Annotated in this window: 109 protein-coding genes, 2 tRNA genes and 1 pseudogene (1 of these 112 running past the window's edge); 60 read left to right on the forward strand and 52 right to left on the reverse strand. The window is 68.3% G+C overall.

Annotated elements, in window-relative coordinates:
- Positions 1-2,082: catalase (locus tag MAE01_RS05410; protein ID WP_147038547.1), on the reverse strand; the 2,082-nt coding region annotated here is incomplete at its 3' end.
- A gap of 265 nt (positions 2,083-2,347) precedes the next feature.
- Between MAE01_RS05410 and MAE01_RS05415 the strand changes: the two genes are divergently transcribed.
- The 7 genes from MAE01_RS05415 (at position 2,348) to MAE01_RS05445 (ending at position 9,918) form a co-directional block, all read left to right on the forward strand.
- Positions 2,348-3,364: a TerC/Alx family metal homeostasis membrane protein gene (locus tag MAE01_RS05415; protein WP_147038548.1), complete on the forward strand. Its 1,017-nt coding sequence runs from the start codon at positions 2,348-2,350 to the stop codon at positions 3,362-3,364.
- 148 nt (positions 3,365-3,512) lie between these two features.
- Positions 3,513-4,985, forward strand: coding sequence for a 3-isopropylmalate dehydratase large subunit (leuC, locus tag MAE01_RS05420; protein ID WP_147038549.1), 1,473 nt, complete (start codon positions 3,513-3,515; stop codon positions 4,983-4,985).
- A gap of 2 nt (positions 4,986-4,987) precedes the next feature.
- Entirely contained in the window at positions 4,988-5,584 is a 597-nt protein-coding gene (gene leuD, locus MAE01_RS05425) for a 3-isopropylmalate dehydratase small subunit (protein WP_147038550.1), read from the forward strand.
- 94 nt (positions 5,585-5,678) lie between these two features.
- The gene (gene murA, locus MAE01_RS05430) at positions 5,679-7,046 is read left to right on the forward strand and encodes a UDP-N-acetylglucosamine 1-carboxyvinyltransferase (RefSeq protein WP_147038551.1); all 1,368 of its coding nucleotides are present in this window, start codon (positions 5,679-5,681) and stop codon (positions 7,044-7,046) included.
- 5 nt (positions 7,047-7,051) lie between these two features.
- Positions 7,052-7,807: a lysophospholipid acyltransferase family protein gene (locus MAE01_RS05435; RefSeq protein ID WP_186806135.1), complete on the forward strand. Its 756-nt coding sequence runs from the start codon at positions 7,052-7,054 to the stop codon at positions 7,805-7,807.
- Positions 7,797-8,930 carry an NAD(P)H-dependent glycerol-3-phosphate dehydrogenase gene (locus MAE01_RS05440; RefSeq protein ID WP_229718197.1) on the forward strand — a complete coding sequence of 378 codons (1,134 nt, stop codon included), beginning with the start codon at positions 7,797-7,799 and terminating at the stop codon, positions 8,928-8,930. Before MAE01_RS05435 ends, MAE01_RS05440 begins: the two co-directional genes overlap by 11 nt.
- Positions 8,836-9,918: a D-alanine--D-alanine ligase family protein gene (locus MAE01_RS05445; RefSeq protein ID WP_147038554.1), complete on the forward strand. Its 1,083-nt coding sequence runs from the start codon at positions 8,836-8,838 to the stop codon at positions 9,916-9,918. Before MAE01_RS05440 ends, MAE01_RS05445 begins: the two co-directional genes overlap by 95 nt.
- Positions 9,919-9,924: 6 nt before the next feature.
- Here MAE01_RS05445 and MAE01_RS05450 read toward each other — a convergent pair whose 3' ends face one another.
- On the reverse strand, positions 9,925-10,437 hold the full coding sequence (locus MAE01_RS05450; protein WP_147038555.1) for a DUF3515 family protein: 513 nt from the start codon (positions 10,435-10,437) through the stop codon (positions 9,925-9,927).
- Positions 10,438-10,460: 23 nt separating this feature from the next.
- Between MAE01_RS05450 and thiL the strand changes: the two genes are divergently transcribed.
- On the forward strand, positions 10,461-11,456 hold the full coding sequence (thiL, locus tag MAE01_RS05455) for a thiamine-phosphate kinase (RefSeq protein WP_147038556.1): 996 nt from the start codon (positions 10,461-10,463) through the stop codon (positions 11,454-11,456).
- On the opposite strand, the gene rsmD is transcribed toward thiL, so the two are convergent.
- The gene (gene rsmD / locus MAE01_RS05460; protein ID WP_147038557.1) at positions 11,426-12,004 is read right to left on the reverse strand and encodes a 16S rRNA (guanine(966)-N(2))-methyltransferase RsmD; all 579 of its coding nucleotides are present in this window, start codon (positions 12,002-12,004) and stop codon (positions 11,426-11,428) included. The two genes, thiL and rsmD, sit on opposite strands and share 31 nt — an antisense overlap.
- Positions 12,005-12,065: 61 nt before the next feature.
- On the opposite strand from rsmD, the gene MAE01_RS05465 reads away from it, so the two are divergent.
- From MAE01_RS05465 to MAE01_RS05495, 7 genes are all read left to right on the forward strand, one after another.
- The gene (locus MAE01_RS05465; RefSeq protein ID WP_147038558.1) at positions 12,066-14,246 is read left to right on the forward strand and encodes an ATP-dependent DNA helicase RecG; all 2,181 of its coding nucleotides are present in this window, start codon (positions 12,066-12,068) and stop codon (positions 14,244-14,246) included.
- Between the two features lie 28 nt (positions 14,247-14,274).
- Entirely contained in the window at positions 14,275-14,772 is a 498-nt protein-coding gene (coaD, locus tag MAE01_RS05470) for a pantetheine-phosphate adenylyltransferase (RefSeq protein WP_147038559.1), read from the forward strand.
- 84 nt (positions 14,773-14,856) lie between these two features.
- A complete protein-coding gene (locus tag MAE01_RS05475) occupies positions 14,857-15,354 on the forward strand; it encodes a YceD family protein (protein ID WP_147038804.1) in 498 nt (165 codons plus the stop codon).
- Between the two features lie 2 nt (positions 15,355-15,356).
- Positions 15,357-15,566 carry a 50S ribosomal protein L32 gene (gene rpmF / locus MAE01_RS05480; RefSeq protein WP_147038560.1) on the forward strand — a complete coding sequence of 70 codons (210 nt, stop codon included), beginning with the start codon at positions 15,357-15,359 and terminating at the stop codon, positions 15,564-15,566.
- Positions 15,567-15,583: 17 nt separating this feature from the next.
- A complete protein-coding gene (gene rnc, locus MAE01_RS05485) occupies positions 15,584-16,276 on the forward strand; it encodes a ribonuclease III (protein WP_147038561.1) in 693 nt (230 codons plus the stop codon).
- A complete protein-coding gene (gene mutM, locus MAE01_RS05490) occupies positions 16,269-17,132 on the forward strand; it encodes a bifunctional DNA-formamidopyrimidine glycosylase/DNA-(apurinic or apyrimidinic site) lyase (RefSeq protein WP_147038562.1) in 864 nt (287 codons plus the stop codon). Before rnc ends, mutM begins: the two co-directional genes overlap by 8 nt.
- Positions 17,133-17,170: 38 nt before the next feature.
- Entirely contained in the window at positions 17,171-18,001 is an 831-nt protein-coding gene (locus MAE01_RS05495; RefSeq protein WP_147038563.1) for a PhzF family phenazine biosynthesis protein, read from the forward strand.
- A gap of 6 nt (positions 18,002-18,007) precedes the next feature.
- Here the strand turns inward: MAE01_RS05495 and MAE01_RS05500 are convergent, their stop codons facing one another.
- From MAE01_RS05500 to MAE01_RS05520, 5 genes are all read right to left on the reverse strand, one after another.
- Positions 18,008-19,330 (reverse strand): FtsX-like permease family protein, encoded by a 1,323-nt coding sequence (locus MAE01_RS05500; protein WP_147038564.1) that lies wholly within the window; start codon positions 19,328-19,330, stop codon positions 18,008-18,010.
- Positions 19,327-20,022: an ABC transporter ATP-binding protein gene (locus tag MAE01_RS05505; RefSeq protein WP_147038565.1), complete on the reverse strand. Its 696-nt coding sequence runs from the start codon at positions 20,020-20,022 to the stop codon at positions 19,327-19,329. Before MAE01_RS05505 ends, MAE01_RS05500 begins: the two co-directional genes overlap by 4 nt.
- Positions 20,023-20,131: 109 nt before the next feature.
- Positions 20,132-21,220, reverse strand: a complete 1,089-nt coding sequence (locus MAE01_RS05510; RefSeq protein ID WP_147038566.1) for a GNAT family N-acetyltransferase — start codon at positions 21,218-21,220, stop codon at positions 20,132-20,134.
- Positions 21,217-22,308: a GNAT family N-acetyltransferase gene (locus MAE01_RS05515; RefSeq protein WP_186806136.1), complete on the reverse strand. Its 1,092-nt coding sequence runs from the start codon at positions 22,306-22,308 to the stop codon at positions 21,217-21,219. The genes MAE01_RS05510 and MAE01_RS05515 overlap by 4 nt, the downstream gene beginning before the upstream one ends.
- 16 nt (positions 22,309-22,324) lie before the next feature.
- Positions 22,325-22,609, reverse strand: a complete 285-nt coding sequence (locus MAE01_RS05520) for a hypothetical protein (protein WP_147038568.1) — start codon at positions 22,607-22,609, stop codon at positions 22,325-22,327.
- Between the two features lie 501 nt (positions 22,610-23,110).
- On the opposite strand from MAE01_RS05520, the gene smc reads away from it, so the two are divergent.
- A complete protein-coding gene (smc, locus tag MAE01_RS05525) occupies positions 23,111-26,662 on the forward strand; it encodes a chromosome segregation protein SMC (RefSeq protein ID WP_147038569.1) in 3,552 nt (1,183 codons plus the stop codon).
- A gap of 72 nt (positions 26,663-26,734) precedes the next feature.
- On the opposite strand, the gene MAE01_RS05530 is transcribed toward smc, so the two are convergent.
- The gene (locus MAE01_RS05530) at positions 26,735-27,424 is read right to left on the reverse strand and encodes an alpha/beta fold hydrolase (RefSeq protein ID WP_229718196.1); all 690 of its coding nucleotides are present in this window, start codon (positions 27,422-27,424) and stop codon (positions 26,735-26,737) included.
- Between the two features lie 174 nt (positions 27,425-27,598).
- Between MAE01_RS05530 and ftsY the strand changes: the two genes are divergently transcribed.
- Both ftsY and MAE01_RS05540 read left to right on the forward strand, forming a co-directional pair.
- Positions 27,599-28,474, forward strand: coding sequence for a signal recognition particle-docking protein FtsY (gene ftsY, locus MAE01_RS05535; RefSeq protein WP_147038571.1), 876 nt, complete (start codon positions 27,599-27,601; stop codon positions 28,472-28,474).
- Positions 28,475-28,495: 21 nt separating this feature from the next.
- Positions 28,496-28,996, forward strand: a complete 501-nt coding sequence (locus MAE01_RS05540) for a DUF2004 domain-containing protein (RefSeq protein ID WP_147038572.1) — start codon at positions 28,496-28,498, stop codon at positions 28,994-28,996.
- 16 nt (positions 28,997-29,012) lie between these two features.
- Here MAE01_RS05540 and MAE01_RS05545 read toward each other — a convergent pair whose 3' ends face one another.
- The 4 genes and pseudogenes from MAE01_RS05545 to lipB form a co-directional block, all read right to left on the reverse strand.
- Positions 29,013-29,696 carry a GNAT family N-acetyltransferase gene (locus MAE01_RS05545; protein WP_147038573.1) on the reverse strand — a complete coding sequence of 228 codons (684 nt, stop codon included), beginning with the start codon at positions 29,694-29,696 and terminating at the stop codon, positions 29,013-29,015.
- Positions 29,693-32,077 (reverse strand): hypothetical protein, encoded by a 2,385-nt coding sequence (locus tag MAE01_RS05550; RefSeq protein ID WP_147038574.1) that lies wholly within the window; start codon positions 32,075-32,077, stop codon positions 29,693-29,695. The genes MAE01_RS05545 and MAE01_RS05550 overlap by 4 nt, the downstream gene beginning before the upstream one ends.
- A gap of 84 nt (positions 32,078-32,161) precedes the next feature.
- Complete coding sequence (gene lipA, locus MAE01_RS05555) at positions 32,162-33,154, reverse strand: lipoyl synthase (RefSeq protein ID WP_147038575.1); 993 nt, start codon at positions 33,152-33,154, stop codon at positions 32,162-32,164.
- Positions 33,151-33,822 (reverse strand): annotated as a pseudogene (gene lipB, locus MAE01_RS05560) (lipoyl(octanoyl) transferase LipB); the annotation flags it as partial. The pseudogene lipB and the gene lipA, both read right to left, overlap by 4 nt.
- Positions 33,823-33,895: 73 nt before the next feature.
- On the opposite strand from lipB, the gene MAE01_RS05565 reads away from it, so the two are divergent.
- A complete protein-coding gene (locus MAE01_RS05565) occupies positions 33,896-34,483 on the forward strand; it encodes a TetR/AcrR family transcriptional regulator (protein WP_147038577.1) in 588 nt (195 codons plus the stop codon).
- 74 nt (positions 34,484-34,557) lie between these two features.
- A complete protein-coding gene (ffh, locus tag MAE01_RS05570; RefSeq protein ID WP_147038578.1) occupies positions 34,558-36,108 on the forward strand; it encodes a signal recognition particle protein in 1,551 nt (516 codons plus the stop codon).
- 251 nt (positions 36,109-36,359) lie between these two features.
- On the opposite strand, the gene MAE01_RS05575 is transcribed toward ffh, so the two are convergent.
- Positions 36,360-38,099 carry a glycerol-3-phosphate dehydrogenase/oxidase gene (locus MAE01_RS05575; protein ID WP_147038579.1) on the reverse strand — a complete coding sequence of 580 codons (1,740 nt, stop codon included), beginning with the start codon at positions 38,097-38,099 and terminating at the stop codon, positions 36,360-36,362.
- Positions 38,100-38,245: 146 nt separating this feature from the next.
- Between MAE01_RS05575 and glpK the strand changes: the two genes are divergently transcribed.
- A complete protein-coding gene (glpK, locus tag MAE01_RS05580; RefSeq protein WP_147038580.1) occupies positions 38,246-39,745 on the forward strand; it encodes a glycerol kinase GlpK in 1,500 nt (499 codons plus the stop codon).
- Here glpK and MAE01_RS05585 read toward each other — a convergent pair whose 3' ends face one another.
- Positions 39,746-40,930 (reverse strand): glutamate--cysteine ligase, encoded by a 1,185-nt coding sequence (locus MAE01_RS05585; protein WP_371861763.1) that lies wholly within the window; start codon positions 40,928-40,930, stop codon positions 39,746-39,748. It lies immediately after the preceding gene.
- Between the two features lie 168 nt (positions 40,931-41,098).
- Between MAE01_RS05585 and rpsP the strand changes: the two genes are divergently transcribed.
- From rpsP to trmD, 4 genes are read left to right on the forward strand one after another with little or no spacing between them, the layout of a single operon-like run.
- A complete protein-coding gene (gene rpsP / locus MAE01_RS05590) occupies positions 41,099-41,533 on the forward strand; it encodes a 30S ribosomal protein S16 (RefSeq protein ID WP_147038581.1) in 435 nt (144 codons plus the stop codon).
- Between the two features lie 5 nt (positions 41,534-41,538).
- A complete protein-coding gene (locus MAE01_RS05595) occupies positions 41,539-41,769 on the forward strand; it encodes an RNA-binding protein (protein WP_147038582.1) in 231 nt (76 codons plus the stop codon).
- Position 41,770: 1 nt separating this feature from the next.
- Positions 41,771-42,364 carry a ribosome maturation factor RimM gene (rimM, locus tag MAE01_RS05600; protein ID WP_229718195.1) on the forward strand — a complete coding sequence of 198 codons (594 nt, stop codon included), beginning with the start codon at positions 41,771-41,773 and terminating at the stop codon, positions 42,362-42,364.
- Between the two features lie 20 nt (positions 42,365-42,384).
- On the forward strand, positions 42,385-43,083 hold the full coding sequence (trmD, locus tag MAE01_RS05605; RefSeq protein ID WP_147038584.1) for a tRNA (guanosine(37)-N1)-methyltransferase TrmD: 699 nt from the start codon (positions 42,385-42,387) through the stop codon (positions 43,081-43,083).
- On the opposite strand, the gene MAE01_RS05610 is transcribed toward trmD, so the two are convergent.
- From MAE01_RS05610 to MAE01_RS05625, 4 genes are read right to left on the reverse strand one after another with little or no spacing between them, the layout of a single operon-like run.
- A complete protein-coding gene (locus tag MAE01_RS05610) occupies positions 43,084-43,908 on the reverse strand; it encodes an SURF1 family cytochrome oxidase biogenesis protein (RefSeq protein WP_147038585.1) in 825 nt (274 codons plus the stop codon). It lies immediately after the preceding gene.
- A complete protein-coding gene (locus MAE01_RS16145; protein ID WP_147038586.1) occupies positions 43,905-44,096 on the reverse strand; it encodes a hypothetical protein in 192 nt (63 codons plus the stop codon). The genes MAE01_RS05610 and MAE01_RS16145 overlap by 4 nt, the downstream gene beginning before the upstream one ends.
- Entirely contained in the window at positions 44,093-44,446 is a 354-nt protein-coding gene (locus MAE01_RS05620; protein WP_147038587.1) for a DUF3099 domain-containing protein, read from the reverse strand. The genes MAE01_RS16145 and MAE01_RS05620 overlap by 4 nt, the downstream gene beginning before the upstream one ends.
- Before the next feature lie 60 nt (positions 44,447-44,506).
- Positions 44,507-45,001: a DUF4190 domain-containing protein gene (locus MAE01_RS05625; protein WP_147038588.1), complete on the reverse strand. Its 495-nt coding sequence runs from the start codon at positions 44,999-45,001 to the stop codon at positions 44,507-44,509.
- A gap of 133 nt (positions 45,002-45,134) precedes the next feature.
- Between MAE01_RS05625 and MAE01_RS05630 the strand changes: the two genes are divergently transcribed.
- A complete protein-coding gene (locus MAE01_RS05630) occupies positions 45,135-45,845 on the forward strand; it encodes a beta-ketoacyl-ACP reductase (protein WP_147038589.1) in 711 nt (236 codons plus the stop codon).
- Here the strand turns inward: MAE01_RS05630 and MAE01_RS05635 are convergent.
- From MAE01_RS05635 to MAE01_RS05645, 3 genes are read right to left on the reverse strand one after another with little or no spacing between them, the layout of a single operon-like run.
- Positions 45,839-46,531 (reverse strand): alpha/beta fold hydrolase, encoded by a 693-nt coding sequence (locus tag MAE01_RS05635; protein WP_147038590.1) that lies wholly within the window; start codon positions 46,529-46,531, stop codon positions 45,839-45,841. The two genes, MAE01_RS05630 and MAE01_RS05635, sit on opposite strands and share 7 nt — an antisense overlap.
- 44 nt (positions 46,532-46,575) lie before the next feature.
- Entirely contained in the window at positions 46,576-47,211 is a 636-nt protein-coding gene (gene serB / locus MAE01_RS05640; RefSeq protein ID WP_147038591.1) for a phosphoserine phosphatase SerB, read from the reverse strand.
- Positions 47,212-47,248: 37 nt separating this feature from the next.
- The gene (locus tag MAE01_RS05645) at positions 47,249-48,493 is read right to left on the reverse strand and encodes a glucose-1-phosphate adenylyltransferase (RefSeq protein ID WP_147038592.1); all 1,245 of its coding nucleotides are present in this window, start codon (positions 48,491-48,493) and stop codon (positions 47,249-47,251) included.
- 46 nt (positions 48,494-48,539) lie between these two features.
- On the opposite strand from MAE01_RS05645, the gene glgA reads away from it, so the two are divergent.
- From glgA to MAE01_RS05660, 3 genes are all read left to right on the forward strand, one after another.
- On the forward strand, positions 48,540-49,724 hold the full coding sequence (gene glgA / locus MAE01_RS05650) for a glycogen synthase (RefSeq protein ID WP_147038593.1): 1,185 nt from the start codon (positions 48,540-48,542) through the stop codon (positions 49,722-49,724).
- Between the two features lie 17 nt (positions 49,725-49,741).
- Entirely contained in the window at positions 49,742-50,527 is a 786-nt protein-coding gene (locus tag MAE01_RS05655) for an ABC transporter ATP-binding protein (protein ID WP_147038594.1), read from the forward strand.
- 92 nt (positions 50,528-50,619) lie between these two features.
- Positions 50,620-50,874, forward strand: a complete 255-nt coding sequence (locus tag MAE01_RS05660; protein WP_147038595.1) for a type B 50S ribosomal protein L31 — start codon at positions 50,620-50,622, stop codon at positions 50,872-50,874.
- 89 nt (positions 50,875-50,963) lie between these two features.
- Here the strand turns inward: MAE01_RS05660 and MAE01_RS05665 are convergent, their stop codons facing one another.
- Together MAE01_RS05665 and MAE01_RS05670 are read right to left on the reverse strand one after the other, a co-directional pair.
- Positions 50,964-51,251 carry a hypothetical protein gene (locus MAE01_RS05665; protein ID WP_147038596.1) on the reverse strand — a complete coding sequence of 96 codons (288 nt, stop codon included), beginning with the start codon at positions 51,249-51,251 and terminating at the stop codon, positions 50,964-50,966.
- 42 nt (positions 51,252-51,293) lie between these two features.
- Positions 51,294-52,013 (reverse strand): 3'-5' exonuclease, encoded by a 720-nt coding sequence (locus MAE01_RS05670; protein ID WP_147038597.1) that lies wholly within the window; start codon positions 52,011-52,013, stop codon positions 51,294-51,296.
- 77 nt (positions 52,014-52,090) lie between these two features.
- Between MAE01_RS05670 and MAE01_RS05675 the strand changes: the two genes are divergently transcribed.
- Entirely contained in the window at positions 52,091-52,987 is an 897-nt protein-coding gene (locus MAE01_RS05675) for an alpha/beta fold hydrolase (protein ID WP_147038598.1), read from the forward strand.
- Here the strand turns inward: MAE01_RS05675 and MAE01_RS05680 are convergent.
- Complete coding sequence (locus MAE01_RS05680) at positions 52,959-53,432, reverse strand: Lrp/AsnC family transcriptional regulator (protein ID WP_147038599.1); 474 nt, start codon at positions 53,430-53,432, stop codon at positions 52,959-52,961. The two genes, MAE01_RS05675 and MAE01_RS05680, sit on opposite strands and share 29 nt — an antisense overlap.
- A 168-nt stretch (positions 53,433-53,600) precedes the next feature.
- On the opposite strand from MAE01_RS05680, the gene pdhA reads away from it, so the two are divergent.
- The 3 genes from pdhA to MAE01_RS05695 are packed head-to-tail and all read left to right on the forward strand — an operon-like array spanning position 53,601 to position 57,122.
- A complete protein-coding gene (pdhA, locus tag MAE01_RS05685) occupies positions 53,601-54,713 on the forward strand; it encodes a pyruvate dehydrogenase (acetyl-transferring) E1 component subunit alpha (protein ID WP_147038600.1) in 1,113 nt (370 codons plus the stop codon).
- Position 54,714: 1 nt separating this feature from the next.
- A complete protein-coding gene (locus MAE01_RS05690; protein ID WP_147038601.1) occupies positions 54,715-55,725 on the forward strand; it encodes an alpha-ketoacid dehydrogenase subunit beta in 1,011 nt (336 codons plus the stop codon).
- Positions 55,722-57,122: a dihydrolipoamide acetyltransferase family protein gene (locus MAE01_RS05695; protein WP_147038602.1), complete on the forward strand. Its 1,401-nt coding sequence runs from the start codon at positions 55,722-55,724 to the stop codon at positions 57,120-57,122. The genes MAE01_RS05690 and MAE01_RS05695 overlap by 4 nt, the downstream gene beginning before the upstream one ends.
- Before the next feature lie 14 nt (positions 57,123-57,136).
- Here the strand turns inward: MAE01_RS05695 and MAE01_RS05700 are convergent, their stop codons facing one another.
- Positions 57,137-57,724: a TetR/AcrR family transcriptional regulator gene (locus MAE01_RS05700; RefSeq protein WP_147038603.1), complete on the reverse strand. Its 588-nt coding sequence runs from the start codon at positions 57,722-57,724 to the stop codon at positions 57,137-57,139.
- A 96-nt stretch (positions 57,725-57,820) separates the two neighbouring features.
- Between MAE01_RS05700 and MAE01_RS05705 the strand changes: the two genes are divergently transcribed.
- The 5 genes from MAE01_RS05705 to MAE01_RS05725 are packed head-to-tail and all read left to right on the forward strand — an operon-like array spanning position 57,821 to position 63,734.
- Complete coding sequence (locus MAE01_RS05705; protein ID WP_147038604.1) at positions 57,821-59,374, forward strand: carboxyl transferase domain-containing protein; 1,554 nt, start codon at positions 57,821-57,823, stop codon at positions 59,372-59,374.
- 5 nt (positions 59,375-59,379) lie between these two features.
- Entirely contained in the window at positions 59,380-61,311 is a 1,932-nt protein-coding gene (locus tag MAE01_RS05710; RefSeq protein ID WP_147038605.1) for an acetyl/propionyl/methylcrotonyl-CoA carboxylase subunit alpha, read from the forward strand.
- Entirely contained in the window at positions 61,308-62,456 is a 1,149-nt protein-coding gene (locus tag MAE01_RS05715) for an acyl-CoA dehydrogenase family protein (protein WP_147038606.1), read from the forward strand. The genes MAE01_RS05710 and MAE01_RS05715 overlap by 4 nt, the downstream gene beginning before the upstream one ends.
- Positions 62,453-62,929, forward strand: coding sequence for a MaoC family dehydratase (locus MAE01_RS05720; RefSeq protein ID WP_147038607.1), 477 nt, complete (start codon positions 62,453-62,455; stop codon positions 62,927-62,929). The genes MAE01_RS05715 and MAE01_RS05720 overlap by 4 nt, the downstream gene beginning before the upstream one ends.
- Positions 62,868-63,734 (forward strand): HpcH/HpaI aldolase/citrate lyase family protein, encoded by an 867-nt coding sequence (locus MAE01_RS05725; RefSeq protein ID WP_147038608.1) that lies wholly within the window; start codon positions 62,868-62,870, stop codon positions 63,732-63,734. Before MAE01_RS05720 ends, MAE01_RS05725 begins: the two co-directional genes overlap by 62 nt.
- Before the next feature lie 2 nt (positions 63,735-63,736).
- On the opposite strand, the gene MAE01_RS05730 is transcribed toward MAE01_RS05725, so the two are convergent.
- Both MAE01_RS05730 and MAE01_RS05735 read right to left on the reverse strand, forming a co-directional pair.
- Positions 63,737-64,321, reverse strand: coding sequence for a histidine phosphatase family protein (locus tag MAE01_RS05730; protein WP_147038609.1), 585 nt, complete (start codon positions 64,319-64,321; stop codon positions 63,737-63,739).
- Positions 64,318-65,157 (reverse strand): Sir2 family NAD-dependent protein deacetylase, encoded by an 840-nt coding sequence (locus tag MAE01_RS05735; RefSeq protein ID WP_147038610.1) that lies wholly within the window; start codon positions 65,155-65,157, stop codon positions 64,318-64,320. The genes MAE01_RS05730 and MAE01_RS05735 overlap by 4 nt, the downstream gene beginning before the upstream one ends.
- A gap of 62 nt (positions 65,158-65,219) precedes the next feature.
- On the opposite strand from MAE01_RS05735, the gene MAE01_RS05740 reads away from it, so the two are divergent.
- The gene (locus MAE01_RS05740; RefSeq protein WP_147038611.1) at positions 65,220-66,020 is read left to right on the forward strand and encodes a TrmH family RNA methyltransferase; all 801 of its coding nucleotides are present in this window, start codon (positions 65,220-65,222) and stop codon (positions 66,018-66,020) included.
- Positions 66,021-66,025: 5 nt separating this feature from the next.
- Here MAE01_RS05740 and MAE01_RS05745 read toward each other — a convergent pair whose 3' ends face one another.
- Entirely contained in the window at positions 66,026-66,856 is an 831-nt protein-coding gene (locus MAE01_RS05745) for an SGNH/GDSL hydrolase family protein (RefSeq protein ID WP_147038612.1), read from the reverse strand.
- Positions 66,857-66,911: 55 nt separating this feature from the next.
- Between MAE01_RS05745 and MAE01_RS05750 the strand changes: the two genes are divergently transcribed.
- Both MAE01_RS05750 and MAE01_RS05755 read left to right on the forward strand, forming a co-directional pair.
- Complete coding sequence (locus MAE01_RS05750; protein ID WP_147038613.1) at positions 66,912-68,654, forward strand: DEAD/DEAH box helicase; 1,743 nt, start codon at positions 66,912-66,914, stop codon at positions 68,652-68,654.
- 112 nt (positions 68,655-68,766) lie between these two features.
- On the forward strand, positions 68,767-69,867 hold the full coding sequence (locus MAE01_RS05755) for a VIT1/CCC1 transporter family protein (protein ID WP_147038614.1): 1,101 nt from the start codon (positions 68,767-68,769) through the stop codon (positions 69,865-69,867).
- A 102-nt stretch (positions 69,868-69,969) separates the two neighbouring features.
- Here MAE01_RS05755 and MAE01_RS05760 read toward each other — a convergent pair.
- Positions 69,970-70,052, reverse strand: a tRNA-Leu gene (locus MAE01_RS05760).
- A 109-nt stretch (positions 70,053-70,161) separates the two neighbouring features.
- On the opposite strand from MAE01_RS05760, the gene MAE01_RS05765 reads away from it, so the two are divergent.
- Positions 70,162-71,457, forward strand: coding sequence for a M20/M25/M40 family metallo-hydrolase (locus MAE01_RS05765; protein ID WP_147038615.1), 1,296 nt, complete (start codon positions 70,162-70,164; stop codon positions 71,455-71,457).
- Between the two features lie 29 nt (positions 71,458-71,486).
- Entirely contained in the window at positions 71,487-72,314 is an 828-nt protein-coding gene (locus MAE01_RS05770) for an undecaprenyl-diphosphate phosphatase (protein WP_147038616.1), read from the forward strand.
- Positions 72,315-72,329: 15 nt separating this feature from the next.
- On the opposite strand, the gene MAE01_RS05775 is transcribed toward MAE01_RS05770, so the two are convergent.
- Entirely contained in the window at positions 72,330-73,184 is an 855-nt protein-coding gene (locus MAE01_RS05775) for a PAC2 family protein (protein WP_147038617.1), read from the reverse strand.
- 93 nt (positions 73,185-73,277) lie between these two features.
- Here MAE01_RS05775 and MAE01_RS05780 point away from each other — a divergent pair, with 93 nt between their 5' ends.
- From MAE01_RS05780 to lnt, 9 genes are read left to right on the forward strand one after another with little or no spacing between them, the layout of a single operon-like run.
- Positions 73,278-73,967 carry an HAD family hydrolase gene (locus MAE01_RS05780; protein WP_267901843.1) on the forward strand — a complete coding sequence of 230 codons (690 nt, stop codon included), beginning with the start codon at positions 73,278-73,280 and terminating at the stop codon, positions 73,965-73,967.
- Positions 73,964-74,977, forward strand: coding sequence for a tRNA (adenine-N1)-methyltransferase (locus MAE01_RS05785; RefSeq protein ID WP_147038618.1), 1,014 nt, complete (start codon positions 73,964-73,966; stop codon positions 74,975-74,977). The genes MAE01_RS05780 and MAE01_RS05785 overlap by 4 nt, the downstream gene beginning before the upstream one ends.
- Before the next feature lie 10 nt (positions 74,978-74,987).
- Complete coding sequence (locus MAE01_RS05790; RefSeq protein WP_147038619.1) at positions 74,988-75,962, forward strand: FKBP-type peptidyl-prolyl cis-trans isomerase; 975 nt, start codon at positions 74,988-74,990, stop codon at positions 75,960-75,962.
- Positions 75,962-76,963 carry a helix-turn-helix transcriptional regulator gene (locus MAE01_RS05795; protein WP_147038620.1) on the forward strand — a complete coding sequence of 334 codons (1,002 nt, stop codon included), beginning with the start codon at positions 75,962-75,964 and terminating at the stop codon, positions 76,961-76,963. The genes MAE01_RS05790 and MAE01_RS05795 overlap by 1 nt, the downstream gene beginning before the upstream one ends.
- The gene (locus tag MAE01_RS05800; RefSeq protein WP_147038621.1) at positions 76,963-77,934 is read left to right on the forward strand and encodes a helix-turn-helix transcriptional regulator; all 972 of its coding nucleotides are present in this window, start codon (positions 76,963-76,965) and stop codon (positions 77,932-77,934) included. Before MAE01_RS05795 ends, MAE01_RS05800 begins: the two co-directional genes overlap by 1 nt.
- A 53-nt stretch (positions 77,935-77,987) precedes the next feature.
- Complete coding sequence (gene tatA, locus MAE01_RS05805; RefSeq protein ID WP_147038622.1) at positions 77,988-78,245, forward strand: twin-arginine translocase TatA/TatE family subunit; 258 nt, start codon at positions 77,988-77,990, stop codon at positions 78,243-78,245.
- Positions 78,246-78,299: 54 nt separating this feature from the next.
- The gene (gene tatC, locus MAE01_RS05810; protein WP_147038807.1) at positions 78,300-79,070 is read left to right on the forward strand and encodes a twin-arginine translocase subunit TatC; all 771 of its coding nucleotides are present in this window, start codon (positions 78,300-78,302) and stop codon (positions 79,068-79,070) included.
- On the forward strand, positions 79,067-81,541 hold the full coding sequence (locus MAE01_RS05815) for a DEAD/DEAH box helicase (protein ID WP_147038623.1): 2,475 nt from the start codon (positions 79,067-79,069) through the stop codon (positions 81,539-81,541). The genes tatC and MAE01_RS05815 overlap by 4 nt, the downstream gene beginning before the upstream one ends.
- Positions 81,542-81,552: 11 nt before the next feature.
- Positions 81,553-83,091 (forward strand): apolipoprotein N-acyltransferase, encoded by a 1,539-nt coding sequence (gene lnt / locus MAE01_RS05820; protein ID WP_147038624.1) that lies wholly within the window; start codon positions 81,553-81,555, stop codon positions 83,089-83,091.
- Here the strand turns inward: lnt and MAE01_RS05825 are convergent.
- The 4 genes from MAE01_RS05825 to MAE01_RS05840 form a co-directional block, all read right to left on the reverse strand.
- Positions 83,088-83,471, reverse strand: coding sequence for an RNA polymerase-binding protein RbpA (locus tag MAE01_RS05825; protein WP_147038625.1), 384 nt, complete (start codon positions 83,469-83,471; stop codon positions 83,088-83,090). The genes lnt and MAE01_RS05825 overlap by 4 nt on opposite strands.
- A gap of 113 nt (positions 83,472-83,584) precedes the next feature.
- Positions 83,585-84,355: a glycerophosphodiester phosphodiesterase family protein gene (locus MAE01_RS05830; protein ID WP_147038626.1), complete on the reverse strand. Its 771-nt coding sequence runs from the start codon at positions 84,353-84,355 to the stop codon at positions 83,585-83,587.
- Positions 84,352-85,278: an SPFH domain-containing protein gene (locus MAE01_RS05835; protein ID WP_147038627.1), complete on the reverse strand. Its 927-nt coding sequence runs from the start codon at positions 85,276-85,278 to the stop codon at positions 84,352-84,354. The genes MAE01_RS05830 and MAE01_RS05835 overlap by 4 nt, the downstream gene beginning before the upstream one ends.
- Positions 85,279-85,303: 25 nt before the next feature.
- Complete coding sequence (locus MAE01_RS05840; protein WP_147038628.1) at positions 85,304-85,777, reverse strand: NfeD family protein; 474 nt, start codon at positions 85,775-85,777, stop codon at positions 85,304-85,306.
- Between the two features lie 125 nt (positions 85,778-85,902).
- Here MAE01_RS05840 and MAE01_RS05845 point away from each other — a divergent pair, with 125 nt between their 5' ends.
- Positions 85,903-86,667 (forward strand): SDR family oxidoreductase, encoded by a 765-nt coding sequence (locus tag MAE01_RS05845; RefSeq protein ID WP_147038629.1) that lies wholly within the window; start codon positions 85,903-85,905, stop codon positions 86,665-86,667.
- A 53-nt stretch (positions 86,668-86,720) separates the two neighbouring features.
- On the opposite strand, the gene MAE01_RS05850 is transcribed toward MAE01_RS05845, so the two are convergent.
- Positions 86,721-87,326 (reverse strand): HdeD family acid-resistance protein, encoded by a 606-nt coding sequence (locus tag MAE01_RS05850; RefSeq protein WP_147038630.1) that lies wholly within the window; start codon positions 87,324-87,326, stop codon positions 86,721-86,723.
- Between the two features lie 98 nt (positions 87,327-87,424).
- Between MAE01_RS05850 and MAE01_RS05855 the strand changes: the two genes are divergently transcribed.
- Positions 87,425-89,782: an ATP-binding cassette domain-containing protein gene (locus MAE01_RS05855; RefSeq protein WP_147038631.1), complete on the forward strand. Its 2,358-nt coding sequence runs from the start codon at positions 87,425-87,427 to the stop codon at positions 89,780-89,782.
- Between the two features lie 99 nt (positions 89,783-89,881).
- Here the strand turns inward: MAE01_RS05855 and MAE01_RS05860 are convergent, their stop codons facing one another.
- Positions 89,882-91,756, reverse strand: coding sequence for a heavy metal translocating P-type ATPase (locus MAE01_RS05860; protein ID WP_147038632.1), 1,875 nt, complete (start codon positions 91,754-91,756; stop codon positions 89,882-89,884).
- 124 nt (positions 91,757-91,880) lie between these two features.
- Positions 91,881-91,979 (reverse strand): universal stress protein, encoded by a 99-nt coding sequence (locus MAE01_RS16265; RefSeq protein ID WP_229718193.1) that lies wholly within the window; start codon positions 91,977-91,979, stop codon positions 91,881-91,883.
- A gap of 113 nt (positions 91,980-92,092) precedes the next feature.
- Between MAE01_RS16265 and MAE01_RS05870 the strand changes: the two genes are divergently transcribed.
- From MAE01_RS05870 to MAE01_RS05885, 4 genes are read left to right on the forward strand one after another with little or no spacing between them, the layout of a single operon-like run.
- Positions 92,093-92,629, forward strand: coding sequence for an AAA family ATPase (locus MAE01_RS05870; RefSeq protein WP_147038633.1), 537 nt, complete (start codon positions 92,093-92,095; stop codon positions 92,627-92,629).
- 60 nt (positions 92,630-92,689) lie between these two features.
- Positions 92,690-93,340, forward strand: a complete 651-nt coding sequence (locus tag MAE01_RS05875; RefSeq protein WP_229718217.1) for a class I SAM-dependent methyltransferase — start codon at positions 92,690-92,692, stop codon at positions 93,338-93,340.
- A gap of 28 nt (positions 93,341-93,368) precedes the next feature.
- Positions 93,369-93,923 carry a GNAT family N-acetyltransferase gene (locus tag MAE01_RS05880; protein ID WP_147038635.1) on the forward strand — a complete coding sequence of 185 codons (555 nt, stop codon included), beginning with the start codon at positions 93,369-93,371 and terminating at the stop codon, positions 93,921-93,923.
- Between the two features lie 9 nt (positions 93,924-93,932).
- On the forward strand, positions 93,933-95,273 hold the full coding sequence (locus MAE01_RS05885) for an MFS transporter (protein WP_147038636.1): 1,341 nt from the start codon (positions 93,933-93,935) through the stop codon (positions 95,271-95,273).
- A 7-nt stretch (positions 95,274-95,280) separates the two neighbouring features.
- Here the strand turns inward: MAE01_RS05885 and MAE01_RS05890 are convergent, their stop codons facing one another.
- From MAE01_RS05890 to polA, 9 genes are all read right to left on the reverse strand, one after another.
- Positions 95,281-95,544, reverse strand: coding sequence for a DUF6458 family protein (locus tag MAE01_RS05890; protein ID WP_147038637.1), 264 nt, complete (start codon positions 95,542-95,544; stop codon positions 95,281-95,283).
- 126 nt (positions 95,545-95,670) lie between these two features.
- Complete coding sequence (locus MAE01_RS05895) at positions 95,671-96,480, reverse strand: arginase family protein (RefSeq protein ID WP_147038638.1); 810 nt, start codon at positions 96,478-96,480, stop codon at positions 95,671-95,673.
- Between the two features lie 14 nt (positions 96,481-96,494).
- Positions 96,495-97,241: a formylglycine-generating enzyme family protein gene (locus tag MAE01_RS05900; RefSeq protein WP_147038639.1), complete on the reverse strand. Its 747-nt coding sequence runs from the start codon at positions 97,239-97,241 to the stop codon at positions 96,495-96,497.
- The gene (yczE, locus tag MAE01_RS05905) at positions 97,238-97,864 is read right to left on the reverse strand and encodes a membrane protein YczE (RefSeq protein WP_229718192.1); all 627 of its coding nucleotides are present in this window, start codon (positions 97,862-97,864) and stop codon (positions 97,238-97,240) included. Before yczE ends, MAE01_RS05900 begins: the two co-directional genes overlap by 4 nt.
- Positions 97,861-98,604 (reverse strand): SGNH/GDSL hydrolase family protein, encoded by a 744-nt coding sequence (locus MAE01_RS05910; protein ID WP_147038809.1) that lies wholly within the window; start codon positions 98,602-98,604, stop codon positions 97,861-97,863. The genes yczE and MAE01_RS05910 overlap by 4 nt, the downstream gene beginning before the upstream one ends.
- A gap of 44 nt (positions 98,605-98,648) precedes the next feature.
- Positions 98,649-99,998: an MFS transporter gene (locus tag MAE01_RS05915; protein ID WP_147038640.1), complete on the reverse strand. Its 1,350-nt coding sequence runs from the start codon at positions 99,996-99,998 to the stop codon at positions 98,649-98,651.
- The gene (locus MAE01_RS05920; protein WP_147038641.1) at positions 99,995-101,020 is read right to left on the reverse strand and encodes an LLM class flavin-dependent oxidoreductase; all 1,026 of its coding nucleotides are present in this window, start codon (positions 101,018-101,020) and stop codon (positions 99,995-99,997) included. Before MAE01_RS05920 ends, MAE01_RS05915 begins: the two co-directional genes overlap by 4 nt.
- 4 nt (positions 101,021-101,024) lie before the next feature.
- Positions 101,025-102,701 carry a DUF885 domain-containing protein gene (locus tag MAE01_RS05925; RefSeq protein ID WP_147038642.1) on the reverse strand — a complete coding sequence of 559 codons (1,677 nt, stop codon included), beginning with the start codon at positions 102,699-102,701 and terminating at the stop codon, positions 101,025-101,027.
- Between the two features lie 36 nt (positions 102,702-102,737).
- Positions 102,738-105,371 carry a DNA polymerase I gene (polA, locus tag MAE01_RS05930; RefSeq protein ID WP_186806138.1) on the reverse strand — a complete coding sequence of 878 codons (2,634 nt, stop codon included), beginning with the start codon at positions 105,369-105,371 and terminating at the stop codon, positions 102,738-102,740.
- 60 nt (positions 105,372-105,431) lie between these two features.
- On the opposite strand from polA, the gene MAE01_RS05935 reads away from it, so the two are divergent.
- Positions 105,432-105,839, forward strand: a complete 408-nt coding sequence (locus MAE01_RS05935) for a hotdog fold thioesterase (protein ID WP_147038811.1) — start codon at positions 105,432-105,434, stop codon at positions 105,837-105,839.
- A gap of 10 nt (positions 105,840-105,849) precedes the next feature.
- Here the strand turns inward: MAE01_RS05935 and MAE01_RS05940 are convergent, their stop codons facing one another.
- Entirely contained in the window at positions 105,850-106,470 is a 621-nt protein-coding gene (locus tag MAE01_RS05940) for an ANTAR domain-containing response regulator (RefSeq protein ID WP_147038643.1), read from the reverse strand.
- Positions 106,471-106,572: 102 nt separating this feature from the next.
- Here MAE01_RS05940 and MAE01_RS05945 point away from each other — a divergent pair.
- Positions 106,573-106,655 (forward strand) — tRNA-Leu (locus tag MAE01_RS05945).
- A gap of 24 nt (positions 106,656-106,679) precedes the next feature.
- On the opposite strand, the gene MAE01_RS05950 is transcribed toward MAE01_RS05945, so the two are convergent.
- The 4 genes in view from MAE01_RS05950 to gltB are tightly spaced (at most 57 nt apart) and all read right to left on the reverse strand, a layout consistent with a single transcriptional unit that may run on beyond the window.
- Complete coding sequence (locus MAE01_RS05950; protein ID WP_229718191.1) at positions 106,680-107,342, reverse strand: lipase family alpha/beta hydrolase; 663 nt, start codon at positions 107,340-107,342, stop codon at positions 106,680-106,682.
- Positions 107,343-107,398: 56 nt separating this feature from the next.
- On the reverse strand, positions 107,399-108,847 hold the full coding sequence (gene pyk / locus MAE01_RS05955) for a pyruvate kinase (protein ID WP_147038645.1): 1,449 nt from the start codon (positions 108,845-108,847) through the stop codon (positions 107,399-107,401).
- 57 nt (positions 108,848-108,904) lie between these two features.
- A complete protein-coding gene (locus MAE01_RS05960; RefSeq protein WP_147038646.1) occupies positions 108,905-110,371 on the reverse strand; it encodes a glutamate synthase subunit beta in 1,467 nt (488 codons plus the stop codon).
- Positions 110,364-113,186 carry the 3' portion of a glutamate synthase large subunit gene (gene gltB, locus MAE01_RS05965; protein WP_147038647.1) on the reverse strand. Its footprint extends 1,749 nt past the window's final position, so 2,823 of the gene's 4,572 nt are visible here — the last part of the coding sequence; the start codon falls outside the window, past its right edge — the gene reads right to left on this strand; its stop codon occupies positions 110,364-110,366. The genes MAE01_RS05960 and gltB overlap by 8 nt, the downstream gene beginning before the upstream one ends.

The raw sequence follows: 113,186 nt of genomic DNA on the forward strand, positions 1-113,186 counted from the left end.
CTCGGCGACGACGGCGGCGGCACTCCCGGTGGAGACGCCGTCGGCGTCGGCGTCGAAGCCGGCGGAGTTCAGCACATCCGCTGCGCCCTTCGCGATTCCGATCGCCTTCGCATGCCGGAACGCCTCATCGAGCAGCGCGACGGCCCGGCGATCATCCGTCGCGGTCAGAGCGACGACGCCGTCGAGCTCGACGCTGGTCGCCGTGTCGAAGCTCCGCTGCACGGGAACTCCTCCGATCTTCCCGCCGGTCGGGGCGATCACGAACGGAAGCACGCCAGCCGCGTGCAGCTGTTCCCGCACCGCCGTGAGTTCGGCCTCGTCGGCCTCGGCGGTCGCCACGATGCCGACGACGCGGCCGTCGACCGGCCATTCCTCTCCGACCATCCGCAGCGCCGGACTGGGTGCCACGTCCTCGACCGGCATGGATGCGGTGGGAGCCGGCAGTCCGAGGCGGGTCGCCACTGCTGCGCAGAGGCCCTCGTCGATGTCGGCGAGATGCTGCAGCTGGCGTTCCTTGATCGTCTGCTCGTAGCACTTGCCGAGTTCGAACGCGTAGGCGTCGATGACATGCTGCTGCTCGATGCCCGTGAGACTGCAGAAGAAGAGCCGCACCTGCGAGAAGTGGTCGTCGAAGCTCGCGGGTGCGGCGCGCTGCACGCGGCTCTCGGCGATCGGGGCGGGAACATCGATGAACGCGTTCTCGTCCGCGCCGGCGACGAACGGGCATCCGGCATCCAGCGAGTTCGACTGATACGGCGCGACCCCGCCGTGCACTGCCGACTGATGCATGCCGTCGCGCAGCATGTCGTTGACCGGTGCGTGCGGGCGATTGATGGGGATCTGAGCGAAGTTGGGTCCGCCAAGGCGCGTGATCTGCGTGTCGATGTAGGAGAACAGCCGCCCCTGGAGAAGCGCGTCGTTCGTGACGTCGATGCCAGGGACGAGGTGGCCGGGATGGAACGCCACCTGCTCGGTCTCGGCGAAGTAGTTCACCGGATTGCGGTCGAGTGTCATCGTGCCGAGCACCTCCAGCGGTGCCAGCTCCTCCGGAACGATCTTGGTCGGATCGAGCAGATCGATCCCCTGGAACATCTGATCCTCGGTGTCGGGGAAGACCTGAACCGCGAGGTCCCACTGCGGAAAGGCGCCGGACTCGATCGCGTCCGCGAGATCCCGCCGGTGGAAGTCCGGGTCCTTTCCGGCCAGAAGCTGCGCCTCCTCCCAGGTGACGCCGTGCGTGCCCAGCCGGGGACGCCAGTGGAACTTCACGAGCACCGTCGCCCCCGCATCGTCGATCATGCGGAAGGTGTGGATGCCGAAGCCCTGCATCATGCGGTAGGAGCGAGGGATGCCGCGGTCGGACATGTTCCACATCGTGTGGTGCTGCGCCTCGGTGTGGAGGGATACGAAGTCCCAGAACGTGTCGTGCGCCGATTGCGCCTGCGGGATCTCACGATCAGGATGCGGTTTCGCCGCATGGACCACGTCGGGGAACTTGATGCCGTCCTGGATGAAGAAGACCGGGATGTTGTTGCCGACGAGGTCGTAGACGCCCTCCTCGGTGTAGAACTTCGTCGCGAATCCGCGGGTGTCGCGCACGGTGTCGGCGGAACCGCGCGATCCGAGCACCGTGGAGAAGCGGACGAACACCGGGGTGACCACGCCGCTCTGCAGGAAGCCGGCGCGAGTGATGGACCCTCCTCGGCCGTTCGATTCGAAACGCCCGTGCGCTGCGGCGCCGCGCGCGTGGACGACGCGCTCCGGAATGCGCTCGTGGTCGAAGTGCGTGATCTTCTCGCGCAGGTGGTGATCCTGCAGCAGGACGGGTCCGCGAGGCCCCGCCTTGAGGGAATGATCGGTGTCGGTCAGCCGGGCGCCCTGCGCGGTCGTCAAGCGGGTTCCCTGCTGGGCGACAGCCGCCTGAGGGTCGGCGCTCGGCGCCCCGGTCGGAGTGCGCACCTCCGGTCCGGACTGATCGGGCTTGGGCGGCGGCACCTGGCCGTCTTGCGGTTCGCTCTGGCTGGGCGGCTGAGGGGCGGGACGGCCGGGGATCTGGATCTCGGGCTCTTCGTGAGTGGACATGCAGCTGCTCCTTCGCCATCGGATGATCGCTTCAGGGTGCGTCGGTGGCGTTGCATTGAGGAGGGGATTGACAGGCGCGCCGACGGGCGTGCGTCCGTGGCCCTCACAACCTCCGGTAGAATTTGTCGAGCGAGAGGGAGTATCCCGATTCTCCGCGTTCGTCATCACGAGCAACGACAGTGTTGCTCCGGACGCGGGCCGCGTATCGTGCGGGGGAGAGACTTTCGGCCTCTTACCGACCTCTCTCGAAAGGTGCTGTGCGCCCTTGAACATCCCTGTCTGGTTCGAAATCACCGCTCTGGTGGTGCTCGTCCTCGTCCTCATCGGCGATCTGCTGCTCGTACGTCTGCGTCCCCACATCCCGTCCACCAAGGAGTCCACGCTCTGGGTGGTCTTCTATGTCGGTCTGGCGCTCATCTTCGCGGGACTGCTGTATTTCATCGCCGGAGGCCAGTTCGCCGGCGAGTTCCTCACCGGCTGGGCGCTGGAGTACAGCCTCTCGATCGACAACCTCTTCGTGTTCGTGCTGATCATGGCGCAGTTCTCCGTGCCGCGCCGCCTCCAGCAGCAGGTGCTGATGGTCGGCATCCTCATCGCGATCATCCTGCGCGGCATCTTCATCGTCGCCGGCGTCGCGATCATCGAGAACTTCTCGCCGATCTTCTACGTCTTCGGTGCCTTCCTGGTGTGGACCGCAGTTCGCCAGGCCATGCCGGAGGGCGACCACGAGGGCGAGGTCAAGCGCGAGAACTTCATCGTCCGGCTGCTTCGCCGCCGCATCGACATCAGCGACGAGTACGACGGGCCGAAGCTGCGCACGGTCGTCGAGGGCAAGAAGATGTGGACGCCGATGATCATCGTCTTCGTGGCGATCGGCGTCACGGACCTGATGTTCGCGATCGACTCGATCCCGGCGATCTTCAGCATCACCCAGAACACCTTCCTCGTGTTCACGGCGAACATCTTCGCGCTCATGGGCCTGCGCCAGCTGTACTTCCTGCTCGGCGACCTGCTCGACCGCCTGCGCTACCTGCACTACGGCATCGCCGTCATCCTCGGCTTCATCGGCGTCAAGCTCATCCTCCACGCGATGCACGTCAACGAGCTGCCCTTCATCAACAACGGGCAGCACATCGAGTGGGCGCCCGACATCCCGATCTGGTTGTCGCTCACGGTCATCGTCGCCTCCATGGGAATCGCGACCATCGCGAGCCTGATCGCTTCGTCGCGCGAACGGCGACGCGCTCCGGAGGAGCTGCATCCCGAGCCGCCGACGCACTGAGCGTCCTGACCACCCGCCGCTGCCGTGTAAACTGACCGACATGCGGCGGGTGGTACTTCTCCTTAGCGGCCGCGACGAGACCTCGATCTAGGCCTTCCTCGTCGCGGCGTCCAGCGTGGCCGAACCGCTGAAAACTGGAGACACCGACATGACCGAAGCTGTTCCCACCGTTTCTTCGCGCCGTCCGCGCACCCTCGCCGAGAAGGTCTGGGACGACCACCTCGTCGTCAAGGGCGAGAACGGCGAACCCGACCTCATCTACATCGATCTGCACCTGGTGCACGAGGTCACCAGCCCCCAGGCGTTCGACGGTCTGCGCACCGAGGGGCGCCCGCTGCGCCGGCTCGACCTGACGATCGCGACCGAGGACCACAACACCCCGACGCTCGAGATCGACAAGCCGATCGCCGACCTCACCAGCCGCACGCAGATCGAGACGCTGCGGCGAAACGCCGAGGAGTTCGGCGTGCGCATCCACTCGCTGGGCGACGCGGAGCAGGGCATCGTGCACGTCGTCGGCCCGCAGCTCGGACTCACCATGCCCGGCATCACCGTCGTCTGCGGCGACTCGCACACCTCAACGCACGGCGCGTTCGGCGCGATGGCCTTCGGCATCGGCACCAGTGAGGTCGAACACGTGATGGCGACCCAGACGCTGCCGCTCAAGCCGTTCAAGACCATGGCGATCACGGTCGACGGCGAGCTCAAGCCCGGCGTCAGCGCCAAGGACATCATCCTCGCCGTCATCGCGAAGATCGGCACCGGCGGGGGACAGGGCTACGTGCTCGAGTTCCGTGGCAGCGCGATCCGCGCCCTCTCGATGGAGGGCCGCATGACGATCTGCAACATGTCGATCGAAGCCGGCGCCAGGGCCGGCATGGTCGCGCCCGACGAGACGACGTTCGCCTACGTCAAGGACAAGCCGCACGCGCCGCAGGGACAGGACTGGGAGGATGCGGTCGCCTACTGGCGCACGCTCCCGACCGACGATGGTGCGACCTTCGATGCCGAGGTGTTCATCGACGCGGACGAGCTCGAGCCGTTCGTCACCTGGGGCACCAACCCCGGTCAGGGCAGTTCGCTCTCGTCGGCCGTGCCGAACCCGGCCGAGATCGCCGACCCGAACGAGCGGGCCGCGGCCGAACGCGCTCTCGAGTACATGGACCTCGTGCCGGGGACGCCGCTGAAGGACGTGCCGGTGGATGCCGTCTTCATGGGGTCCTGCACCAACAGCCGCATCGAGGACCTGCGCGCGTTCGCATCCGTCATCAAGGGACGGAAGAAGGCCGACGGTGTCCGCGTCATGGTCGTTCCCGGCTCAGCGCGAGTACGCCTGGAGGCCGAGGCCGAGGGCATCGACCAGATCGTCAAGGACTTCGGAGCTGAGTGGCGCTTCGCGGGCTGCTCGATGTGCCTGGGCATGAACCCCGACCAGCTCGCCCCAGGCGAGCGCTGCGCGTCCACCTCGAACCGCAACTTCGAGGGACGCCAGGGCAAGGGCGGCCGCACGCACCTCGTCTCGCCGCTGGTCGCCGCCGCGACCGCTGTGCGCGGAACGCTGTCGAGTCCGAGCGATGTGTCGAGTCTGCCGGTCGCCGAGCCTGTCGAGATGGGAGCCTGATCATGGAGAAGTTCACCACCCACACCGGCATCGCCGCGCCCCTGAAGCGCTCGAACGTGGACACCGACCAGATCATCCCCGCAGTCTTCCTCAAGCGCGTCACCAAGACCGGGTTCGAGGATGCGCTGTTCTACTCCTGGCGTCAGGACGAGGACTTCGTGCTGAATCAGCCGGTTTTCCAGGGCGCCTCGGTGCTCGTTGCCGGTTCCGACTTCGGCACCGGATCCAGCCGTGAGCACGCTGTGTGGGCGCTGCGCGACTTCGGCTTCAAGGTCGTCCTCAGCCCCCGCTTCGCCGACATCTTCCGCGGCAATGCCGGCAAGCAGGGTCTGCTGGCCGCAACCATCTCGGAAGAGGATCTCGAGCGGATCTGGGCTGAGATCGACGCGAACCCGGGCACGGCGATCACGGTCGATCTCGAGGCGCGGACCGCCACCATCGGCGATTTCCAGGCCTCCATCGGCGTCGACGATTACACTAGATGGCGGCTCCTCGAAGGGCTCGATGACATCGGGCTCACGCTGCGCAACGAAGACAAGATCGCGCAGTTCGAGGCCCGCCGCGAGTCGTGGCGGCCACGTACCCTCCCTGTTCGCTGACGCAGAGTCCGCTTACATCGAGCACCGTGAGCCTGGGGCACTCTCGTCCCTGCGGCTGCCGCCGCGACCGTGAACACGAAGTGAGGCTCATCGAATGACGACCACCGCGCGCGCTGACCTCCAGGATGGGGTATCTGCTTTGACCGGAGACGTGCTGGCTATTCGTGGAGGACGGCCGCTGCGTGGCCGTGTCGACGTGAAGGGGGCGAAGAACCTCGCCACCAAGGCGATGGTGGCGGCGCTCCTGGGCGAAGACACCAGCGTCCTGCGCGACGTGCCCAACCTCAGCGATGTCGCCGTCGTGCGCTCGCTCCTCGAGGTGCACGGCGTCCGAGTCACCGAGGGCGAAGAGGCCGGCACGCTGCGCCTCGACCCGAGCGACGTCGAGTCGGCCCACATGGAAGAGATCGACGCCCACGCGGGAGCGTCCCGCATCCCGATCCTGTTCTGCGGACCGCTGCTGCACCGCCTGGGCCAGGCGTTCATCCCCGACCTCGGCGGCTGCCGCATCGGCGACCGCCCGATCGACTTCCACCTCGATGCGCTCCGCAAGTTCGGCGCGACGGTCGAGAAGCTTCCCAGCGGCATCCGTCTGTCCACGCCGGGCGGGCGCCTGCACGGCGCGAACATCCACCTGCCGTACCCGAGCGTGGGGGCCACCGAGCAGGTCCTGCTCACGGCGGTGCGCGCCGAGGGCACGACCGAGCTGCGGAACGCTGCCATCGAGCCGGAGATCATGGATCTCATCGCTCTGCTGCAGAAGATGGGCGCCATCATCTCCTACGAGCCGAACCGTGTGATCCTCATCGAGGGCGTCGAGAAGCTCCGCGGCTACGACCACCGGTCGATCTTCGACCGCAACGAGGCGGCATCCTGGGCATCCGCAGCACTCGCGACCGACGGCGAGATCTTCGTCGGCGGCGCCAAGCAGCAGGAGATGCTCACCTTCCTCAACGTGTTCCGCAAGGCCGGCGGCTGGTTCGACATCCAGGAGGACGGCATCCTCTTCCGCCGCGCCGGCGAGATTCAGCCCGTCGTCGTCGAGACCGACGTGCACCCGGGGTTCATGACCGACTGGCAGCAGCCGCTGGTGGTCGCACTGACCCAGGCGAACGGTCGCTCCGTCGTGCACGAGACGGTGTACGAGAACCGGATGGGCTTCACACAGGCGCTGGTGAAGATGGGCGCCGACATCGTCGTGCACCCCCACGGCCTGCAGGACGGCCCTCGCCGCGTTGCGCGCCGCGAGCTCGAGCAGGCCGCCGTCATCACCGGTCCGACGCCGCTGCACGGCGCCGACATCGTCGTCCCCGACCTGCGCGGCGGCTACAGCCACGTCATCGCCGCGCTCACCGCGACGGGCGAGTCGAAGGTCTCCGGCGTCGACATCCTCAGCCGCGGCTACGAGAACTTCCTGGCCAAGCTCGACGCCCTCGGCGCCGACTTCGACGTCATCGGCTGACGCGGATGGCTTCCGCATCGCCGGAGAAGACCCGGCCGAGCCTGTTCTGGCTGCTCGCGGTCATCGTCGTGCCGTTCATCTCATGCCTCGCGAAGATGCGCTTCATCGGTCGCGAGAAGCTGCCGATGACGGGCCCATTCGTCCTCGCCCCGAACCACTACTCGGAGTTCGATCCGCTGATCGTGGCCGCCGCGGTGTGGAAGCTCGGCCGCGCCCCCAGGTTCATGGCGAAGGAGAGCCTGTTCCGCATCCCGGTGGTCGGCGCCGCACTGCGAGGAACAGGCATGATCCCCGTCGCACGGTCGTCATCGCGCACGGCATCCGCCCAGACCATCGCGCAGTCGCGCGAACTCGTCCAGGCCGGCCGCGGCGTCATCGTCTACCCCGAGGGCACGCTGACGCGCGACCCCGAACTCTGGCCGATGCGCGGCAAGTCCGGTGCGGTTCGGCTCGCGATGGCCGGTGACATCCCGCTGATCCCGATGGCGCAGTGGGGCACACAGCAGATCATGGGCCGGTACCAGAAGGGACTGAGCATCTGGCCGCCGCGCAAGCCGATCGACATCATCATCGGCGATCCGGTCGACCTCAGCGATCTGAAGGACCGGCAGAACGAGCCCGCCGCCATCGCAGAGGCCACCGAGCGCCTCATGGGCGCGATCACCGCGCTGCTCGAACAGGTACGGCATGAGAAGGCGCCGGCGAAGCGCTGGAACCCCGCGGACCACGGCCAGAAGGAGACCGGACGCCTTGACTCGTAAGAACGCCGACGCCCGCGGACCGCGCGTCGCCGTCATCGGCGCCGGCAGCTGGGGAACCACCTTCGGCAAGATCCTCGCCGATGGCGGAGCGCAGGTCACGATGTGGGCGCGCCGCCCGGAGCAGGCACTGGAGATCGCCGAGGGCAAGCGCAACACGAAGTACCTCCCGGGCATCAACCTGCCGCGTACGATGACCGCCACGCACGAGCTGTCCACCGCCATCGACGGGGCGGACCAGGTGTATCTCTCGGTTCCCAGCCAGTCGCTGCGGGAGAACCTCAAGGGGCTGCGCCCGCTGCTCGAGAACACGAGCATGCCGATCGTCAGCCTCATGAAGGGCGTCGAACGCGCGAGCGGGCTGCGGATGAGCCAGGTCATCGAGCAGGAGCTCGCCTGCGACCCCGAGCGCATCGCCGTGGCATCCGGCCCGAACCTCGCGCTCGAGATCGCCAGGGAGCAGCCCACCGCCGCCGTCATCGCCTCGCTCAGCCAGGAGACCGCCGAGACCGTCGCCCGCGCGGCGCGCAACTCGTACTTCCGCACCTTCGTGAACACCGATGTCATCGGCACGGAGTTCGGCGGCGTTCTGAAGAACCTCATCGCGGTGGCCATCGGCATCGTCGACGGCGTCGGATACGGCGAGAACACCAAGGCGTCGATCATCACGCGCGGGCTGGTCGAGATGACCGACTTCGCGGTCGCCAACGGCGCGCAGCCCGAGACGCTCCAGGGACTCGCCGGCCTCGGCGACCTGATCGCCACCTGCCAGTCGCCGCTCAGCCGCAACAATACGGCCGGGCGCCTGCTCGGCCAGGGCTACAGCTACCAGGACGTCGTCAAGCAGATGAACCAGACGGCTGAGGGGCTGGCATCCGTCGCCCCGATCCTGCAGCTGGCCCGCGAATCCGACGTGCACATGCCCATCGTCGAGCAGGTGAAGATGGTGCTCGACGGCAAGATGAATCCGCGCGACATCGCACCGCACCTGACTACCGACGACGACACTCCCCAGGAGGAGAGAACCAATCATGGACAAGCAGACGGTGGTGGTGCTCTTCGGCGGGCGTTCCAGCGAGCATTCCATCAGTTCCGCAACGGCGGGCGGAGTGCTGCAGGCGATTGACCGGGATCGCTTCGACGTGATCCCGGTGGGGATCACCCGCGAGGGTGCCTTCGTCCTCGAGGCGGATGACCCGGCGAAGTTCGCCCTGGATGCCGCGCACCTGCCCGAGGTGATCGACAACGGCTCTCGCGTGCGGTGGCCGGAGCCGGGCGGCGACCGGACGCTGCGCGTCGTGCACACCGACGGATCCGTCGCAGACCACGGTGAGATCGACGTCGTGCTGCCGATCCTGCACGGCACCCACGGCGAGGACGGCACCATCCAGGGATACTTCGACACGCTCGAGGTGCCCTACGCCGGCGGCGGTGTGCTGGATTCCGCGCTGTGCATGGACAAGCACTTCATGAAGGTCGTGCTCGAGTCGGCGGGCATCGCTGTCGCCCCGTGGGTCACGGTGCGTCGGCGGGCCTGGGAGCAGGATGCCGCGCCGCTGCGCTCCGAGATCGCCGAGCTCGGGCTGCCGGTGTTCGTGAAGCCGGCGCGCGCAGGATCCAGCGTCGGCGTGTCGAAGGTGTCGGAGCTCTCCGAACTGGATGCCGCGCTCGAGATCGCCTTCGCGGAGGACGAGAAGGTTCTCGTCGAGACGGGCATCACAGGTCGCGAGATCGAGGTGGCCATCCTGGAGACCGCCGACGGCGTGCGCGCGTCGCTGCCCGGTGAGATCGTGCTCACCGAGCGCGGCTTCTACGACTTCGAGGGCAAGTATCTCGGCGGAGACGGCGTCGACGTGGTGTGCCCGGCCGAGTTGACCGAGTCCCAGGTCGCCGCGATCCAGGACATCGGGGTACGGGCGTTCGAGGCGGTCGACGGGCGCGGGCTCGCACGCGTGGACATGTTCCTGGCGGTGGACGGCGGGCTCGTCGTGAACGAGCTCAACACCATGCCCGGTTTCACGCCCATCTCGATGTTCCCGAAGTGCTGGGTGGCATCCGGACTCAGCTACGGCGACCTGATCAGCGAGCTGATCGAGGCAGGTCTGCGCCGCTGACGCTGCTCAGTCCAGCAGTTCCTGCAGATCCTCGTCGAGCTCGTCGGGGGTCGTGCATCTTCCGTCTGCGGGGACGCTCGTCACGGCCCCCACGAGCCCGCGACTGCTGATGACGTCGTTCGAGCTCACGGCTCCCGTGTCGATGTACAGCTGCACCGCGGGGTCGCGACCGTAGGTCGTCAGCCGAAGGTACGGGGTCTCGGTGGCGTCGACCAGCCAGTCCACGCCCTCGAGGGTGACGCACTGCAGCTCGGCGGTCGGGCCGGGCACGGTGACTCCGCACCGCAGCAGGATCGCGGAATCCGCTCCCGGCTCGCCCCAGGCCGCTGTGGCCTGCGCATCGGTCCAGCGGCGGTCGAGTCCGGCGATGCTGTCCGCGTTCCGCAGGCCGACCGTGACGTCGGCGCAAAGCGGGTTGTTCGCGTCGGCCGCGGGCTCCATGTGCACCGTGGTCGAGCAGCCGCCCAGAAGCGCCGTTCCGAGCAGCAGGAGGGCGGCGGTGGCAAGGCGACGAGACATGATTCCAGGCTACCTTTGAGAGCATGCCCTCCCGTTCAGCCGACGACGACCCGCGCCTCGGTGACATCTCGGAAGGCACCGTGCTGCGTGCCATCCTCGCCCGCACCGCACCGGCCGCGCACACCCTGATCGGTCCCGGTGACGACGCGGCCGTACTCGCGGCGCCCTCCGGCTCCGTGGTCGCGACGACCGACACGCTCGTGCACGGTCCGGACTTCCGGCTGGCGTGGTCGAGCGGATACGACCTGGGCTGGAAGGCCGCAGCCGTCAACCTCGCGGACATCGCCGCGATGGGTGCCCGCCCGACCGGCCTGCTCGTCGCCCTCGCCGTCCCGCGCGATATGCGCCTCTCGTTCGTGGAACAGCTCTCCGACGGGTTCAGGGCTGCATGCGAGGCACTCGCCCCCGGCTGCTCGGTCATCGGAGGCGACCTCACGGTCTCGGACGTGCTGACGATCGCCGTCACCGCTCTCGGCGACCTGGACGGTCGAACGGCCGTGACCCGTGCGGGTGCGCGCCCGGGTGATGTCGTCGCCCTGGCAGGGGAGCTCGGGCTCGCCGCCCACGGGCTGGCGGTCCTGTTCGGCAGATTCCGCGACGGAGACACTCCCGTGCCCGTGGAGGCCGCCAAGCTCGCCGCGGGCGAGCGTGCGGCGGTCTCTGCGCAGCTGCGGCCCTCGCCTCCGATCGGACTGGGACCGGTGGCCGCTCATGCCGGCGCCACGGCGATGATGGACGTCTCGGACGGCCTCACGCTCGACGCCGGGCGGATGGCCGCAGCATCCGATGTCACGATCGATCTGCACCGCGGCGCGCTCGGCGAGAATCCGGAACGCGCGCTGGCCGGCGGTGAGGACCATGCTCTCCTGGCGACGTTCCCCTCTGACGTCCTGCCGCCAGGATTCCGCGTCATCGGGATCGTGCGCGAGCGGGCAGCCGACGGTGTGCTGTGCGACGGGGAGCCGGTGGATGCCGCGGGATGGGATCCCTATCGCGACTGGGATGCCGCAGCCGGCTGAGCCCACCACATCGCGGTGTCGCCGTAGACCTTCTCTCGGAAGACCTCCAGGCCCGCAGATTCGACGTCCGGCGGCGTGGAGCGGCGCGCGCGCTCGATGACGACCACTGCGTCCTCGGAGAGCAGCGGCGCGAGGGCCGCGAGGTCCGCATTCATGGCGGCGTCGTCCTGGTCGTAGGGCGGATCGGTGAAGACGAGATCCCACGGTCCGGTGGCGCGGCCCAGGAAGGCGAGCACTGCGCTCTCGTGCACGCGCGCCGTCGCGGCGGGCAGGGCCTTGGTCACGGTGGCGATGTTGCGGCGCACGACGGCCGCCGCCGGCCGCGCGCGCTCCACGAGGTCCAGGGTCGCGGCGCCGCGGCTGAGCGCCTCGAGACCGAGCGCCCCCGAGCCGGCATAGAGATCGAGGACGCGTGCGTCGGCGATGGCATCCGCCGACTCGAGCGCACCGAACAGCGACTCGCGGACGCGGTCGCTGGTTGGGCGCGTCCCGCTGCCCGGTACGTCCAGGCGGAGCCCGCGCGCCTCTCCGGCGATGATCCTCGTCACCCCATCAGCCTAGGTGGGAAGAACGCCCAGGACTGTCCCCGGGGTTATCTAGACTTCACGAATGGTCTTCACGCTCGACACCCGCCTGGCGGATGCCGTCGGCTCTGCCGTGGCGAAGAAGCTCGAGCGGGCGTTCGAGATGCAGACCGTGGGGGACATGCTCGCGCACTACCCTCGGCGATACGCCGACCCCGCCGAGCTGACGCCCATCCGCGACCTCCCCATCGGAGAGACCGTGACGATCGTCGCCGAGGTCCTCTCGTCCTCCGCTCGCTCCATGCGAAACCGCTCCGGCGCGATGACCGATGTCATCATCGGCGACGGGCAAGGCCGCGTGTCACTGACCTTCTTCGCGAAGGGGATCAAGCAGGCCGAGTGGCGCCGAGACCAGCTCCGTCCGGGCCGCCGGGGCGTCTTCTCCGGCAAGGTCGGCTCTTTCAACGACGTCACCCAGTTCTCCCACCCGCAGTACGAGCTGTTCGACGATGACGAGGACCGCAGGACCCAGGTCGAGGAGCGCGCGCACCGGCCCATCCCGATCTACCCCGCGACCTCGGCGGTGGAGAGCGGGCAGTTCCGCGAGCTCGTGGAGATCCTGCTGCCCCAGTTGGGGGAGGTGCCCGACCCGCTTCCCGAGTCGGTCCGCACCGCGGAAGGGCTGCTCGACGCGCGCACGGCGCTGATCCAGGTCCACCGGCCGGAGACGAAGACAGATGTCGATCCCGCGGTCCGGACGCTGCGCATGCACGAGGCGCTCGTTCTGCAGACCGCTCTGCTCCAGCAGCGCGCCGAGGTGCGCGCGCTGACGGCGACGCCGCGCACAGCAAAGCCCGGCGGCCTGCTCGAGCGGTTCGACGCGACGCTGCCGTACACGCTCACCCCCGATCAGCAGTCGGTCGGAGCGCAGGTCCAGGCCGACCTGACCGGCGCGTGGCCGATGAACCGTCTAGTGCAGGGCGAGGTCGGCTCGGGCAAGACCCTCGTGGCGCTCCGGGCCATGCTGCAGGTCGCGGAGTCGGGCGGACAGTCGGCGCTCATCGCGCCGACCGAGGTGCTCGCAGCCCAGCACCTGCGCTCCATCACGAAGATGCTCGGACCACAGCTGGCACCCGAGCTCATGCCCACGCTGCTCACCGGACAGATGTCCGCTCCCGAACGCCGCAAGGCGGCGCTGCGCGTCGCCGCAGGGCAGGCGCTGATCGTCGTCGGCACTCATGCGCTGCTGGGGGAGAAGACGACCTTCGCCGAACTCGGCCTCGTCGTCGTCGACGAGCAGCACCGCTTCGGCGTCGAGCAGCGCGAGGCCCTTCGTGCGAAGGGCTCGAGTCCGCACGCCCTGGTGCTCACGGCGACGCCCATCCCTCGCACCGTGGCGATGACCGTGTTCGGAGACCTCGACACCTCCGTGATCCGCACGATGCCGGCGGGACGGGCGGGAATCGAGTCCTTCGTCGCACCGCTGGCGGAGCACCCGGAGTGGTTCCGCCGGGTGTGGGACCGCGCCGCCGAAGAGGTGGCGCAGGGCCGGCAGGTGTTCGCCGTCTGCGCGGCCATCGACACCACCAAGAAGAATTCGGGGGAAGACGACGGCGCTCTGCCGCTGCCCGAGGAGGAGGGCGCAGCAGGGCCACGCTGGGGCGTCGTCCAGCTCGATCAGGCCCTCGCCACTCACCCGACGGTCGGTCAGCTCCGGCGTGCGGTGCTGCACGGCAAGATGCCCTCTGACGAGAAGGACGCCGTGATGCAGGCGTTCGCGCGTGGTGAGATCGACGTACTCATCGCCACGACGGTCATCGAGGTCGGCGTCGACGTGCCGAACGCCTCCACCATGATCGTGCTCGACGCAGATCGGTTCGGCGTCTCGCAGCTGCATCAATTGCGGGGCCGGGTCGGCCGCGGGTCGGTGCCGGGGCTCTGCCTGCTCGTGACGGAGGCCGAGGAGGGGACGCTCGCGCGCGAACGCGTCGAAGCGGTCGCCGCCACGCTGGACGGCTTCGCCCTCGCGGAGGTCGATCTCGAGCTGCGCGGCGAGGGGGACGTCCTCGGTGCCACACAGTCCGGGGTGCGCTCGTCGCTGCGCCTGCTGCGCGTCGTGAAGGACTCCAAGCTCATCGCCCGTGCTCGCGAGCTGGCCGAACACATCCTCGAGAACGACCCGGAGCTGTCCCAGCATCCTGACCTGCGAGACGTGATCGCCCGTCGCGTGACGGACGACGACCGCGCCGCGCTCGCGAAGAACTGACCAAGCCGCGTGCAATAGGGTGAAAGGCATGAGCAGCCGGATCGCCGTCGTCCCTGGTTCGTTCGACCCGCCCACGCTCGGTCACCTCGATGTGATCCGTCGTGCGTCGAAGCTGTACGACGAGCTGCACGTGCTGGTCGTGCACAATCCCGGCAAGGAGGCGATGCTCCCGATCGCGCAGCGCCTCTCGCTGCTCGAGCAGTCCATCGCCGAAGACGACTGCGACGGCAACATCATCGTCGGCTCCTGGAGCATGGGCCTGCTCGTCGACTACGCCCGCGACGTTGGGGCAGGGGTGCTGGTCAAGGGCATCCGTTCGCAGATCGACGTGGCGTACGAGTCGCCGATGGCGATCGTGAACCGTCACCTCGCCGACATCGAGACGGTGTTCCTGCTGCCCGACCCCTCTCACGCGATGGTCTCGAGCTCGCTGGTGCGCCAGGTGGCGGGCCTCGGCGGCGATATCTCCCCGTTCGTGCCGCGTGCTGTCGCCGCGTTCCTCGACACCGGGGCCCGCGGAATCTGACGTCGGTAGAATAGAACCGTGAAGACTCGACTCAACGGACCCTTCGTGGTGCCCGTCCGCGACATCGTCCGGCACCCCGGCGAGATGCGCGAACACCGATTCTCCGTCGCCCTCCCCGAGCAATGGGGTGAGGGGATCGTCTCGTTCGCCGCCGGTTCCGAACTCGACCTCGACGTGCGTCTGGAGTCGGTCCACGAGGGCATTCTCGTCTCCGGAACGGCGGATGCCGAGTACACCGGAGTGTGCGGAAGATGCCTCACCGACATCGCCGAGCCTGTCGAAGTCGAGTTCCAGGAGCTTTTCGCGTATCCTGGAGAGGAAGAAACTGACTTCGAGGTTCAAGACGACCACGTGGATCTTGAAACTCTGGTCAGGGAAGCGGCAGTTTTGTCACTTCCGTTTCAGCCGGTGTGTCAGCCGGATTGCCCCGGGCTCGACCCGACAACGGGCGAGCGGCTGACTGAAGGCACCAGGGCCAAGGAAGACGCCCCCATCGATCCTCGGTGGGGTGCGCTCCGACAGATCGCAGACCAGGGGAGCGCGGCAGAGAGCCGCGATCCCGAGAACACAGAAGAGAGTTAGCCATGGCTGGTAACCCCCCGAAGCGCAAGGTTTCCCGTTCCAACACCCGCTCGCGTCGCGCGCAGTGGAAGGCGGAGCCCACCGCTCTCGTCAAGACCGTTGAGAACGGCAAGGTCGTCTACAGCCGCCCGCACCAGGCGAAGGTCGTCACCGACTCGCAGGGCACCGAGCTGTTCCTCGAGTACAAGGGCCGCAAGGTCGCCGACGTCTGAATCACGGTCTCACGGTCGTGACAGAAGTCCCGGGAGGGACGGCGCCACTCGCAGCTAAGCTCAGGGTCGACATCGACCCTGAGCTGCTTGCGTTGGCACTGACCCACCGTTCATACGCGTACGAACACGGCGGCATCCCGCACAACGAGCGCCTCGAGTTCCTCGGGGACTCCGTGCTCGGTCAGGCGGTGACCGTCATGCTGTTCACCAGCCACCCCGATCTCAGCGAGGGCCAGCTGGCCAAGCGGCGTGCGAGCGTGGTCTCCACCGTCGCCCTCGCAGAGGTCGCTCGCGGCATCGGCCTGGGCGCTCACCTCCTGCTCGGTCGTGGGGAGGAGCAGACCGGCGGTCGAGACAAGGATTCGATCCTCGCGGACACCATGGAAGCCGTGTTCGGTGCGACCTATCTGTCGGCGGGATCCGAATCGGCGACAGAACTGGTGCTGCGCCTGACCGCGCCGCTGCTCGAGGACCCGGAGCGCTACGGCGCCGCGATGGATCCGAAGACGAGCCTGCAGGAGCTCGCGGCGAGGATCGGTGCTGCACCGCCGACCTACTCCGTGTCGGCCAGCGGCCCCGATCACGAGCGTCGGTTCACCGCCACCGTGACCGTCGGCGACGTCAGCATGACCGGCGACGGCACGAGCAAGAAGACGGCCGAGATGGCCGGCGCGCTCAGCGTCTGGCGTGCCCTCAGCGAGCGTGCCTGAACTCCCCGAGGTCGAGGTCGTCCGCGCCGGTCTCGCTCCCGCCGTCATCGGCGCCACGATCACGAGCGTCGCCGTCTTCGACGAGCGCGCCCTCACACGGCATCCCGCCGGCGCCACCGACTTCGCAGGCCGCCTGGAGGGCGCAGACATCGTCGCTGCATCCCGCCGGGGGAAGTTCCTCTGGCTGCCGCTCGCCGGATTGTCGGTGGCACTGACCGCGCACCTCGGCATGAGCGGACAGATGCTGCTCCGCGCCCCCGATGCGCCGCAGGAGCGCCATGAGCGCATCCGCATCGGCGTCGCGCATCCGCAGCACGGCGACCTCGCCGTCGTGTTCGCCGATCAGCGCACCTTCGGGTCGCTCGCCGTCGACGCTCTCGTCGCGGACGGGAAAGACCTCATCCCGACCCAGGTCCAGCACATCGCCCGCGACCCGCTGGATGCCGCCTTCGACGATGCCGCGTTCATCGCTGCCGTGCGTCGTCGCTCCACCGCGATCAAGCGCATCCTGCTCGACCAGACGCTGGTCAGCGGCATCGGCAACATCTATGCGGATGAGTCGTTGTGGGCCGCCCGCATCCATCCCGAGACGCACGGCCGCACGCTTTCCGCGCAGGCGGTGCGGCGGCTCCTCGGCGAGGTGCGCCAGGTGCTGGAGAAGGCCCTCGCCGAGGGTGGAACCAGTTTCGACGCGCAGTACGTCAACGTGAACGGGCAAGCCGGTTACTTCGCGCACTCGCTCAATGCCTACGGTCGCACAGGGCAGCCCTGCCCGCGCTGCGGCGGCGAGATCCGCCGCGATGCGTTCATGAACCGCAGTTCGCACTACTGCCCGAAATGCCAACGCCGGCGCTGATGTTCGGAGCGGCATCGGCGAACTTGTAATCTGAGCCGGTGAACCCGCTTCGCTACACGGCTTTCCCGACCCCGCAAGGCGGCGGCAACCCCGCCGGCGTCGTCCTCGACGCGTCCGCGATGGATGCCGCCGAGATGCTCTCGCTCGCAGCCGAACTCGGGTACTCGGAGACCGCGTTCCTGTTCCCAAGGGGCGAGCGCGAGTACGCGATCCGCTACTTCAGCCCCGAGGCGGAGGTCGACTTCTGCGGGCACGCCACGGTCGCGGCATCCGTCGCGCTGGCCGAGCACCACCTCGGCGCGGGCGACCTGCTGCTGAGCTCGAACGTCGGAGAGATCCCGGTCACTCTGGTGCGCACCGAAGCCGGGTACCAGGCGACTCTGACCACGGTCGAACCCGTGACCGCCGAGCTCGATGCGCTGCCGGAACTGTGCGAACTCCTGGGCTGGCGCGACGAAGACCTTCACCCCGATCTTCCGCACGGACTGGCGTTCGCCGGGCTGTGGCACCCGGTCCTGTGGGCTGTGTCGCGGGAGAGGCTCGCCCGGCTCGACTACGACTTCGAGGGCCTCCGGACTCTCATGCTTCGGGAGGGCTGGGGCACCGTGAGCCTCCTCTTCCGCGAGTCGGCCGCCCTCATCCACTCGCGCAACGCCTTCCCGATCGGCGGAGTCGTAGAGGACCCGGCGACCGGCGCCGCCGCCGGTGCCCTCGGCGGACTGCTGCGCGCAGAGGGTCTGCTGCCGGAAGATGGCCGCTTCACCGTGCTGCAGGGTGAGGACATGGGACAGCCATGCCTTCTCGAGGTGGATGCCGCAGGAGACGGCGGCGTGCGCGTGAGCGGCACGGCCCGCCGCCTCTTCGATTGAACGACCTCACGCCTCCGCGAAGGAGCGGGCCAGCAGCGGCCTCGTGACACGGGTGCTCGACCACACGATGCCGACTCCGGCGGCGAGCACGGCGACGATCATCATGATCGACACAGGCTGCGTGATCAGCGCGATGCCGATCAACGGCAGCACCAACGCCGCGGCGCACAGCGCTGAGCCGATCGCGGTCAGCAGCAGTGGTGCCATCACAGCCCGGGTGCGTGCAGCGTCGACGGTCTCCAACGGCACGCCGAGGTAGTGGAGGCTGCGGTGCAGCTCCCGCTGGTCGAGAGTGCTCGATGCCTGGTTGACGCCGACGGACACGGCGACCATCAGGAACGATCCGATCAGAGTGATGATGAGCCCCGTGCGGATGTCGGTGGCGAGCATCAGGTTCGCCGCAGCATCCGGCCCGGCGCTCATCGTGTCGATCAGCGCGACGCCGGTGCCCGCGAAGACCGCCATGAAGCTGGCCATCGCGATCCCGCTCACCTGGCGCCAGGCCGCCTTGGGCGATTCCAGCACCAGACGCGCCGCCAGCAGTCGCTGGGGCCGCTCGGCACGGCGCAGTCCTGCACGGGCGTGCACCTTCAGCACCCATGGGCCCACCAGATTCAACACGGCGAGCGCCGCCGCGAAGAATCCGGCCACGACGATGATGGTGATCGCGATGCCGGCCGTGCCGGGGAACACCTGCATCACGGCGACCGCGGCGACGATCACGACGCCCGCGATGACGGCCCTGATCCAGTGCACACGAGGCACATCGCTGCGGGTGCGAACCCCGAGCGGCGAGATGACGACGCTTCGCAGCCCGATGATGGCACTCACGGTCGCCAGCGCGGTGATCGAGACGACGACACCCGCGATGACCAGCGGAGGCAGGATGACTGCGCTCACGCCGAGCGGTTCCCCGCGGAACGCGATCAACCCGATCAGCGGGGTGAGGGCGAGGTACCCGACGAACCCGGCGAGGGCGCCGGTCGCGGCGATCAGCGTTGATTCCAGAACCGTCACGCCGACGACTCCGGCGGGGGAGACTCCGAGCAGGCGCAGCGTCGACAACCGCTCGTCGCGGCGCCGGGCCGAGAGCCTTGCCGCGGCGCCGCCCAGATTCGCGAGCGGTACGACCAGCAGAACCAGAGCGATGGCAGCCAGGGCCTGATACAGGCCGGCATCCGCGTCCGTCCAGGTCCAGAACTCCTGGGCGCCGCCGATCACCGTGAGTACGAGCGCGGTGACGACGGCGAACGCGATCCCCGGAAGGGCGAGTACGGCGCTCTGTTCGCGCGCGGGACGCAGGAGCATTGCGATGACGCTGCGGTTCATGCGGCGACCTCGGCGTTCGTGATGCGGCCGTCCTTGACGTGCACGGTCCTCGAGCAGCGGGCGGCGACGGTCGCGTCGTGCGTCACGACGACGAGCGTGCGACCCTGTCCGGTGGTCGACCACAGCAGTGCATCCATCACCTCGGCGGAGGTGTGCGAATCCAGCGCGCCGGTGGGCTCGTCGGCGAAGACGATCTCGGCGCCCGTCACCTGCGCGCGGGCGATCGCGACGCGTTGCGCCTGACCGCCGGAGAGCTCGCCGATCCGGCGGTCCTCCATGCCGGCCAGCCCGAGGGAGGCCAACCAGCCGGCGGCGCGCTCGATCGACGCCTTCCGCGGCGTCCCGTTGATCATCAGCGCCAGGGCCACGTTCTCGATAGCCGTGAGTTCGGGGATGAGCAGGCCCTGCTGGAAGACGAAGCCGAAGGACTCGCGTCGCAGCCGGGATCGTGCGCTCTCGCCGAGACCCGTGATCTCGGTGGCGGGTGCGGATGCCGGCGTGAAGACGACTCGTCCGGCATCCGGGGTCGTGATTCCGGCGAGCACGTGCAGGAGCGTGGTCTTTCCGGACCCGGACGCACCCATGATCGCCACGGACTCGCCTCGCTGCACGGCGAGGTCGACTCCGGCGAGCGCGGTGGTGGCACCGAAGGCCTTGGTCAGGGACTGGGCGTGGATGACGGGAGCATTCATGCTTCCAGCCTCGTCGGCAGTCTCCGCGGTGTCGTCCGCCTGCGGACGCAGATGGCCGGCCGAAGATACACCGCAAGGATGATCTCCGACCGGCCTCGCCGAGGCGGTGTCAGGCCAGCTTCTTCTGCCAGCCCGCGGCATACGATGCCGGAACGAAGCCGATGGCCTCGTTGATGTTCAGCATCGGGCGGTTCTCCTCGGCGTTGAACGTGCAGATCTTCGGCGACTGCGGCGCGATCTCCTGCCAGCGCAGCAGGTTCGTGCACTTCACGATCGTGCCGAGCCGCTTGCCGCGGTGCTCCTTGACGACGAGGGTGCCGTACTGGTGCGTCACGCCTGACCGATCGGGGCCGATCACGAGTTCGTTGAACGCCACGATGCGCCCGGACGGCACATGCTCCACGGCGGTCACGGACAGGAGCTGTCCGGCATCCGCGATCACCTGGTCGTGACGCACGACGCGTGCGGCATCCCACTTCTCCTCCTCGAAGACGAGGTCACCGCTGGGCACATCGGTCGCCATCCGGGAGATGACGTAACCGTACCCCTCGCGCAGGTGCTCCGGCGTCGGCAGGGTCCAGGCGATCACCCGGTAGTCGTCGCCGGCGACGGCGGTCGCCTCGGCCAGCATGCGCTCGGCGAGCGACAGGTCACCGTCCAGGGCGAGGGTGCTGGTGCGCTCGACCTGCTCCATCGTGTATCCGTTGTCCCCGAACAGATCACTCAGCTCGTTCGCCGGCACGCGGCCGTGACCGGTCGCGGGCGTCAGCATCCGATCAGACGTGCTGGCCGGGTGCAGCGTCCACACCTGCAGCAGGGTGCGACCGAGCAGCCTCGCCTCATCCTCGACGCGGGTCAGGAGCGCCTGCGCGACTCCCGACGCCCGATGCGGCGGGATCACCATGATGTCCGATTCCGCCGTCGTGCTCCCGGCCTCGTTCGAGGTCTTCAGGTACGCGGCACCGACGACCGCGCCTCCGCGGCGCGCGATGTAACCCCGGTACGTGGAATCTGTGCGATCGAGCCAGCGCGGCAGCATCTCCTCCGGCTGCTCGTGCAGGTCGTTGGCGCCGGCATCAACGACACAGATCTCGTTGGCGAGATCAACCATCGCGAGGAAGTCCTCGGCGTCGGGTGCATCCACGGATGCGGGGATCACCATCTCGGTGATAGTCAGCTCTTCGGCGAGCAGTGTCATCTCAGATCCTTCTTCCAGGCGCCCTCGTAGGAGATGGGCGCGAACCCGATGGCCTCGTTGATATCGAGCATCGGGCGGTTCTCTTCGGCGTTGTAGGTGATGATTCCGGGGGAGTCCGGGTGCATCTCGCGCCAGGACAGGAGCCCGGCGGCCTTCACGAGCAGCCCCAGCCGGTGTCCGCGATGGGACGCCAGAACCAGGGTGTCCTCCTGATGGGTGGTCGACGCGGGCTCATCGATATCGATGGCCAGCTCGTTGTATGCGCACAGCTCACCGGTCGCGACATGTTCGGCCGCCGTGACCAGAACGGTCGTGCCGCGCTGCCGGTACCGATCGTCGTGTCGTGCGACGCGCTCGGCATCCCACTTCTCGGCCGGCATGCCGAGCTCGGCATCCGGCACATCGGTGGACATGTGCTCCTTCATCCAGGCGTAGCCGGCGACGTGCTCCGCCGGTGTCGGCAGCGTCCACTGCACGACGCGGTACCCGACGGCCTTACTCGCCGCTTCGTCTCGGAGCGTGCGGATGCGCGCGGTCTGGGCATCCGACCAGGTGAGCATGCTCACCCGCTCGACCTGTTCCAGCGAGAAGCCGTGCTTGAGGAGGAAGCGTGCGTGATGATCGCGCGGGATCTCACCGAAGCCGGTGGGCGACGGCAGGACGGAATCGTCGGATGTCGGGTGCTCCACCCACACGAGCAGGCGTGTCACGCCGGCATCCCGGGCCGCCGCCTCGATGTGTGGCAGGACGGCGGAGCCGATGCCTCGACTCCATGCGGAGCGCAGCAGGCTGATGATCGAGATCGCGGTGCTGCCGCCGGAGTCGGCCATGATGTTCAGTGTCGCGACGCCGACCATCTCGGCGTCGTCGAGCACGTACCACTGGGTGCGCGTCACCTCAGGGTTCGAGCGCAGCATCGGCAGCAGGGCCTCGGCGGTCGCGGCGTCCTCCGTGCGGCCGGTCACATCGTGGATGGACCTGTTGCGCACGTCCGCGTAGGTGCGGATCGTGTCGGTGGGCGCCGCATCCGCCCGTGCGGGAAGCACGAGCGGATGCAGCGTCGCGGTGTCGGTGAGACGGATGCTCACGGGAGCTCTCCTCATCTCAGCGCGGGAAGCGCTGCAGGCTGTGGGTGAGCATCGTGAGCGCTTCGCGCTCCATGGTGCGGCGGTTCTCCCGCAGCAGCATCATCTGCTCCTGGCTGATGGTGCGTGGGGCTCTGCGGTGCGAGCGCTCGGCGCGCAGCAGCAGCCACAGGCCGAGGCGCAACGAGAGCCGGTCCGTGAGCGCGAGCTCACTGCGGTCTGTCGGTACGGTGACCTCGAGGACCTCCTGGTTCTCGGGACACGGTGGGTGAAGAGTGCTGCGAAGCAGCATGTCGGTACTCACGAGAGTGCTCGTTTCTTTCGAGTGTTTCGAGGGGGATCGTGCGCGGAGTCCGCAATGGACGTGCGCAGTGGCGAGAGGTCTCAAGAGATGGAGACATCGGGATGCAGAGGGTCGAGGATGTCGACCGATGCGGGAGCGGCGGGAACCGGCGAAGAGATCAGCCTGCAGAGGCAGAGATCTCGGGCTGCAGTTCTATGCGAGCGCGCTACGTCGGATGCCGAAAGTCGAGGACGCCAGATGCGCAGCGCGCGCAGTAGCGAAGCCTGCGGCTGTTGCGGTGTTGATGGTAATCATTGGGCGTCCTCCTTTCGTGAGCGATCCGGTTGCCAAAGTTAGTCCTTGATTTGTGTGAGCGTCAAGCATTTGTTCAGTTATCGGCGTGTCGCGGTCTCCGGGGATCTGTGCCTCTGCCGCGCGGGATGCCGGTAAAACCGCGTGATTCCGGTAGCGTTGCGGCGTGATTCTCGCTGGACGACCTCTCGGCCGAAGGGTGCTGCGCCCGTGCATCTGAAGAGCCTGACGCTCAAGGGCTTCAAGTCCTTCGCGCAGCCGACCACCTTCGTCTTCGAACCCGGCGTCACCTGCATCGTCGGCCCCAACGGGTCGGGCAAGTCGAACGTCGTCGACGGTCTCGCCTGGGTCATGGGCGAGCAGGGCGCGAAGACGCTGCGCGGCGGCAAGATGGAGGACGTCATCTTCGCCGGCACCTCGACGCGCGGGCCGCTGGGCCGGGCGGAGGTGCAGCTGACGATCGACAACAGCGACGGGGCTCTGCCGATCGAGTTCGCCGAGGTCACCATCAGTCGCACGCTGTTCCGCAACGGTTCGAGCGAGTACGCCATCAACGGTTCGAGCTGCCGGCTCCTCGACGTGCAGGAGCTGCTGAGCGATTCCGGTCTCGGCCGCGAGATGCACGTCATCGTCGGTCAGGGGCGCCTCGACACGGTGCTGCAGGCGTCGCCGGAGGACCGCCGTGGATTCATCGAGGAGGCCGCCGGCATCCTGAAGCATCGCCGGCGCAAGGAGAAGACTCTCCGCAAGCTTGACGCGATGGAGACCAACCTCACGCGCCTCAGCGACCTGGCCGGCGAGATCCGCCGCCAGCTGAAGCCGCTCGGACGTCAGGCCGAGATCGCACGCGAAGCGCAGACCATCGCCGCCGTCGTCCGCGACGCGAAGGCGCGGATCTTCGCAGACGACGTCGTCGCGCTGCGGACATCGCTCGCCGATCACGCCCGCACCGAGCAGGAGCGGCACACCGAGCGTCTCGTCCTCACCGAGCAGGCCGACACGGTCCGTGCCGGGATCGCGAAGCTCGAGGCCGATCAGAACTCGGCGGCCGTCGACGAGGCTCGGCGCGTTGCGTTCGGGCTCGAGCAGGTGCAGGAGCGGATGCGGTCGCTCTACACACTGGCCAACCAGCGACTCGCGCTCCTCGGTTCAGAGGACGACGACGCCGCTGTCGCCGCCGTGACCGTGACGCAGGCGACCATCGACGAGGCGAAGGAGGAGATCAACGTGATCTCGTCCGGTCTCGGAGACGCACAGGATGCCGCGTCGGCCGCGAGCCGTGAGGTCGTCAGCGCCAGGGCAGAACTCGACACGCTCGACGTCGACATCGCCGAGCAGAGCGCGCTCGTCTCCGAGCACGACATGCGGTTGACGGCGTTGCGAGGAACGGCGGAGGCGGCGGCATCCGCTCTCGCTGCCGTTCGCGGTGCTGTGCTCCGCCAGGAGACCGCGCTGGAAGCCGCGAACGAGCGTCGCCGCGAAGCGGCCGATGCTCTGGAGCAGATCGACGACGCTGAGGCGCCGGAGGGGAGCGCGGCCGAGCACGCCGCCGCCTACGAGACCGCGCAGCGTGAGGCGACCGCGGCGGAGAGCGAGCTCGAGGGTCTGCGCGAGCGGCTGCACTCGGCCGAGCGCGAGGCGGAGTCCCTGACGGCGAAGGCGTCTGCGCTCAGCAGCGCTCTTTCGCTGTCCGGCGGGGCGGCCGAGGTCGTGAGATCCGGCGCCGCCGGAGTCCGCGGTCTCGTCGGCGACGCCGTGCAGGTCACCGCCGGATACGAGGCGGCGATCGCCGCAGTGCTCGGTCCGCTCGCCGAAGGCGTTCTGGTCGACGACGCGGATGCCGCGTTCGCGCTGGCTGCCTCATCCGCCGAGCAGGGCCGCGGCGTGGTCGACTTCGTGATCGCGGATGCCCCAGGCGCCGCAGCCGACCTGCCCGAGGCGGCCGGTGTCACTTCGGCAGCCTCGGTGGTCACCGCTCCGGCCGGTGTCCTCGGCGTGCTCGCCCACGTGCTGATCGCCGACGATCTCGTCGCAGCACAGCATGCGCGTGCGGCGCTGGATGCGCTCGGCGACACGTCGGTGACGATCGTCACGACCGGGGGAGACGTGGTCACCGCGCAGACGCTGCGGACGGGAGCCGGGGGAGAGCGCTCGCGCCTCGAACTCGCGGCCGAGCGCGACGCGGCCCAGGAGCGCCTCGCCGAGGTGCGCGTGATCGTCGACTCGCTGCGCGAGGCGCGCGGGGACGGCGCGGAGCGGGTCGAGGAGACGCGCAGGCATGCGAAGGAGTCGCTGCGTGCCCTGCGCGAGCACGACGCGGCGCTTGCGACGCACGCGGAGCAGGTGAACCGCGTCACCGTCCGCCACGAGTCAGCCGTCGCCGAGTGCGAGCGGCTCGAGTCAGGGCTCGCGCAGGCGCAGTCAGCTGTGGCGGATGCCGAGTCGGCCGCGGCCGCAGCCAAGGCGGAGCTCGAGACGGCCGAGGCGAAGCCGCGTCCAGTGCTCGACGCATCGGCCCGTGACGGCCTGCTCGAAGCGCTGGAGACCGCTCGCGAGGGCGAGGTTCGCGCTCGTCTCGAGATCGAGACCTTGCGCGAGCGCGTGCGCGCTGCGCAGGCCCGGGTGACCAGCCTCGAGCGCCAGCGCGAACAGGAACGGGATGCCGCAGCCGAGGCCGCACGCCGCGCCGTGATCCGCCGGGCGCAGCGGGAGGCTGCCGCGGGAGTCGCCGCGGAGTTGCCGCGCATCCTCGACTCACTGGATCGCTCGGTCACCGAGGCGCGCGTGGCGCTCAGCGAGGCCGAGAGCGCCCGGTCGGCGCAGAACGAGGAGCTCACGGCGCTGCGCGCGCAGGAGACCTCGCTGCGCGAACGTCTCGCCGGGCTCACCGAGAGCGTGCACGGTCTCGAGCTGCAGATCCACGAGAAGAAGCTCCACCTGACGAGTCTGCTGGAGCGCGTGGCATCCGAACTCGCGCTCGACGAAGATATTCTCGTTGCGGAATATGGCCCTGAGGAGCTCGTGCCGCGCGACCCGCTGGCGGAGGTCGACCCCGACGCGATGGACGGTGTCGACGCGACGGCCATCCCGTACGACCGTCGTATGCAGGAGCGGCGTCTCGCCGACGCCGAGCGCAAGCTGACGCAGCTCGGCCGCGTCAATCCGCTGGCCCTCGAGGAGTTCGCGGCTCTCGAGCAGCGTCACGCATTCCTCACCGAGCAGCTCGCCGATCTCACTCAGACCAGAGAAGACCTGCTGACGATCATCGCCGACCTCGACGAGCGGATGCAGACGATCTTCGCGAGTGCGTTCGAGGACACCAAGCAGGCATTCGGCGAGGTTTTCCCGCTGCTGTTCCCGGGCGGATCCGGGAGTATCTCGCTCACCGACCCGGACAACATGCTCACGACCGGCATCGAGGTGTCGGTGCGGCCGGTGGGGAAGAAGATCGAGCGGCTGTCGCTGCTGTCCGGTGGCGAACGGTCGCTGGCGGCGGTGGCGCTCCTGGTCGCGATCTTCAAGGCGCGGCCGAGCCCGTTCTACATCCTCGACGAGGTCGAAGCCGCCCTCGACGACGCGAACCTCGGCCGGTTGCTCACGGTGTTCGAACAGCTGCGGGAGAGCTCGCAGCTGCTGGTCATCACGCACCAGAAGCGGACCATGGAGATCGCCGACGCCCTGTACGGAGTGTCGATGCGCCAGGACGGCGTCTCTGCCGTCGTCGGTCAGCGCGTTGGCGACCGTGCGGCCGCCGCCAGCTGATCCCTCCGAGCGCGCACAGCTTCGGAGCAGAGGCGCGAAACGCCGTGTGTGACGAGCCGCCGCCGGCGTGTCTCAGCTGCGATCCGAAGTGGTGCCCGCCGCGAGAGCGCCCGTGAATTCAGCGATCGCTACAGCGAACCCCGGCAGGTCCTGCGGTCGATGCTGCGCGCCCTCAAGGACGTGGTGCGCCGCGCCGTCGGCCACCAGACTCCGGGCGATCGTCTCGTACTCTTCGTTCCAGCCACCGGTGACGACGAGGGTCGGGATGCTGGTGAGCATCTGCCGCCGGATGCCGTGGCCCCAGGGCACGTTCGTCGTCGCCCATCTCTCAGCCAGCGGACGCTCCGCATCCCAAGTCGCGGGATCGAACGCCCCGCCGAACATGAGCGGCCGCAGGATCGCCCAGCACCCCCGCAGGTTGCCGGAGTCGGCCTGGGCACGCGCCTCTGTCACGGCGGAGATGTGCCGCTCGATGGATGATTCTCCGCGCACGATGTCGTAGAGCGCGGGCTCGACGAGCACGAGTCCGGCGACCTGAATGCGCCCGGATGCTGCGGCGAGGACGGCAGGAACCGCGCCGATCGAGTGTGCGAACAGCAACGGGCGCCGTGCGCCGCGGGTGGCCACGAGCGTCTCGACCTGCTCCGTGATCGAGGACCCGGGCTCGAAGCTGAGAAACTCGCTCGAGTCCGCGTCGACGCTCGGCCAAGCCGCCGCGCCGCGGCGCCCCGCACCATGGATGTAAACGGCCTCGACACTCACGCACGCAACGCTAGTCCCCGTCGTTCCGGTGCCGGCACGTTGGAAAACGCGGATGCACGTCGGCGCGCCTCGGCGCGGTGCAGGCCGACACGCCGCCGACACGCCAGCTCATCTCCGTTTTCCGAGGCGAGGGGGCATACAGCCCGGTGGTCCGGCACCGCATAGGCTGGAGCCATGGCGGAGAAGTCCTGGTCCCTCGGTCGCGCACTGCGCGGCATGTTCGTCAAGCCCACGATCGATGAGAACACGTGGGAAGACCTGGAGACCGCGCTGATCACCGCCGACTTCGGTCCGGAGATCACCGAGCGCATCGTCGACGAGCTGCAGGACAAGGTCGAGCGTTACCGCACGACCGACCCGAAGGACCTGCAGCGCATGCTGCAGGAGACCCTCGAGGAGCACTTCGCGAAGTTCGACACGACGCTCAAGCTCACCGAGCGTCCGGCTGTCGTCCTCGTCGTCGGCGTGAACGGCGTCGGCAAGACCACCACGATCGGCAAGTTCACGAAGTTCCTGCGCGGTTATCAGCGCAGCGTGGTCGTCGGCGCCGCCGACACGTTCCGCGCCGCTGCCGTCGATCAGCTCGCCACCTGGGCGCAGCGTGGGGGAGCGGCGATCGTCCGGCCTCAGCAGGAGGGGCAGGATCCGGCATCCGTCGCCTACCAGACGATCGAGTTCGCGCAGCGCGAGGGGATCGAGATCGCGATCATCGACACCGCCGGCCGCCTGCACACCAAGGGCGGGCTGATGGACGAGCTGACGAAGATCCGCCGGGTCATCGAGAAGCAGGCTCCGATCAGTGAGGTGCTGCTGGTGCTGGATGCCACCACCGGGCAGAACGGCGTCATGCAGGCCGAGGCCTTCCTCCAGCACGCCGGGGTGACCGGGCTGGTCATCACCAAGCTCGACGGATCGGCCAAGGGCGGCTTCGTCCTCGCGGTGCAGGAGCGCACCGGCATCCCGGTCAAACTCCTCGGCCAGGGAGAGGGAATCGACGACCTCACCGGATTCACGCCGCACGTCTTCGTGGCATCCCTTGTCGGGCAGTGAACGGACTGGTTTCATAGCGTTATGGCGATCGAACACGACTACTTCGGACTGCTGTCCTCGGGCCCGGACGGATCGATCTTCTGGAGCGAGACGGTGGATCTCGGCGATCAGACGGTGACCGTCGACCTCACCGCGCCCGACCAGGACGACATCTCCCCGGATGCCCTCGACATCGCCGCAGCGCTGATCTCGGGGATCGAGAACGTGGATGCCGCAGCACGGCGCGGCATGCTCGCCGAAGTCGACGACCGCACCAGCGAGGTGACCGAGTACATCCTGCAGCAGCAGGAGGCCTACGGCGAAGAGCTCGCGGACATGCTCGTCGACGTCAGCGGGGATGACTCGGTCGACATCATCCGCTCTCTCCGCCTGATGAGCATGACGATCCTCGCCGATGAGCACGGCGGATCCGAGCCGTTCGCGGTGCTCGAGTACGCGCTCGACGCGGACGAGACCGACGAGGTGCTGCTGGTGAACCTCGCCTCCGACGGCTCTGTGCAGTCGGTGATGAGCGCGGACTGATCATGCGCGCAAGTCGCTAGAGCGGGGAACGCGCGATCTCCGCATAGCGATCGAGCGGCAGTGCACGGATGCCCCCGTCACCTGTCGCAGCATCGCGGAGCCGACTGGCGTCCGGGTCGTCTGCTCCGTCGAGGATCTCGTCCAGGTAGCTCAGCACCGCGGCGGCCTGTGCGGCGCTGAGCCGCCCACGATCAGCGATCGCGCCGTCCCGATCGAATGCGGCGAGCAGCATGCCGTGTTCGCGACCGGTGTCCGCTGACACCGCCGGCTGAAAGTAGGGCAGGTCGAGCGCCAGCGCGTCGAACCGGGCGTAGAACCGCAGGCGCGCCGCGGGATCGCCGTGCGCCGGATGCGGCGTCTGGACATCCGGTCGATCGAACTCCGCCAGCATCACGGTGGCAGTGGACCCCCACTCCGCGATGACGGCCTTCAGCAGGCCTGATCCCACACCCATGCCGCGCGCTTGCGGCGCGGCGACGAGGTACTGCAGCAGGACGGCGTCGCGGAATCGCTCGACCACGGCAATCCCCAGCATCCGCCCGTCGTCATCTCGCGCGATCAGTGCGTGCGCCCGAACGGGGAACTGCGCGAGGAAGTCGTCCTCCGACATGAGCTCTCCGGCGCGGAACGATGGCGTCAACAGTGCGCGGTGCGCTTCGCGGAGCTCATCGGTTGTCGAACCCGCTGCGTACGAGGTCATGTCGGTGGTCTCGGTCGGGAGCTACGCGCTCGACGCGACATCAAGATCATCATGACCCCGATCGCAACGGCGACGGCCAGAATGGCGACGATGAACCACCAGGTGACGTCGCCGTGCAGACCGAATCCTTCCTGCAGCACGGACGCCAATCCCGAGATTCCGATGACGGCGAGTACGACTCCGAGTACCTGCTCGACACGTTCGGAGCGACGGTCGCGCTCGGTCTGCCGGTCGTCCAGGATGCGCTCGATCCTGCGGTGGCAGACATCCAGCAGCGGCTGCAGGCGTGAGCCGAGCACATCCCGCACGGCGCGCTCGAAGCCGTCGCGGAGCAGGTCATAGCGATTCGATCGGAGCACGGTGTCGAGGTCGACTCGCAGTGCGGGCGACGAGACGATCGCCGGTGACTCGACGAACAGCATGATGGCCTGCTTCGACTGCACGAAGGACTGCAGGTCGAGCTCGGCGCGTTCGATGACCCGTACGAGATCGCCGAGCCGATCCGTGACCTCCTGCTGCCGGCCATGATCCCCGCTCGAGCTCGCATCATCGGTCTCCCGGAGCAGATGCTCGACCTTGGTGAGAAGGACGGAGATGGTCTCCGCGTGTTCGCGCACCGTGCTCTGCCAGGCCTGATACATGCCATGCATGCTGTGGGCGAAGGTGATGAAACTCTCGATCTCACTGACCGCATAGTCGGGCGAGCGGAAGCTGGCCAGCAGAGTCACGTTCGAGTTCGCGGTGAGCAGCTCATCGTTGAGATGCAGCAACTCGAAGGGCTTCGCGGCATCGACGTCGTACATGGTCCAATCGGCGACGCCCGATGCGCCGGCGGGGAGCGGATGCAGAAGCGGCTGCGCTCCCCACAGACCGCTGATCTCACGTGCGGAGTCCAGGGGGATGCGGCGACCTGCGACATCACTCGATGCCCGTTCGACGGTGACGAGCACGCCGAACGACCCGGATCGGGCGGAGATCGGATCGGCCGGGGCGCTCGGCATGGGCCCGTGCGCGGTCTGCGGATCATCCCGCACCCGCCGGAACAGCGTGCGCAGATCCTCGAGGATCGCCCCCACGACGTCGGCCAGTCGCGACAGCCGAATGCGCGAGTCGGAGCGCGGATGCAGATGAAGCACGTGCGGAATCTCGGTGAGATCGCCGTACACGGGGGTCGCCAGGCTCACGATCTGCGCGACTTCGAACGCGGGCGCGTCTTCCAATTCGATGTCGAACAGAACCGCATGGTTGCCGAGCTCGGACAGCTGCACCTGCGTGCGGATCCGCACCACGTCGGCCCCGGTTCCCGGACCGTCGAGCAGGATGTCCTCCAGCTGAAAGGTCGAACCCCGGTAACGACGACCGAGGCTGTCCGAGCCCTGCCAGACGTCGCTGAGAGTCAGCCGTCGCAGCACCTTCGTCACGAGCAGTGGTCCTAGGCGACCGTTCTTGTCGTCTGCGGACACGAGATCGCGGACGGCGTCGAGGTCGTCGGCGAGCTCGGCCGACCCGTGCTGCATGACCCCGAACCCGTACACGATGCGCACCCGCCCCTCGTCGATGTGCAGCCAGGGGCGGTCGGCTGCGGCACTGACTGTCTGGAGGGATGCCAGGTGGCCGCGAAGCTCACTCGCGTCGATCGGCCGGAATCCGCCGTCGTCGATCAGATCAGCGATCCGAGCGATCTCCGCGCTGACGTCGTACGTGCGACGCGCGAGCAGGTCGGAGGTCGCGAGCGCGATCTCGTTGATCGCCCGGTAGTAGCGGTGCTCGGAACGCGTCTCGGCGATGAGCGTCTCGCGCCCGGGGTGGGCCGGCAGCTCGCGCGCGGACTGCCGGATCAGAGCGATCTTCGCAATGGCCTCGGCTGTCACTGCGACGACGGCCTCGAGGTTTCCGGTGAGCAGCGCAGTCTCGACGTCGAACTCATGGTTCATGAATCGCAGCAGGCTCCAGGCGACGGCGTCCGCGCCCTCCGGTGCCAGCGCCTTTGCCGCATCGGCTGCCGCGTTCACCGCTGCGCGGATCAGCGTGTGATCCCAGTTGAGCTCCCACGCCTCGTTCACCAGGTTCCGGAGGTACATCGCCAGCACGACGCCGCCGAGCGGTAGGGCGGATGCCGCGCGCACCGCGGCCGGCAGCAGATTTCCGAGCCGGATGCCGTGGGCGGTGTGGCCGTCGGACATGCCGTCCGCCACGACGCTCTGCCACCAGTCCAGGCTCAGCACTTCGCGGATGTCGCTCTGCTGCTGTTCTGTCAGGGCGTGCGCGGACCCATCCCTGCGCTGTGTCGTGAAGGCTTCCGACAGCCATTCACGTGCATCGTCGGCATCCTCGTTCGCCAGCGCGAAGATGCTCGCGCCGACCTTCTCGTCCCCGACCACGCCTGCCCCCAGACCGCGCGGTGACCCGCGCTGAGTCTGATTGTGCCCGAACAGCGGGGGCGAGCACCATGCCCGGGGCGGAACTCACACGGCCTGAGCGAAGCCCAGGTCCGCGCCCTCGGCGATGTGCGCCAGGTGCGGCGGGATCTCGCGTCCCTTCGAGATCATCGACTGCGCCCACAAACGCCCAGCGCGGTACGACGAGCGCACCAGGGGCCCGGCGAGCACGCCGAGGAAACCGATCCGCTCGGCCTCCTCCTTGAACTCGACGAACTCCGCCGGCTTCACCCAGCGTGCGACCGGCAGGTGCCGCGGCGTCGGACGCAGATACTGCGTGATCGTGATGATGTCGCAGCCCGCCTCGTGCAGGTCGTTCAGCGCCTGCACGACCTCTTCCGGCTCCTCGCCCATGCCGAGGATGAGGTTCGACTTGGTGATGAGCCCGGCGTCGTGCCCCTGCGTGATCACGTTCAGCGACCGCTCGTACTGGAACGCGGGGCGGATGCGCTTGAAGATCCGCGGCACGGTCTCGACGTTGTGCGCGAACACCTCGGGGCGCGCGTCGAAGATCTGGCCCAGGAACTCCGGGTCGCCGTTGTGCTCGTTCGCGAGCAGTTCGACGCCGGTGTTCGGGTTCTCGGCGTGGATGCGCCGGACGGTCTCGGCGTTCAGCCAGGCACCCGTGTCGGGCAGGTCATCGCGGGCGACGCTCGTGACCGTGGCATAGCGCAGCCCCATTCGAGTGACGCTCTCGGCCACCCGGCGCGGCTCATCCGTGTCGTAGGCGTCCGGTTTGCCGGTGTCGATCTGGCAGAAGTCGCAACGCCGCGTGCACTGCGAACCGCCGATGAGGAAGGTCGCCTCGCGGTCCTCCCAGCACTCGAAGATGTTCGGGCAGCCCGCCTCCTGGCAGACGGTGTGCAGCCCCTCGTCCTTCACCAGCGAATGCAGCGCCTGATACTCCGGCCCCATCTTCGCCTTGGTCTTGATCCACTCCGGCTTGCGCTCGATCGGCGTCTCGGCATTGCGGACTTCGAGGCGCAGCAGCTTGCGACCCTCGGGAACAGCGGCACTCACGCGGGAACTCCTTCGATTGCAGCGTCCGAGAATTCGGGATCCGAGTATTCGGCGGCGAACGCCGTCGCGACGGCATCCACGATGTCTGCGGGGGAGACGTCGCGACCGACGACCTCGCTCACCGTGGTGACGCCGGCATCCGTGATTCCGCAGGGGATGATCCCGCGGAACCCGCTCAGCGTGTTGTCGCAGTTGATCGCGAAGCCGTGCATCGTCACGCCGTTCTGCACGCGTACGCCGATCGCGGCGATCTTGTCCTCGCTGAGGGGCCGGTGCACCCACACACCGCTGCGTCCGTCGACCTGGTAACCGTCGACGCCGAGCGGGCGAAGGATCTCGATGAGCACACGTTCGAGGCGGCGCACATGCGCGACGACATCCATCGGCTCCGGCAGGCGGACGATGGGGTAGCCGACGAGCTGACCCGGGCCGTGCCAGGTGATCTTGCCGCCACGGTCGACATCGACGACCGGCGTGCCGTCCTGCGGGCGCTCCTGCGGTTCGGTGCGCTTGCCTGCGGTGTACACGGCCTCGTGCTCGAGGAGGATCAGGGTGTCGGGGCGGGTGCCCTCCACGACGCCGTGGTGCACGTTGCGCTGTAGCTCCCAGCCGTCGAGATACGGGACGAACTGCGGCGCGAGCCCCGCAGCGAGAATGTCGAGCATGGTCGCCTTCCTATTGTTGGATGCCGTCTAACAATACATCCGAAGAGCATGGAACGCTCAGAGGTACGGTGGGAGGGTGAGAAACGAGCCGCGCCCCGGACGCCCCCGTGCGTCGTCGCGCGAGACGCTCGCCGAAGCGGCGTGCGAGCTGTTCCTCGAGCAGGGGTACGAGGCGACGTCGGTCGCCGACATCACCCAGCGCGCAGGCGTGAGCCGATCCAGCTTCTTCAACTACTTCTCCTCGAAGAGCGATGTCCTGTGGTCAGGCCTGGACGCCCGGATCGATCAGGCTCTGGCGGCATTGACCGCACTCGGGGCGGATGCCGACGCCGCAGCCGTGCGCGGCATCCTGCGCAGCGTGGTGCACGACTTCGCACCCGACCCGCTCGCTCTCGCGCTGCGCAACGCGGCGGCCATGGGACTGGAAGAGGAGCTGGTCCGTGACACGGGGCTGCGCAGCGCGCGCCTCGCCGAGGGCATCTCGCAGGCCGCGCGCGGCAGCGGCATCGCCGCGATTCCTGCGGACATCCTCGGCTCGGCACATGCGACCGCCGTATTGTCCTCGCTGCGCGTGTGGGCCGAGCGCGGAGCCGGCCACGGCACGCCGGACTCGCTCGTGGGCGAGGCACTGCGCAGCATCCACGATCTGCCCTGGCGGATCTGAGCGGCGCACGGACGGATCCGCACTTCGTGCCGCGCTGAGCAGTCAGGCGCCGCTCGCGTAGAATCGAGAGCACCATGGCTACCTTTGGCACGCTCTCCGATCGCCTCACCGATACGTTCCGCAACCTTCGCACGAAGGGCAAGCTCACCGCGGCCGACGTCGACGGCACCGTCCGCGAGATCCGACGCGCTCTGCTCGACGCCGACGTCGCCCTCGCGGTCGTCAAGGACTTCACCGCGAAGGTGCGCGAGCGCGCGCTCGGCGACGAGGTCAGCAAGGCCCTGAACCCGGCGCAGCAGGTCGTCCAGATCGTCAACGAGGAACTCGTCGGCATCCTCGGCGGCGAGCAGCGTCGCCTGGAGTTCGCGAAGACCCCGCCGACCGTCATCATGCTTGCCGGGCTCCAGGGTTCCGGTAAGACGACGTTCGCCGGAAAGCTCGCCAAGCAGCTCGAGAAGGACGGCCACACGCCGTTGCTCGTCGCCGCCGACCTCCAGCGCCCGAACGCGGTGAACCAGCTGCAGGTCGTCGCCGAGCAGGCCGGCGCCACGATCTACGCTCCTGAGCCCGGCAACGGCGTCGGCGACCCCGTCAAGGTCTCCCGCGACGGCGTCGAGCACGCACGCCGCCAGCAGCACGACGTCGTCATCATCGACACCGCCGGTCGCCTCGGTGTGGATGCCGAGCTCATGAAGCAGGCATCCGACATCCGCAAGGCCACGAACCCCGACGAGGTCCTGTTCGTCATCGACGCCATGATCGGTCAGGATGCCGTGAACACGGCCAAGGCCTTCCAGGAGGGCGTCGACTTCACCGGTGTCGTGCTGTCCAAGCTCGACGGCGACGCCCGCGGTGGCGCTGCTCTTTCGGTTGCATCCGTCACCGGCCGTCCGATCATCTTCGCCTCCACGGGTGAGGGACTCGACGACCTCGAGCCGTTCCACCCCGACCGCATGGCGAGCCGCATTCTCGACCTCGGTGACATCCTCACCCTCATCGAGCAGGCCCAGCAGGCCTTCGATGAGGAAGAGGCTCAGAAGGTCGCCGAGAAGCTCGCCAACGAGGCCTTCACCCTCGAGGACTTCCTCGACCAGCTTCAGCAGATGAAGAAGATGGGCTCGATGAAGAAGATGCTCGGGATGCTCCCGGGCATGGGCCAGATGAAGCAGCAGCTCGAGGACTTCGACGAGAAGGAGATCGACCGCACCGAGGCGATCATCCGCTCGATGACGCCGGGTGAGCGCCGCAACCCGAAGGTGCTCAACGGATCGCGTCGTCTGCGCATCGCCAAGGGCTCCGGCATGACCGTCACCGACGTCAACCAGCTCGTGCAGCGTTTCGACCAGGCCGCGAAGATGATGAAGACCGTCGCGCGCGGCGGAACCCCGAACATTCCCGGTATGGGTGCGGTGCCCGGCATGGGGCGCCCCGGCGCCTCATCCAAGCGCGGCAAGAAGGGCAAGGCCAAGAGCGGATCCCGGTCGGGCAACCCGGCCAAGCGCGCCGCGGAGAACGCCGGACTGCCGACGGGGCCCGCAACCGGATCGGGCTTCGGGCTCGGCGGTCAGAAGGCGCCCAGCGAGGCCGATCTTGCCGAGATCCAGAAGCTGTTCGGCAAGGGCTGAGGCCCGGGGCGCAGAGGTCGGGGGAGTTGAGGCTTCGACTCGCCTTCGGCTCGCTCAACCCGTTTCGTCTGCGTCGCCTGCGGCGACTCCGCTCAACGACCCGCGGATGAGCTTCTCGCAAGATGCTGGAGTTGCGGGTCGTTGAGCGACGAACGCAGCGAGGAGTCGAAACGCCTCCGGGGGAGTTGAGGCTTCGACTCGCCTTCGGCTCGCTCAACCCGTTTCGTCTGCGTCGCCCGCGGCGACTCCGCTCAACGACCTGCGGAAGCTGTCCCCGTGACGACTCCCGCGGCCACCGCTTGTGCGACATCGACGCCGTGCGCGTCGCGCAACTTGGATGCGGTGTCGTCGATCTCGGCATCCACGCGCGCGGCATCCCAACCCAGATACGGCGCGAGTCCCTCGGCGATCGCGCGGATGACACCGGCATCGACATCTCCCGTGAAGGCGAGGCTCGTCCGGCGGAACACGACATCGGCCACATGGCAGACCTGCTCGTTCTCGACCATCCACCGCAGTTCGCGGCTCGACAGCAGGTCGCCGACCACCGGCGAGTCCTCTCCGTCGGCGATGAAGGCGGCGACATCGGCGGCGCGCGTGCCGTACCGGCCGAACAGCACGCGTCCGCGCTCGTCGTCGCCGACGTTGTCGCGGAGCCACTCGAGCTTGCGGCGCGGAGTCTTCGGGTAGCCGTTCCCGCCGCCGATGCGCACGCCGGCGGTGCTTGCAACCCGCCGCCGTCCCAGCTCTGTGAGCACGTGGTTCGCGAGGTTCTCACCGAGCGCGCGGAAGGTCGTCCACTTGCCGCCGACGAGGCTGAACACGGCCGGTGCGCCGGAATCCTTGCGCCGCTCGATCCGGTAGTCGCGGGAGACGAAGCCGGGGGCGGTGTCGTCGTGGTGGGGCAGCGGGCGGATGCCGGAGTACCGGTAGACGATCTGCGAACGATCAACGGCGATCGCAGGGAAGACGTGCCCGATCAGGTCGAAGAAGTACTGCACCTCCTCGTCCGTACAGCGCGCGGGTTCGCGGGGGTCGGCGTCGATGTCGGTCGTGCCGACCAGCACGCGACCCTTGAGCGGATAGATGAGCACGATGCGGCCGTCGGAGTGCTCGAAGAAGATCTCGCGACCGCCGGTGGCTTCGAGCAGCTCGGGGTGATCCAGCACGATGTGCGAGCCCTTCGTGCCGCCCATGAACGCGGTGGCCGTGCCGAGTGCCTCGTTGGTGAGATCGGTCCACGGGCCCGAGGCGTTCACGATGACGTCCGCCTGCACGTGGAAGTCGGCGCCGGTCTCTCGGTCGCGCAGCCGCAGGCGGTCGCCGTCGAGACCGACCGCCTCCACGTAGTTCAGCGCGCGGGCGCCTGTGTGCGCGGCCTCGCCGTCACGGAGGACGTCGAGGGCGAGACGCTCGGGATCGTGCACGGAGGCGTCGTAATACGTCGCGGTGTACTTGATCTCCTCATCGAGCTTCGGCAGCTGCTCCAGAGACCTGCGGCGACCGAGGAACCGGTGCCGTGGCACGTTGCCGCCATCCCGCGAGAACGTGTCGTAGAGCATGAGCCCGATCTTGATCAGGAACGCGCCGCGCTCCTGCGGCCTGCCCTGCTTGTGCGTGAGGAACCGCAGGGGAGCGGCGAAGATGCCGGAGAACGTCGAGTAGATCGGGATCGTCGTCTGCAGCGGCTTGACGAAGTGAGGGGCGATCTTGAGCAGGCCGTTGCGCTCGGTCACCGACTCCTTCACGAGCCGGAACTCGCCGTTCTCGAGATACCGGATGCCGCCGTGGATCATGTGGCTGGACGCGGCGGTGGCGCCGGAAGCGAAGTCCTCCCGCTCGACGAGCAGCACGTCGACGCCCTGCATCGCGAGGTCGCGGAACGTGGCGATCCCGTTGATGCCTGCGCCGATCACGACGACCGTCGTGCGACCGAGTTCACGTGCTGCCCGGACGCTCTCTCGCTCTGCCGTTGCGGTGCTCTCGCTCATGGTTCCCCTCTGCTTCCCCCTCGTCGCGCTTACCCCTCCATCCTCGCCCACATCGACGGGGCCGGGCTCGTGTGACGGGCCATTCGCCGCATTCTCCTAGGCTGTGGAGCAGACCCGACAGCGCCGTCACCGGCTGGAGAACACACATGCACATCGTCGCCATCGATCAGGGCACCACGAGCACCCGCGCCATCGTCTTCGACAAGCGGGGCGCGATCGTCGCCACCGGCCAGCGCGAGCACGAGCAGATCTTCCCCGAGGCGGGCTGGGTCGAGCACGATCCGGCGGAGATCTGGGCGCACACGCGCGACGTGGTCGACGAGGCGCTCGAGACGGCCGGCGTCGCGGCGTCGGACGTCGCCGCGATAGGCATCACCAACCAGCGCGAGACCGCGATCGTCTGGGATCGTGCGACCGGCGAGCCCGTCTACAACGCGATCGTCTGGCAGGACACCCGCACCCAGCCGCTCATCGACGAGCTCGCCGCGGATGGCGGCATCCGCCGGTTCGCCGACGTCACCGGGCTTCCGCTGGCCACGTACTTCTCGGCATCCAAGATCGCCTGGATCCTCGACAACGTCGACGGTGCCCGCGAGCGGGCAGAGCGAGGGGAGCTGCTGTTCGGCACACCGGACACCTGGGTGCTGTGGAACCTCACCGGCGGACCCGATGGCGGCGTCCACGCCACCGACGTGACCAACGCCAGCCGCACGCTGCTGATGGACTTGCGCACGCTCGACTGGGACGAGGACCTCCTCGCCGCGTTCCGCGTGCCGCGGTCGATGCTGCCTGACATCCGCTCATCGTCCGAGGAGTACGGCGCAGCGAAGGGGACGGCGCTGGACGGCACGCCGATCGCCGCGATCCTCGGCGACCAGCAGGCCGCGACATTCGGACAGGTCGCGTTCGATCGTGGCGAATCGAAGAACACCTACGGGACCGGGAACTTCCTCATCGTGAACACCGGCGAGGAGATCGTCGAGAGCGAGAACGGGCTGATCACCACCGTCGCCTACCGACTGGGTGATGACGCTCCCCACTACGCGCTGGAGGGATCGATCGCGGTCACCGGATCGCTCGTGCAGTGGCTGCGCGACAACCTCGGTCTGTTCGACGAAGCGCCCGAGATCGAGAAGCTCGCGCTCAGCGTCAAGGACAACGGAGGCGTCTACATCGTGCCCGCGTTCTCGGGCCTGTTCGCCCCGTACTGGCGCCCCGACGCGCGTGGTGCGATCCTCGGGCTGACGCGGTTCGCGAACAAGGGCCACATCGCACGCGCCGCGCTCGAGGCGGTCGCGTTCCAGACGCGCGAGGTGCTGGATGCCGTCGCCGCCGACACCGGCGTGACACTGGAGGAGCTGCGGGTCGACGGCGGGATGGTGGCCAACGACACGCTCATGCAGTGCCAGGCGGACGTGCTCGGGGTCCCCGTCATCCGCCCGGCCATCATCGAGACCACGGCCCTCGGCGCCGCCTATGCGGCAGGGCTCGCGGTCGGCGTCTGGGCCGATCTCGACACGCTGCGCAGCATGTGGAAGGAGGACGCCCGCTGGGCTCCGAGCACCGACGAGGTCGAGCGCGCCCGCCTGCTGGCCAGGTGGCGCAAGGCCGTCACCCGTACGTTCGACTGGGTCGACGCAGACTGATCAGACGACCGGGGCGCCCGGCCCAGAGCGGAACTCGTGGATGAGGTGATGGACGACCTCACGGAGGTCGCCGGCGGCGGCGTCGGCCACGCGGAGCTGGCGTTCGTAGCTGGCACCGGAGTCGAGGATGACGCGTGTCGCGGCGAACTCGTCCCCGCAGCCGAGGTCGGCGGCGACCGGGGCCAGCGTGCTCAGCAGTTCGGTGAGCTGCTCGCGCACCTCGCGCTGATTCCCGTCCTCATCGACGATCACGCGGGCGTCGAGCCCGTACCTCGCGGCGCGCCACTTGTTCTCACGGTGGAACCAGGACGGCATGGTCGGCAGGCGTTCACCGGCATCCAGCCGTCGTGAGGAGTGCTCCACGAGCACCTGTACGAGCGACGCGACCGATGCCAGCTCGGCGAGAGTCGACAGGCCGTCGCAGGCGCGCACCTCGATCGTGCCCCACCGGGGCGCCGGACGGATGTCCCATCGCACCTCGCTGGCGTCCGCCATCACTCCGGTGCGCACCATGTCATCCAGATAGCGCTCGAAGTCCGCCCAGGTGTGCAGCGGCCAGGGCAGGCCCGCCGTCGGCAGCTGCTGGAAGACGAGTGCCCGGTTGGAGGCGTAGCCGGTGCGCTCTCCGGCCCAGAACGGGCTCGAGGACGCGAGTGCCTGCAGGTGCGGCAGGTAGGCGCTCAGCGCGCCGATGATCGGCATCACCTTGTCGCGATCCTCGACACCGACGTGGACGTGGATGCCCCAGATCATCATGTTGCGACCCCACCACTGGGTCCGCTCGATCAGGCGGTGATACCGCGTCTTGTCGGTGACGCGCTGGTCGAACCATTGCGCGAACGGGTGGCTTCCGGCCGAGAGGAGCTCGATACCGGCGGGGTCGGTCCTGGCGCGTACAGCTGCGATCGCGGCGGCGATGTCGCCCACCGCGTGCGCCACGTCCTGACCGATGCCGCTGGTGACCTCGATCGTGTTCGTGAGCAGCTCACCGGTCACGGTGTGGCGCTCCGGCGCGCTCTCGTCCTCGAGAGCCGCGAGCAGCTCAGGCGCCCGTCCGACGAGGTCGCCGGTGTCGGGATCTGCGAGCATGATCTCCCACTCGAGCCCTACGGTCGAACGAGGTGACTGCGCGAACTCCTGCTTCACGAGCACAGTCTGACACGCCGGGTCTGCGACTCCCGACATGCGGCTCGCGTCGTTTCGCGCCCGCGGTCAGGATCTGGCAGAATAGAGGGTCGGACGACGTTCTCGACCCTCTATCCAGATCGCGTCCACCCATTCTGAGCTTCCGCCGGGTGTGCACCCCACTCTCCAGGCGACCAGTTCGTTCCTTCCACACCATTCAGGAGAATCGTGGCTGTAAAGATTCGTCTCAAGCGCCTGGGCAAGATCCGCGCGCCTTACTACCGCATCGTCGTCGCCGACTCGAAGACCAAGCGCGACGGTCGCGTGATCGAGGAGATCGGCAAGTACCACCCGACCGAGCAGCCCTCGTTCATCGAGGTCGACTCGGAGCGCGCGCAGTACTGGCTCTCCGTCGGCGCGCAGCCGACCGAGCAGGTTGCCGCCATCCTCAAGCTGACCGGCGACTGGGGCAAGTTCAAGGGCGACAAGGACGCGAAGTCCACCGTCCAGGTCGCAGAGCCCAAGGCTCCGTTCGAGATCGACTCGGCGAAGAAGTCCGTCATCAAGCCGAAGGCGGAGAAGAAGCAGGAGGAGGCTCCCGCGCAGGAGGCCCCCGCCGCCGACGCGGAGGCCGCTGAGGCTCCCGCCGCCGACGCAGAGTAATCGCCGTGCTCGCCGCCGCGCTCGAACACATCGTCAAGGGGATCGTCGATCACCCGGATGATGTCCGCATCACCGCATCCACTTCGCCGCGAGGCGACCTCCTCGAGGTGCGAGTGCACCCCGACGACCGTGGACGCGTGATCGGGCGCGGCGGCCGCACCGCAAAGGCTCTGCGCACGCTCATCTCCGCCCTGGCGGATGGGCAGCGTGTCCGCGTTGACGTCGCGGACGACTGACGTGGTCCAGAGCGACCGCAACCAGGGCAAGAACCAGCTGAGGGTCGGACGCCTCGTCAAGGCGCACGGCCTCAAGGGTGCACTCAAGCTGGAGCTGTACACCGACAACCCCGAGCGACGCTTCGTACTGGGCGCCGAGTTCACGTTGCAGGTGCCTGAGGCATCTCCGTGGCACGGCAAGTCCATCACCGTCCGCGAGTACCGGGTGATGAACGGCAATCCGGTGGTCTTCTTCGAGGGCGTCGACGATCGCGAGGGTGCCGAAGCGCTTGTCCGCGCGATCCTGTGGATCGATCAGGATGCCGATGAGCCCGAGGACGACGCCTGGTACGACCACCAGCTCGTCGGCCTCGATGTGGTGCGCGATGACGTCGTCATCGGCAAGCTCGCGCGCGTCGAGCACCTCCCGGCTCAGGACCTGCTGATCGTCAAGCCTTCGGGCGGGGGCGACGAGGTCATGGTCCCGTTCGTCGCGGCGATCGTTCCGGCCGTCGACATCGCCGCCGGCCGCGTCATCGTCACGCCTCCCGCCGGTCTCTTCGAGGAGATCGCGGACGCCGACGAGGCGAACGGCCAGGGCGACGCCTCCGAGTGAGCGATCGCTACGATCAGCGCATGAGGATAGACGTCGTCTCGATCTTCCCGTCGTACTTCGACGGTCTCGCGCTGTCCCTTCTCGGCAAGGCACGCGAATCGGGCATCCTGGACCTGCGTGTCCACGATCTCCGGGACTGGACGAGCGACCGGCACCGCACCGTCGACGACACCCCGTATGGCGGGGGAGCGGGCATGGTCATGAAGCCGGAGCCGTGGGCTCTCGCCCTCGACGAGCTCGCTTCTTCGGCCTCTGGGGCCGCCGAGCGGCCGACCATCATCTTCCCTTCGCCCGCCGGTGAGGTCTTCCGTCAGGCGACGGCACGAGACTTCGCACAGCGCGAGCACCTGATCATCGGCTGCGGACGCTACGAGGGCATCGACGAGCGCGTGTTCGAGTACGCAGCGACGCTCGGCGAGGTGCGCCTGGTCAGCCTCGGCGACTACGTGCTCAACGGCGGCGAGGTCGCCGCGATGGCGATGATCGAGGCGGTCGGGCGACTGATCCCCGGCGTTGTCGGCAATCCGGAGAGCCTGGTCGAGGAGTCCCACGAGGACGGACTCCTGGAGTACCCCTCGTACACGAAGCCGTCGTCCTGGCGCGAGCGCGCCGTCCCGGACGTTCTGCTCAGCGGCAATCACGGTGCGATCGCCGCCTGGCGCCGCGACCAGCAGATCGAACGCACCAGGGTGCGGCGTCCCGACCTTCTCGGCGACTGATCAGACCGGCGTCTCGACCTCGTCGAGCAGTTCGTCTTCGGCGTCGGCATCCCGATCGCGCCGTCGTGACCGCTTCGCGGGCGCAGGCCGGCCCTCTGCCTCTTCACGATGCTTCTGCACCTCGGTGCGGATCATGTAGAAGATGAAGATGAAGCCCATCACGCCGAACAGGATCCACTGGATCGCGTAGGACAGGTGCGGTCCCGGATCGTCTGTGGGGGAGTCGAATGACCCGAGCGCGGTATCGGGCGCCGGCGTCTCCTCGACGATCTGGCCATAGGCGCTGACGATCACGACCCCGTCCAGATCATCGGCCACGGTCGGCAGGTGGATCGTGGGGACCTGCCCCTCCGGAGCGCTGCGGCCCGAGCTGGGCAGCTGCTCGCCGGTCCTGAGGCGCACAGTGACCTCGACTGTGCCCGACGGCGACGCCGGTACGGCATCCGGTAGGGCGCCCTCGCCGGGCGGAACCCAGCCACGATCGACGATGAAGATCCGTCCGTCCGCGTCGCGGAATGGCACGAGCACCTCGAACGCGCTGGTTCCGCCGTGCGGCCGGTTGCGCACCAGCACCTGCTCCTCGGCGAGATACTCGCCATGCAGGATCACCGGATGCCACTCGTCTCCGGCATCCAGCTCGCCGTCTTCGTCGATCAGCTCGCCCAGTGGGACGGGGGCGGCGTCGTAGTTCTGCTCGACCAGCGCGATGTCGGACGCGCGACTCTCGTTCCTGTCGAACTGCCAGTCGGACAGGAACACGCAGGCGACGGCGAAGCCGATCGCGATGAGGAGGTACACGCCCCAGCGCACGAAACGATTGCTCAACTCGGAAGCCCCTCACGGACGGTCACGGGAAAGTCTCGCGCGGCGAGGTAGTCGTGAAGGAACCCCGCGTGCTCATCGCACGCCAGCCAGATCTTCTCGCGGTCGGCGCTGTGGATGCGGGGATTGCGCCACACGATGTGCTGCGTCGCCTCGCGCCGGCAGCCGGCGCGTGAGCATTCGTGCGTCACTTCTCGTCGTCTCCCGGCGTCTGGCGCTCCTGGATCGTGATCACCGTGGGATCCGTCTGGGCGGGATTCTCGGCGGGCGTCGATGTCGTGAGCTGCTGGACCGGCGATTCGGCAGGCGAGGTCGCCGTGGGGCTGACGGCGTTCGCGAACACGACGGCGATGTAGGGCAGGATCGCAGCGGCGATCGCGAACACCCAGGTGTACCAGCCGTACGGCGTCACCAGCACAGTGAGCGCGAAGCACGCCATGCGGATCCCCATCGTGATCCAGTAGTTGCGCACGCGCGCCGAGGCCTCGTCCCGCGGCGCTTGCGGCAGGGACGTGACGGCGGGTGCGTGCGAGTGCTTCACGATCCTTCAAGCCTACGCCGCGCGGACGAGTCCGGAAGCTCTTCCACGGCGGATATCGCCTCAGCCGGCGACGCCGTAGAGCAGGAACGGGAGTGAGCCGAGGAACAGGAACGAGATGATCGCGACGACGATCAGGAGCGCGATGATCGCAAGTCCCGCGTACCCCATGATCAACCCGGCGATCGCCATTCCGCGCCCTGCGACAGCGGGGTTGCTGCGCGTCTGCTTGAGGGCCATGTGCCCGGTGATCACGGCGGCGATGGAGGCGAGCAGAGCCACGAAGGTCCAGCTGAACACGATGCCGGCGATGCCCGTGATGAGCGACGTGACCGCGAGGCCGCTGGTCGGGCGCGCCGGTGTGTACGGCTGTGCCGGGTACCGAGACGGATACTGCTGCGTGGGGTATTGCGGGGCGAGCGGGTACGCCTGTGTCTGGGGGTGAGCCTGCGGTGCGGCCGGCGCTCCCGGGTACGCCTGCGGGGCGGCAGCGGGTGCCGCCGTCGGGGCAGGCGGGAGGACGGGGTGCTCGCCCGGGGTCGTGTTGTCGTCGCTCATCGCGATCCCTTCTTCGGTCTCAGGTGTCCCTCAATCATGGCGTGGATCCGGCTCCGGGGCACGTGCGGCCACCCCGATAGGATGGCTCCCGGCCGATCCCCATCGATCGATCAGCCCTGTGGGAGTGAGCATCATGAATTCAGAACGCGTCGTCCTCGTCACCGGCGGCAACCGCGGCATCGGTCGCGCGATCGCGGAGCGCTTCGTCCGTGACGGCTATCGCGTCGCCGTCACCGCCCGCAGCGGCGAGGGCCCCGAAGGCACGCTCACCGTGCGCGCCGACGTGACGGATGCCGCTGCGATCGACGCGGCCTTCACCGAGGTCGAGAACACCCTCGGGCCCGTCGAAGTGGTCGTCGCGAACGCCGGCATCACCAAGGACACGCTCCTGATGCGCATGAGCGAAGACGACTTCGACAGCGTGGTCGCCACCAACCTGGGCGGCACGTTCCGTGTCGTGAAGCGTGCCTCGAAGGGGATGCTGCGTGCGCGCTTCGGCCGTGTGATCCTCATCTCCAGCGTCGTCGGCCTCTACGGTTCGGCAGGCCAGGTGAACTACGCCGCCTCCAAGAGCGCCCTGGTCGGCTTCGCCCGCTCGCTCACGCGCGAACTCGGCGCACGCGGTATCACCACGAACGTCGTCGCTCCCGGATTCATCGACACGGACATGACCGCCGAACTGCCGGAAGAGACGCAGAAGCAGTACAAGGCCAGTATCCCGGCCGCGCGATTCGCGACGCCGGACGAGGTCGCCGGTGTCGTGACCTGGCTCGCCGGTGATGATGCCGCCTACATCTCAGGCGCAGTGATCCCCGTCGACGGCGGCCTCGGCATGGGTCACTGACCCGCCGCGTCATTGATCAGAGCGGCGAGCCGCTCGGGCTGGGAGAACTGCGGCCAGTGGCCGGAGCCGATCTTCTCCACCGTCACGTCGGCGATCGCGCGATATTCCTCGGCATAGGAGCCCCAGTTGTCGAGCTCGGCCTCCAGCTGCTGCTGATCCATGCCGCCCATCAGCATGGTCACCGGCACACGGTGCCTGCCGTCTGACAACCGAACGGGATCGGTGGGAACCCGCGCCGGCACGGATCGCGTCAGCGGGGTCGTGCGCGCGCGGGTCTGCGCATCGAGATCGAAGACGTCCTCATCGGGGAAGAAATCCCACCCGGGGAACGGTACGACGCCGTCGACGAGCTCGAACTCGGAGATGGCCGATTCCGGCGGCGGCGGCACCGTGTCGACGAAGACGACGCGCGCGACCCGGTCGGGACGCGCATCCGCCGCGCCCCATACGACGTTGCCGCCGCCGCTGTGCCCGACGAGCACGACAGGGCCGTCTGCGGCGTCGATCTTCTCCACGACGGCGTCGACCCAGTCGGACATGCCGATGCCGGAGGATCGCTCGGCGGGTTCGCCGACGCCGGGGAGGGTCATGGCCAGCGGCCGGTGGCCGGCCGCTTCGAGTGCGGGGACGACGTCGTCCCACGAGGATGCCTCGAGCCAGAGGCCCGGTACGAGAATGATGTCCATGCCGCGACGCTACGCGCGGCCTCGGACATCCGCCAGGGTCGAGATCAGGGCAGCAGCGGGATGACCGCGCGGAGGTCCTGCGGACCGATGACGAGATTCGCCGATCGACGGACCATCGGCTTCGCGTTGAAGGCGAGGCCGAGGCCGGCGGCCGCCATCATCTCGAGGTCGTTGGCGCCGTCGCCGATCGCGATGGTCGCGTGCTGCGGCAGCTGAAGCTCGCGAGCCCATTCCCGAAGCGATGCGGCCTTGACAGCGGCATCCACGATCTCGCCGTCGACGACGCCCGAGAGCCGATCCGCGTAGACGGTCAGCCGGTTGGCCCGCCAGCGATCCACGCCGAGGCCGGGGGCGATGTGGTCGAGGATCTCGTGGAATCCGCCGGACACGACTCCCACGACTCCGCCCCGGTCGTGAACGGCGGCTGTGAGCTCCCGCACGCCAGGGGTGGGCCGGATCCGGCTCCTGACGCGCTCGAACGCATCGGTGGGAACCCCGGCGAGCGCCTGCACCCGGGAGCACAGACTGGCCGCGAAATCGACCTCACCGCGCATCGCCGCTTCCGTGGCCGCCTGCACCTCGGCGCGCCGACCTGCTTCGTCTGCGAGAAGCTCGATCACCTCATCGCGGATCAGGGTGGAATCGGCATCGAGGACGACGAGGAAGCGCGCAGCAGTCACGCGATCGAGCGTAGCGCCCGATCGGAGGCCGGCCCGTTCACGGCTCGATCAGCTCGCCCTTGCCGACGACGGTGATCCCGGATTCGGTCACGGTGAAGCCGCGTTCGAGGTCGCGCTCCCTGTCGACGCCGACGGTCGCGCCGTCGAGCATGACGACGTTCTTGTCGAGCACCGCCCGGTGCACGCGCGCACCCTGCCCGACCACGACGCCGTCGAAGACCACCGAATCCGTGATGGTCGACCCGCCGGCGGCGAGGGTGCCCGGTCCGATCACGCTGCGCTCGAGGTGGGTGCCGGAGAGCACCGAGCCGGGCGAGACGATCGAGTCGATCGCGTTGCCGATGCGCCCGACCGCATCGCGCACGAACTTCGCCGGAGGCGCGTTCACGCTCTGCGTGCGGATCGGCCAGAGCGTGTTGTACAGGTTGAAGACCGGGAGGGTCGAGATGAGATCCATGTGCGCGTCGAAGAACGAGTCGATCGTCCCGACATCCCGCCAGTACGCGCGATCGCGCGGCGACGAGCCAGGGACGTCGTTGTTCTTCATGTCGTAGTAGCCGGCCTCGCCCCGATCGACAAAGTACGGGATGATGTCGCCGCCCATGTCGTGACTCGACGTCGCGACCTCGCCGTCCGCCTCCACCGCTTCGATGAGCGCGTCGGTGTCGAAGATGTAGTTGCCCATCGACGCGAGCACCTCGTGCGGCGAGTCTGCGAGGCCGGCGGCATCCGTCGGCTTCTCCAGGAACGCGCGGATCCGGCCGGAGCCATCGGGATCGGCGTCTATGACGCCGAACTGGTTCGCGAGGGCCAGCGGCTGCCGGATGCCGGCGACCGTGGCCTTCGCGCCGGACTCGATGTGGGCCTCGATCATCTGCTGGAAGTCCATGCGGTAGACGTGGTCGGCGCCGATCACGACCACGATGTCGGGCTTCTCGTCATTGATGAGGTTCAGGCTCTGCAGGATGGCGTCGGCCGATCCCGAGAACCAGCGCTTGCCCAGACGCTGCTGAGCCGGCACCGAGGTGATGTACGAGTCCAGCAGCGAGGACATGCGCCACGTCTGGGTGATGTGCCGGTCTAGGCTGTGCGACTTGTACTGCGTGAGCACCACGATCTGCCGGAGACCGGAGTTGATCAGGTTTGAGACGGCGAAATCGATCAGTCGATACTGCCCGCCGAACGGCACGGCAGGCTTCGCCCGATCAGCCGTGAGAGGCATGAGCCGCTTGCCCTCTCCGCCGGCGAGAATGATGCCGAAGACCTTCTTTGGGGCTGCCATGGCTCCACCATAGAACCCCGACGTGTCGCTGTACTAGCGTTCAAGCATGCGCGTCGACATGATCACCAAGGAGTATCCGCCGGAGATCTACGGCGGGGCGGGAGTCCACGTCGCAGAACTGGTCTCCGCGCTGCGTTCGTCGATCGATGTGCGGGTCCGTGCCTTCGGTTCCGAGCGCACCGAGGCAGGCACTCGGTCGTACCGTCCGCCGGTCGAACTGGACAGCGCGAACGCCGCGATCCAGACGCTCGGCACCGATCTCGCCATGGTGGGAGACATCGCCGGAGCCGACCTCGTGCACAGCCACACCTGGTACGCGAACTTCGCCGGTCACATCGCCTCACAGCTGCACGGCATCCCTCATGTCCTCACCGCACACAGCCTCGAGCCGCTGCGCCCATGGAAGGCCGAGCAGCTGGGCGGCGGATACGCCGTCTCGAGCGGCATCGAGAAGCTCGCGTACGAGAACGCGGCGGCGATCATCGCGGTCTCCGCGGGGATGCGCGCGGACATCCTCCGCAGCTACCCGCAGGTCGACCCCGCACGCGTGCACGTGATCCACAACGGGATCGACGTGCAGCGCTGGCGGCCGGTCCGGAACGACGCGTTCCTCGCCGAGATCGGGATGGATACTGCGCGCCCGTCCGTCGTGTTCGTCGGACGCATAACCAGGCAGAAGGGCCTGCCGTACCTGCTGCGCGCCGCCGAGCTGCTGCCGCCCGAGGTTCAGCTGGTGCTGTGCGCCGGCGCGCCGGACACGCCGGAGATCATGGCCGAGGTGCAGGAGGGAGTCCGGCGGCTCCAGCAGACCAGGGACGGCGTGATCTGGATCGAGCGGATGCTGCCGCGTGACGAGCTCAGCGCCATCCTCGCCGCCGCGACGACCTTCGTGTGCCCGTCGGTCTACGAGCCGCTCGGCATCGTGAATCTCGAGGCGATGGCCTGCGGGGCGGCCGTCGTCGGCACTGCCACCGGCGGCATCCCCGAAGTCGTCGACGACGGTGTCACCGGCCGCCTGGTGCCGATCGAACAGGCGCAGGACGGCACGGGAACCCCGATCGTTCCCGCCGCATTCGTTGCCGATCTCGCGCGCGTGCTGACCGAGGTGGTCGCAGATCCGCAGCGTGCCGCCGACTACGGTCGCGCGGGCCGGGAGCGCGCGACGAAGGAGTTCAGCTGGGCCGCGATCGCCGACACCACGCGCGCGCTCTACGCGGAGCTGACCGACTGAGCCGATAGGCTGGGTGCATGCCGAGCGCTCTTGATTTCACCGATGTCGTCGTGCGCCGTGACGGGCGCAACATCGTCGATCATGTGACCTGGCAGGTCGCAGACGACCAACGATGGGTGGTGCTCGGGCCGAACGGCGCCGGCAAGACCACGCTGCTGCAGCTGGCCGACACGCTCATGCACCCGACATCCGGAACCGTGACGATCCTCGGCGAGACCCTCGGCCGCACCGACGTATTCGAGATCCGCCCGCGGATCGGTTTCGCCTCCACGGCGATGGCCAAGCGCATCCCGCGCGAGGAGAGCGTGCTCAACGTCGTGCTGACGGCGGCCTACTCGGTCACCGGACGGTGGAACGAGCAGTACGAGAACATCGACGAGCGCCGCGCGCTGCGCGTCCTGGGGGAGTGGAAGCTCGACCACCTCGCCGACCGGACCTTCGGCACCCTCAGCGACGGTGAGCAGAAGCGAGTGCAGATCGCACGCGCCGTGATGACCGATCCCGAGGTGCTGCTGCTCGACGAGCCGACCGCGTCGCTGGATCTGGGTGCTCGCGAGGAACTGCTCGCGCTGCTCAGCGGATACGCTTCGTCGCCGACGACGCCGGCCATGGTGATGGTCACGCACCACGTCGAGGAGATCCCGGTGGGCTTCACCCACGTGCTGCTGCTGCGCGGCGGCGGTGTCGTCGCGGCGGGCCCCATCGAGGAGACCCTGACGGCGGATGCTCTCACCGAGGCCTTCGGCATGCCCATCGCCCTGTCGTCCGAGGACGGCCGCTACGCGGCACGCGCAACGTCCTGAGCCGAGGATCTGCTAGAATTGACCCTTGGTGCATTCGCGCCGCAGACTTCCCTCGCTCCTGGCACAATCCAGGGCACCATCTAAGGAATCCCATGAAGACTGACATCCACCCCGACTACAAGAACGTCGTGTTCCGCGACCTCGGCTCGGGCGAGACCTTCCTGACCCGTTCCACGGTCACCAGCGACAAGACCATCGAGCTGGATGGCGTGGAGTACCCGGTCATCGACGTCGAGATCTCCTCGGCTTCGCACCCGTTCTACACGGGCAAGCAGCGCATCATGGACTCGGCCGGTCGCGTCGAGAAGTTCAACCAGCGCTTCAAGGGCTTCGGCGGCAGCAAGTAAGCTTCCGGTTCGAAAGAAGGCTCCGCTCCGGCGGGGCCTTCTTCGTGTCTACGGACGCCTCGTGATCACCCGGTCGTACCGTCGCGTGGTCAGCCGAACTCGATCGTGATCCGCCCCTCATCCATCCGGTCGGGACCCTTGTCGGGCGTCGGGGCGGGGACCGAGGCGCGCTGCTGGCGATCGCGCTCCTGATCCGCCTCGTGCGCGGTCGGCGACCACACCGCGTCGAACCCGCCGGCGATTCCGCCGCTGGTCGAATCGCGGTACTTCTCCTCGATTGGCTTGCCGGACAGCGCGCGGCGCAGTCCGCCGATGAGCAGGATCGGGATCATCGAGAACACGATCCCGATCACCGCCCAGCCCGCGATGTCGCTCATGTGCTCAGCCTAGAACCGTCGCGCGGGCGACGGCATCCGATCTCAGACGGATCCTGGCGCCCGAACCGGCCACGTGCCGTCGAGGGCGTCCTCCGGCTCGATGCGTCCGATCCGGACGAAGTACTCGGTCAGACTCTCGGCCTGGGTGCGCGCCCAGCCGATCTGCTGGGTGTGCAGTTCGTGCGCAGAGCCGGCGAGCGGAAAGCTCCGCGCTATCGCCTGGGCGACGCGTCCTGCCGCGATCGCATCCGCCGACGCCTCGTGCGCGCCATCGAGCGGGACCCCGTAGTGCTGGGCGACGACCTCGAGAGTGCGCTTGCCCTTCCGGTAGCGATCGACGGCCTTGTCGATCACCAGCGGGTCGATGATGGGGCCCGGCATCTCGAGAGCGGGGACGCCGTGCCGGATGCATTCGTGCGTGAGGAGTGAGAAGTCGTAGGAGGCGTTGTACGCGACGACGGGAAGCCCCTGCGCGAACAGCGATCGCAGCGAACTCGCGATCTCGGCCACGACCTCCCGCGCGGAGCGCCCGTGCGCACGCGCGTGCTCGGTCGTGATGCCGTGCACCGCGGCGGCGCCGTCGGGGATCGGGACTCCCGGATCAGCGATCCAGGAACGTGCGGCGATCTCACGTCCCTTCGCGTCGAGCACGCCGACGTGCGCTGTGACGATGCGGTCGGCGGCGACATCGACGCCGGTGGTCTCCAGGTCGAAGACGCCGATGCGGCCGAGCCAGGTCGGGAGGTCGAGATCGAGTGCCATGGGATTCTCCTCTGTCACGCCCAACGCTAGGGACGACCTCGGACATCGCGTCGCAGGCACGCCCGTAGACTGAATCCATGCCCGCGCCCTCGCCCTACGCCGATCGGCTCAGCCGCATCCCGATCGAACGCCACGAGGTCGAGGTACGCGGCGGTCGCACCGCCTACTGGGTCTACGGGCCGGAGTCCGCGACGACCGTGATCGCCGTGCACGGCTTCCGCGGCGAGCACCACGGTCTCGAGCCCGTCCTTGCGTACCTGCCCGAGATCAGGGTCATCGCCCCCGACCTGCCGGGATTCGGCGAGAGCGCGCCTCTGCCAGGGCGCACCCACGATCTCGAGGAGTATGCGCAGTGGCTGCGCGAGTTCGCGGACGCCGTCGCCCCCGGCGCGATCGTCCTCGGTCACTCCTTCGGGTCGATCGTGGCGTCCGCCGCCGTCGCGGGAGGTCTGGAGACCCCGCGGCTGATCCTCATCAACCCCATCGGCGCACCGGCGCTTGAAGGTCCCAAGGGGATCCTGACCAAGCTGGCGGTGCTCTACTACGGGCTCGGAGCGCGGCTACCTGCCGGTATCGGCACGGCCCTGCTGCGCAACGGCATGATCGTGCGGGGGATGAGCATCGCGATGGCGAAGACGAAGGACCCCGATCTGCGTCGGTTCATCCACGATCAGCACGACACGTACTTCTCCGACTTCGCCGACCGCGACGTGCTGCGCGACGCGTTCGTGGCGAGCGTGTCACACGACGTCCGCGCGTTCGCCCCTGACATCGACGTGCCCGTGCTCCTGGTCGCCGCTCAGCAGGACGACATCACCCCGATCGAGGCGGAGCGGCACCTGGCGACGCTGTTCGCGGACGCGGAGCTCGTGGAGATCGCCGACGTCGGCCACCTCATCCACTACGAGACGCCGGCGGAGGCCGCCGGCGCGATCCGCCGCTTCCTCAGGGTTCCCGTCGCGCGAGACCGATGAGCCCGGCGACGCGGTAGGGGATCACCTCACCCATCGCCAGTGACGTCTCGGTGCGCTCGACCCCCTCGATCGAGAGGATGCGGGCATCCGTGTCGAACAGATGCCTGGCGTCGCGGCAGGCGACGCGCGCCAGCAGATCGATCGATCCGCTCAGGCCGTGCACCTGCAGGACCTCGGGGATGCGGGCGAGTTCGGCGGTGATCCGCGGCAGCTCGGTCTGGCGCAGGCCGATGTTGATGAAGGCCTGAAGCGGGAATCCCAGCACCTCCGGCGAGAACGATCGCTCGTAGGAGAGGAAGACGCCGGTCTGCTCCAGCCTGGCCATGCGGGCCTGGATGGTGTTGCGTGACAGACCGAGGCGCTCGGCGAGCGCGACGACGGTCGTGCGCGGGTCTTCGGACAGCGCACTCAGCAGTTCGAGATCTACACGATCAAGCGTGGACATAGTGCCAAACGATAGCAGGTCGTCTTGCCGCGAATTGGGCAACATGCTCAAGTGCTTCGCAGATGCTTGAGCGTGCTGATCAGTGGACGTACCCTCGAAGTAACCGATGAAGACGTCGGTGCAGGCGTGCACGTCCCCACAAGGGACCCACACGACAGGAGGACGAAGATGTCACCGCAGACCACTCCGATCGCAGACACAGCGCAGGATCTCGAACTCGCCGAGCGGCTCATCGCCCCGGACGGAACCAGACTGAACAACCCCGACCTCGACCCTTTCGTGGCCGATGTCGACCCCGCGCAGCTGCGCGCACTGCACCGCGACATGGTGATCCTGCGCCGCATCGACGCCGAGGGCGTCGCGCTGCAGCGCCAGGGCCAGCTCGGACTCTGGGCGCCGTGCAACGGCCAGGAGGCCGCTCAGATCGGCACCGCTCGTGCGCTCGACCCGATCGACTTCGTATTCCCCAGCTACCGCGAGACCGGCGTCATCTACGCACGTGGTGCGCAGCCGGGTGACTTCGTCCGCGTCTGGCGCGGCGAGGAAGGCGCCCCCTACGATCCCATGCAGATGCGCGTCGCCCCGCTGCAGATCATCATCGGCGCGCAGACGCTGCACGCCGTGGGCTACGCGATGGGCATCAAGCACGAGAAGGCGCCGGAGGTCGCCGTCACCTACTTCGGCGACGGCGCGACGAGCCAGGGCGACGTCAACGAGGCCATGGTCTTCGCCGCCTCTTACCAGGCGCCTGTCGTGTTCGTCTGTCAGAACAACCACTGGGCGATCTCCGAGCCGGTGGCGCTGCAGTCGCAGTATCCGATCTCGGGCCGCGCGCCCGGCTTCGGCATCCCGAGCATGCGCGTGGACGGCAACGACGTGCTCGCGTGCATGGCGGCGATGCGCTGGGCGCTCGCGCACGCCCGCGCAGGGAAGGGACCCGCGTTCATCGAAGCGGTGACCTACCGGATGGGGCCGCACACCACCTCGGACGACCCCACCCGCTACCGGGACCCGGAGGAACTCGAGTCCTGGAAGACCCGCGACCCCATCGCGCGCGTCGAGTCGTACCTGCGCGGGCTGGGCGAGATCGACGACGAGCAGATCGCCGCGGCCCACGCCGACGCCGACCGGATGGCCCGCGAGATGCGCGCGGAATGCCTGGGGATGGTCACGCGCGAGCCGCTCGCCGTGTTCGACGGCGTCTATGCCGAACCGCACTGCGGCATCGACCGGCAGCGCGACGAGTACACGGCGTACCTCGCCAGCTTCGAGGAGGGCTGAGATGACGCAGCTCGCACTCGGCAAGGCCCTGAACGCCGGCCTTCGCAAGGCCATGCAGGACGACGACAAGGTCGTCATCATGGGCGAGGACATCGGCAAGCTCGGCGGCGTCTTCCGCATCACCGACGGGCTCCTCGACGAGTTCGGCGCGGCCCGCGTGATCGACACACCACTGGCCGAGTCCGGCATCGTCGGCACCGCGGTCGGTCTCGCCTATCGCGGCTACCGTCCGGTCGTCGAGATCCAGTTCGACGGGTTCGTCTACCCGGCGTTCGACCAGATCGTCTCGCAGGTCGCCAAACTGCACTACCGCACGCAGGGTCGGGTGAAGATGCCGATCACGATCCGCATCCCGTGGGCCGGAGGAATCGGTGCGGCAGAGCACCACTCCGAGTCCCCGGAGGCGTACTTCGTGCACACCGCCGGTCTGCGCGTCATCGCCGTCTCCAACCCGCAGGACGCGTACCGATGCCTGCAGCAGGTGATCGCATCCGATGATCCGGTGATCTTCTTCGAGCCCAAGCGGCTCTACCACCACAAGGGCGAGGTCGACCTGGACGGCTCCCTTGCGGATGCCCCGCCGATGGGGCTCGCGCACATCGTCCGGCAGGGCACCGACGCGACGATCCTGACGTGCGGCGCGATGGTCTCGACGGCCCTGGATGCCGCGTCCGCCGCCGAGGACGAAGGGTTGTCGCTCGAGGTCATCGACCTGCGCTCCCTCTCGCCGATCGACTACGACACCGTCGCGACCGCCGTACGGCGCACAGGCCGCGTCGTCGTCGCGCACGAAGCCTCGCGCGAGGCCGGCGTCGCCGCCGAGGTGATCGCGAGCATCACCGAGCGCTGCTTCGAGTACCTCGAGGCGGCCCCCGTGCGGGTCACCGGCCACGATGTGCCGTATCCGCCCGCCAAGCTGGAGAAGTTCCATCTCCCCGATCTGGATCGGATCCTCGATGCCGTCGACCGCGTGCTCGATCGCCCGAACAGCCTGACGGGAGCCGAGTCATGATCCAGGAGTTCCGCCTTCCGGATCTCGGCGAGGGCCTGACCGACGCCGAGGTCGTGCAGTGGCTGGTCGCCCCCGGCGACACGGTCACTCTGAACCAGACGCTCGCCGAGGTCGAGACGGCCAAGGCCGTCGTGGAGCTTCCATCGCCCTATGACGGAACGGTCGCGACGCTGCACGCCGAGGCGGGCGACACCGTCGAGGTCGGCGCACCGCTGATCGCGTTCGACGTCGCCGGCGCTGAGACGGCCGCCCCCGCGCAGGCAGGTGCCGAACAGGCGGATGCCGCAACCTCCGCGAAAACGGCCGACGCCGCCGATGCCGCCGAGGAGAAGACACCGCCGAACCTCGTCGGCTACGGAGCCGCGCCCTCGAGCAAGGCGCGCCCGGCCCGGCGCGCACGGAGGGCCGCAGCCCCGTCGACGCCGACCGACACAGCGGTGCTCGAGGCAGCCCCGCACGATGTTCTGCCCGAGGCTCCGGCATCCGCTCCGATCGGAGACCGTCCACGATCCACTCCGCCGGTGCGCGCGTACGCCAAACGGCAGGGGATCGACCTCGTGCTGGTGGCGGTCGAGGTCGGCGACCGCGTCATCACCCGCGACGACATCGACGCCTACGCCGAACGCATCGGCGGGCACGTCGATGCCGAGTCGCCGGCGCAGCCGGCTCCGACGTCCGTGTTCGGCGAGACGTCGGAGCGGGAGACCCGCATCCCGATCCGCGGCGTCCGCAAGCACACGGCCGCCGCGATGGTCCAGAGCGCGTTCACGGCACCGCATGTCACGACCTTCCACACCGTCGACGTCACCGCCACCATGGATCTGATCGCGAGCCTGCGTGCGGACCGCTCGCTGTCCGAGCACAGGATCGGACCGCTGGTCATCGTCGCCAAGGCCGTGTGCCTGGCGCTGGGCCGCACCCCGGGGCTCAACTCGCGCTGGGATGAGGAAGCGGGCGAGATCGTCCAGCCGCACTACGTCGACCTCGGCATCGCCGCGGCCACGGAGCGGGGGCTGATCGTGCCCAACATCCGCGATGCGCACCGGATGACCGTGCCCCAGCTCGCCGACGCCGTGAGCGCGCTCACCGAGACCGCACGCTCGGGCAAGACGTCGCCGGCAGATCTCGCCGGCGGCACCTTCTCGATCACGAACATCGGCGTGTTCGGCATCGACGCCGGCACCCCGATCCTCCCGCCGGGGCAGTCGGGCATCCTCGCCGTCGGCGCCGTTCGGCGGATGCCGTGGGAGCACAACGGCGAGATCGCGCTGCGTCAGGTCATGACGCTGAGCCTGTCGTTCGATCACCGGATCGTGGACGGCGCCGAGGGAGCGCGATTCGTGAAGGGCGTCGCCGACATCCTCGAGGAGCCCGGTCGCGCCATGCTGCTCGGGTGAGCCGGCCGCGATCCTCAGGCTCGGAGCGCCCCGCGTGCCATCGAGCAGAGGATCGCGGCGGTCGCCCGTTTCGACCGCGATGCGCTCCGCGTGCTGTGCGGTGTCGAATTGATAAGTCCGAAGCAGGCCTGAACCCGCAGCCGCAGCTCATCCGCCGTCGCGTCGTGCAAGGGCTCGAGTGCGGAGATCCACAGATCGATGTACGCGCGCTGAAGGCGGCGCACCTCGGCCTGATCCTCATCGGCGAGATGGGCGAGGTCGCGGTCGTGAACACGGATCACGTCGGCGTTGCCGAGCGCGAAATCCACGTGGAAGTCGATCAGCGCCTCCATCCGCTCGTCGGCGGTCCCTGCGGCCTCGAAGACGCGCGAACCGCCGCTGACGAGGTCCTCGCTGACCCTCACCAGCACGGCGCCGAGCAGCGCCTGCTTGCCCGTGAAGTGACGGTACACCGCGGGGCCCGAGACCCCCACGGCCGCCCCGATGTCCTCGAGGCTGACTCCGGAGTACCCTCGCGCGGCGAAGAGCCGGGCGGCCTCCGTCAAGAGGGCGTCGGAGCGTTCGGCCTTGGCGCGATCGCGCGCGGTGAGGGGGCTTGTCATTTCAGTTAACGCTCGCTAACCTAAATTGTCGGGTTAGTGCACACTAACCGAAAAGGCGCGTTCGGTGCCACCGTGTGAGTCGAGGAGGACGTCACAATGCCCGTGACCCAGCAGTCGCTTGCCGCTGAACTGCGTGAACGCCTCTCGGCCGTGGCACTCGGAGGCCCGCAGAGTTCCCGCGATCGGCACGTCGCAAGGGGCAAGCTGCTTCCGCGCGAGCGCATCACGAGACTCCTGGACGAGGGGAGTCCCTTCCTCGAAGTCGCCCCTCTCGCCGCCGAAGGCCTGTACGGGGGAGAGGTGCCGGCTGCCGGCGTCATCGCAGGCATCGGGCTCGTGCACGGCAGGCACGTCATGGTGGTGTGCAACGATGCGACCGTCAAGGGCGGCAGCTACCTGCCGCTCACGGTGAAGAAGCACCTCCGCGCGCAGGAGATCGCGATCGAGAACCGCCTTCCCTGCCTGTATCTCGTCGACTCGGGCGGGGCTTTCCTGCCCAAGCAAGACGAGGTGTTCCCCGACCGGGAGCACTTCGGTCGCATCTTCTTCAACCAGGCGCGGATGAGCGCCGAAGGCATCCCGCAGCTCGCCGCCGTCCTCGGCTCCTGCACGGCCGGCGGCGCATACGTGCCCGCGATGAGCGACGAGACAGTGATCGTGCGGGGCCAGGGGACGATCTTCCTCGGCGGCCCGCCGCTGGTGAAGGCGGCGATCGGCGAGGTCGTCACCGCGGAGGAGCTCGGCGGCGGTGAGCTGCACGCGCGCCGTTCCGGAGTCGTCGACCACCTCGCGGAGGACGACGAGCACGCGCTGGAGATCCTGCGCGACATCGTGCAGACGCTGCCGCAGCCCGCGCCCCCGGCATGGGAGGTGGTGGCATCCACTCCGGCGGATGAGGAATCGAGCCTCTACGACGTCGTCCCCGTCGACGTGAACGCCGCCTATGACGTGCACGAGGTCATCGCCCGTCTCGTCGACGGCGACTCGTTCCGGGAGTTCAAGTCCGAGTACGGCACGACGCTGGTCACCGGCTTCGCTCGGCTGCACGGGCATCCGATCGGGATCATCGCCAACAACGGCGTGCTGTTCAGCGAGTCCGCGCTCAAGGGCGCGCACTTCATCGAACTGTGCGACCAGCGCGGCATCCCGCTGCTGTTCCTGCAGAACATCACCGGCTTCATGGTCGGCTCCGACGCCGAGGCCGGCGGCATCGCGAAGGACGGCGCGAAGATGGTCACGGCCGTCGCGACGACGCGCGTACCCAAGCTGACCGTCATCATCGGCGGCTCATTCGGCGCCGGGAACTACTCGATGTGCGGGCGCGCGTACTCGCCTCGGTTCCTGTGGACGTGGCCGGCGAGCCGCATCTCGGTGATGGGCGGCAACCAGGCGGCATCCGTGCTCGCCACCGTCAAGGAGGACCAGCTCGCGGCCCGCGACGAACCGTGGAGCGCGGACGAGCGCGCCGACTTCGAAGAGCCGATCAGGGCGCAGTACGAGGCTCAGGGTGAGCCGTACTACGCCACCGCCCGCCTGTGGGATGACGGCATCATCGACCCGGATCAGACCCGCGACCGCCTCGGGCTCGCGCTCGACGTGATCGCCCGCAGCCCGCTGCCCGAGCCGCGCTTCGGCGTCTTCAGGATGTGAGAGAGATGGCCGCCTTCGACATCGTGCTCATCGCCAACCGCGGCGAGATCGCGCGACGCATCATCCGCACGGTCCGGGCTCAGGGCCTGCGAAGCGTCGCGGTGTACAGCGATGCGGATGCCGACGCGCCGCACGTGGGTGAGGCCGACTCCGCGGTGCGGATCGGTCCCGCACCGGCGGCCGAGTCGTATCTCGACGTGGATGCCGTCATACGCGCAGCACGCGAGTCCGGGGCGCAGGCGATCCACCCCGGGTACGGTTTCCTCTCCGAGAGCGTCGACCTGGCTCAGGCATGCGCGGCCGCCAGGATCGTGTTCATCGGTCCGTCCGTCGAAGCCCTGCAGATCATGGGCGACAAGGTCACCGCCCGCGAGCAGGTTGCAGCGCGAGGCGTGCCGGTGGTTCCCGGGTTCGATGCCGGCGGACTCTCCGACGACCAGATCGCAGTGCGTGCCACCCAGGTCGGATACCCGCTCCTGGTGAAGCCGAGCGCGGGCGGTGGCGGCAAGGGCATGGAGATCGTGCTCGACGAGGCGCATCTCGATGCCGCTCTGGCCTCGGCCCGTCGCGTGGCCAAGGCGGCGTTCTCGGATGACGCGCTGCTGCTCGAGCGGCTGATCGCCCGGCCGCGCCACATCGAGGTGCAGGTGTTCGGCGACAAGCACGGCGCGGTGGTGGCCATCGGCGACCGCGAATGCACCCTGCAGCGCCGACACCAGAAGGTCATCGAGGAGGCTCCCTCCGCCGGGCTTCCCGACGGCGTGCGCGAGCGGCTGTTCGAGGCTGCGGTCCGCGCCGCGGAGAGCGTCGAGTACGTCGGGGCCGGCACAGTCGAGTTCCTCGTCGACGCCGACGCGCCGGACGAGTTCTTCTTCATCGAGATGAACACGCGGCTGCAGGTGGAGCATCCCGTCACCGAGGCCGTCACGGGGCTCGATCTCGTCGCGCTGCAGCTGTCGGTCGCGGCCGGCGAGGCGCTGCCCGCCGTGCCGCCGGTCACGGGTCACGCCGTCGAGGCGCGCATCTACGCGGAGTCTCCCGAGGGCGGGTTCCTGCCCTCGACCGGCCGGGTGCTGCGATTCGACGCGCCAGCCGGCGTGCGAGTGGATGCCGCGATCGAGACCGGCAGCGAGGTGACCGGGTTCTATGACCCGATGATCGCGAAGATCATCGCCCACGGGCCTGACCGCAGCGCCGCACTCGAGCAGCTCGACGAGGCCCTGTCGCGGACGGTCATCCTGGGCGTCGAGACGAATGTCGGTTTCCTCCGCAGGCTCGTGACGAACGAGCGCGTGATGGCGGGCGACCTCGACACCGGACTGATCGACACGCTGCTGCCGTTCGCCGCCGCGTCACCGTCGCCGCGCATGGTCGCGTCAGCGAGACGGGTGTTGCTGCACGAGACGGAGGCTGCCACGACCCGTCTCGTGCAGGAAACCTCGTCTCGTCGGGCAGGCGGGGTGTGGGCGGCGCTCACCGACGCCGGGGCGGCGGAGGTGGCGTTCCTGACAGACGGCGGGCAGATACTGGATGCCGAGACGGATGCCGAGGCATCCCTTCCGGCGGCGGTGGATGCCGACGGCGCCGTGTGGGTCAGCGAACAGGGCCGCGTCGCCAGGCTGCGTCCGCTCGACCGCCGCGCGCGCATGAAACACCGCCTCGCGGCGCGACAGCCGGAATCCGCGGCGACCGCACCGGAGGCACGCGCCCCGATGCCGGGCAACGTCGTGGCCGTGCACGTCGAGGACGGTGCGACGGTGTCCCAGGGCGAGCCGCTGGTCTCCATCGAGGCCATGAAGATGGAGCATCCGGTGCTCGCGCCGCACGACGGCACCGTCCACCTGCTGGTCGCCGTCGGCGATCAGGCGCGGCGCGGCCAGCCCGTCGCCACCGTCATCCCGCACGCCGAATCCGCAGACTCCGAAGGAGCATCATGACCATCGACCTCACCGAGGAGGAACTCGAACTCAGCGCCATGGTGCGCGAGTTCGCCGACACCGTCGTCGCGCCGCAGGCGTACGAGGCGGACCGTACGCACACGCTGTCGATGGATGTCGTGGCGCAGATGGGCGAGCTCGGCCTGTTCGGTCTGCCGTTCCCGGAGGAGGTCGGCGGACAGGGCGGCGACTACATGGCGCTGGGCCTGGCGATCGAGGCTCTCGGGCGAGTCGACCAGTCCATCGCCATCACCCTCGAGGCGGGCGTGAGCCTCGGTGCGATGCCGATCTTCCGCTTCGGCGACGACGCGCAGCGCGCAGAGCATCTGCCCGACCTGCTCGCCGGTCGTGCCCTCGCCGGATTCGGACTCACCGAGCCCGAGGCGGGCAGTGACGCCGGAGCCACCCGGACCACCGCGCGCCTGGACGGCGACGAGTGGGTCATCGACGGGGCCAAGCAGTTCATCACGAACTCCGGCACGCCGATCACGCGGTTCGTCACCGTCACGGCGGTCACCGACGTGGCCGAGGGGCGCAAGGAGATCTCCACGATCATCGTGCCGAACGGCACGGCCGGGTTCACGGTCGAAGCGCCGTACGACAAGGTCGGCTGGCGTGCCTCCGACACGCACCCGCTGACCTTCGAGGGCGTGCGGGTCCCCGCGTCGAACCTGGTGGGGGAGCGCGGCGCAGGGTTCAAGAACTTCCTCAGCATCCTCGACGAGGGGCGCATCGCGATCGCCGCTCTCGCCACCGGTGCGGCCGAGGGGTGCCTGGAAGCCGCCATCGACTACGCCAAGAGCCGCACGGTCTTCGGCGCCGCTCTCAGCACGCGCCAGAACGCCCAGTTCACGCTGGCGCGCATGCGTGCCCGCGTGCACACCGCTCGCCTCGCCTGGCACCACGCCGCCCGCCTGCGGGATGCCGGCAAGCCGTTCGCCGAGGCGGCCGCGATCGCCAAGCTCGCGGCGGGGGACGCCGCGATGGACAACGCCCGAGACGCCACCCAGATCTTCGGCGGCAACGGGTTCATGAACGAGTTCGCCGTGGGACGGCACTATCGTGACTCGAAGATCCTCGAGATCGGGGAGGGGACGACAGAGGTGCAGCTGCTCGTCATCGCGCGTGGATTGGGACTGATATGACGGCGGACATCCTGCAACGGGGCCTGTACTTCGAGGAGATCGAGGTCGGCGCCCGCTATCTGCACCGTCCAGGCCGCACCGCCACCGAGGCCGACAACGTGCTGTTCACGACGCTCACGATGAACACGCAGGCTCTTCATCTGGATGCCGCGTTCGCCCAGACGCAGGAGTTCGGTCAGCGGCTGATGAACTCGATGTGGACGCTGTCGACCATGGTCGGGGCGTCGGTCGCGCAGCTCACGCAGGGCACGCTCGTCGCGCAGCTCGGGCTCGGGGAGATCGCGTTCCCTCATCCGCTGTTCGCCGGCGACACGCTCTACACCGAGAGCGTCGTGACAGAGAAGCGCCTGTCGAAGTCTCGTCCTGGGCAGGGCATCTGCACGATCGCGCACACCGGCCGCAACCAGGACGATGTCGTCGTCGCCACCGCGACCCGCACCGTGCTCATGCACTGCGTGCCGAAGGAGAACTGAGGTGTTCGAACTCGGTCCTGCCCTGCTGTTCTGCCCTGGCGACCGCCCGGAGCGCTTCGTCAAGGCGGCCGAACGGTCAGATGCCGTGATCCTCGACCTCGAGGATGCGGTGGCCCCTGATGCCAAGGCCGCCGCGCGTGCGCACGTCGCAGCATCCGGTCTCGATCCCGCCCGCGTGATCGTCCGCGTGAACGCGCCGGACACGGCCGAGTTCGACGATGATCTCGCGATGCTCGCCGCATCACCGTTCCGCACTGTGATGGTCGCCAAGACCGAAGATGCCGCCGCTCTCGACCGCTTCGACGAGTCGTACTCGCTGATCGCCCTGTGCGAGACGGCTCGAGGCGTGAGCGAAGCCGCGCGGATCGCGGCGAACGATCGCATCGTAGGGCTCATGTGGGGTGCCGAAGACCTCGTCGCGTCCCTCGGCGGCACTGCCAGTCGCCATGCGGACGGGCGGTACCGCGATGCTGCCCGCTATGCGCGCTCCCGCGTCCTCATCGAGGCGTCAGCCCACGGCAAAGCCGCCATCGACGCCGTGCACATCGACATCGACGACGTCCAGGGCCTGGCCGCGGAGGCCGAGGATGCCGCGGCCTCCGGATTCCGTGCGACGGCGTGCATCCATCCGGGACAGGTGGCGACGATCCGCTCCGCGTACGCGCCGGATGCCCAGACACTGGCCTGGGCGCGAGAGATTCTCGCTGCGGCCGAGGGGGAGCGGGGCGTGTTCCGCTTCCGCGGGCGGATGATCGACGAACCACTGCTGCGGCACGCCAGGGCGGTGTCGGCGCGCGGCGCCTGAACTCAGATCGCGATCGGCTCGAGCAGCCGGAGGATCCCGGGACCGGCCTCGAACCGGTGCAGCGATCCGTTGCGCAGTACGTCGCCTTCGCGCGGCAGCGACCCGCTGGAGGCGTGGTGCAGGAGCGAGCGGATCACGCCGCCGTGCGTGACGACGATGACCGATTCCGCGACGGGAGCCGAACGGCGCCGCGACTCGCGGGCGATGACGTCCAGCGCGCCGAGGGCGCGATCGCGGACGGTGTCCAGGGACTCGGCCCCGCTCGGCGCGGAGTGCCAGTCGCGGAAGCGCTCCAGGTACTCGGCGACCAGCAGCCCTTCGCCCTCGCCGAACTCGCGCTCGCGCATGTCGTGAGTCGTCGCAGGGGCCACCATGCCGAGTCGCTCCGCAATGATGCGGGCGGTTTCGTGGGCGCGCACCAGCGGGCTCGCGTAGATGGCGTGATGAGAAGTGCCGCTCAGGAGCTCAGCCGCGGCCAGAGCGTCCGCACGACCGGTCTCGTTCAGCGGGATGTCGGTGGAGCCCTGGATCCGGCGTGCGAGGTTCCAGTCGGTCTGACCGTGCCGGACGAGGGTGATGAGAGTCATGACAGCAGTTCCTTCAGCGCGGGGAGCACATCGCCGGTGCCGCCGGGCAGCACGACGTGCGCCCACGGGTCCGCACGCGTCGGCTCGTGGTTGACGATGATGAGCGGGATGCCGCGGCGGCGAGCGCGCTCGACGAGGCGCACGCCGGAGTTCACGACCAGCGATGATCCCGCCACGATCAGCGCCTCACTGCCCCGCAGCAGCGACTCCGCCGCACGGAAGCGGTCGGCAGGCACGAACTCGCCGAAGAAGACGACGTCGGGCTTGAGCATCCCGCCGCAGATCGTGCAGGTCGGGACGATGAATCCGTCACTGCTCTCCGGCGCGACGTCGCCGTCCGGGTTCATCACGATGTTCTCGGGGACCGTGATCCAGGGGTTCAGCTGTTCGATCTGCGCGGCGATGTCGCGGCGGTCGAAGACCTGACCGCAGTGCAGGCACAGCACGCGGCGCATGGTGCCGTGCACTTCGACCACCCGTGCGCTGCCTGCGCGCAGGTGCAGTCCGTCGACGTTCTGCGTGATGACTCCGGAGACGACGCCGTCGCGCTCCATCTCGGCCAGCGCGATGTGCCCGGAGTTCGGCTGCGCCGACGCGAAGGTGCGCCAGCCGAGGTGGCCGCCGATCCAGTAACGTCTGCGCGCCGCCTCGTCGGCGAGGTAGCGCTGGCCGGTCATCGGGTCGGCGCGTGTGCGCGCACCCTCGCCGCGGTACGCCGGGATGCCGGAGTCCGTCGAGATGCCGGCGCCGGTGAGCACGGCGATCCTGCGGCCGCGGAGGAGGTCTGCGGACCTCTCGATGCCGGCAGACAGCTCGGCACTGGTCGTCACGCTCACGGAACCTCCCAGACGAGTCTACGCGGCACGGCGTGCACGACGGCGATGGCAGAGTTGTCTGCATGCACATCGAGCACGTCGCGGACGCCGCCGATCCACGGCTCGCCGACTACCGGAACCTCACCGACACGGCGCTGCGCCGTGTCCAGGAGCCGGCCGGCGGCCTGTACATCGCCGAGTCGGCGAAGGTCATCGAACGCGCGATCGCGGCAGGACACGCGCCTCGATCGGTGCTGGCCCAGCAGCGGTGGGTCACCGGACTCGAGCAGCTGCTCGCCGACACCGATACGCCGGTGTACGTGGTGCCGGACAGCGTCGCCGAGCAGGTGACCGGCTTCGCCGTGCACCGCGGCGCGCTCGCTTCGATGCACCGTCCCGTCCAGCCACAGCTCGACGAGCTCCTGCGGGACGCGCGCACGGTGCTCGTCCTCGAGGATCTCATCGAGCACACCAACGTCGGGGCGGCGTTCCGCGCGGCCGCCGGCCTCGGAGCGGATGTCGTGATCGTCACGGCACGCTGCGCCGACCCGCTCTACCGGCGCAGCGTGAAGGTGAGCATGGGCACCGTGTTCCAGGTGCCGTGGACCAGGATCGACGACTGGGACAGTGCAGCGCTGACGCTGCGCGAGTGCGGATTCGAACTGGCTGCCCTCGCCCTGAGCGACGACGCCGTGCCCCTGGACGTGTACGCGGCGACGCGGCCGGAGCGGGTGGCTCTCGTCCTCGGCACGGAGGGCGACGGTCTCTCCCGGACCGTGCTGGATGCCGCGGACGCGGTCATCACGATCCCGATGCGCGGCGGGGTTGACTCGCTGAACGTCGCCTCAGCAGCGGCCGTCGCGCTGTGGGCGCTGGCGCGCTGAGCCTGCTACTCGCCGTCGGCGACGAAGAACACCGGAGACGGCTCCGGCCGCTTGGCCGTGACCAGGTCTCCGGAGGACTGATGGCGAAGGCGCCGCAGCACCCACGGCACGAGGTGCTCGCGCGCCCAGCCGAGATCTCCCGCGCGCGCCTCACGCCAGGTGCGCGCCGGCAGCGGGTCCGGCTGCATCGCCTGCAGCTCGTTCGGCACGTTGAGGGCGCGGAGCACCATGCGGGCGACCTCGTGATGTCCGAGCGCGTTGTAGTGCAGCCGGTCGTCGTCGAAGAACCGCGAGTCCTGCACGGTCTTCAGCGCCCACTGGTCGGCGACGATGCAGTCGTGCCGTTCGGCGATAGCGCGCACGTTCTCGTTGTAGATCGCGACCTTGCCCCGGAACGCCCTGAACACCGGGGTGAACCCGGTGTCGATGCCGGTGAACAGCACAATGGCCGCGCCGGTGGATGAAAGACGAGACACCGCGTCGTCGAGCTGCGCGGCGATGTCGTCCGGGTCCGTACCGGGGCGGATGACGTCGTTGCCGCCGGCGCAGATCGACACGAGATCCGGGCGCAGCGCGACCGCGGGCTCGATCTGGTCGGCGACGATCTGGGCGATGAGCTTGCCGCGAACGGCGAGGTTCGCATACGCGAAGTCATCGGCCTGCGCAGCCAGTACCTCGGCGACCCTATCGGCCCAGCCGCGGTGACCGCCGGGTGCGTTCGGGTCCGGGTCGCCGATGCCCTCGGTGAACGAGTCACCTACGGCCACGAACCGGTGCCACGGGTGCGGACCCACGTTCGCGATGTACGGGGTACGGGGCGATTCCTGATCGGTCATCACGCTCTCCTTCGACAGAGGACGAGCCTACCTTCCGAGCGTTACCCTTGATTCGATGCTCTCTCCGTCCTTCCCTCAGCGCGCCCCGTGGGGGACGGCGGACAAGCTCCGCGCCTGGCAGCGGGAGGCGCTCGACCTTTATTTCGCGCGTGACCAGCGGGACTTCCTCGTCGCGGCCACACCGGGCGCCGGCAAGACCACGTTCGCGCTCACCCTCGCCGTCGAACTGCTGCGGATGGGCGAGGTGAACCGCGTCATCGTGGTCGCGCCGACCGAGCATCTGAAGACGCAGTGGGCGGATGCCGCAGCACGCGTGCACATCCGCCTCGATCCGCGATTCCGGAACAGCCACTGGGCGCCGTCCCGGCAGTACCACGGCGTCGTGGTCACCTACGCGCAGGTGGCAGCCAAGCCCCCGGTGCACCGGCATCTCACGGAAGACGCCAAGACGCTGGTGATCCTCGACGAGGTGCACCACGGCGGTGACGCGCTGAGCTGGGGTGACGGCATCCGCGAGGCCTACGCATCCGCGAAGCGCCGACTCTCCCTGTCCGGAACGCCGTTCCGCAGCGACACGGCCCCTATTCCGTTCGTCACCTACGCGCCCGACGAATCGGGTGCCCGCATCTCGACCACCGACTACGCCTACGGCTACGGGCGCGCCCTCGCCGACGGCGTCGTCCGCCCCGTGCTGTTCCACATGTACTCGGGCAAGATGCGCTGGCGCACCAGCGCAGGTGATGAGCTCGAAGCGCACCTCGGGCAGGACAACACCAAGGATGTCACGTCCCAGGCCTGGCGCACGGCCCTCGACCCCGAGGGCGAATGGATGCCGGCGGTGCTGTCCGCTGCCGACCGGCGGCTCACCGAGATCCGCCAGCACGTGCCGGATGCCGGGGGACTGGTGCTGGCGACCGACCAGACGGTGGCCCGCGCGTACGCCAAGATCCTGCACAGCCTGACGGGTCAGCAGCCGACGATCGTCCTCTCCGACGACGCCACCGCATCGGAGCGGATCGAGAAGTTCAGCCAGAACGACAGCCGCTGGATGGTCGCGGTGCGCATGGTGTCCGAGGGAGTCGACGTGCCCCGCCTGGCGGTCGGCGTCTACGCGACCTCGTCGTCGACCCCGCTGTTCTTCGCGCAGGCGATCGGCCGGTTCGTGCGTGCGCGTCGGCGCGGTGAGGCCGCCAGCGTCTTCCTGCCCAACGTCCCCGTGCTGATGGGGCTCGCCAACGAGCTCGAGAAGCAGCGCGATCACGCCCTCGACCGGCAGAGCAAGGACGACGACGGCCTCGAGGACTCGCTGCTGGAGAGCGCGAACCGCGAGGAGGAGGCCTCCGACGCCCTCACGCAGGAATTCAGCTACCAGGCGATCTCCTCACTGGCACACTTCGACCGCGTCGTGTTCGAGGGGCAGGAGTTCGGGCAGCTCGCCGAACCCGGGACGCCCGAGGAGGAGGAGTTCATCGGCATCCCAGGGCTCCTCGAGCCGGAACACGTGCACGAACTCCTGATGCAGCGCCAGTCCCGGCAGTCGAAGCTCCGCGCCGCACGCGAGGCGACCGAGGGGCCAGAGCCCACCACCACGCTGCCGCAGCCGCTGCACCGCACGCTGCGCGAGCAGCGGCAGCTGCTCAACAGCCTGGTCGGGCTGTACGCGCGTCAGGCCGGCGAACCGCACGGCGCCGTGCACGCCGAGCTGCGCCGGCTCTGCGGCGGTCCGGCCGTGGCTCAGGCGACCGTCGCGCAGCTGCAGCAGCGCATCGAGCTGCTGCGCAAGCGCGTTCGCTCCTGAGCTGTTAGGAAACCCGAAATGCTGACAATCCGGGCTTTCGCGGCATCCAGGTCGAAGCGCGCCGATAGCGTTGAAAGCGCCCGAACACCCCTTCCCCTGATCCGGAGGACACATGAGCGCGCCTGCAGACGCGGAGCCGACCGAGGCTGACCGCCGCCGCTGGGCGCGCTACCTCGTCGAGGAGCGCGCGGAGGGCCTCGTGTACCAGAAGCTCGCCGATCGCCGATCCGGTGAGGAGCGGCAGATCCTGCAGAGCCTCGCCGACGCGGAGCGGCGCCACGAGCAGCACTGGCTCGATCTGCTCGGCAGCGAGCCCTCGCGACTTCCGAGCGCCGGTCTGCGTTCTCGTCTGCTCGGCTGGATGGCCGGTCATTTCGGCTGGATCTTCGTGCTGGTGCTGGCACAGAGCGCAGAAGCGCGCTCACCATACGACACCGAGTCGTATGCGACGCCGGCGATGCGCGCGGACGAGAAGATCCACTACGAGGTGGTGCGCGGCCTCGCCGCACGTGGCAGGCGACGGCTGTCCGGATCGTTCCGTGCCGCGGTCTTCGGCGCGAACGACGGCCTGGTCAGCAACCTCGCGCTCGTGCTCGGGATCGGCGCCACCGGCGTCTCATCGAGCTTCGTGCTGTTCAGCGGCATCGCCGGCCTGCTCGCCGGCGCGCTCTCCATGGGAGCGGGGGAGTTCGTCTCCGTCCGATCGCAGCGGGAGCTCCTGGCGTCCACCGAGGCCAACGAGGATGCCGCGCTGTCGGCCGGAGATCTCGACATCGACGAGAACGAACTGGCGCTCGTGTACCGCGCACGCGGCATGGACCAGGCCGAAGCCCTGGCGCGCTCGCGCCGCATCATCGCGGCAGCGCAGGAGGGCGTTCGCCGATCCGCGACCGGACCGATCCGCGCACACGCGCCATCGAACGACCACGAGCTGATCGGCAGCGACTGGACCGCCGCGCTGTCCAGCTTCCTGCTGTTCTCGTCAGGGGCGATCGTGCCCGTGCTGCCGTGGATCTTCGGTCTGCAGGGCCTCACCGCGATCCTCGTCGCCCTGCTGTTGGTCGGCGTCGCACTGCTCGCGACCGGAGCGGCCGTGGGCATCCTCTCCGGCGGCCCGCCGCTGCGACGTGCGCTGCGCCAGCTCGCGATCGGATTCGGCGCAGCCGCGATCACGTACGCGCTCGGGCTGGTGTTCGGCGTCGGCGCGGTGTGAGGCCAGCGCGGTGTGAGGCCGGCGCGGTGTGAGGCCGGCGCGGTGTGAGGCCGGTGTATCCGGATACAAGAAAAGCCCCCGTCAGGGGGCTTTTCTCTGCTGTGCGCGGAGGGGGACTTGAACCCCCACGCCCTTACGGGCACTACGACCTCAACGTAGCGCGTCTACCATTCCGCCACCCGCGCAGGTGGTGAAGGTCGTTGCCGACCGAAGAGAAACATTACCAGGTTTCCCGAGGGGCAACGAACCGGCCCGTGGCCCGGGCGCGCCGCGGCGCTTCGATAGCCTGGAGTCATGCCCGAGCCCCAGCATCCCGAAGTCGCGCGCGTCGCGCGGGACCTGATCCGCATCGACACCTCCAACTTCGGCGGCGGCAAGGCGGCGGGGGAGCGGGAGGCCGCCGAGTACGTCGGAGCGTACCTCGAGGGACTGGGGCTCAAGACCCACTACTACGAGGCCGCTCCGCGCCGCACCAACGTGATGGCACGCGTGTCCGGTCGGGATTCAAGCAAGCCCGCCCTGGTCCTGCACGGCCACCTGGACGTGGTCCCGGCCATGCCGGAGGACTGGACGGTCGACCCCTTCGCGGGCGAGATCCGCGACGGGATGCTGTGGGGACGCGGCGCCGTCGACATGAAGAACATGGATGCCATGATCCTCACCGCCGTCGCCGACCTCCTGCGCGCGGGGGAGCAGCCGGAGCGCGACCTGGTGCTGGCGTTCTTCGCCGACGAGGAGAACGGCGGCGTCGAGGGCTCGACACAGGTCATCAAGAACCACCCCGAGTGGTTCGCCGGGGCCACCGAGGCGATCAGCGAGGTCGGCGGCTACTCGATCACGGTCGACGACCGCCGCGCCTACCTGCTTCAGGTGGGGGAGAAGGCCCTCATCTGGATCCGCCTGGTCGCCAAGGGCCGCGCCGGGCACGGCAGCCGGCTCCACGAGGACAACTCGGTGGTCAAGCTCGCGGAGGCCGTCGCGGCGATCGGTCGGACGCGCTGGCCGATCCGGCTCACGCCGACGACGACGGCGCTGCTGCAGGGGCTCAGCGATCTCACCGGACGGCCTGTGAGCGACCCGGACGCGCTTGCCGCGGCATCCGGGCCCGCCGAGGCGTTCCTGCGTTCCACGTTCCGAACCACCACCAATCCGACGGTGCTGTCCGCCGGGTACAAGCACAACGTCATCCCGGAGCGCGCAGAGGCGCTGATCGACGTCCGCGTGATCCCCGGCACCGAGGACGAGGTGCTCGCCGAGCTTCAGGGCATCGTCGGTGACGAGATCGTCATCGAGACCGTCGTGCGCGACATCGGCATGGAGACGCCGTTCTCGGGCGGTCTCGTCGACGCCATGGTGTCCTCCCTCGGCCGCCACGACCCCGGCGTCCCGGTGATCCCGTATCTGCTCGGGGCCGGCACCGACAACAAGGCGCTGTCGCGGCTCGGCATCACAGGGTACGGCTTCGCGCCGCTGCGTCTGCCTGCGGATCTCGACTTCACGGGGATGTTCCACGGCGTCGACGAGCGCGTCCCCGTAGAATCGCTTGTCTTCGGTCAGCAGGTTCTGATCGATCTGCTGCGCTCTTACTGACGCGCAGCCGCTCTATAGAAAGCCTCTCCATGCACCTGCTCGAAGCGCTGTTCCTTGGAATCATCCAGGGACTCACCGAGTTCCTCCCGATCTCATCGAGTGCGCACCTGCGCATCGTCGGCACCTTCACCGGCTCCGGCGAGGACCCGGGAGCGGCGTTCACCGCGATCACGCAGATCGGCACCGAGGCCGCCGTGGTCGTGTTCTTCTGGCGGGACATCGTCCGCATCATCGGGCACTGGTTCCGCTCGCTGACCGGAAAGCTGCCCCGCAACGACCCCGATGCGCGGATGGGGTGGCTCATCATCATCGGCAGCATCCCGATCGTCCTGCTCGGGCTGCTCTTCCAGGACCAGATCGAGACGGTGCTCCGGTCGATGTGGATCGTCGCCATCATGCTCATCGTCTTCGGCATCCTGCTCGGCATCGCCGATCACGTGGGCGCGAAGCGCCGCAAGCTCGATCAGATCACCTACCCGCACGGCATCTTCTTCGGTCTTGCGCAGGCGCTCGCGCTGATCCCGGGTGTCTCGCGATCCGGCGGCACGATCACCATGGGGCTGTTCCTGGGTTACGAGCGTGCCGCGGCCGCCCGTTACGCGTTCCTGCTGGCGATCCCCGCCGTGTTCGGCAGCGGCTTCTTCCAGCTGTTCAAGAGCTGGGATGCGCCGGATCAGTACTTCACGATGGGCGAGACGATCGCCGCGACGGGCATCGCGTTCGTCGTCGCGCTCGGCGTGATCGCGTTCTTCATGAGCTGGATCTCGAAGCGCAGCTTCCTGCCGTTCGTGATCTACCGGATCCTGCTCGGCGTCACTCTGCTGATCCTGCTCGGCACCGGAGTGCTCGCAGGCTAGCGGAGTGCTCGCAGGTCAGCGCTTGCGGTCGCCTGGGCCGTCGTCGCGGCGGCGCAGGTAGCGTTCGAAAGCCTGGGCGATCGCATCGCCGGAGGCCTCGGGGGAGTCCCAGGTGTCGCGCGTGCGCTCGAGCTGGTGGATGTACTCGGTCATCTCCTCGTCGTCCGCCGCGGCCGCGTCGATCGACGCCTCCCAGGTGGCGGCATCCGTGCGGAGCCGCTCGCGCGGGAAGTCCACGCCGGTCAGCTCCTCCAGCCGGTCGAGCAGGGCGAGGGTCGCCTTCGGGGACGGGGCGGCGGATGCCACATAGTGCGGCACGCTCGCCCACAGGGTGGCGCTCGGGATGCCGGCGCCTTCGGCGAAATGCTCGATCACGCTGAGGATGCCGACCGGCCCCTCGTACAGCGACCGTTCGAGGCCGAGCGTCTCGCGAGCCTGCTCGTTCGAACTCGCGGCGAAGATCGAGATCGGGCGGGTGTGCGGGACGTCCGAGAGCATCGCGCCGAGCAGGATGAAGCCGCTGACGTCGTCGCGCAGGGCGACATCGATGAACTCGTTCGCGAACGCCTGCCAGGTGCGAGCCGGCTCCACGCCGGTGAGCAGCCAGAACTCCGGTTCACCGTCTGTGCGTTCGGCGCGCGGACGCCAGAGCGACGCCTCCGGCCAGCGCAGCTCGCGCCTGCCCGTGGCATCCATCTTGGAAGACGGCCGGGTGTACTGATAGTCGAAGTAGAGCTCCGGATCGACGGTGTGGACGAGTTCGTAGTCCGCGCTCTCGCGCAGCACCTCGATCGCGCCGCTGGCTGCCTCGCCGGCGTCGTTCCAGCCGTCGAAGGCGACTATGACGATGCGATCTCCGAGTGCATCCATCCGGGTCTCTCCCTTCGACGGCGGAATGCGGCTATCCCTCAAGGCTAGTCCGCGCCCAGCCGACGTGGTGCATCGCCCGGATAGCATGGTCGGGTGAGTCACAAGCCGCAGGCAGTCCTCTGGGACATGGATGGAACACTGGTCGACACGGAGCCGTATTGGATGGCGGCCGAAACGGCCCTGGTGGAGTCGTTCGGCGGCACGTGGAGTCACGAGCAGGCGATCCAGCTCGTCGGGAACGGGCTGTTGGACAGCGCGCGGATGCTGCGCGATGCGGGAGTCGACATGGCGCCGGACGCGATCGTCGCGCACCTGACCGAAGAGGTCAGGACCGCTCTGGCCACCCAGGGCGTGCCCTTCCGCCCCGGTGCACGCGAACTGCTGCGCGACCTCCAGGCGGCCGGCATCCGCACCGCGCTGGTGACGATGTCGCTGCGACGGATGGCGCGCAGCGTCGTCGACCTGATGGACTTCGACGCGTTCGAGCACATCGTCGCCGGTGACGACGCCGAGCACCCGAAGCCGCATCCCGCGCCCTATCTGCAGGCTGCCGACCTGCTCGGCATCGACATCGCCGACGCGCTGGTGATCGAGGACTCCGTCACGGGGCTGCGTTCCGGCCTCGCCTCCGGTGCCGTAGCACTGGGCGTGCCGCACATGATCCCTCTCGACGACGCCGGCGCACACGCCCTGTGGCCGACGCTCGAAGGGCGCACGGCCGGCGATATCGCCGATGTGTTCTCCTCCGTGCGCACGCAGCAGCGCGAAGAGGCACTGCGTTGAGCGCGGCGTCGCGCCCGAGCGGCCCGTTCCGCGTCGGGGATCGCGTGCAGCTGACCGGCCCCAAGAACCGACTGCACACCGTCACCCTCGTCGAGGACGGCGAGATGCACACGCACCACGGTGTGCTGTTCCACCGCGATCTCATCGGCCTTCCCGACGGCTCGGTCGTCGCCAACAGCTCGGGCCACGAATACCTCGCCCTGCGGCCGCTGCTGCGCGACTTCGCGATGTCGATGCCCCGTGGTGCTGCGATCGTCTACCCGAAGGACGCCGCGCAGATCGTGATGCAGGCCGACATCTTCCCGGGCTCCACGGTCGTCGAGGCCGGGGTCGGGTCCGGTGCGCTGTCGCTGTCACTGCTGCGTGCGATCGGACCGGCGGGTCGCCTGGTCTCCTTCGAGCGCCGCGAGGACTTCGCCGAGGTCGCCCGCTCCAACGTCGAGACGTTCTTCGGCGCAACGCCGGAGACCTGGGAGGTCGTGGTCGGCGATCTGCTCGACGCGCTGCCGCAGACGCAGCCCGCCGGAAGCGTGGATCGCGTGGTCCTCGACATGCTGGCGCCCTGGGAGGTCATGGATGCCGTCGCCGAGGCCCTGACGCCTGGGGGAGTGGTGCTCTGCTACGTCGCGACCGCGACCCAGCTGTCGCGCGTGGCCGAGTACATCCGCGGCACGGGCTGCTTCACCGATCCCGACGCCTCCGAGACGATGGTGCGGGGATGGCACGTGGAGGGCCTGGCTGTGCGTCCGGACCACCGCATGGTCGCTCACACCGGCTTCCTCCTGACCGCGCGGCGACTCGCACCGGGAACTGTGGCGCCGGAGGTCAAGCGACGCGCCTCGAAGTCGAGCTACGGCGACGAGGACGTCGAACTGTGGACCCCCGGAGCCGTCGGCGACCGCGACATCACGGACAAGAACCTGCGCAAGCGCGCGCGGGAGGCGGCCAAGGCCGCCGACGGTGCGCGCCAGGCCGCCGCGTCGCGCGACGCCGAGGACCGATCGCAATAGACTGGAGCGCGTGCGTAAATCCTCAGCCGCTCTGGCCACACTCGCCCTTGCCGCCGTCGCTCTGACGGGATGCGCGGCCGGGCCCTCATTCGACGGCGCGGCATGCGATCGCGCGGCATCCTCGAGCGGTATCGAGGACCTCGCCAACATCACGGGCGACGTCGGTAGCAAGCCCGATGTCGAGCTGTTCACGCCGATCGGCGGTCAGTCCAGCACGTTCGGCGACATCGTCGTCGGTTCCGGCCCCGCCCTCACCAACTCCACGCAGAGCGCCGTGTTCGAGTTCTCGCTGTTCTCCGGGGAGACCGGCGAGCCGGTGGCCGCCACCGCGTACGACGACGACCGCGCCCAGCTGGCCAGCGTCGGGTACTGGGCTCAGACCGTCCCGGCATTCGGCAACGCGCTGGAATGCGCGACCGAGGGCTCGCGCGTGCTCGCCGTCGTCTCGCCCGAGGACTTCGGCGCCCAGAACCTCAGCAGTTTCGGCCTCGAAGCGGATGAGCCGGTCGTCGCGGTGTTCGATGTGGTGAGGACCTTCCCGAGCCGCGCCGAGGGTGCGCTGCAGTACAACGACGCGTCCGGCATGCCCACGGTGGTGCGCGCTCCCGACGGCCGTCCCGGCATCATCGTGCCGGACGGCGACGCTCCCACCGACCTCGAAGTGCAGACCCTGATCAAGGGCGACGGCGCCACAGTCGCCGAGGACGACACCCTGCTCGTCAACTACACCGGGGTCACCTGGGACGACCGCGAGGTCTTCGACTCGTCCTGGGACCGGGGAGCGGCGACCTTCGACCTGGCGAACCTCATCCCCGGGTTCACGCAGGGCCTGACGGGTCAGACCGTCGGCTCGCAGGTGCTCATCGTGGTTCCGCCGGAGCTCGGCTACGGCGAACAGGGCAGCGGCGCGGTACCCGCGAACGCGACGCTCGTGTTCGTCGTCGACATCCTCGGCATCGATCCGCCGGCCTCCTCGCAGCAGTGATGGCCGCCCGCATCCCCCCGGAGGAGCGTCAGACGAATCTCGTCGTGGCGCTGATGGCCACGGAGATCGGGCTCACCAAACAGCAGATCCTCGACAGCGTGTCCGGGTATCGTCAACGAGTCGAATCCGGCGGCAGGACCGACGCCCTGGAGAAGATGTTCGAGCGCGACAAGGACGAGCTTCGCGCACTGGGCGTCCCGATCGAGACGATCGGCGACTCGAGCGATCCGAACGATCTGCGCGAGGCGCGCTACCGGATCCCGAAGGCGGAGTACGACCTCCCGGCGGACATCTCGTTCAGCCCCGCCGAACTGGCAGTGCTTCAACTCGCCGGCAGCGTGTGGAGTGCGGAGTCGGCCTCCGCCGATGCCCAGGCCGGGGTTCGCAAGATCCGGGCTCTCGGCATAGACGGCGATGAGCCGATCATCGGCTTCGCCCCGCGGATCACGGCACGCGAGAGCAGCTTCGCGCCGCTGCAGGCCGCGATCGAGGAGTGCAGGGTGGTGACCTTCGACTACCTCAAGCCCGGGGAGCAGTCGCCCCGCCGACGCAAGGTGCAGCCGCTTGCGCTGCTGGACTTCGAGGCGCGCTGGCACGTCTATGGCGTCGACCTCGACGCCGACGGCGACCGCACGTTCCTGCTCAGTCGCATCGTCGGCGACGTCACGGTGACGCGCACGAGCTTCGATCCCGCTCTCCGCGACGGCGCAGGCGACCGCGCCCTCGCCGGCCTGAACGAGGTCGCGGCGCGCAACTCCGCACTGCTGGAGATCACGCCCGGCACAGAGGCGGCGCTGCGACTCGGCCGGCGGGCGAAGAGTGAGACCCAGGGATACAGCGTGCCCTACGTCGACCTGCACATCTTCGCCGACGAGCTCGCCTCTTACGGACCGGAGGTCCGCGTCGTCGAGCCTGCCGCGCTGCGGGATGCCGTCGTGGCGCGTCTCACGGCGATCGTGGCGGCGCACGGCTCGGCTTCGAACGGTGTGGGAGGCGCGTGATGGCGGACAAGACCAAGCCCCTGCTCGCGGCGGATCGGGTGCGCGCGTATCTGACTCTCGTGCCGTATCTGCTCGAGCGCGGGGAGGTGTCGCTGGACGAAGCCGCCCGCGAGTTCGACGTGTCCGTCGACGACATGCGCGGCATGGTCGAGAAGCTCACCGTGATCGGGCTGCCCGGCGACAGCGGCTACTGGCAGCAGCCGCAGGAGCTGTTCGACATCAACTGGGATCTGCTCGATGAAGAAGGCATCATCGAGATCACGAACGATGTCGGCCTGCGCCGCGTGCCCCGATTCACCGCCCGTGAGGCGGCTGCTCTGCTCGCGGGCCTCCAGATGGTCGCGGCCGTGCCTGCTGTATCCGATCCGGGTCTGGTCGCCGGACTCATCGCCAAGCTGTCGCGTGCTGCCGCGAACGCGCCCGCAGACGTCGTCATAGCGCCCAGCGCGGTAGACGAGGTGCGCGATGCCGTGTCGGCTGCGTTGCGTGAGAGCGTGGCGGTGTCGTTCCGCTATCAGGCGCCGGATGCCGAGCCCACCACCCGCACCGTCGACCCGGTGCAGGTGCTGATCACCAATGGCCAGTGGTACCTGCAGGGATGGTGCCACATGCGCCGCGCGATGCGCACGTTCCACCTGGACCGCGTCAGCGAACCGCAGCTCACCGACATCGCGATCACTCATGCGGATGCGCCTGTGCCCGACGCCTTCGGCACAGCCGGAGACGACACCGCGGTCACTGTGCGCCTGCCCCGCCGGCTGGTGCCCCTTCTTGGCGACTACGTGCGGGCGGACAACTCCCAGGACGACGGCGATCACTTGCTCGTGAGCATCCGCCTGTCCGATCCGCGCGGGATCAAACGCGTCGCAGGGCGGTTCGGTGGGCAGCTCCAAGTGCTCGATCCCGAAGTCGCACGCGCGGCTGCGCGGGACTGGGCGATGGCGGGACTCGCCCTGTACGGGAGGCCGTGATATGGCATTCGCGGTAAGCTGGACCTTGGCCGCCCCGTACTGAGGAGCATTCGATGGGTAATCTTTTCGCAGGTCCACATCTGTGGATCATCCTGATCATCATCCTGCTGCTCTTCGGCGCCGCGAAGCTGCCGGCGCTCGCGAAGAGCATGGGCCAGTCCGCGCGTCTGTTCAAGGGTGAGATGAAGGCCATGAAGAACGACGACGCACAGACCCCTGCGGCCGGCGACTCGGATGCCACCGTGACGACCACCGCTCAGGAGCCGATCGATCGCCCCGCCGATCGGGACACGCCACCGCGTAGTTCGTAACCGGTGACCGAGCTCGACACGCCGGCATCGTCGAAGGGCCGTCGCGACCGACGCATGTCGCTCGGCGCACATCTCAAGGAAGCGCGGCGCCGCCTGATCATCGCCGTGATCGGCCTGGCGGTCGGCATGGTCGTCGCGTTCTTCGTCACCGATCCGATCATCTGGTACATCACCGAACCGATCCGGATCCTGGATGCCGAGCGGGGCACTGAGACGCCCTTCGCGCAGTTCGTGTTCTCCGGGGTCTCCTCCGCGTTCGATCTGCGGCTGCGCATCTCGTTCGCCATCGGCCTGCTCATCTCGGCGCCGGTCTGGCTGTGGCAGATCTGGGCATTCATCATGCCCGGCCTCACACGCAAGGAGGTCCGCTACACGATCTCCTTCGTCGCAGCGGCCATCCCGCTCTTCTTCGGGGGCGCGTACGTCGCGGTGCTCGTTGCTCCGCACGTGATCGAGATCATGTCGAACTTCGTGCCGGAGGGCGGCGTGAACTACTTCAACGCCAAGGAGTACTACGACTTCATCTTCAAGTTCATCATCGTGATCGGCGTCGCGTTCGTGCTGCCGGTGTTCATGGTGGCGCTGAACTTCGCAGGGCTCCTCACTGGGCGTGCGATGCTCGGCGGCTGGCGCTGGGCGGTGCTCATCGCCGCGCTGTTCGCCGCGATTGCGACGCCGGCGGCCGACATCTTCTCGATGCTGTTGCTCGCCGGAATACTGGTAGTGCTGTACCTCGCCGCGAGCCTGCTCTCGCTCGTCCTCGATCGGCGCCGGCGCAAACGCATGGGCCCCGACGGACTTCCCCTCTCGGACGCCGGCGCATGAGTTCGCCCGCTGAGCGCTACGCGGCGGCCCGCGACAGCGCGGCGCACCCCGAGACCGCAGCCTTCGCTGCCAGGCAGAGGTTCGACCTCGACCCGTTCCAGGTCGAGGGATGCCACGCCCTGGAGCGTGGCCGCAGCGTCCTGGTCGCCGCCCCGACCGGGGCCGGCAAGACGATCGTGGGAGAGTTCGCGATCCATCTGGCCATGCAGACGCCTAACGACAAGGCCTTCTACACGACGCCGATGAAGGCGCTGTCGAACCAGAAGTTCCGTGAGCTCGTGGACGTTTACGGAGCCGAGAACGTCGGCCTGCTCACCGGCGACACGAACATCAATGGCAACGCCCGGATCGTCGTGATGACGACCGAGGTGCTGCGGAACATGATCTACGCGGACTCCGCCGCACTCGGTTCCCTCCGCTATGTCGTGATGGACGAGGTGCACTACCTGGCGGACCGCTTCCGCGGTGCCGTGTGGGAAGAAGTGATCATCCACCTTCCCTCTTCCGTGCGTCTGGTCTCGCTCAGCGCCACCGTCTCGAACGCCGAGGAGTTCGGCGACTGGCTCGACACGGTACGAGGCGACACCGAGGTGATCGTCTCCGAGATCCGCCCCGTGCCGCTGGAACAGCACGTGCTGGTGCGCGACGACCTATTGCCGCTGTTCGATGATCGCGCCGGCGTCGCCACGGCGACGGTCAACCAGGAGCTCATGCGGATCCGTTCGTTCACCGGCTCCCGCTACGACAGCAACAAGAGGGCGCAGTCGTACATCAGCGGCAAGCACGCGGGCCGGCAGAGCCCACGGCCACCGCGCGGAGGCCGGCGCCCGGTGCGCGCTGCGAACGCGCAGCGCATCGAGCGGATGGATCGGCCGGACGTCATCCAGCTGCTGGAGCGCACCAACCTGCTGCCGGCGATTTTCTTCATCTTCAGCCGCGTCGGCTGCGACGCCGCCGTCCAGCAGGTCCGACGCTCCGGCATCCGGCTGACCACGCAGGAGGAGCGGCGCGAGATCCGCGAGTACGTGGAGGAGAGCACCCGCACGCTGCAGGACGAGGACCTTGGCGTCCTCGGCTACTTCGAGTGGGTGGACAACCTCGAACGCGGGGTCGCCTCGCACCATGCCGGCCTTCTGCCGGCGTTCAAGGAGGTCGTCGAGGAGCTGTTCCGGCGCAAGCTCGTCAAGGTCGTCTTCGCGACCGAGACCCTCGCTCTCGGCATCAACATGCCGGCCCGCACGGTCGTGCTCGAGAAGATGGAGAAGTTCAACGGCGAGGCACGCGTCGCGATCACGTCGGGGGAGTACACCCAGCTGACGGGGCGCGCGGGCCGCCGCGGCATCGATGTCGAGGGGCACGCCGTCGTGCAGTGGACCGAGGGCATGGACCCGCAGGCGGTGGCCGCACTCGCCTCCCGGCGCACCTATCCGCTCAATTCCAGCTTCCGCCCCACGTACAACATGGCCGTGAACCTGATCGACATGTTCGGCAGGCCCAGGGCACGTCAGGTCCTCGAGTCGTCGTTCGCGCAATTCCAGGCCGACCGCGCGGTGGTGGGGCTGGCCCGTCAGGTCCGTGAGGCCGAGGAGTCGCTGGGCGGCTACCTCAAGGCGATGCAGTGCGATCACGGGGACTTTCTGGACTACGCCGGCATCCGGCGTGAGCTGAGCGATCTCGAGAAGAAGAACAAGCAGGATTCCCACGGGCCGCGCGCCGTGCGCGACAAGCGTCTGAAGAAGATCCAGAGTCTTCGCACCCGCATGCAGCGACACGGGTGCCACGGCTGCCCCGATCGCGAGGCGCACGCCCGCTGGGCCGAGCGGTACTGGAAGCTCAAGCGGCAGACCGACCGCACGCGGCGACAGATCGAGAACCGCACCGGCACGGTCGCGCGTGTGTTCGACCGCGTCGTCGAGGTGCTCGCGACCCTGGATTACGTCACGGGCACCGGCGACGACACGACGCTCACCGAGGCCGGTCGCACGATGCGGCGGATCTACGGCGAACGCGACCTGCTGGTGGCGGAGTCGCTCCGGCAGGGGCTGTGGAAGGGACTGGATGCGCCGTCGCTCGCGGCGATGGCGTGCTGCCTGGTGTACGAGCCACGTCGCGACGAGGCGAACTCGGGGGAGCGGGGCCTGCCCCGCGGGGCCTTCCGCGCGGCCTATGAGAAGACGACCGCGCTGTGGTCCGACCTCGACGACCTCGAGCAGGCGCACAACCTGCCCGGCTCCGAGCCGCTCGCTGCGGGACTGGCCGGTGCCATGCACGCCTGGGCGCGTGGTTCGCTGCTGGACCGCGTCCTCGTCGACGCCGACATGGCGGCGGGGGACTTCGTCCGCTGGGCCAAGCAGACCATCGACCTGCTCGATCAGCTCTCCATCGTCGCGGAGGACCTGACCCTCGCCCGCACCGCCCGTCAGGCGCTCGACGGCGTGCGGCGCGGCATCGTCGCCTACTCGACGATGTGAGAGTGAGACGGATGCCATCGCCCTCTGCCGACCCCGCGGGCAGCACGCGCCCGCTGCTGCCGCTCTGGCTCGCCGTGCCCGTCGCCGCCGTCGCGGGGGTGCTGACGGACCTCGCGTATCCGGCTGTGAGCGCCTGGATCCTCGCGTTCCCGGCGGTCGCACTGCTGCTGGTCGCGCTGATCGGCCGCCGGGCGGGATCGGCGCTGCTGGTCGGCTTCATCTACGGCGCTGTGTTCTTCTTCCTGCTCGTGTCGTGGACCTCGCGCTACCTCGGCGTCATCCCGTGGTCGGCGCTGGCGCTGCTCGAGGCCGCGCTCACAGCCGTCGCGGTGATCCTCATCACGCTCGCCTACCGCTGGCTGCCCCGCGCGTTCCCCGGCACCGCTGGACGTCTGGTGCTGCTGCCCGCCGTGGTCGGCGCGCTGTGGGTGGGCAGGGAACTCCTGCTCGGCTCCTGGCCGTACACGGGCTTCCCATGGGCCCGGCTCGGCATGACGCAGTCGGAGAGCCCGCTGGCGACGCTGTCGTCGTGGGTCGGCGTCAGCGGTCTGAGTTTCCTGATGGTGTTCGCGGTCGCGATGCTCATCGAGAGTGTGCGGTTGCGGCTGTGGCGGCGACCGGTACGGCTGATCGTGCCGGCGGCCGTCGTCCTCGTGCTCTTCATCACACCGGCGTTCCCCACGACGGATGCCGGAAGCATGCGGATCGGCGCGGTGCAGGGGAACGGCCCCACGGGGTACTTCGACGACCGTGAGCCCTACGCCGTCGTGCGGGCGCAGTCCGAGGGCACTGAGCCGCTGGTCGGCGAGGAGATGGATCTGCTCGTCTGGCCGGAGGGCGGCCTGGATGGCGACCCGTTCCAGAACGATTCGCTCGCGCGGCGGCTGACGTACCTGACCAACCGCGTGGACGCACCGCTGCTCGCGAATGCCGCGACCGCGCGCGGTGACCGGTTCTTCAACACGTCGATGCTCTGGATGCAGGACGGAACCGCCGAGCAGACGCACGACAAGCGCTTCCCCGTGCCGTTCGGCGAGTACGTCCCCGACCGCGACTTCTACTTCGCGATCGTCCCGGATCTGATCGGGCTCATCGGACGCGAGTACACGCACGGGACGAATGCGCCCCTGGTGGACGTCGACGGGGTGAAGGTGGGCTTGGCCATCTGCTTCGACGTGATCTACGACGAGGTCATCTCAGAGGGCGTGCACGGCGGCGCGCAGGTCCTCGTCTTCCAGACGAACAACGCCGACTTCCGCGGCACCGACGAGAACCTTCAGCAGCTGGCGTTCGCACGTATGCGTGCGATCGAGACCGGACGCAGCGTGGTCAACATCTCCACCGTCGGCGCCAGCCAGATGATCGCGCCGGACGGCCGGACGTTCGCGGCGCTGAACGCAGATGAGGCCGGAGCGATGCTCGAGGATGTCGAACTTCGCTCCGGCCTCACCGCGGGTGTGGTCCTTGGGCCCTGGCTGCAGCAGGTGCTGCTGTGGGGCGGGTTGGGCGCGCTCCTGGTCGGGTGGTGGCGCGCCCGTCGTCGGCGTTAGGCGCCGATCTTCTCGCGCGTCGGGTCCTCACCGGCCCCACGACGTGCGCGGATGAACGCGAGGCGCTCTTCGAGGAGCTCCTCGAGCTCGGCGCGGGTACGACGCTCCATGAGCATGTCCCAGTGCGTGCGTGCGGCCTTCTCGTCGGTCGCGTCGGGCGTGATGGTCTGGCCATCCACGCTCAGCACAGCCTCGGCACCGCACGAACGGCACTCCCAGGTCTGCGGCGGTTCTGCGTCTGCGGCGAACATCAGCGCCGTGGTGTTGCCGCATGTGTCGCACTTGTAAGTCGTCTCGCGACGCTCCATGAAAACGACGCCCTCTTCGCTCTGTAGGCTCTGGGCGCCGAGTCGGATGCCGCGGAGGCTGCGATCTGCCATTTTGTGGTCCTCTCGTCGACCTCAGGTATACCGGTCGCGCCTGTGCGCAGGCTCAATGCCCCAGTGTTCGCGGCGGGATTCACAGCCGAATCCCAGCCCGGTCGGTTATGGGGTCAGAACAGGGCGCTCATGGCGACATCGGCGCGGTCTGTGACGACGCCGTCGACACCCGCTGCGACGAGTCGTTGCATCTCGTGCGGGTCGTTCACGGTCCACACGTGCACCTCGACATCATGCCGGCGGGCGGCACGCATGAGGGCGGGCGTGAGGACGCGCATCGGGCCGTACTGCTCGGGGATCTGGAGGGCGTCGAGATCCTTGAACAGTCGCTCCGGTGCGACGCGCAGGGCCGTCAGCAGCCGCACCCGGATCATGGCGGCCTGGCCGGCCGACGTAGCCGGACGGATGTCGGCGCCGGCATCCATCACAGCATCGACCGTGCGGCGGCGACGTGCGTCGGAGAAGCTCGTCAGCAGCACCCGATGCGCGTGCGGGGCGATGATCCGGCCCAGGGGAGCGGCCGCCGCATCCGCCTTCACATCGATGTTGAAGCGCGTGTCCGGGAAGTGCTCGAGCATCTCTCCGACGGTCAGAAGGCCGCCGTGCGGCGCGAGCATCGTGGCCAGCTCTCTCGTGCGCACCTCATCGACCCGCCGGGCGTCGCCGAACAGCCGCGAAAGCGTCTCGTCGTGGAACAGCACGACATCGCCGTCGGCGGTGACCTGGCAGTCGGTCTCGACATACTCGGCGCCGACCGCGTGGGCAGCGGCGAATGCGCCGGCGGTGTTCTCCCACACCGACGGATCCTCGCCGACTGCTGCGGTCAAGCCGCGGTGGGCGAGAACCCGAGGATGCCGTGCCTTCTCGAAGTACGGGTGGGTCACTCGGGCGTGCTCGTGGGGGACTGGGCGCCCGCTCGCGGGGTGAACGCACTGCCGATGCCCTTGAGCGCCTCGGTCAGCTCGCTCGGGATGATCCACAGCTTGCTCGACTCGCTGTCGGCGATCTTCGGCAGCATCTGCAGGTACTGGTAGGCGAGGAGCTTGTCGTCCGGCGCGCCCTGGTGGATCGACGCGAACACGTTCTGAATGGCCTCGGCCTCACCCTGGGCGCGGAGCACCGCAGCCTGCTTGTCACCCTCAGCGCGCAGGATCTCAGCCTGCCGCGCGCCCTCGGCCTCGAGGATCGCAGACTGCTTGGTGCCCTCGGCCGTCAGGATCGCGGCACGACGGTCACGCTCAGCGCGCATCTGCTTCTCCATCGAGTCCTGGATGGACAGCGGCGGGTCGATGGCCTTCAGCTCCACACGACCGACGCGGATTCCCCATTTGCCTGTCGCCTCGTCCAGGACGACGCGCAACTGGCCGTTGATGTTGTCTCGGCTGGTGAGGGCCTCCTCGAGGTTCAGCCCACCGACGACGTTGCGGAGCGTGGTCGTCGTCAGCTGCTCGACGGCGCCGAGATAGTTGGCGATCTCATAGGTCGCGGCACGGGCGTCGGTGACCTGGAAGTAGACGACGGTGTCGATCGACACGACGAGGTTGTCCTCGGTGATCACCGGCTGCGGGGGGAACGAGACGACCTGCTCGCGCATGTCGATGAGCGGGCGCAGCCGATCGATGAAGGGCACCAGGATGTTCAGACCCGGCGTGAGGGTCTTGTGATAACGGCCGAGGCGCTCCACAACGCCGGCGGTCGCCTGCGGAATGATGCGGATCGAGCGCGCTACGGTCACCACCACGAAGATGATGACCGCGATCGCGAGGATCCAGCCGATCGCTGTCGGGATGAATGAGGAATCGTCCACTGGATACTCCTGGTCGTTGATGGATTCAGTCGCCCGCGGGGCGCACGATCGCGGTCGCACCGTTGATCGCGGCGATGAGGACGGGGGCACCCTGCGGAATCATGACAGCGGTCTCGGTGCGCGCCGTCCAGGTGTCGCCGTTGCTGACCTTCACCTGTCCCGTCACCTGAGTGACGTCAGCCAGGGCGGTGCCACGAAGCCCGATGAGCGCCTCGACGTTCGACTTGGTGGGATCTTCGCCGCGATGCAGACGCTTGAGCAGCGGTGGCCGGAGCACGAGGATGAACAGCGCCGCTGCGACAGCGGCGATGACCAGCTGCGCCCAGAGTGGAAGTCCGATGAATCCCATCAGGAGGCCGACGGCGCTGCCGAGGGCGAGCATCAGAAAGGTGAAATCGAGGGTGAGCATCTCGATCACGAGGAACACCGCGATCAGTACCAGCCAGCCGATCCACGCCCACTCTGTGACCAGTTCGATGAAGACGGATGCGTCGTTCATGGCGCCCTCCTTTTGTCGTCAACCTACCACGCAGTACAGACGTGTCGAAGGCGTCGTTCCCGCTCGTTGGTAAAGTGAACTCGCCGCGTTCTCTGCGGCGTTTTCCCGCATCGCAAGGAGTCACCGTGACCGACGTTCTGCCCGCAGGTTCCCTCGCAGGAAAGGTCGCGCTGGTCACCGGCTCGTCCCGTGGCATCGGAGCGGACACCGTGCGCTACTTCGCCGAGGCCGGCGCCGACGTGGTCATCAACTTCCGCAACAAGGCTCCCCGTGCGGAGAAGCTCGCCGCGCAGCTGCGCGAGCTGGGCGGGCGCGCGCTCGTCGTCGGCGCCGACCTCACGGATCCCGCTTCCGTCGCCGAGATGTTCGACCAGGTGCGCGCCGAGTTCGGACGGCTGGACGTGCTCGTCCTGAACGCCTCCGGAGGCATGGAGTCCGGAATGGCCGAGGACTACGCGCTGACGCTCAACCGTGATGCGCAGCTGAGCGTCCTGAACACCGCCCTCCCGCTGCTCGGCGAAGGCTCACGCGTCGTGTTCGTGACGAGCCACCAGGCTCACTTCATCCGGACCACCCCGACCATGCCCGAGTACGAGCCGGTCGCGCTGTCGAAGCGCGCCGGTGAAGACGCCCTGCGCGAGCTGATCCCCTCGCTGACCGAGAAGGGCATCGGGTTCACCGTCGTCTCGGGCGACATGATCGAGGGCACCATCACCGCGACGCTGCTCGAGCGTGCCAACCCCGGTGCGATCTCCGCGCGTCGCGAGGATGCCGGGCGTCTGTACAACGTGTCGGAGTTCGCCGCCGAGGTGGCACAGGCCGCCGTCGATCCCGTTCCTACCGACAACACGCGGCTCGTCGGTGACACGACCGGATTCATCGCGGAGTGATCTGACACGACGAATGCCCTGCCGATCGGCAGGGCATTCGTCGATTTCCTTGATCAGACTGCGGGTGCGGTTCCGGCATCCGACAGGGTCGACTCGACCTTCTTCTCATCCCGACCGAGCGTGATGGCACGGACGATCTGGATGATGCCGAGTACGACGAGCGTGATCCCGAGGATCCACCACAGGGCGACTGCGGCGAGAAGCGGCGAGAAGATCACGATCACACCGGCCGCGATACTCAGGATCGCGTAGATGATAGTCCACGCCTTCGAACCGTCCTTGTTGAGGAGGGTCAACGCGACCACGCCGTCCACGATCCAGCTGACGCCGAGGAAGATCGCCGTGACGAGCGCGAGCGTGATGGTCGCGGCTTGGAGGTTGAGGAACGCGACCACGCCGGCGACGATGTACAGCACGCCGAGGACGATGTGGCCCACTCGCGCCCATCCGCCCTTCTTGCCCGAGAAGATGCCGAGCCCGACGTACACCAGGCCGGCGATGACCAGGTACGACGCGATGATGCCCGTGACGATGATGGCCGTCTTCAGTGGCCAGACGAGCAGAACGATTCCCGCGATGAGGGCGACCACGCCAGAGACTGCCAGGGTGATCCGGATGGACGTGAACAGCGATTTCGCTTCGGTGAGCGAGTCAGACATGTCGAACACCTACCTCTCTGTGAAGGTCCTGTGAAGGATGTGCACAGCGTAGCGCGCCACCGGTACTGAATGGGGCAGGTGCGTGGCAGGATCTTCACATGACTGAAGCGCCCTCTGCCGCTGATTCGCACGATCTGATCCGCGTCCGCGGGGCCAGAGAGAACAACCTCAAGGATGTCAGCGTCGACATTCCCAAACGCCGGCTCACGGTGTTCACCGGAGTCTCGGGCTCTGGAAAGAGCTCACTGGTCTTCGACACCGTGGCGGCGGAGTCCCGGCGCATGATCGATGAGACCTACAGCGCGTTCGTGCAGGGATTCATGCCGTCGGTGCCGCGTCCTGACGTCGACGTGCTCGAGGGACTCACCACGGCGATCATCGTCGACCAGGAACGGCTGGGTGCCAACCCGCGATCGACGGTCGGCACCGTGACCGACGCCAACGCGATGCTGCGCATCCTGTTCTCCAAGCTCGGCAAGCCGTACATCGGCGGTCCCACCGCGTTCTCGTTCAACATCCCGACCCAGAAGGCCAGCGGGGTGATGACGGGGCCCGGCGGCGAGAAGAAGATCGTCAAGGACGCGATCTACCTCGGCGGCATGTGCCCGCGCTGCGAGGGCAGGGGAGCGGTGTCGGACCTGGACCTCGCACAGATCGTCGACGAGTCGAAGTCGCTCGACGAGGGCGCGATCATGGTTCCGGGGTACACCGCCGACGGGTGGATGGTGAAGGGGTTCTCGGCGTCGGGGTTCTACCCGGCGGACAAGCCCATCTCGCAATTCACCGAGAAGCAGAGACACCTCTTCCTCTACGGCGAGGTGACGAAGGTCAAAATCAGCGGCATCAACATGACCTATGAGGGCCTGATCCCGAAGATCACGAAGGCGATGCTCTCGAAGGATCTCGATGCGCTGCAGCCGCATATCCGCGCGTTCGTCGAGCGCGTCGCATCGTTCACGACGTGCCCAGAGTGCGACGGCACCCGGCTCACGGAGGGTGCGCGTTCGTCGAAGATCGATGGAATCAGCATCGCGGATGCCTGCCGGATGCAGGTGACCGATCTTGCGGCGTGGGTGAAGGGGCTCGACCTGACCGGTGCTGGGCCGCTGCTCGAGGCGCTCGAGGCCAATCTCGACGCGTTCGTCACGCTGGGTCTCGGGTACCTGAGTCTGGAGCGACCGTCCGGCACGCTGAGCGGGGGAGAGGCGCAACGCATCAAGATGCTGCGCCACCTTGGCTCCTCTCTCACCGACGTCACCTACGTCTTCGACGAGCCCACGATCGGACTGCACCCTCACGACATCCAGCGGATGAACGCGTTGCTGCTGAAACTGCGCGACAAGGGCAACACGGTGCTCGTGGTGGAGCACAAGCCCGAGACGATCGCGATCGCCGATCGTGTCGTCGATCTCGGGCCCGGTGCGGGAAGCGGGGGAGGGGAGATCTGCTTCGAAGGCACGCTCGACGGGCTGCGTGCGAGTGAGACGATCACCGGTCGTCACCTCGACGACCGCGCGTCGTTGAAACCGTCGGTGCGCGAAGGGCAGGGGGTCATCGAGGTGCGCGGGGCCTCGACGAACAACCTTCAGGATGTGGACGTGGACATTCCTCTGGGAGTGCTCACGGTCGTCACCGGGGTTGCCGGTTCCGGGAAGAGCTCGCTCATCCACGGCTCGGTGTCGAAGCGCGACGGCGTCGTCGCGATCGATCAGGGGGCGATCAAGGGCTCGCGCCGCAGCAATCCGGCGACGTACACCGGGATGCTGGAGCCGATCCGGAAGGCGTTCGCGAAGGCGAACGGCGTCAAGCCCGCGCTCTTCAGCGCGAATTCGGAGGGCGCCTGCCCGTCGTGCAAGGGCTCCGGCGTCATCATCACCGAGCTCGGATTCATGGACACGATCGAGACACCGTGCGAGGACTGCGGCGGCAAGCGATTCCAGGCTGCAGTGCTGGAGTACAAGCTCGGCAACAAAGACATCACCCAGGTGCTGGATCTGCCGGTGTCGGAGGCGCGGGAGTTCTTCTCGCAGCCGGATTCGAAGATCCCGGCCGCCGTGGCGATCCTGCAGCGCCTCGACGACGTCGGCCTGGGATATCTGTCGCTCGGGCAGCCGCTTTCGACGCTGTCCGGCGGTGAGCGCCAGCGCGTCAAGCTCGCGATCCAGATGGGCGACAAGGGCGACATCTACGTGCTCGATGAACCGACCTCGGGGCTCCATCTCGCGGATGTGGACAAGATCCTCGGGCTCCTGGACCGTCTCGTGGATGCCGGCAAGACCGTCGTCGTCATCGAGCACCACCAGGCGGTCATGGCGCACGGCGACTGGATAATCGACGTCGGACCGGGAGCCGGTCACGATGGCGGGCGTGTGGTGTTCGAGGGCACGCCGGCCGATCTCGTCGCGGCGAAGTCGACGCTGACGGGGGAGCACTTGGCGGAGTACGTCGGCGCCTGACACTTCTACTTGGCGCCCATTGTGGTTGCGATCGGCTGCGCCACAAACAGGGGAGTAGCCCGGTGCCTCGCGTCATCGCATGCGAGAAAAGTCAGATCGTCAGCGTTCAGGGGACGGAGGGGCGGGGAGCACTGTCGACGGTGCGCTCAGTGCGCGGAGCGCGTAGAGGATGGTCGCGAGGTCGACGAGCTCCTGGACGAGCGCTCCGACGACCGCAGGGATCACGCCGGTCATCGCGACGATCATGAGCCCGATGCTCAGGCCGATCCCGATCCAGATCGCGGTGAGAGCGACTCGCAGCGTGTGCCGACCGATCGACACTGCGTCGACGAGCTTCGCCAGTGAGTCGACGAGGATCACGACATCGGCGGCCTGGCCGGCGGCGGTTGCCCCCTTCGCGCCCATCGCGACGCCGACGTCGGCGGCGGCGAGCACCGGGGCATCATTGACCCCGTCGCCCACCATCATCACGGGGCGAGGCTGGAGCTCGGCGGCGAGGTGCACCTTCTCGTGGGGGAGCAGTTCTGCGTGGATCTCGGAGATGCCCACCTGATGTGCGACCGATTCCGCCGTCGAGCTGACGTCGCCTGTGAGCATGGCGACGCGATCCACTTCGTGCGTGCGCAGCCAGGAGATGACAGCCGCCGCCTCGGGCCTCGGGTGATCAGCGAGGACAAGCACCCCGGCGAAACGACCGTCGACCGCGACATATGCCGCAGCCTCGCTGACTTCGAGCGTCGCGCGTACGGTGTCGGGGGCGAGCGAGGCCACGTAGGCGGGCTTGCCGACGACGACCTGTCGTCCCTCGATCTCAGCGACGACGCCGTTGGTGGCTTCTTCCCGAGCCTCGTATGCACCGTGGAGCAGCAGTTCTCGGGCAGCCGCGGCGCGGCGGATACTATCGGCGAGCACGTGGGTGGAGTACTGCTCCGCGGAGGCTGCCAGTTGCAGGATCTCATCCGAGTCGAAGCCGTTCGCCGGGCGGACGTCGACGAGCTCCGGGCGGCCCTGAGTGAGTGTGCCTGTCTTGTCGAAGGCCGCGGAGCGGATGCGGGCGATCTGCTCGATGACGGCGCCGCCCTTCATGATCACGCCGGCCTTCGCGGCACGGGAGAGACCGCCGAGGAAGGCGACGGGGGCCGCGATCAACAAGGGGCAGGGCGTCGCGAGCACAAGCACTTCGGCGAACCGTGTGGCGTCACCCGATATCGCCCAGGCCGTCCCTGCCAGGACGAGCGACACCGCGGTGAACGGGATGGCGAAGCGGTCGGCCAGGCGCACGACAGGGGCGTGGGAGTCTTCGGCAGCGTGCACGAGGGCGACGATCTGCTGATACTGGCTGTCGGAGCTCAATCGCACCGCCTGAATTCGCGCCGCGCGGCTGCCGTTGATCGCACCGGAGAGCACCTCGCCCCCGGATTCACGGGTCACGGGCATGCTCTCGCCGGTCAGCGACGATTCATCGAAAGTTCCCGTCTCGGTGAGGAGGAGGCCATCGACCGGCACGATCTCCGACGGACGCACCAGGAGGACGTCCCCGACCGCGACCTCGTCGACGGGAACATCTCGGACTTCATCGGAGTCGGCCGCGTGCGAGGGGAGCAGCACGTGCGCGATGCGAGGGGAGCGATCCAGCAGAGCGGACAGGTCACGCTTCGCGCGGCGGCCGGCGAAGTCCTCGAGCGCCTCGCCGCCGGACAGCATCAGCACGATGATGAGTGAAGCGATGTACTCGCCGACGGCGAGGGTCGCCACCATCGCGACCACGGCCAGGATGTCTAGTCCGACATGGCCGCGGAGCACGTCCCGGACCATCCCGATCAAGGTCCAGACGACGAACACGGAGACGTAGGCGGTGGCGATCCAACGGCCGACGACTGCCGCATCGACGGCGTGGAGGACCAGCACACCGATGAACACGATGACGGTGGCCGTGATCGCCGGATAGCGCCACAGTAGGCGGAAAAACCTCATGCTCCACCCTCGCGCGAATCGATGCCGATTGCCACAACCGAGTGGCTGTTAGCTTCCCGAAACGATGAGGCCTCGGCCGAATTATCGGCGGGGGTCTGCTTCTGGTTTCTTGAGGCGTGCACGATCAGTACGGGCAGTGCGCATGTTCCGCACACGCGGCGCTCACGGATTCCAGGAGCATTCCCACGAACTCGCCGTGGCCGCGGCTGCCAAGGATGATCATGGGGCAGTTCTCGAACACACGATGACTTAATGCCGATAATGCACATTATGTCAGGTCGAAACGGGTCGTACACATAGACCCGCTCTCCCGCTACGGTCTGCGAACATGGGGCGATGGCACTCGTCGGCTCTGAATCCACCCGTCTCGTCATCCTCCGCGGTGATGCCGCCTCTGGGAAGACGACCACGGCGACAGCGCTGAGAACGAAACTCGCTCCGCGGGTCGCCGTGATCAACCAGGACTACGTTCGACGCGAGATGTTGCACGACGCCGATCGTCGTCAACGGTCGCTGGCAGCCAGCATCCTGATCGTCGCCGCCGCGCGCGAGGCTCTCGACCTGGGCTACGACGTCATCCTTGACGGAATCTTCAACTTGCGCGACTACTCCGAGCGTTTCGAAGATCTGCACCGGGACCACCAAGGATTGACTCTTATCTATCAGTTCGACGTCGGCCTCGACGAGACGATCCGACGCCACTCGACGAGACCTCTTGCGAGCGTTTTCGGTGACGAGAAGATTCGTGAGTGGCACGACGGATGGCAACCACTCCCCTGGCTCGATGAGCGGCGAATCGGTCCGGAGACGACGACCGAAGAACTCGTGGCCTGCATCCTGAAAGAACTCAACGAGCGAAGCCAGACGGTTTGAGTGCAATCAGTCCGACCGCCCCCACGTCGGAGTGCTGCGCAGCTGGACTACTCTTTGGCGATGGGAGTTCTCGAATCGCTCGCACGATTCAACGCAGCGCATCCCTGGTCCCATAACGAGGCGTACACCGCACTCGTGCTCAGGCATGCCAGGACCGTTCGTCGCCTCGGGGGCTCCGCTGCCGTCGACGTGGGTTGCGGCACCGGCAACCTCTTGGCGCCTCTGTCTTCTGTATTCCCTCAGGTGATCGGCATCGAGCCCGACGACAGCACCGCTTTGATCGCATCGCGACGGTTCGAAGCCTCCAACACCGTCAGGGTCGATCACCGAGCGTTCGGCGGTGAGGCGGCGCACGGATACGACTTCATCGTGTTCGTCGCGTCACTGCACCATATGCCGCTCAGAGCAACGCTTCAGGAAGCCATGTTCGCACTGCGTCCAGGCGGTCGGATCGTCATCATCGGGCTCTCTCGTGAGACAGCGGATGATCGATTGCATTCTTCGATCTCACTCCTACTCAATCCGGTGATCGGGTTTGTCCGAAACCCTCGTCGTACTGCGGCCGCGCCTCTGCACATGAGCGCACCCACAGCCAGCGCATCCGAGTCGTTCGACGAGATTCGCAAGATCGCGGCCGAAGTGCTGCCCGGCATCCGAATGCGTCGACGCCTCTTCTGGCGCTACAGCGCCGTGTGGACCGCACCGGTTTGATGGACCTTCGCATCGGTAGGATCACAGCGTGGAAGAGACCATTCGCATCTGGGCCGGCGATGCGGCCGAACTCGCCGCGGCCGCCGATCTCTACGCGACGGTGTTCGCCGAGCTGCCGTACGACGAGAACCCGCAGCAGAGCCGCACGACGTTCCTCGACCGGGTGCACCGCTACCGCAGCGCGCCCGACTTCCGACTGGTGCTGGCCTGGCACGATGACGAGGTCGTCGGGCTTGCACTTGGAAACGGAATCGCCGCCGGAGACTGGTGGCGCGATCGCATCGTCCCCCAGCTGCCGAAGACGACCGCCGCCGAGTGGCTCGGCGACGAGTGCTTCAGTGTCATCGAACTGGCGACCGCGCCGGCGCGCAGACGCGGGGGCGTCGGCGCGAAGATCTTGGCCGTACTGCTCGACGGACTCCCCTACTCAACCGCCGTCCTGAGCGCCTATTCCGACGCGGAACCGGCACGACGGTTCTACCGCGCGAACGGCTGGACCGAGGTCGCCACAGGCCTGCGCATCGGCGAATCGCCGGAGCTCTGCGTCTACGGCCTGCGCTTGGACGACGCCGACGCGGACTAGCCTGGAGGGGTGCCAGATGTCACCCGCTCCCCCGTCGCAACACCCGGGTGGAGAGCCTGGCTGATCTGGTCCGTCGGCGTCGCCGCGTACGTCCTTGCCATCGCGAACCGTACCTCCCTCGGCGCGGTCGGCGTGGATGCCGCGGAACGCTTCCAGGCGGATGCCGCGACCCTCTCGCTGTTCGCCGTCGTACAACTCGCGGTCTACGGCGGCATGCAGATCCCCATCGGAGTCTTCCTCGACCGATACGGCGCACGCCCGATCATCACCCTGGGCATGATCCTGATGGCCGCAGGGCAGCTGACCATGGCCCTCTCCCCCAGTATCGGCATCGCGATCATCGCCCGCGTGCTCCTCGGCGCCGGCGATGCCATGGTCTTCCCTGCCGTGCTTCGTCTGGTCGCCACCTGGTTCCCCGCACAGCGCGGCCCGCTCATGGTTCAGCTCACCGGCGTCCTCGGGCAGTCCGGCCAGCTCGTCGCGCTCATCCCGGTCGCCGCTCTCCTGCACGCCACAACCTGGACCATAACCTTCGGCAGCATCGCCGGCCTGGGCGCCCTGTTCGCCGTCCTCGTCTTCGCCGTCATCCGCAACCGCCCGCCGGAGGTCGACGCCGACGTGACGGTCAACACCGACACCGGAGTCGTGCGCGTTGTCACCTCCGCGATCGACACCGGCGTCGGCATCCGCGCCGCCTGGGCGCACCCCGGCACCCGCCTCGCCTTCTGGTCGCACTTCGCGACTCCCTTCGCGGGAACTGCGTTCGTGCTGCTGTGGGGCATGCCCTTCCTCACCGCAGGTGAGGGACTCTCCCCCGCCCAGGCAGCGACGCTCATCTCGGTATATGTCGCTGTCGGCATGATTCTGGGGCCGATTCTCGGCGAGCTCTCCCGTCGTATTCCGAACCGGCGATCCTTGGCGCTGGTGCTGCCGACTGTCGCCGTGCAGATGTTCGCCTGGCTGGCCGTGATCCTCTATCCCGGCCCCGCTCCCCTATGGCTTCTCTATGTGCTCGCGATCGCACTGGCCTCCGGCGGACCGGCATCCATGATCGCCTTCGACCATGCACGCACGCACAACCCCGCGCACCGCCTCAGCACCGCCACAGGACTCACCAATGCCGGCGGCTTCATCGCCGCCCTCAGCGCGGTGTTCCTCATCGGTCTGGCCCTCGATCTGCAGGGTGCCGGCACGCCGGACACCTATTCGCTTGAGGCGTTCCGGCTCGCGTTCCTGACGCAGGTACCGCTGTGGCTGCTCGGCACGCTCTTCATCGTGATCGAGCGCAAGCGGACGCGGATCCGCATGGGACTGGACCCGGAGCGCACACGGCGCTCGCGGGTCCAGTGACCGCGGGTCAGAGACCGGCGGCGTCGTCGGGCGAGCTCGTCGAGCGGCGCGTCGTCTGCGATCCCGAACTCGGGTCGACGGAGGTCTGTGTCACCGAGTTCGTCTGACGACGGCGTGCGACCAGGACCAGTCCGATGATGAACACGACGGCTCCGGCGCCCATCAGGATGTAGCCGATGAGGTCCAGATTCGCCCACTCCACCTCGACGTTGATGGCGAACGCGAGGATCGCCCCGATCACGAACAACACGATTCCAGTGCCGATGCTCATGGTCTTCCCTTCCGGTGCCGCGGGTCGGCACGCGTTTCAGAGCCGAAGCCCTGTGAAACCCGATGATGGCAAGGAACCGGTTCCGGCCACAATGGGTTGACACGGCGGGGTATCGCCCGGTCGGGTTCAGCGGAGCAGTGCCTGGAACGTCTCCAGAATCAGCTCCACGCTCACGTTCGCGGGCACGTCGGTGTCGCCGTACTCGAACTCGGCTAGCTCGACGCCGCGAACCTGATCGCGCAGCGCAGCGAAGATGTCGGAGATCTGGTGCGGACGCAGGCCGCCTTCCACCCGATATGCGGCAGGGATGTAGCCGGGCTCGAGCACGTCCCAGTCGACGTGGATCCACACTTCGCGTCCGGCGACCAGTTCGGCGACGCGCTCCGGGGTGCTCTCGGCCGGAGCCAGCACGTGCGCGCCCGCGCGTGACAGCAGTTCCGCTTCGGCCGGATCGATGTCGCGCCCGCCGACGACGATGACCTGCTCAGGGTTCAGCCCGGAACCGTGCCCGCTCTCCCAGAGCCCGCATGCGGCGGCCAGCACCATGCCGCCCAAGTATCCCGACTCGGTCGTCTCCGGGGTGTTGAAATCTCCATGAGCGTCGATCCAGAGCACGACGGCTTCCGGGTGCCGCTTCGCCACGGTCGGGAGGGTGCCGAGGCTGGCAGCGCACGTGTTCGTCACGAGCAGCGGGGTGTCCCCGGCATCCAGGACATCGCGCAGGGCGGAGCGCAGCGCCTCAAGCGTCTCGCGTGCGGCAGGGAGAGCTTCGCTCCAGTCGTCGACGACGCTCGGCGACGGCGCACCCACGACGACCGGTGTCCGGCCCAGGTACTCGCCCAGCGAGGTGCCTGCAGCGTGCGCACCGCGCAGTGCGCCATCGGTGCGATCGGCCACCCGCCCCTGGGAGATGACGATTCCGTACTGCTGTGCCATGGTGTCTCCTTGGTTCATCGGCCGCGCGGCGTCCAGCCGGACGGTGAGGGGCCATCGTCCATGGCCCGTTCGGCGTCGACGGCTGCCGACCAGCCCTGCGCGGCATCCACAGCGTCGAATCCGCCCCGCGCGAGGCGCATCCCGACGTCTTCGTGGTGCATCCGCGGAGCGCCGCCGCGTCGTACCGACGCCCGCACGTTCCACGCGTCATCCGCGTACCCACCGCCGCGGAACACGCGGTACTCGTCGTACCGTGCGGGGTCCAGCAGGTCCCAGCACCACTCCCAGACGTTGCCGAGCGTGTCGAACAGCCCGTACAGGTTCGGATGCTTTCCGCCCACGTTCTGCGGTGAACTCACGCCGTCCGCCGACGTCCACGCGATCTCCGGGAGAGGCCCGTAGTGCGGTGCGGTCGAGCCGGCGCGGCACGCGAATTCCCACTCGGCCTCGCTGGGAAGCCGGTAGCCGTCGCTGTCGACGTGCCAGGTCACGACCTCGCCGTCGAACGAGTAGGCGGGGTCGAGCCCCTCCCACTCGGATGCCGCGTTGCAGAACCGGACGGCGCGCAGCCAGCTCAGATCGGATGCCGGCCTGCGGGGATGACGTGCGGGAACGCCCAGGATCTCGGCGAACTGCTCCTGCGTGACCGCATAGACGCCGATCTCGAACTCCTCGAGCCGGACCGTTCGCCGCGTCTTGCGCCGCGCGTCGTGAAGGGTCACGGATCCGGCTGGGATTTGCGTCATCTCGATGTCGGTCATGCGGCAGCGGACTTCGCCGGCGCCGGGACACGGATGGCGAAGATCCGCATGAAGTACTGGCACAGCGGCCCGACCAGCAGCGCGAAGGCGAGCGTTCCGATGCCGACGTTGCCGCCCAGCGACCAGCCGACCGCCACCACGACGATCTCGATTCCGGTACGCACGATCCAGATCGGCCACCCGGTTCGCTTGTGCAGTCCCGTCATCAGGCCATCCCGCGGCCCCGGGCCGAAGTGTGCGCCGATGTAGAGGCCTGTGGCCGCGGCGAGGACGAGCAGTCCGATCACGAAGAAACCGATCCGGAGCCAGAGAGGCTGTCCGACGGGGATGAGGAGCAGGCCCACGTCGGCGGACGGCCCGACCAGCAGCGCGTTCAGGAGCGTGCCGACGCCGTACCGCTGCCGGAGCGGCAGCCAGAGCAGCAGCACCACGACGCTGGTGAGGATCGTGATGACGCCGAACGAGAGCGGCACATGCCGCGAGATGCCCTGCGACAGCACATCCCAGGGCGCGGCGCCGATCTCTCCGCGCACCATGAACGCGATCCCGAGGCCGTACAGGAAGAGCCCGACCAGCAGCTGCGTGATCCGGCGCGGGAGCCGCCGGCCGCGCAGGCGGCTCACTGCGGGACCCGTTCGACCCAGGTGGGATGCTTGGCGGCACGCCCGTCGCCGGACGACGTGCGCGTGATCCGGCGCTTGACCCACGGGCCGACATGCTGCCGGTAGTAGGCCAGTCCCGACGGACCCGCGATGCGCTCGGCAGGCGACCACCACTCGGCCGGCGGCTCGTACCCGAGCGCGTGCAGCACCCGAGCCGCGACCCGGTGATGACCGTTCGCATTCATGTGCAGACGGTCGTCGGACCAGTAGGCGCCGGAGGAGAGCTCACGGTCCGGCCAATTGAGCGCGCGGATCACGTCGTCCCTGCCTGCGACACGCCGCAGCACGGCGGCGGAGAGCTCGTCGCCGCGGCGCTGGATGAGCGAGCCCATCGGCAGCTGCCCTGCCGGGTTCGCTCCGGAGAGCAGGATCAGCGTGACGCCCTGCTCGTCACAGCGGCGGAGCACGCGCGAGAAGGTGTCGGCGATGTGCTCGACATCCGTGCGCGGACGGAGCATGTCGTTGCCACCACCGTTGAAGGACAGGTGCGTCGGCCCGAGGGCGAGCGCCGGCTCGAGCTGCTCCTCCACGATGGGCCAGGCGAGCTTGCCCCGAACGGCGAAGTTCGCGTACTGGATAGGATGCCCGGCGGCATCCGCCCAGCCCTGAGCGGCGATGTCGGCCCACCCGCGCACGCGGCCATCGGGCAGCTCATCACCGACGCCCTCGCTGAAGGAATCCCCGATCGCCACGAACCTCACTGCAGTCACCGACCCAGCCTATTCCCGTCCGAGCGTGACCGGCGTCACCGGTCGTCGAGCGCCTGTCCGCGGCGATCGACCAGCCCCCAGGCCGCTACGGCGCCGACGACGAAGAACGCCGCGAACACGACGAACAGCAGTGGCGCTCCCCCGATCCCGAGCAGCACCGGGACGAGCAGCGGCGCGATGATCGAGGCGATCCGGCCGACACCGGCAGCCCAGCCGGAGCCCGTGCCCCGCAGCGACGTCGGATAGATCTCCGGCGTCACGGCGTAGAGGGCGCCCCAGGCGCCGAGGTTGAAGAACGACAGTGCCATGCCCGAGCCGATGATCGCGGCATCCCCGCTGGCGGTTCCGAACAGCACTGCCGAGACCGCAGAGCCGACCAGGAAGACCGACAGCGTCACCCGCCTGCCCCAGACCTCGATCAGCCAGGCGGCGACGGCGTAGCCGGGCAGCTGCGCCAGCGTGATCACGAGCGTGAAGCCGAAGGATCGTACGAGGTCGTAGCCGGCATCCACGAGGATGCTGGGGATCCAGATGAAGGCCCCGTAGTAGGCGAAGTTCACGCAGAACCACACCACCCAGATGCACAGCGTCCGTACGCGGAACTCCGCCGACCACAGCGCGCGCAGGCGGGCGGCGCCCGAGTCTGCGATCGTCCGCGCCGGTCTCTCGGCGGGGCCGGTCGGGTTCGCCACCACACCGGCGTCCGCTTCGAACTTCTCCACGATGCGCTCGGCCGCGGCGATCCGACCGCGCGAGGCGAGCCAGCGCGGCGACTCCGGCAGCCCCCAGCGCACGATGAGCGCATAGACCGCCGGAACGGCACCGAGTGCGAACGCCCAGCGCCAGCCGTCGGCGGATGCCGGGATGACGAAGTAGCCGATCAGGGCGGCGGCCGTCCAGCCGACGGCCCAGAACGCCTCGAGGATGACGATCAGCCGCCCGCGAATCCGCGCAGGTGCGAACTCGCTCACGTAGGTGGAGGCCACCGGGAGCTCCGCACCGAGGCCCAGGCCGACGAAGAATCGCAGCACGAGCAGGATCGCCACTCCCCCGGCCAGCGCGCTCGCACCGGTCGCCACGCCGTAGACGAGCAGCGTGAGCGCGAACACCTGCCTGCGCCCGAACCTGTCGGCGAGGAGGCCGCCGAGGCTCGCGCCGAGTGCCATCCCGATGAAGCCGACCGAGGCGATCCAGCCGCTCTCGGCCTTGCTGATGTCCCACTGCTGAGCGAGGGCCGCGAGGATGAACGAGATCAGGCCGACGTCCATCGCATCGAGTGCCCAGCCGACGCCGGATCCGGTGAGCAGCCGCGCATGCCGGCGAGTGAAAGGGAGGTCGTCCAGGCGACTTGCCAGCGTCGCTCTGCTGGGCACGGCCTCGCTCATGCGAGCAGCTCGCGCACGCGCGGTATCACTTCTGTGCCGTACAGTTCGATGCTGCGCATCATCTGGTCATGGCCGAGCGTGCCGGTGGCGTACTTGAGGTCGAATCGGCCGATCCCGAGCGTGCGCACGGTGTCGGCGATCTTCTCGGCGACACGATCCGGGGAGCCCGAGTAGATGGCGCCGGCCGCTCCGACGTCGTTCTGGAAGCGCGCACGGCTGTACGGCGGCCAACCGCGTTCGGCGCCGATCGTGTTGTTCATCGACTCGAAGCCGGGGTACGCGGCATCCCAGGCTTCCTCGTCCGTTGCCGCGATGTGCCCGGGCGAGTGGACGGCGATCGGATGCTCCGGCGCGCCGAATGCTGAGGTCGACCGGTGGTACAGGTCGACGAGTGGCTTGAAGCGCGCGGCGGGTCCGCCGATGATCGCGAGCATCAGTCCCAGGCCGTGCCGCGCGACGCGCACGACGGATTCCGGGCTTCCGCCGACGCCCACCCAGGTGCGCAGCCCGTTCGCCGTCTTCGGGAACACGTTCGCGTTCTCCAGAGCAGCCCGCATCGTTCCCGACCAGGTCACCGGCTGCTCCTTCAGCAGTTCGACGAACAGCTCCAGTTTCTCTTCGAACAGCGCTTCGTAGCCGCGCAGGTCGAAGCCGAACAGCGGGAACGACTCGATGAAGGAACCTCGTCCCAGTACGACCTCTGCGCGGCCGGAGGACACCGCGTCCAGTGTGGCAAAGCGCTCGAAGACGCGCACCGGATCGTCCGAGGAGAGCACCGTCACGGCGGTGCCCAACCGGATGCGCTCGGTGCGCGAGGCGATCGCGGCCAGCACCATCTCGGGTGCAGAGACGGCGAACTCGGCTCGGTGGTGCTCTCCGACGCCGAAGAAGTCGACCCCGACGCTGTCGGCGAGCTCCGCCTGGGCGACGACGTTCCGGATGGTCTCCGCGGCGGTCAGCAGCTCGCCGTTGTGATCGCGGGTGATGTCTCCGAACGTGTCGAGACCGAACTCGATGTCCATGCGGCTACTTCTTCAACAGGGCGGTGCGGAGGGTGTCGAGGCCGACCCCGCCGAGGTCCAGTGCCCGCTTGTGGAAGCTCTTGATTTCGAAGGCGTCGCCCTGCTGAGCCTGGTACGCGTCGCGCACCTGCTCCCAGATGCGCTGACCGACCTTGTAGGACGGCGCCTGGCCCGGCCAGCCGAGATAGCGGTTCACCTCGAACTGCACGAACTCGTCCGACATGTTGACGTTCTGACGCATGAAGTCGAGTGCGTAGTCGGCATCCCAGGTGCCGGAGCCATCCAGGCGGTCCTTGCCGAGGTGCACGCCGATGTCGAGCACGACGCGAGCGGCGCGCATGCGCTGGCCGTCGAGCATGCCCAGACGGTCGGCGGGGTCGTCGAGGTAGCCGAGCTGCTGCATGAGCCGCTCGGCGTAGAGCGCCCACCCTTCGGCGTGCCCGGAGGTGCCGGCGAGCAGTCGCCGCCAGGAGTTGAGCTCGGCACGGTTGTAGACCGCCTGCGCGATCTGCAGGTGATGGCCGGGAACGCCCTCGTGATACACGGTGGTCAGCTCGCGCCATGTGTCGAACTCGGTGACGCCCTCGGGCACCGACCACCACATGCGGCCGGGGCGCGAGAAGTCGTCCGTCGGGCCGGTGTAGTAGATCCCACCCTCCTGCGTCGGCGCGATCATGCACTCGATGGTGCGGATCTGCTCTGGGATGTCGAAGTGGGTGGCAGCGAGTTCGGCGACCGCGCGGTCGCTGGTCTCCTGCATCCACTTCTGCAGCGCGTCGGTGCCGTGGAGCTTGCGCGCGGCATCCTGTTCGAGGTGCGCGACGGCCTCTTCGACGGTCGCGCCGGGAACGATCTCGTTCGCGATGGCGGTCTGCTCGGCGACCATGCGGGCGAGCTCTTCGCGTCCCCACTCGTAGGTCTCGTCGAGGTCGATCTTCGCGCCGAGGAATCGGCGGGAGTGCAGCGCGTACAGGTCGCGTCCGACGGCGTCCGTGTCGGATGCCGCCGGCGCCAGCGTGCCCGTGAGGAAATCGCGCAGCTGATCGTAGGCGACCCGCGCGGCGGAGGCGCTGTCGGCCAGGTCGCGGGCGAGAGATGCCGGCAGACCGCCCTCGGCGGGCGCGGCGTTCGCGACGAACGAGGCGAAGAACCCGTCGTCCGCGCTGTATCGGACGATCTGGGCGGCGACCTCGACGACCTGCCGGCGAGCGGGCACGACACCGTTCTCGATCCCCTGCTGCAGGGTCTCCGCGTAACCGCGGAGGGCGGCGGGCACCGCGGCGAGGCGCTTCGCGATGACCTCCCAGTCATCTGCGGTCGCGGTCGGCATGAGGTCGTACACCTGACGGATGTCCTGAGCGGCCGAGGCGATGACGTTGAGGTCGCGCAGGTGCCACTGGGCGTCGTCGAACTCGAGCTCGAGGTCGAGCTCGCTGAGCAGATCGGTCTTGGTGACCTCGTCGATCGGATCCGCGGGTGTGAGCGCTGCGAGGTTGTCGCGAGTGCTGCGCACCGCGGAGATGTAACGGTCGTGCCCCTCTGGGCTGAGGTCGCCGTAGCGGTCGTTCCCCTCATCCCGGCCGATGTATGTGCCGAGCGTCGGGTCGAGGTCTGCCAGGGTGTCGACCCACTCTTCGGCGACCTTGTCGATCGCTGTGGGGGTGCGGGAGGTTTCCGTCATGAGCTTCAGCGTACTGCGGCCCGCACCCCGCGCGCTCTAGTGCGCGGCCTCGTTCCAGTCGCGCCCGCGGCCGACCTGCACGTCCAGCGGCACCGACAGATCGGCGGCGCCGGCCATCTGTGTCTTCACGATCTGCTCGGCCGCGTCCCACTCCCCCGGAGCGACCTCGACGACGAGTTCGTCGTGGATCTGCAGCAGCACTCGCGAGCGCATGCCCGCGTCGTTCAGATCGGCATGGATGCGGAACAGCGCGATCTTCATCACGTCTGCCGCGCTGCCCTGGATCGGGGCGTTCAGCGCCGCGCGCTCGGCGTTCTCCCGGAGCACCCGGTTGGGGCTGGACAGGTCGGGGAACGGGCGTCGGCGGCCGAAGATCGTCTCGGTGTAGCCGACCTCCTTCGCCTTCACGACCGAGGCACGCAGGTAGTCGCGCACCGCGCCGAACCGCGCGAAGTACTCCAGCATGAGCTGCTTGGCCTCGGACTGCTCGATGCGCAGTTGCTTCGAGAGCCCGAATGCACTCAGGCCGTAGACGAGGCCGTAAGACATCGCCTTCACCTTGGTGCGCATGGCAGAGGTGACGTCGGCGGGTTCGACGCCGAATACGCGCGCCCCGACGAAGCGGTGCAGGTCTTCTCCGCTGTTGAACGCTTCGATCAGTCCCTCATCGCCGGACAGGTGCGCCATGATGCGCATCTCGATCTGGGAGTAGTCGGCCGTCAGCAGCGTCTCGTACCCCTCGCCGACCTCGAACGCGCTGCGGATGCGACGCGACTCCTCAGTGCGGACCGGGATGTTCTGCAGGTTCGGGTCCGTGCTGGACAGACGCCCGGTCTGGCTGCCGGTCTGCACGTAGGTGGTGTGGATGCGGTGGTCGTCCTTGATGGCGGTGTCGAGGGACTCGATGATCTGACGCAGCTTCGTCGCCTCGCGGTGCTGCAGAAGCAAGTCGAGGAAGGGATGCGGGTGGCTCTCCTGCAGGTCGGCGAGCACCGCGGCATCCGTCGAGTAGCCGGTCTTGGTCTTGCGGGTCTTCGGCAGCTGCAGATCGTCGAAGAGGACTTCCTGAAGCTGCTTGGGAGATCCGAGGTTGAACTCGCGTCCGACCAGGGCGAAGGCCTCGGTGGCCAGCCCGTCGGTGCGTGCGCCGAGCTCGCCGGAGAACGTCGACAGGACGTCGTGCGACACGGCGACGCCTGCGATCTCCATGTCGGCGAGCACCAGGAGCGTCGGCAGCTCGATGTCGGTGAGGACGGTCGCAACCGACTCCGGCAGGTCCTCGCGGATCGCCGCCGCCGCGCGGAGCGTGAACCACGCCTCCTGCGAAGGGGTCGCGCCGTCGGTCTCGGGGACGAGCTGAGACGGGTCGGCGACGGGCAGCTTCTCGCCGAGGTAGCGGTCGACGAGGTGCGAGAGAGTCTTGTCGGGCAGGCTGGGGCGCAGCAGCCAGCCGGCGAGCAGTGTGTCGTACGAGAGGCCGCCGATGCGGATACCGGCCCGCAGGAGTGCCTTCACCTGGGCCTTGGCGTCGTTGAGCACCTTCGCCGCGTTCGACTCCAGCCAGGGGCGCAGTGCGTCGGCGACGTCGTCGGACCAGTCGGTCTCATGCAGCTCGGTGAGACTGGCGATGCCTATGCGGGTCACCGCGCCTCCGCTCAGGACGAGCGTCACTCCGAGCTCATCGGTCTGCGTCTCGAGCCAGGCGACGATCTCGGCGGCCGTGCTCTGAAGCGGCGACGGCAGGTCGACGGCTGGTTCGGATTCCGCCGACTCCTCCCCTGCGCCCATCGCGTCGAACACCCGCGGCAGCAGGGTGCGGAACTCCAGCCGGGCGAAGATATCGCGGATCGCCTGGACGTCGGCGGGGGCGACGATGAGATCGGCCGGCGCGACCGGCAGCTCGACGTCGGTGAGCAGGCGGTTGAGCTTGCGGTTGCGGCGCACGGCATCCATATGGTCGCGGAGGTTGCCGCCCACGACGCCCTTGATCTCCTCGGCGCGTGCCAGCAGCTCGTCGAGCGAGCCGAACTGGGTGAGCCACTTGACCGCGGTTTTCTCCCCCACCTTCGGCACGCCGGGCAGGTTGTCGCTGGTCTCGCCCACGAGCGCCGCGATGTCGGGGTACTGCTCCGGGCGCACGCCGTAACGCTCCTGCACCGTGGTCGGGTCGTAGCGCTTGAGCTGCGAGACGCCCTGGACGGACGGGTACAGCAGCGTGACCTCGTCGTTCACCAGCTGGATCGTGTCGCGGTCGCCGGAGACGACCAGCACGTCATACCCCTGCTCGGACCCCTGCTTGGCGAGGGTCGCGAGGATGTCGTCGGCCTCGATGCCCTCCTTGGTGAGCACCGGGATCGACATGGCCGCGAGACAGTCCTGCAGCAGCGGGATCTGGCCGCGGAACTCCTGCGGGGTCTCGGACCGCGTCGCCTTGTACTCGGGGTACTCGTCGGTGCGGAACGAGTGCCGGGAGGTGTCGAAGGCGATCGCCATGTGCGTCGGCTTCTCGGCTTTGATCAGGTTCACGAGCATCGACAGGAAGCCGTAGATCGCGTTGGTGTGCTGGTTGTCCTTGGTCGTGAAGTTCTCGACCGGAAGAGCGAAGAACGCCCGATATGCGAGCGAGTGGCCGTCGACGACCATGAGGGTAGGCTTTGCGGAGTCCGTCACTCTGACAGCCTAACGACGACGGCAGACACCCGCTGAGGAGGACCCGTGACCGATACCCGGATGACCGGACTGGAGTGGGCCATGCAGCGCGGAATGGGCGCTCTGGCCGAGAAGATGGGCATCGAGTTCACCGAGTTCTCGGTCGAGCGCAGCGTCGCGACCATGCCCGTCGAGGGGAACACTCAGCCGGTGGGCCTGCTGCACGGCGGCGCATACGTCGTGCTGGGCGAGTCGCTCGGGTCGATGTCGGCGAACCTCGCCGCAGGTCCCGGAAAGCTCGCCGTCGGTGTCGACATCAACGCGACCCACACCCGCTCGGCGACATCGGGGATCGTGACGGGCGTGTGCACGCCGATCCACCTGGGCCGCAGCGTCATGGTGCACGAGATCGTCGTGTCCGACGATCAGGGGCTCCGGTGCTCGACGATCCGCATCACGAACATGATCAAGGCGATGCCTCAGGATTGAGGCCGCCCGGTCAGGCCTTCTTCGGCGCGAGCTGCTCGATGATCGCCTTGGCGACGTCCTGCATCGTGAGGCGGCGGTCCATAGACGCCTTCTGGATCCAGCGGAACGCCTCGGGCTCGGACAGGCCCATCTTCTCGTTGAGCAGGCCCTTGGCGCGGTCGACGAGCTTGCGGGTCTCGAAGCGCTCGACCATGTCGGCGACCTCGGCCTCGAGCGTGATGATCTGCTCGTGGCGGGCGAGTGCGATCTCGATCGCGGGCAGCAGGTCGTTCGGCGTGAAGGGCTTGACGACGTACGCCAGGGCGCCGGCCTCGCTGGCGCGCTCGACGAGCTCCTTCTGGCTGAATGCGGTGAGGAGGACGACAGGGGCGATGTTCGCCTTGTGCAGACGCTCTGCAGCGCTGATGCCGTCGAGCTGAGGCATCTTGACGTCCATGATGACCAGGTCGGGGCGCAGCTCGGTGGCCAAGGCCACCGCCGTCTCGCCGTCACCGGCTTCGCCGACGACATCGAAGCCGTTGTCGCGGAGGATCTCGACGATGTCGAGTCGGATCAGCGATTCGTCTTCGGCGACGACGACGCGTCGCGGGGCGGATGCCGTGGGCTGCTCAGACTGTTCTTGCTCGGTCACATGACCATTCTAGGGGACGGCCGCTGCGCGCCCGCCGCATCCGCCCAGGTGTGGACGGGAGGGCAGTGCACCCTGCGCTAAAGTCGAAGACGCGACATGCGAGCCGGCGTGGCGGAATGGTAGACGCGGAGCACTCAAAATGCTTTGTCCGAAAGGACGTGTGGGTTCGAGTCCCACCGCCGGCACAGAACCTCGATTCCCTGGCTGTCTCAGCCGTCGGTAGTGACGAGCGCCGAGAACTCCGCGAGAACCTGCGGGTGCGCGAGGATTCGGAAGTGTCCGCCGGTGGCAAGGCGCACGTTGCGCGCCCCCACGAGCTCGCTGCCCTCCGGGATGTGCGGATCGAACTCGCCGAACACCGAGACGACGCAGCCGTTGACGCTCTGGTGCCGTGCGATCTCGAGGATCGAAGGATGGACGGGTGAGAAGGCGCGCAGCGTCTGCCCCGGCATCATGCGTGCGTAACGCGAACCGCTGAACGGCGTCGCGACCGCCAGCATGCCCGCGACTCGCTCGGTTTCCGGTCCCACCATCACGAGTTTGCCGGCCAGGCCACCTTTGCTGTGGGCGACCAGCACGACGTCGCGCAGGTCGGCGGCGGCCAGGAACGCGGTCACCTCGGCTGCCGCATCCGCAACGGGGCGGCGATTGTGCCTGAGCGTCTCGACCACGTGCACGGGATGCCCGCGCCCGTGGATCTGCTCGATGAGCGGCTGGAGGAACTTCCACGTCTCGTAGACGCCCGGCAGGACCACCACCGGTACACGGTCACCCGTGGCGAACGATTGCGGGTCGGTCCGATTGAAGCACGCCCTGAGCTGCCAGCGTGCGGCGTACGCGTAGTCCAGCAGCCACCACAGCGCGCGTCGCACTGCACGTACGACGGAGGGGCGAAGCCGCAGCCCCGCCCCTCCGTGAGCGTTTCCGATCAGGCGCCCGCCTTGTAGATCGGCGCTGCTCCGTTCACGGCATCCCCGACCTTGTGGACGCGGATGTCATTGGTGGAGCCGACGATTCCGGGAGGCGATCCGGAGATCACGACGACCTTGTCTCCCTCGACCGCGAGGCCGTTCTTCAGCAGGTAGTCGTCCACCTGCAGGAACATCAGGTCGGTGTGTTGCACCGGGTCGACCAGCGTCGAGCGGATGCCCCAGGTGAGCGCCATGCGGCGGCGGATGTTGGGCTCCGGGGTGAACGCCAGCATCGGGATGCGCGAGCGAAGTCGCGACAGGCGGCGCGCCGAGTCTCCGGACTGCGTGAACACGCACAGGAACTTGGCCTCGACGAACTCGGCCACCTCGAGGGCTGCGAGGGTGATCGCTCCGCCCTGCGTGCGCGGCGTGGTGGTCAGCGGTGCGATCCGCTCAAGGCCGTGCTCCTCGGTGGACTCGACGATGCGCGCCATCGTCTCGACGACGACGATCGGGTACTCCCCCACGCTGGTCTCGCCGGAGAGCATCACTGCGTCGGCACCGTCGAGGACGGCGTTGGCGACGTCGGAGGTTTCTGCGCGGGTCGGCACGGGGCTGGAGATCATCGACTCGAGCATCTGCGTCGCGACGATCACCGGCTTGGCGTTGCGGCGGGCGAGCTCGACGGCGCGCTTCTGCACGATCGGCACGGCTTCCAGCGGCAGCTCGACGCCCAGGTCGCCGCGGGCGACCATGATGCCGTCGAACGCGTCCACGATCTCCTCGAGCGCGTCCACGGCCTGCGGCTTCTCGATCTTGGCGATGACGGGCACCTTGACGCCCTCTTCGGCCATGATCTCGTGCACTCGCTCGACGTCGGCGGCGTTGCGCACGAACGACAGGGCGATGAGGTCGGCACCGGTGCGCAGACCCCAGCGGAGGTCGGCTTCGTCCTTCTCGCTCAGAGCGGGGACGTTCACGGCGACGCCGGGCAGGTTGATGCCCTTGTTGTTCGAGACGGCGCCGGCCACGATCACCTTGGTCGTGACGACGGTTCCGTCGGTCTCGACGACCTCGACGCGGACCTTGCCGTCGTCGATGAGCAGGAAGTCGCCGGGGTTGACGTCCTGCGGCAGACCCTTGAAGGTCGTGCCGCAGATCTCACGGTTGCCGATGATGTCTTCCGTGGTGATCTTGAAGATGTCGCCCTCGGCGAGATCGTACGGACCCGCCTCGAACTTGCCGAGCCGGATCTTCGGCCCCTGCAGGTCGACGAGCACGGCGACAGCGCGGCCGGCGTCGTCCGCGGCGCGGCGCACGTTGGCGTAGTTGGCGTCGTGGACGGAGTAATCACCGTGGCTGAGGTTCAGCCGAGCGACATCCACCCCCGCTTCGATGATGGCTCGGACGTTCTCATAACTCGACGTGGCCGGGCCCAGCGTGGCGACTATTTTCGCGCGTCTCAACAGATACTCCAGGGTACGAGGTGGGGGAATTAAATCGGCGACGGTGCCTTCGCCAGCCTACGCGGGCTGCAGGCCGATTGCGACATCCGTGGGCGCCACCGGCGCGGGCAGCACAGTGGTGCCCATCAGGTGGCGGTCGACGGCTGCGGCCGCCGCACGACCCTCGGCGATCGCCCACACGATGAGCGACTGGCCGCGTCCGGCGTCGCCGGCGACGAAGACGCCGGGAACGGTCGTCTCGTATGCGTCGTCGCGGCGGAACGCGCCTCGGTCGGCGATCTCTGGGCGCACGTCGTCGGTGAAGCTCTCGGTCTCGGGACCGGTGAAGCCCATCGCGATCAGCACGAGGTCGGCAGGGATCTCGCGCTCGGTGCCGATCTTGGGAACACGGCGCCCGTCGACGAACTCCGTTTCGGCGACCCGCAGGGCGCGCACCTCGCCTGCCGCGTTCGCAAGGAACTCGACCGTGGACGCCAGGTAGTGGCGCTCACCGCCCTCCTCGTGAGCGGACTGCACCTCGAAGACCGTCGGCATCATCGGCCAGGGCTGGTGCTCGGGACGCTGGTCGCCGGGCTGCCTGCCGATCGCGAGGTTGGTCACGCTCAGCGCGCCCTGACGGTGCGCGGTGCCGATGCAGTCGGCGCCGGTGTCGCCACCGCCGATGACGATGACGTGCTTGCCCTCCGCGGTGATCTGGTTCGGGACGGCATCCCCGGCGACGGCCTTGTTGGACTCGACGAGGTACTCCATCGCGAAGTGCACGCCGTCGTGTTCGCGGCCGGGGATCGCCAGCTCGCGCGGCACCGTGGAACCGGTGGCGAGGACGACGGCGTCGTACCGCGCCCGCAGGTCGGCCCAGCTGATGTCCTTGCCGATCTCCACGCCGGCGCGGAACCTCGTGCCCTCCTCCTGCATCTGACGCAGGCGGGCCTCGAGCTGGTTCTTCTCCATCTTGAAGTCCGGGATGCCGTAGCGCAGCAGTCCACCGATGCGATCATCGCGCTCGAAGACGGCGACGGTGTGCCCGGCACGGGTGAGCTGCTGGGCTGCTGCCAGCCCGGCAGGGCCGGAGCCGACGACGGCGACGGTCTTGCCGGTCAGACGCTCCGGCGGCTGCGGTTCGACCCAGCCCCGTGCGAAGGCCTCGTCGATGATCGACACCTCGACCTGCTTGATGGTCACAGCGGGCTGGTTGATACCCAGCACGCACGCGCTCTCGCACGGCGCGGGGCACAGCCGACCGGTGAACTCGGGGAAGTTGTTCGTCGCGTGCAGGCGCTCGATGGCCGAGCGGTCCTCGCCGCGCCAGGTGAGGTCGTTCCACTCCGGGATCAGGTTCCCGAGCGGGCAGCCCTGGTGGCAGAACGGCACGCCGCAGTCCATGCAGCGCCCCGCCTGGCGGCGCAGCACGTTCTTGTCGCCGGGCTCATAGACCTCTTTCCAGTCCATGATCCGCACCGGCACCGGCCGGCGAGCGGGGAGCTCGCGCTCCGTCACCTTCAGAAAGCCCTTGGGGTCAGCCACCGGTCACCTCCAGGATGCGGTTCCAGACGGCGTCGCCGTCGGGGTCGATGCCGGAGGCCTCAGCCTCCTGGCGCATGGTCTGCACTGCCGCGAAGTCGCGCGGCAGTACCTTCACGAACTCGGTCGCCACGGACTCGAACTCCGCCAGCATCCGTGTCGCGAGCGGCGAATCGGTGCGCTCGACGTGCTCGACGAGCAGGCTGCGCAGTACCTCGAGATCGGCCCGATCGAGGGCCTCCAGGCGCAGCTCTCCGCTGTCGCGCGACTGCTGGTTCACGCTGTCGGGCGACAGCGCGTGGACGTAGGCGATGCCGCCGGACATGCCGGCGCCGAGGTTGCGTCCGGTGGTGCCGAGGATCACGGCGAGGCCACCGGTCATGTACTCGAGTGCGTGGTCTCCCACGCCCTCGACGACCGCGGTCGCACCGGAGTTGCGCACCAGGAACCGCTCGCCGACGACGCCGGAGATGAACATCGAGCCGGACGTCGCGCCGTAGCCGATCACATTGCCGGCGATGACGTTCTCGTGGGGAGCGATGCTCGCACCACGGGGCGGGCGGACGACCACGTCGCCGCCGGAGAGCCCCTTGCCGACGTAGTCGTTCGCGTCGCCTTCGAGCCGCAGCATGATGCCGGCCGGGAGGAACGCGCCGAGCGACTGACCGGCGGTGCCGTGCAGGATCACGTCGATCGTCTCCCGCGCGAGCCCCTCCGCGCCGAAGCGAGCGGTGACCTCGTGGCCGAGCATGGTGCCGACGGCGCGCTCGGTGTTGTGGATCGGCAGTTCGATGACGACCGGTTCGCGGTCCTGCAGAGCATCCTGCGCCATCTCGATGAGTTGCACGTCGAAGTGCTCGTCGAGCTCGTGGTCCTGTGCGCGGGCGTGCCGGCGCGGCTCGGATGCCGGGAACACCGGTCCCTCGAGGATGGGCGTCAGGTCGAGCCCGTCGGCCTTCCAGTGCTCGATCGCCTCATTCGCCTCGATGAGGTCGGCGCGGCCGATGATCTCATCCAGCGAGCGGAAGCCGAGCTCGGCGAGCAGCTCGCGCACCTCTTCGGCGATGAACTCCATGAAGTTGACGACGAACTCCGGCTTGCCGGTGAAGCGTTCGCGCAGTGCAGGGTTCTGCGTGGCGACGCCGACCGGACAGGTGTCCAGGTGGCACACGCGCATCATGATGCAGCCGCTGACGACCAGCGGCGCCGTGGCGAATCCGAACTCCTCCGCGCCGAGCAGCGCGCCGATGATGACGTCGCGGCCGGTCTTGAGCTGTCCGTCGACCTGGACGACCACGCGGTCGCGCATGCCGTTGAGCATGAGCGTCTGCTGGGTCTCGGCGAGTCCCAGCTCCCACGGCGTGCCGGCGTGCTTGAGCGAGTTCATCGGGCTCGCGCCCGTGCCACCGTCGTGCCCGGAGACCAGGATGACGTCGCTGAGCGCCTTCGCCACACCCGCCGAGACCGCGCCGATGCCGGACTGGCTGACCAGCTTGGTGTGGATGCGGGCGTTCGGGTTCGCACGCTTCAGGTCGAAGATGAGCTGCTTGAGGTCTTCGATCGAGTAGATGTCGTGGTGCGGCGGCGGGGAGATGAGCCCGACGCCCGCGGTCGCGTGACGTGTGCGCGCCACCCACGGGTACACCTTGGTCGGCGGCAGCTGACCGCCCTCGCCGGGCTTGGCGCCCTGGGCGAGCTTGATCTGGATGTCGTCGGACTCGGTCAGATACAGGCTCGTGACTCCGAACCGGCCGGAGGCGACCTGCTTGATGGCGCTCCGGCGCTCCGGGTCGAGGAGGCGGTCGACGTCTTCGCCGCCCTCCCCCGTGTTCGACTTGCCGCCGATGCGGTTCATCGCGATCGCGAGCGTCTCGTGCGCCTCGCGCGAGATGGAGCCGTAGCTCATAGCGCCGGTCGAGAAGCGCTTGACGATCGCGCTGACCGGCTCGACCTCGTCGATCGGCACCGGTGGCCGGGTGCCGGTGCGCAGACCGAACAGTCCGCGCAGCGTCTTCAACTCGGCGGCCTGATCGTCGACGAGCTTGGTGTACTCGCGGAAGATGTCGTAGCGTCGCGTGCGGGTGGAGTGCTGCAGCCGGAACACCGTGTCCGGGTTGAACAGGTGCGGAGACCCGTCGCGCCGCCACTGGTACTCGCCGCCGGTCCACAGCCGCTCGTGGGCGCGCGCCGCGGCATCCTCGGGGTAGGCGTAATCGTGACGCGCCTGGTTCTCGGCGAAGACGTCTTCGATCCCGATGCCGCCGAGCTTCGTCTCGGTACCGGTGAAGTACCCGTCGACGAACTCCTGGCTGAGGCCGATCGCCTCGAACACCTGCGCACCCGCGTAGGACGACACGGTCGAGATGCCCATCTTCGACATGATCTTCAGCACGCCCTTGCCGAGCGCGTAGATCAGATTGCGGACCGCCTTCTCCGGCGAGACACCGGTGATGAATCCGGTGCGCACCAGGTGCTCCACCGTCTCCATCGCGAGGTACGGGTTGACCGCCGATGCGCCGTAGCCGATCAGAGTGGCGACGTGGTGCACTTCGCGCACGTCCCCTGCTTCGACCAGGAGACCGACCTTCATGCGGTTCTGACGTCGGATGAGGTGGTGGTGGATCGCCGAGACCATCAGAAGCGACGGGATCGGGACGAGGTCCTTGTTCGAGTCGCGGTCGGACAGGATGAGGAACTCGGCACCGTTCTCGATCGCGGCATCCGCCTCCGCGCACATCTCGGCGAGGCGCTCCTGCATCGTGTGGGAGCCGGCGTCGAAGTGGTAAAGGCCGCTGATCGTGACGGCGGAGCGCCCGGG

The sequence above is a fragment of the Microbacterium aerolatum genome, assembly GCF_007988825.1.
In the GTDB taxonomy this organism is placed as follows: Bacteria; Actinomycetota; Actinomycetes; order Actinomycetales; family Microbacteriaceae; genus Microbacterium; species Microbacterium aerolatum.

What these genes read in the sequence shown, in the direction of transcription:
- leuC (WP_147038549.1), top strand. Translation starts at nt 3,513, where the DNA reads ATGACCGAAGCTGTTCCCACCGTTTCTTCGCGCCGTCCGCGCACCCTC.
- leuD (WP_147038550.1), top strand. Translation starts at nt 4,988, where the DNA reads ATGGAGAAGTTCACCACCCACACCGGCATCGCCGCGCCCCTGAAGCGC.
- murA (WP_147038551.1), top strand. Translation starts at nt 5,679, where the DNA reads ATGACGACCACCGCGCGCGCTGACCTCCAGGATGGGGTATCTGCTTTG.
- MAE01_RS05435 (WP_186806135.1), top strand. Translation starts at nt 7,052, where the DNA reads ATGGCTTCCGCATCGCCGGAGAAGACCCGGCCGAGCCTGTTCTGGCTG.
- MAE01_RS05445 (WP_147038554.1), top strand. Translation starts at nt 8,836, where the DNA reads ATGGACAAGCAGACGGTGGTGGTGCTCTTCGGCGGGCGTTCCAGCGAG.
- MAE01_RS05450 (WP_147038555.1), bottom strand. Translation starts at nt 10,437, where the DNA reads ATGTCTCGTCGCCTTGCCACCGCCGCCCTCCTGCTGCTCGGAACGGCG.
- thiL (WP_147038556.1), top strand. Translation starts at nt 10,461, where the DNA reads ATGCCCTCCCGTTCAGCCGACGACGACCCGCGCCTCGGTGACATCTCG.
- MAE01_RS05465 (WP_147038558.1), top strand. Translation starts at nt 12,066, where the DNA reads ATGGTCTTCACGCTCGACACCCGCCTGGCGGATGCCGTCGGCTCTGCC.
- coaD (WP_147038559.1), top strand. Translation starts at nt 14,275, where the DNA reads ATGAGCAGCCGGATCGCCGTCGTCCCTGGTTCGTTCGACCCGCCCACG.
- MAE01_RS05475 (WP_147038804.1), top strand. Translation starts at nt 14,857, where the DNA reads ATGCGCGAACACCGATTCTCCGTCGCCCTCCCCGAGCAATGGGGTGAG.
- rpmF (WP_147038560.1), top strand. Translation starts at nt 15,357, where the DNA reads ATGGCTGGTAACCCCCCGAAGCGCAAGGTTTCCCGTTCCAACACCCGC.
- MAE01_RS05500 (WP_147038564.1), bottom strand. Translation starts at nt 19,330, where the DNA reads ATGAACCGCAGCGTCATCGCAATGCTCCTGCGTCCCGCGCGCGAACAG.
- MAE01_RS05505 (WP_147038565.1), bottom strand. Translation starts at nt 20,022, where the DNA reads ATGAATGCTCCCGTCATCCACGCCCAGTCCCTGACCAAGGCCTTCGGT.
- MAE01_RS05510 (WP_147038566.1), bottom strand. Translation starts at nt 21,220, where the DNA reads ATGACACTGCTCGCCGAAGAGCTGACTATCACCGAGATGGTGATCCCC.
- ftsY (WP_147038571.1), top strand. Translation starts at nt 27,599, where the DNA reads ATGGCGGAGAAGTCCTGGTCCCTCGGTCGCGCACTGCGCGGCATGTTC.
- MAE01_RS05540 (WP_147038572.1), top strand. Translation starts at nt 28,496, where the DNA reads ATGGCGATCGAACACGACTACTTCGGACTGCTGTCCTCGGGCCCGGAC.
- MAE01_RS05545 (WP_147038573.1), bottom strand. Translation starts at nt 29,696, where the DNA reads ATGACCTCGTACGCAGCGGGTTCGACAACCGATGAGCTCCGCGAAGCG.
- ffh (WP_147038578.1), top strand. Translation starts at nt 34,558, where the DNA reads ATGGCTACCTTTGGCACGCTCTCCGATCGCCTCACCGATACGTTCCGC.
- MAE01_RS05575 (WP_147038579.1), bottom strand. Translation starts at nt 38,099, where the DNA reads ATGAGCGAGAGCACCGCAACGGCAGAGCGAGAGAGCGTCCGGGCAGCA.
- glpK (WP_147038580.1), top strand. Translation starts at nt 38,246, where the DNA reads ATGCACATCGTCGCCATCGATCAGGGCACCACGAGCACCCGCGCCATC.
- MAE01_RS05585 (WP_371861763.1), bottom strand. Translation starts at nt 40,930, where the DNA reads ATGTCGGGAGTCGCAGACCCGGCGTGTCAGACTGTGCTCGTGAAGCAG.
- trmD (WP_147038584.1), top strand. Translation starts at nt 42,385, where the DNA reads ATGAGGATAGACGTCGTCTCGATCTTCCCGTCGTACTTCGACGGTCTC.
- MAE01_RS05625 (WP_147038588.1), bottom strand. Translation starts at nt 45,001, where the DNA reads ATGAGCGACGACAACACGACCCCGGGCGAGCACCCCGTCCTCCCGCCT.
- MAE01_RS05630 (WP_147038589.1), top strand. Translation starts at nt 45,135, where the DNA reads ATGAATTCAGAACGCGTCGTCCTCGTCACCGGCGGCAACCGCGGCATC.
- MAE01_RS05635 (WP_147038590.1), bottom strand. Translation starts at nt 46,531, where the DNA reads ATGGACATCATTCTCGTACCGGGCCTCTGGCTCGAGGCATCCTCGTGG.
- MAE01_RS05645 (WP_147038592.1), bottom strand. Translation starts at nt 48,493, where the DNA reads ATGGCAGCCCCAAAGAAGGTCTTCGGCATCATTCTCGCCGGCGGAGAG.
- glgA (WP_147038593.1), top strand. Translation starts at nt 48,540, where the DNA reads ATGCGCGTCGACATGATCACCAAGGAGTATCCGCCGGAGATCTACGGC.
- MAE01_RS05655 (WP_147038594.1), top strand. Translation starts at nt 49,742, where the DNA reads ATGCCGAGCGCTCTTGATTTCACCGATGTCGTCGTGCGCCGTGACGGG.
- MAE01_RS05660 (WP_147038595.1), top strand. Translation starts at nt 50,620, where the DNA reads ATGAAGACTGACATCCACCCCGACTACAAGAACGTCGTGTTCCGCGAC.
- MAE01_RS05665 (WP_147038596.1), bottom strand. Translation starts at nt 51,251, where the DNA reads ATGAGCGACATCGCGGGCTGGGCGGTGATCGGGATCGTGTTCTCGATG.
- MAE01_RS05670 (WP_147038597.1), bottom strand. Translation starts at nt 52,013, where the DNA reads ATGGCACTCGATCTCGACCTCCCGACCTGGCTCGGCCGCATCGGCGTC.
- MAE01_RS05675 (WP_147038598.1), top strand. Translation starts at nt 52,091, where the DNA reads ATGCCCGCGCCCTCGCCCTACGCCGATCGGCTCAGCCGCATCCCGATC.
- MAE01_RS05680 (WP_147038599.1), bottom strand. Translation starts at nt 53,432, where the DNA reads ATGTCCACGCTTGATCGTGTAGATCTCGAACTGCTGAGTGCGCTGTCC.
- pdhA (WP_147038600.1), top strand. Translation starts at nt 53,601, where the DNA reads ATGTCACCGCAGACCACTCCGATCGCAGACACAGCGCAGGATCTCGAA.
- MAE01_RS05690 (WP_147038601.1), top strand. Translation starts at nt 54,715, where the DNA reads ATGACGCAGCTCGCACTCGGCAAGGCCCTGAACGCCGGCCTTCGCAAG.
- MAE01_RS05695 (WP_147038602.1), top strand. Translation starts at nt 55,722, where the DNA reads ATGATCCAGGAGTTCCGCCTTCCGGATCTCGGCGAGGGCCTGACCGAC.
- MAE01_RS05700 (WP_147038603.1), bottom strand. Translation starts at nt 57,724, where the DNA reads ATGACAAGCCCCCTCACCGCGCGCGATCGCGCCAAGGCCGAACGCTCC.
- MAE01_RS05705 (WP_147038604.1), top strand. Translation starts at nt 57,821, where the DNA reads ATGCCCGTGACCCAGCAGTCGCTTGCCGCTGAACTGCGTGAACGCCTC.
- MAE01_RS05710 (WP_147038605.1), top strand. Translation starts at nt 59,380, where the DNA reads ATGGCCGCCTTCGACATCGTGCTCATCGCCAACCGCGGCGAGATCGCG.
- MAE01_RS05715 (WP_147038606.1), top strand. Translation starts at nt 61,308, where the DNA reads ATGACCATCGACCTCACCGAGGAGGAACTCGAACTCAGCGCCATGGTG.
- MAE01_RS05720 (WP_147038607.1), top strand. Translation starts at nt 62,453, where the DNA reads ATGACGGCGGACATCCTGCAACGGGGCCTGTACTTCGAGGAGATCGAG.
- MAE01_RS05725 (WP_147038608.1), top strand. Translation starts at nt 62,868, where the DNA reads ATGTCGTCGTCGCCACCGCGACCCGCACCGTGCTCATGCACTGCGTGC.
- MAE01_RS05730 (WP_147038609.1), bottom strand. Translation starts at nt 64,321, where the DNA reads ATGACTCTCATCACCCTCGTCCGGCACGGTCAGACCGACTGGAACCTC.
- MAE01_RS05740 (WP_147038611.1), top strand. Translation starts at nt 65,220, where the DNA reads ATGCACATCGAGCACGTCGCGGACGCCGCCGATCCACGGCTCGCCGAC.
- MAE01_RS05745 (WP_147038612.1), bottom strand. Translation starts at nt 66,856, where the DNA reads ATGACCGATCAGGAATCGCCCCGTACCCCGTACATCGCGAACGTGGGT.
- MAE01_RS05750 (WP_147038613.1), top strand. Translation starts at nt 66,912, where the DNA reads ATGCTCTCTCCGTCCTTCCCTCAGCGCGCCCCGTGGGGGACGGCGGAC.
- MAE01_RS05755 (WP_147038614.1), top strand. Translation starts at nt 68,767, where the DNA reads ATGAGCGCGCCTGCAGACGCGGAGCCGACCGAGGCTGACCGCCGCCGC.
- MAE01_RS05765 (WP_147038615.1), top strand. Translation starts at nt 70,162, where the DNA reads ATGCCCGAGCCCCAGCATCCCGAAGTCGCGCGCGTCGCGCGGGACCTG.
- MAE01_RS05770 (WP_147038616.1), top strand. Translation starts at nt 71,487, where the DNA reads ATGCACCTGCTCGAAGCGCTGTTCCTTGGAATCATCCAGGGACTCACC.
- MAE01_RS05775 (WP_147038617.1), bottom strand. Translation starts at nt 73,184, where the DNA reads ATGGATGCACTCGGAGATCGCATCGTCATAGTCGCCTTCGACGGCTGG.
- MAE01_RS05795 (WP_147038620.1), top strand. Translation starts at nt 75,962, where the DNA reads ATGGCCGCCCGCATCCCCCCGGAGGAGCGTCAGACGAATCTCGTCGTG.
- MAE01_RS05800 (WP_147038621.1), top strand. Translation starts at nt 76,963, where the DNA reads ATGGCGGACAAGACCAAGCCCCTGCTCGCGGCGGATCGGGTGCGCGCG.
- tatA (WP_147038622.1), top strand. Translation starts at nt 77,988, where the DNA reads ATGGGTAATCTTTTCGCAGGTCCACATCTGTGGATCATCCTGATCATC.
- tatC (WP_147038807.1), top strand. Translation starts at nt 78,300, where the DNA reads ATGTCGCTCGGCGCACATCTCAAGGAAGCGCGGCGCCGCCTGATCATC.
- MAE01_RS05815 (WP_147038623.1), top strand. Translation starts at nt 79,067, where the DNA reads ATGAGTTCGCCCGCTGAGCGCTACGCGGCGGCCCGCGACAGCGCGGCG.
- lnt (WP_147038624.1), top strand. Translation starts at nt 81,553, where the DNA reads ATGCCATCGCCCTCTGCCGACCCCGCGGGCAGCACGCGCCCGCTGCTG.
- MAE01_RS05825 (WP_147038625.1), bottom strand. Translation starts at nt 83,471, where the DNA reads ATGGCAGATCGCAGCCTCCGCGGCATCCGACTCGGCGCCCAGAGCCTA.
- MAE01_RS05840 (WP_147038628.1), bottom strand. Translation starts at nt 85,777, where the DNA reads ATGAACGACGCATCCGTCTTCATCGAACTGGTCACAGAGTGGGCGTGG.
- MAE01_RS05850 (WP_147038630.1), bottom strand. Translation starts at nt 87,326, where the DNA reads ATGTCTGACTCGCTCACCGAAGCGAAATCGCTGTTCACGTCCATCCGG.
- MAE01_RS05855 (WP_147038631.1), top strand. Translation starts at nt 87,425, where the DNA reads ATGACTGAAGCGCCCTCTGCCGCTGATTCGCACGATCTGATCCGCGTC.
- MAE01_RS05860 (WP_147038632.1), bottom strand. Translation starts at nt 91,756, where the DNA reads ATGAGGTTTTTCCGCCTACTGTGGCGCTATCCGGCGATCACGGCCACC.
- MAE01_RS16265 (WP_229718193.1), bottom strand. Translation starts at nt 91,979, where the DNA reads ATGATCATCCTTGGCAGCCGCGGCCACGGCGAGTTCGTGGGAATGCTC.
- MAE01_RS05870 (WP_147038633.1), top strand. Translation starts at nt 92,093, where the DNA reads ATGGCACTCGTCGGCTCTGAATCCACCCGTCTCGTCATCCTCCGCGGT.
- MAE01_RS05875 (WP_229718217.1), top strand. Translation starts at nt 92,690, where the DNA reads ATGGGAGTTCTCGAATCGCTCGCACGATTCAACGCAGCGCATCCCTGG.
- MAE01_RS05890 (WP_147038637.1), bottom strand. Translation starts at nt 95,544, where the DNA reads ATGAGCATCGGCACTGGAATCGTGTTGTTCGTGATCGGGGCGATCCTC.
- MAE01_RS05895 (WP_147038638.1), bottom strand. Translation starts at nt 96,480, where the DNA reads ATGGCACAGCAGTACGGAATCGTCATCTCCCAGGGGCGGGTGGCCGAT.
- MAE01_RS05900 (WP_147038639.1), bottom strand. Translation starts at nt 97,241, where the DNA reads ATGACCGACATCGAGATGACGCAAATCCCAGCCGGATCCGTGACCCTT.
- MAE01_RS05915 (WP_147038640.1), bottom strand. Translation starts at nt 99,998, where the DNA reads ATGAGCGAGGCCGTGCCCAGCAGAGCGACGCTGGCAAGTCGCCTGGAC.
- MAE01_RS05920 (WP_147038641.1), bottom strand. Translation starts at nt 101,020, where the DNA reads ATGGACATCGAGTTCGGTCTCGACACGTTCGGAGACATCACCCGCGAT.
- MAE01_RS05925 (WP_147038642.1), bottom strand. Translation starts at nt 102,701, where the DNA reads ATGACGGAAACCTCCCGCACCCCCACAGCGATCGACAAGGTCGCCGAA.
- MAE01_RS05935 (WP_147038811.1), top strand. Translation starts at nt 105,432, where the DNA reads ATGACCGGACTGGAGTGGGCCATGCAGCGCGGAATGGGCGCTCTGGCC.